General features: G+C 45.4%; 87 protein-coding genes, 4 tRNA genes and 1 pseudogene. 29 read left to right on the top strand and 63 right to left on the bottom strand.

Features of this window, described 5'->3' with window-relative positions; all coding sequences use genetic code 11:
• Positions 1–402: 402 nt before the first annotated feature.
• Complete coding sequence (locus tag TOI97_RS09485; protein WP_321553873.1) at positions 403–825, bottom strand: OsmC family protein; 423 nt, start codon at positions 823–825, stop codon at positions 403–405.
• A gap of 229 nt (positions 826–1,054) precedes the next feature.
• Between TOI97_RS09485 and crp the strand changes: the two genes are divergently transcribed.
• Complete coding sequence (crp, locus tag TOI97_RS09480) at positions 1,055–1,699, top strand: cAMP-activated global transcriptional regulator CRP (RefSeq protein WP_321553872.1); 645 nt, start codon at positions 1,055–1,057, stop codon at positions 1,697–1,699.
• Between the two features lie 23 nt (positions 1,700–1,722).
• Here the strand turns inward: crp and TOI97_RS09475 are convergent, their stop codons facing one another.
• Together TOI97_RS09475 and TOI97_RS09470 are read right to left on the bottom strand one after the other, a co-directional pair.
• Entirely contained in the window at positions 1,723–2,283 is a 561-nt protein-coding gene (locus tag TOI97_RS09475; protein ID WP_321553871.1) for a response regulator transcription factor, read from the bottom strand.
• A 14-nt stretch (positions 2,284–2,297) separates the two neighbouring features.
• On the bottom strand, positions 2,298–3,566 hold the full coding sequence (locus tag TOI97_RS09470) for an ATP-binding protein (RefSeq protein ID WP_321553870.1): 1,269 nt from the start codon (positions 3,564–3,566) through the stop codon (positions 2,298–2,300).
• Positions 3,567–3,709: 143 nt separating this feature from the next.
• On the opposite strand from TOI97_RS09470, the gene TOI97_RS09465 reads away from it, so the two are divergent.
• On the top strand, positions 3,710–4,426 hold the full coding sequence (locus TOI97_RS09465) for an SIMPL domain-containing protein (RefSeq protein WP_321553869.1): 717 nt from the start codon (positions 3,710–3,712) through the stop codon (positions 4,424–4,426).
• Positions 4,427–4,472: 46 nt separating this feature from the next.
• On the opposite strand, the gene TOI97_RS09460 is transcribed toward TOI97_RS09465, so the two are convergent.
• The 6 genes from TOI97_RS09460 to TOI97_RS09435 form a co-directional block, all read right to left on the bottom strand.
• Positions 4,473–4,718: a transposase gene (locus tag TOI97_RS09460; RefSeq protein WP_321553868.1), complete on the bottom strand. Its 246-nt coding sequence runs from the start codon at positions 4,716–4,718 to the stop codon at positions 4,473–4,475.
• 5 nt (positions 4,719–4,723) lie between these two features.
• Positions 4,724–4,963: a transposase gene (locus TOI97_RS09455; protein ID WP_321553867.1), complete on the bottom strand. Its 240-nt coding sequence runs from the start codon at positions 4,961–4,963 to the stop codon at positions 4,724–4,726.
• Between the two features lie 253 nt (positions 4,964–5,216).
• Positions 5,217–5,897, bottom strand: coding sequence for a Fe2+-dependent dioxygenase (locus TOI97_RS09450; RefSeq protein ID WP_321553866.1), 681 nt, complete (start codon positions 5,895–5,897; stop codon positions 5,217–5,219).
• 54 nt (positions 5,898–5,951) lie between these two features.
• Positions 5,952–8,153 carry a TonB-dependent receptor gene (locus TOI97_RS09445; RefSeq protein ID WP_321553865.1) on the bottom strand — a complete coding sequence of 734 codons (2,202 nt, stop codon included), beginning with the start codon at positions 8,151–8,153 and terminating at the stop codon, positions 5,952–5,954.
• A 106-nt stretch (positions 8,154–8,259) separates the two neighbouring features.
• Positions 8,260–9,423 (bottom strand): type III PLP-dependent enzyme, encoded by a 1,164-nt coding sequence (locus TOI97_RS09440; RefSeq protein ID WP_321553864.1) that lies wholly within the window; start codon positions 9,421–9,423, stop codon positions 8,260–8,262.
• A 320-nt stretch (positions 9,424–9,743) separates the two neighbouring features.
• Positions 9,744–10,379, bottom strand: a complete 636-nt coding sequence (locus TOI97_RS09435) for a LysE family translocator (RefSeq protein ID WP_321553863.1) — start codon at positions 10,377–10,379, stop codon at positions 9,744–9,746.
• A 282-nt stretch (positions 10,380–10,661) separates the two neighbouring features.
• Here TOI97_RS09435 and TOI97_RS09430 point away from each other — a divergent pair, with 282 nt between their 5' ends.
• The 4 genes from TOI97_RS09430 (at position 10,662) to TOI97_RS09415 (ending at position 16,452) form a co-directional block, all read left to right on the top strand.
• A complete protein-coding gene (locus tag TOI97_RS09430; protein ID WP_321553862.1) occupies positions 10,662–12,245 on the top strand; it encodes a peptide chain release factor 3 in 1,584 nt (527 codons plus the stop codon).
• A gap of 88 nt (positions 12,246–12,333) precedes the next feature.
• On the top strand, positions 12,334–13,110 hold the full coding sequence (locus TOI97_RS09425; RefSeq protein WP_321553861.1) for a TatD family hydrolase: 777 nt from the start codon (positions 12,334–12,336) through the stop codon (positions 13,108–13,110).
• A gap of 132 nt (positions 13,111–13,242) precedes the next feature.
• Positions 13,243–15,624: a penicillin acylase family protein gene (locus tag TOI97_RS09420; protein WP_321553882.1), complete on the top strand. Its 2,382-nt coding sequence runs from the start codon at positions 13,243–13,245 to the stop codon at positions 15,622–15,624.
• Positions 15,625–15,765: 141 nt separating this feature from the next.
• Positions 15,766–16,452: a lipopolysaccharide kinase InaA family protein gene (locus tag TOI97_RS09415; protein ID WP_321553860.1), complete on the top strand. Its 687-nt coding sequence runs from the start codon at positions 15,766–15,768 to the stop codon at positions 16,450–16,452.
• A gap of 72 nt (positions 16,453–16,524) precedes the next feature.
• Here TOI97_RS09415 and TOI97_RS09410 read toward each other — a convergent pair whose 3' ends face one another.
• The 5 genes from TOI97_RS09410 to TOI97_RS09390 all read right to left on the bottom strand — a co-directional run bounded on the left by TOI97_RS09410 (position 16,525) and on the right by TOI97_RS09390 (position 21,799).
• Positions 16,525–17,373 carry an ABC transporter permease subunit gene (locus tag TOI97_RS09410; RefSeq protein WP_407651342.1) on the bottom strand — a complete coding sequence of 283 codons (849 nt, stop codon included), beginning with the start codon at positions 17,371–17,373 and terminating at the stop codon, positions 16,525–16,527.
• Positions 17,370–18,251, bottom strand: coding sequence for an ABC transporter permease subunit (locus TOI97_RS09405; protein ID WP_321553881.1), 882 nt, complete (start codon positions 18,249–18,251; stop codon positions 17,370–17,372). Before TOI97_RS09405 ends, TOI97_RS09410 begins: the two co-directional genes overlap by 4 nt.
• A gap of 26 nt (positions 18,252–18,277) precedes the next feature.
• The gene (gene potA / locus TOI97_RS09400) at positions 18,278–19,432 is read right to left on the bottom strand and encodes a polyamine ABC transporter ATP-binding protein (protein WP_321553859.1); all 1,155 of its coding nucleotides are present in this window, start codon (positions 19,430–19,432) and stop codon (positions 18,278–18,280) included.
• A gap of 62 nt (positions 19,433–19,494) precedes the next feature.
• Positions 19,495–20,538, bottom strand: a complete 1,044-nt coding sequence (locus TOI97_RS09395) for a polyamine ABC transporter substrate-binding protein (protein WP_321553880.1) — start codon at positions 20,536–20,538, stop codon at positions 19,495–19,497.
• 163 nt (positions 20,539–20,701) lie between these two features.
• Entirely contained in the window at positions 20,702–21,799 is a 1,098-nt protein-coding gene (locus TOI97_RS09390) for a polyamine ABC transporter substrate-binding protein (protein WP_407651341.1), read from the bottom strand.
• A 558-nt stretch (positions 21,800–22,357) separates the two neighbouring features.
• Between TOI97_RS09390 and TOI97_RS09385 the strand changes: the two genes are divergently transcribed.
• Positions 22,358–22,825 (top strand): c-type cytochrome, encoded by a 468-nt coding sequence (locus tag TOI97_RS09385; RefSeq protein ID WP_321553858.1) that lies wholly within the window; start codon positions 22,358–22,360, stop codon positions 22,823–22,825.
• Between the two features lie 67 nt (positions 22,826–22,892).
• Here TOI97_RS09385 and TOI97_RS09380 read toward each other — a convergent pair whose 3' ends face one another.
• The 3 genes from TOI97_RS09380 to TOI97_RS09370 all read right to left on the bottom strand — a co-directional run bounded on the left by TOI97_RS09380 (position 22,893) and on the right by TOI97_RS09370 (position 26,033).
• Positions 22,893–23,582, bottom strand: coding sequence for a cytochrome b/b6 domain-containing protein (locus TOI97_RS09380; protein WP_321553857.1), 690 nt, complete (start codon positions 23,580–23,582; stop codon positions 22,893–22,895).
• 120 nt (positions 23,583–23,702) lie between these two features.
• The gene (locus tag TOI97_RS09375; RefSeq protein ID WP_321553856.1) at positions 23,703–24,767 is read right to left on the bottom strand and encodes an RNA-guided endonuclease InsQ/TnpB family protein; all 1,065 of its coding nucleotides are present in this window, start codon (positions 24,765–24,767) and stop codon (positions 23,703–23,705) included.
• Between the two features lie 231 nt (positions 24,768–24,998).
• Positions 24,999–26,033, bottom strand: coding sequence for a type IV pilus twitching motility protein PilT (locus TOI97_RS09370; protein ID WP_321553855.1), 1,035 nt, complete (start codon positions 26,031–26,033; stop codon positions 24,999–25,001).
• A 286-nt stretch (positions 26,034–26,319) separates the two neighbouring features.
• On the opposite strand from TOI97_RS09370, the gene proC reads away from it, so the two are divergent.
• From proC to TOI97_RS09320, 10 genes are all read left to right on the top strand, one after another.
• Positions 26,320–27,138 carry a pyrroline-5-carboxylate reductase gene (gene proC / locus TOI97_RS09365; protein WP_321553854.1) on the top strand — a complete coding sequence of 273 codons (819 nt, stop codon included), beginning with the start codon at positions 26,320–26,322 and terminating at the stop codon, positions 27,136–27,138.
• A gap of 9 nt (positions 27,139–27,147) precedes the next feature.
• Positions 27,148–27,753 carry a YggT family protein gene (locus TOI97_RS09360; protein ID WP_321553853.1) on the top strand — a complete coding sequence of 202 codons (606 nt, stop codon included), beginning with the start codon at positions 27,148–27,150 and terminating at the stop codon, positions 27,751–27,753.
• Positions 27,750–28,049: a DUF167 family protein gene (locus TOI97_RS09355; protein WP_321553852.1), complete on the top strand. Its 300-nt coding sequence runs from the start codon at positions 27,750–27,752 to the stop codon at positions 28,047–28,049. The genes TOI97_RS09360 and TOI97_RS09355 overlap by 4 nt, the downstream gene beginning before the upstream one ends.
• A 147-nt stretch (positions 28,050–28,196) precedes the next feature.
• Positions 28,197–29,261 carry an RNA-guided endonuclease InsQ/TnpB family protein gene (locus TOI97_RS09350; protein ID WP_321553851.1) on the top strand — a complete coding sequence of 355 codons (1,065 nt, stop codon included), beginning with the start codon at positions 28,197–28,199 and terminating at the stop codon, positions 29,259–29,261.
• Between the two features lie 329 nt (positions 29,262–29,590).
• Positions 29,591–30,730, top strand: a complete 1,140-nt coding sequence (gene metX / locus TOI97_RS09345) for a homoserine O-succinyltransferase MetX (protein ID WP_321553850.1) — start codon at positions 29,591–29,593, stop codon at positions 30,728–30,730.
• Positions 30,731–30,737: 7 nt separating this feature from the next.
• Positions 30,738–31,352 carry a methionine biosynthesis protein MetW gene (gene metW, locus TOI97_RS09340; RefSeq protein WP_321553849.1) on the top strand — a complete coding sequence of 205 codons (615 nt, stop codon included), beginning with the start codon at positions 30,738–30,740 and terminating at the stop codon, positions 31,350–31,352.
• 5 nt (positions 31,353–31,357) lie between these two features.
• Entirely contained in the window at positions 31,358–31,783 is a 426-nt protein-coding gene (locus tag TOI97_RS09335; RefSeq protein WP_321553848.1) for a DUF4426 domain-containing protein, read from the top strand.
• Entirely contained in the window at positions 31,780–32,364 is a 585-nt protein-coding gene (gene rdgB, locus TOI97_RS09330) for an RdgB/HAM1 family non-canonical purine NTP pyrophosphatase (RefSeq protein WP_321553847.1), read from the top strand. Before TOI97_RS09335 ends, rdgB begins: the two co-directional genes overlap by 4 nt.
• The gene (hemW, locus tag TOI97_RS09325; protein ID WP_321553846.1) at positions 32,361–33,551 is read left to right on the top strand and encodes a radical SAM family heme chaperone HemW; all 1,191 of its coding nucleotides are present in this window, start codon (positions 32,361–32,363) and stop codon (positions 33,549–33,551) included. Before rdgB ends, hemW begins: the two co-directional genes overlap by 4 nt.
• A gap of 23 nt (positions 33,552–33,574) precedes the next feature.
• On the top strand, positions 33,575–33,898 hold the full coding sequence (locus TOI97_RS09320; RefSeq protein ID WP_321553845.1) for a DUF3392 family protein: 324 nt from the start codon (positions 33,575–33,577) through the stop codon (positions 33,896–33,898).
• 138 nt (positions 33,899–34,036) lie between these two features.
• On the opposite strand, the gene trmB is transcribed toward TOI97_RS09320, so the two are convergent.
• The 4 genes from trmB to TOI97_RS09300 form a co-directional block, all read right to left on the bottom strand.
• Positions 34,037–34,750, bottom strand: coding sequence for a tRNA (guanosine(46)-N7)-methyltransferase TrmB (gene trmB / locus TOI97_RS09315; protein WP_321553844.1), 714 nt, complete (start codon positions 34,748–34,750; stop codon positions 34,037–34,039).
• 68 nt (positions 34,751–34,818) lie between these two features.
• Positions 34,819–35,613 carry a thiazole synthase gene (locus tag TOI97_RS09310; RefSeq protein ID WP_321553843.1) on the bottom strand — a complete coding sequence of 265 codons (795 nt, stop codon included), beginning with the start codon at positions 35,611–35,613 and terminating at the stop codon, positions 34,819–34,821.
• A gap of 39 nt (positions 35,614–35,652) precedes the next feature.
• Positions 35,653–35,853 (bottom strand): sulfur carrier protein ThiS, encoded by a 201-nt coding sequence (thiS, locus tag TOI97_RS09305; RefSeq protein WP_321553842.1) that lies wholly within the window; start codon positions 35,851–35,853, stop codon positions 35,653–35,655.
• 64 nt (positions 35,854–35,917) lie between these two features.
• A complete protein-coding gene (locus TOI97_RS09300; protein ID WP_321553878.1) occupies positions 35,918–36,286 on the bottom strand; it encodes a DUF423 domain-containing protein in 369 nt (122 codons plus the stop codon).
• 61 nt (positions 36,287–36,347) lie between these two features.
• On the opposite strand from TOI97_RS09300, the gene mtgA reads away from it, so the two are divergent.
• Entirely contained in the window at positions 36,348–37,055 is a 708-nt protein-coding gene (mtgA, locus tag TOI97_RS09295) for a monofunctional biosynthetic peptidoglycan transglycosylase (protein ID WP_321553841.1), read from the top strand.
• A gap of 75 nt (positions 37,056–37,130) precedes the next feature.
• Here the strand turns inward: mtgA and sodB are convergent, their stop codons facing one another.
• The 7 genes from sodB to folB all read right to left on the bottom strand — a co-directional run bounded on the left by sodB (position 37,131) and on the right by folB (position 42,479).
• Complete coding sequence (gene sodB, locus TOI97_RS09290; protein WP_321553840.1) at positions 37,131–37,712, bottom strand: superoxide dismutase [Fe]; 582 nt, start codon at positions 37,710–37,712, stop codon at positions 37,131–37,133.
• 147 nt (positions 37,713–37,859) lie between these two features.
• Positions 37,860–38,462, bottom strand: coding sequence for a LysE/ArgO family amino acid transporter (locus TOI97_RS09285; RefSeq protein WP_321553839.1), 603 nt, complete (start codon positions 38,460–38,462; stop codon positions 37,860–37,862).
• 131 nt (positions 38,463–38,593) lie between these two features.
• Positions 38,594–39,019, bottom strand: coding sequence for a c-type cytochrome (locus TOI97_RS09280; RefSeq protein WP_321553838.1), 426 nt, complete (start codon positions 39,017–39,019; stop codon positions 38,594–38,596).
• Positions 39,020–39,138: 119 nt separating this feature from the next.
• Positions 39,139–40,212 carry an alanine racemase gene (gene alr, locus TOI97_RS09275; RefSeq protein ID WP_321553837.1) on the bottom strand — a complete coding sequence of 358 codons (1,074 nt, stop codon included), beginning with the start codon at positions 40,210–40,212 and terminating at the stop codon, positions 39,139–39,141.
• A 75-nt stretch (positions 40,213–40,287) separates the two neighbouring features.
• Positions 40,288–41,541, bottom strand: coding sequence for a D-amino acid dehydrogenase (locus TOI97_RS09270; RefSeq protein ID WP_321553836.1), 1,254 nt, complete (start codon positions 41,539–41,541; stop codon positions 40,288–40,290).
• Between the two features lie 60 nt (positions 41,542–41,601).
• Positions 41,602–42,135 carry a 2-amino-4-hydroxy-6-hydroxymethyldihydropteridine diphosphokinase gene (folK, locus tag TOI97_RS09265; RefSeq protein ID WP_321553835.1) on the bottom strand — a complete coding sequence of 178 codons (534 nt, stop codon included), beginning with the start codon at positions 42,133–42,135 and terminating at the stop codon, positions 41,602–41,604.
• Positions 42,126–42,479, bottom strand: coding sequence for a dihydroneopterin aldolase (folB, locus tag TOI97_RS09260; RefSeq protein WP_321553834.1), 354 nt, complete (start codon positions 42,477–42,479; stop codon positions 42,126–42,128). Before folB ends, folK begins: the two co-directional genes overlap by 10 nt.
• A 50-nt stretch (positions 42,480–42,529) precedes the next feature.
• On the opposite strand from folB, the gene plsY reads away from it, so the two are divergent.
• The gene (gene plsY / locus TOI97_RS09255; protein ID WP_321553833.1) at positions 42,530–43,105 is read left to right on the top strand and encodes a glycerol-3-phosphate 1-O-acyltransferase PlsY; all 576 of its coding nucleotides are present in this window, start codon (positions 42,530–42,532) and stop codon (positions 43,103–43,105) included.
• 2 nt (positions 43,106–43,107) lie between these two features.
• Here the strand turns inward: plsY and tsaD are convergent, their stop codons facing one another.
• Entirely contained in the window at positions 43,108–44,136 is a 1,029-nt protein-coding gene (gene tsaD, locus TOI97_RS09250; protein ID WP_321553832.1) for a tRNA (adenosine(37)-N6)-threonylcarbamoyltransferase complex transferase subunit TsaD, read from the bottom strand.
• Between the two features lie 195 nt (positions 44,137–44,331).
• On the opposite strand from tsaD, the gene rpsU reads away from it, so the two are divergent.
• From rpsU to TOI97_RS09230, 4 genes are all read left to right on the top strand, one after another.
• Positions 44,332–44,547 (top strand): 30S ribosomal protein S21, encoded by a 216-nt coding sequence (gene rpsU / locus TOI97_RS09245; RefSeq protein ID WP_022966022.1) that lies wholly within the window; start codon positions 44,332–44,334, stop codon positions 44,545–44,547.
• Between the two features lie 253 nt (positions 44,548–44,800).
• Entirely contained in the window at positions 44,801–46,744 is a 1,944-nt protein-coding gene (gene dnaG / locus TOI97_RS09240) for a DNA primase (protein WP_321553831.1), read from the top strand.
• 67 nt (positions 46,745–46,811) lie between these two features.
• Positions 46,812–48,659: an RNA polymerase sigma factor RpoD gene (gene rpoD, locus TOI97_RS09235; RefSeq protein WP_321553830.1), complete on the top strand. Its 1,848-nt coding sequence runs from the start codon at positions 46,812–46,814 to the stop codon at positions 48,657–48,659.
• A gap of 75 nt (positions 48,660–48,734) precedes the next feature.
• Positions 48,735–48,811: transfer RNA gene (locus tag TOI97_RS09230), tRNA-Ile, on the top strand.
• A 119-nt stretch (positions 48,812–48,930) separates the two neighbouring features.
• Here the strand turns inward: TOI97_RS09230 and TOI97_RS09225 are convergent.
• From TOI97_RS09225 to TOI97_RS09180, 10 genes are all read right to left on the bottom strand, one after another.
• Positions 48,931–49,269 (bottom strand): hypothetical protein, encoded by a 339-nt coding sequence (locus tag TOI97_RS09225; protein WP_321553829.1) that lies wholly within the window; start codon positions 49,267–49,269, stop codon positions 48,931–48,933.
• A 277-nt stretch (positions 49,270–49,546) separates the two neighbouring features.
• Positions 49,547–49,678 (bottom strand): putative transporter small subunit, encoded by a 132-nt coding sequence (locus TOI97_RS09220; RefSeq protein ID WP_321553828.1) that lies wholly within the window; start codon positions 49,676–49,678, stop codon positions 49,547–49,549.
• Positions 49,679–49,688: 10 nt separating this feature from the next.
• On the bottom strand, positions 49,689–51,317 hold the full coding sequence (locus TOI97_RS09215) for a sodium:solute symporter family protein (RefSeq protein ID WP_321553827.1): 1,629 nt from the start codon (positions 51,315–51,317) through the stop codon (positions 49,689–49,691).
• Positions 51,318–51,633: 316 nt separating this feature from the next.
• Positions 51,634–52,524 (bottom strand): DMT family transporter, encoded by an 891-nt coding sequence (locus TOI97_RS09210; RefSeq protein WP_321553826.1) that lies wholly within the window; start codon positions 52,522–52,524, stop codon positions 51,634–51,636.
• A 182-nt stretch (positions 52,525–52,706) separates the two neighbouring features.
• Positions 52,707–53,987 carry a C4-dicarboxylate TRAP transporter large permease protein DctM gene (dctM, locus tag TOI97_RS09205; protein WP_321553825.1) on the bottom strand — a complete coding sequence of 427 codons (1,281 nt, stop codon included), beginning with the start codon at positions 53,985–53,987 and terminating at the stop codon, positions 52,707–52,709.
• Entirely contained in the window at positions 53,984–54,628 is a 645-nt protein-coding gene (locus TOI97_RS09200) for a TRAP transporter small permease (RefSeq protein WP_321553824.1), read from the bottom strand. The genes dctM and TOI97_RS09200 overlap by 4 nt, the downstream gene beginning before the upstream one ends.
• A 96-nt stretch (positions 54,629–54,724) precedes the next feature.
• Entirely contained in the window at positions 54,725–55,717 is a 993-nt protein-coding gene (gene dctP / locus TOI97_RS09195; RefSeq protein ID WP_321553823.1) for a C4-dicarboxylate TRAP substrate-binding protein DctP, read from the bottom strand.
• A 216-nt stretch (positions 55,718–55,933) separates the two neighbouring features.
• Positions 55,934–57,304 carry a sigma-54-dependent transcriptional regulator gene (locus TOI97_RS09190; protein ID WP_321553822.1) on the bottom strand — a complete coding sequence of 457 codons (1,371 nt, stop codon included), beginning with the start codon at positions 57,302–57,304 and terminating at the stop codon, positions 55,934–55,936.
• The gene (locus TOI97_RS09185) at positions 57,301–59,115 is read right to left on the bottom strand and encodes a sensor histidine kinase (protein WP_321553877.1); all 1,815 of its coding nucleotides are present in this window, start codon (positions 59,113–59,115) and stop codon (positions 57,301–57,303) included. Before TOI97_RS09185 ends, TOI97_RS09190 begins: the two co-directional genes overlap by 4 nt.
• Before the next feature lie 54 nt (positions 59,116–59,169).
• Complete coding sequence (locus tag TOI97_RS09180) at positions 59,170–60,051, bottom strand: LysR family transcriptional regulator (RefSeq protein ID WP_321553821.1); 882 nt, start codon at positions 60,049–60,051, stop codon at positions 59,170–59,172.
• Between the two features lie 204 nt (positions 60,052–60,255).
• Between TOI97_RS09180 and TOI97_RS09175 the strand changes: the two genes are divergently transcribed.
• Both TOI97_RS09175 and TOI97_RS09170 read left to right on the top strand, forming a co-directional pair.
• Positions 60,256–61,005: a sulfite exporter TauE/SafE family protein gene (locus TOI97_RS09175; protein ID WP_321553820.1), complete on the top strand. Its 750-nt coding sequence runs from the start codon at positions 60,256–60,258 to the stop codon at positions 61,003–61,005.
• Between the two features lie 137 nt (positions 61,006–61,142).
• Positions 61,143–61,802, top strand: coding sequence for a 7-cyano-7-deazaguanine/7-aminomethyl-7-deazaguanine transporter (locus TOI97_RS09170; RefSeq protein WP_321553819.1), 660 nt, complete (start codon positions 61,143–61,145; stop codon positions 61,800–61,802).
• A 117-nt stretch (positions 61,803–61,919) separates the two neighbouring features.
• Here the strand turns inward: TOI97_RS09170 and yacG are convergent, their stop codons facing one another.
• The 20 genes from yacG to mpl form a co-directional block, all read right to left on the bottom strand.
• Positions 61,920–62,111, bottom strand: a complete 192-nt coding sequence (gene yacG / locus TOI97_RS09165) for a DNA gyrase inhibitor YacG (protein WP_321553818.1) — start codon at positions 62,109–62,111, stop codon at positions 61,920–61,922.
• The gene (gene coaE, locus TOI97_RS09160; RefSeq protein WP_321553817.1) at positions 62,108–62,719 is read right to left on the bottom strand and encodes a dephospho-CoA kinase; all 612 of its coding nucleotides are present in this window, start codon (positions 62,717–62,719) and stop codon (positions 62,108–62,110) included. Before coaE ends, yacG begins: the two co-directional genes overlap by 4 nt.
• Positions 62,720–62,894: 175 nt before the next feature.
• Positions 62,895–63,698: an indole-3-glycerol phosphate synthase TrpC gene (trpC, locus tag TOI97_RS09155; RefSeq protein WP_321553816.1), complete on the bottom strand. Its 804-nt coding sequence runs from the start codon at positions 63,696–63,698 to the stop codon at positions 62,895–62,897.
• Entirely contained in the window at positions 63,695–64,744 is a 1,050-nt protein-coding gene (gene trpD, locus TOI97_RS09150; RefSeq protein ID WP_321553815.1) for an anthranilate phosphoribosyltransferase, read from the bottom strand. The genes trpC and trpD overlap by 4 nt, the downstream gene beginning before the upstream one ends.
• On the bottom strand, positions 64,744–65,337 hold the full coding sequence (locus TOI97_RS09145; RefSeq protein WP_321553814.1) for an anthranilate synthase component II: 594 nt from the start codon (positions 65,335–65,337) through the stop codon (positions 64,744–64,746). The genes trpD and TOI97_RS09145 overlap by 1 nt, the downstream gene beginning before the upstream one ends.
• A gap of 33 nt (positions 65,338–65,370) precedes the next feature.
• Positions 65,371–66,357: a diaminopimelate dehydrogenase gene (locus tag TOI97_RS09140; RefSeq protein ID WP_321553813.1), complete on the bottom strand. Its 987-nt coding sequence runs from the start codon at positions 66,355–66,357 to the stop codon at positions 65,371–65,373.
• A 41-nt stretch (positions 66,358–66,398) separates the two neighbouring features.
• On the bottom strand, positions 66,399–67,883 hold the full coding sequence (gene trpE, locus TOI97_RS09135; RefSeq protein WP_321553812.1) for an anthranilate synthase component I: 1,485 nt from the start codon (positions 67,881–67,883) through the stop codon (positions 66,399–66,401).
• 309 nt (positions 67,884–68,192) lie between these two features.
• Complete coding sequence (gene mnmH, locus TOI97_RS09130; protein WP_321553811.1) at positions 68,193–69,317, bottom strand: tRNA 2-selenouridine(34) synthase MnmH; 1,125 nt, start codon at positions 69,315–69,317, stop codon at positions 68,193–68,195.
• Complete coding sequence (gene selD, locus TOI97_RS09125) at positions 69,314–70,381, bottom strand: selenide, water dikinase SelD (RefSeq protein ID WP_321553810.1); 1,068 nt, start codon at positions 70,379–70,381, stop codon at positions 69,314–69,316. Before selD ends, mnmH begins: the two co-directional genes overlap by 4 nt.
• A gap of 220 nt (positions 70,382–70,601) precedes the next feature.
• Complete coding sequence (locus TOI97_RS09120) at positions 70,602–70,832, bottom strand: zinc ribbon domain-containing protein (protein WP_321553809.1); 231 nt, start codon at positions 70,830–70,832, stop codon at positions 70,602–70,604.
• Positions 70,757–71,017 (bottom strand): IS200/IS605 family accessory protein TnpB-related protein, encoded by a 261-nt coding sequence (locus TOI97_RS09115; RefSeq protein ID WP_321553808.1) that lies wholly within the window; start codon positions 71,015–71,017, stop codon positions 70,757–70,759. The genes TOI97_RS09120 and TOI97_RS09115 overlap by 76 nt, the downstream gene beginning before the upstream one ends.
• A 225-nt stretch (positions 71,018–71,242) precedes the next feature.
• Positions 71,243–71,878 carry a phosphoglycolate phosphatase gene (locus TOI97_RS09110; RefSeq protein WP_321553876.1) on the bottom strand — a complete coding sequence of 212 codons (636 nt, stop codon included), beginning with the start codon at positions 71,876–71,878 and terminating at the stop codon, positions 71,243–71,245.
• Positions 71,879–71,922: 44 nt separating this feature from the next.
• Positions 71,923–72,597 carry a ribulose-phosphate 3-epimerase gene (gene rpe / locus TOI97_RS09105; protein ID WP_321553807.1) on the bottom strand — a complete coding sequence of 225 codons (675 nt, stop codon included), beginning with the start codon at positions 72,595–72,597 and terminating at the stop codon, positions 71,923–71,925.
• Positions 72,598–72,803: 206 nt separating this feature from the next.
• Positions 72,804–73,334, bottom strand: a complete 531-nt coding sequence (locus tag TOI97_RS09100; RefSeq protein ID WP_456077550.1) for a DUF3299 domain-containing protein — start codon at positions 73,332–73,334, stop codon at positions 72,804–72,806.
• A gap of 2 nt (positions 73,335–73,336) precedes the next feature.
• Positions 73,337–73,585, bottom strand: a complete 249-nt coding sequence (locus TOI97_RS09095; RefSeq protein ID WP_321553806.1) for a GlsB/YeaQ/YmgE family stress response membrane protein — start codon at positions 73,583–73,585, stop codon at positions 73,337–73,339.
• Positions 73,586–73,656: 71 nt separating this feature from the next.
• Positions 73,657–74,739 (bottom strand): 5-(carboxyamino)imidazole ribonucleotide synthase, encoded by a 1,083-nt coding sequence (locus tag TOI97_RS09090; RefSeq protein WP_321553805.1) that lies wholly within the window; start codon positions 74,737–74,739, stop codon positions 73,657–73,659.
• A gap of 3 nt (positions 74,740–74,742) precedes the next feature.
• Complete coding sequence (purE, locus tag TOI97_RS09085; RefSeq protein WP_321553804.1) at positions 74,743–75,234, bottom strand: 5-(carboxyamino)imidazole ribonucleotide mutase; 492 nt, start codon at positions 75,232–75,234, stop codon at positions 74,743–74,745.
• 165 nt (positions 75,235–75,399) lie between these two features.
• Positions 75,400–75,693: a YceK/YidQ family lipoprotein gene (locus TOI97_RS09080; RefSeq protein ID WP_321553803.1), complete on the bottom strand. Its 294-nt coding sequence runs from the start codon at positions 75,691–75,693 to the stop codon at positions 75,400–75,402.
• Complete coding sequence (gene ubiX / locus TOI97_RS09075) at positions 75,686–76,318, bottom strand: flavin prenyltransferase UbiX (RefSeq protein ID WP_321553802.1); 633 nt, start codon at positions 76,316–76,318, stop codon at positions 75,686–75,688. The genes TOI97_RS09080 and ubiX overlap by 8 nt, the downstream gene beginning before the upstream one ends.
• On the bottom strand, positions 76,315–77,673 hold the full coding sequence (gene mpl, locus TOI97_RS09070; RefSeq protein ID WP_321553801.1) for a UDP-N-acetylmuramate:L-alanyl-gamma-D-glutamyl-meso-diaminopimelate ligase: 1,359 nt from the start codon (positions 77,671–77,673) through the stop codon (positions 76,315–76,317). The genes ubiX and mpl overlap by 4 nt, the downstream gene beginning before the upstream one ends.
• A gap of 150 nt (positions 77,674–77,823) precedes the next feature.
• On the opposite strand from mpl, the gene TOI97_RS09065 reads away from it, so the two are divergent.
• The 4 genes from TOI97_RS09065 (at position 77,824) to ispA (ending at position 80,369) form a co-directional block, all read left to right on the top strand.
• Positions 77,824–78,264, top strand: a complete 441-nt coding sequence (locus TOI97_RS09065; protein WP_321553800.1) for a GNAT family N-acetyltransferase — start codon at positions 77,824–77,826, stop codon at positions 78,262–78,264.
• 161 nt (positions 78,265–78,425) lie between these two features.
• Positions 78,426–78,953 carry an inorganic diphosphatase gene (gene ppa / locus TOI97_RS09060; protein WP_321553799.1) on the top strand — a complete coding sequence of 176 codons (528 nt, stop codon included), beginning with the start codon at positions 78,426–78,428 and terminating at the stop codon, positions 78,951–78,953.
• A 289-nt stretch (positions 78,954–79,242) separates the two neighbouring features.
• The gene (locus TOI97_RS09055; RefSeq protein WP_321553798.1) at positions 79,243–79,485 is read left to right on the top strand and encodes an exodeoxyribonuclease VII small subunit; all 243 of its coding nucleotides are present in this window, start codon (positions 79,243–79,245) and stop codon (positions 79,483–79,485) included.
• Positions 79,482–80,369 (top strand): (2E,6E)-farnesyl diphosphate synthase, encoded by an 888-nt coding sequence (gene ispA, locus TOI97_RS09050; protein WP_321553797.1) that lies wholly within the window; start codon positions 79,482–79,484, stop codon positions 80,367–80,369. Before TOI97_RS09055 ends, ispA begins: the two co-directional genes overlap by 4 nt.
• Positions 80,370–80,601: 232 nt before the next feature.
• On the opposite strand, the gene TOI97_RS09045 is transcribed toward ispA, so the two are convergent.
• The 4 genes and pseudogenes from TOI97_RS09045 to TOI97_RS13405 form a co-directional block, all read right to left on the bottom strand.
• Positions 80,602–80,676, bottom strand: a tRNA-Lys gene (locus TOI97_RS09045).
• A gap of 7 nt (positions 80,677–80,683) precedes the next feature.
• Positions 80,684–80,760 (bottom strand) — tRNA-Pro (locus TOI97_RS09040).
• Position 80,761: 1 nt separating this feature from the next.
• A tRNA-Asn gene (locus tag TOI97_RS09035) sits at positions 80,762–80,837 on the bottom strand.
• A gap of 256 nt (positions 80,838–81,093) precedes the next feature.
• Positions 81,094–81,334 (bottom strand): annotated as a pseudogene (locus TOI97_RS13405) (zinc ribbon domain-containing protein); the annotation flags it as partial.

Raw genomic sequence — 81,334 nt, 5'->3', positions numbered from 1 at the left:
ACGCTCTTTAATCGAGCGTTGACTTAATTCATTAACAAAGTCCCAAACGAAATTGACGCTGCGAGCCATGCGGTTTAGCAAGGGCACATGCCTGTCTCGTACTCGAACTTTTAATGTTTTGGTGTGCTTCATCATACTGTATACAATACCAGTACCAACCTATACTGCAAAGACTTTAGCAGTCTGTTAAGGGGTTAAGGGGCTGCTTAAGCAGCCCTCGCTATCCATTCCCGCACTAAAAGTACGAGGTCTTACGCGATTTTGATAAGTAAGCAGCCCTTCAGTACCTTCTGCTCTTCCTTCACAGGCGTTTCCGCCTAGCAAAGGAAAAGTTTCTCTATATTAAGGCACGAGGATGCATACCAATGCTGATCTCAACGATGAATGCAAGTACAACACACTTTATGCAGCTTCAACAATTTCAAAACTATGAGTAATTTCCACCCCTGCACGCCCCAACATAATCGATGCTGAACAGTACTTCTCTGCAGACAGGTCAACTGCGCGCTTGACAACATTCTCTTTCAGCCCATTGCCACTGACAATAAAATGCAAAGTGATCTTGGTGAAAACTTTAGGCTCTACATCAGCTCGCTCTGCATCAATACGCACTTCACAGTCACTCACATCTTGGCGCGACTTCTTTAAAATACTCACCACATCAAAAGTACTGCAGCCCCCTAACCCCATCAAAAGCATTTCCATAGGACGTGCACTTAAATTACGCCCACCATGTTCTTCAGGACCATCCATTACCACCGTATGACCACTGCCAGACTCAGCTAAAAACATGGCTTGCTCAACCCACTTTACTCGTGCCTGCATCACTCCACTCCTTTATTCATGCGAAAAGCGCAAGCTTACCACAGCACCTCCCTCTAGCCGTACCCAGATACAAGATCACCTTAACTCTTAATTTTGTGATGCAGATCACAAATCTAAAACATCCTCACCGAAAACGAGCTAACCTCCAGAACAAATACGGCAAACTTAATATGTAAGCCGCCCAAAGCGCGGCTAGATATAGGTTATGCCTACCATCGAGGGAGACAGCATGGTTGCCATTACATACACACCGCAAATTGAAAATGTCGACTGGTTTCTAGAGCACTGCCAAGTCCATCAGTATGCTAAGAAAAGTACCATTATTGCGCACGACAGTCCTTGTGACTCTTTATATTTTATTTTAGCAGGTACAGTTACGATCTATATTGAAGACAGTAACGAAAAAGCAATGGTAATCACCTATCTCAATCAAGGTAATTTTTTTGGTGAGATTGGACTTTTTATTGGAGATGACAAGCAACGCGAGCGTGTCGCTCTTGCTCAAGCACGTACAGCTTGTGAAATCGCTAAAATAAGCTATGTGAAATTTCGCGAGCTCACACAAATCGACCCTAAAATGCTCTATGTACTTGGCAGTCAAATGGCCAATGCCCTACGTAATACTACAATCAAAGTCGGCAACCTCGCATTCCACGATGTAACAGGACGAGTCGCACGCACACTATTACAACTGTGTAAACAACCAGATGCGATTACTCACCCTGACGGTATGCAAATTAAAGTCACACGCCAAGAAATAGGCCGCATCGTTGGCTGTTCACGTGAAATGGTGGGTCGAGTACTTAAAACACTAGAGAACCAGGAGCTGATCCAGGTTAAAGGCCAAACCATTGTGGTATTTGGTACGCGCTAATCACTTCGGTAAGCCCCAAACACTTATCGATGCACAGGACGCTTTTGCAGTTTGCGCTGCAAAGTGCGTCTATGCATACCCAAAGCTCGTGCTGTTGCTGAGATATTTCCATCATGTTCAGCTAGCACACGCTGAATATGTTCCCACTGTACACGATCTACCGACATAGGGTTGTCCGGTACTAATGCTGCCAAGTCAGCTTGATCGGATAACAGTGCCACTAACACGTCATCTGCATCTGCAGGTTTACACAAATAGTTTGCCGCACCGCGCTTAATGGCTTCGACCGCAGTAGTAATACTTGAATAGCCGGTTAAAATCAGGACCTTCATTTCAGCATCCAGTTCAAGCAACTTCGGTAATAACACCAAGCCTGAGTCGCCCTCCATTTTCAAATCTAGAACTGCAAAATCTGGTAGATCTGCTTTAGCTAAGGCGAGTCCTTCATCTGCTGAGCCTGCAACAGTCACACGTAAACCACGTCGAGTCATCGCGCGAGCCATCACCCGTGTAAAAGTTTCATCATCATCCACTAGCAATAAATGCGGCTGCTCTTCACCCTCAAATAGGTTTATCTCAGTCACTAATAACTCCTCGCTTAAAGCTCTGTATGCACGCGTGGTAAACGCAACTCTGTCAAAGTTCCACCACCGTCTTGGTTATATAACTTTACCGTGCCACCCGAACGAATCACACTGGCTTGACTTAAAAACAAACCCAAACCAAAACCTTTGCCCTTAGTAGTAAAAAAAGGCTTACCCAATTGCTCTGCAATGGCTAAAGGCACTCCTGCACCATAGTCACGAATAGTGATAACAATCCACTGATCATCCCAATCTAAATCTATCTTCAAATTTTCATGACAGGCGTCCGCAGCATTATTTAATAAATTCAATAATGCCTGGCTTAAATCAACCGGCGGCATTAAAGCTGGTGGCATCCCTGTTCCAGAAACTTGATAACGATACGTTGCTTCGGGGCGCATTAAATGCCAACGATCTAAAGATGATTCCAACCATTGCACCACAGTTTGCTCAGCAACTGTTTGACGACGGTCAGCTTCTGCTGCACGTACCAACTGCTGCAAAGTCCCTTTACACAGCTTGACCTGTTCTTGCAATACAGCTAAATCCTCTTGCAAGTCTTTTTCACTGGCATGAGCATGACGCAGCTCAGTCAATAACACGCTCATCGTTGAAAGGGGGGTACTCAATTCGTGGGCAGCTCCGGCTGCCTGAGTTGCTACGGCTAAAAGTTGCTGATCACGCATATTATCTTCACGGCGTGCTGCGCGCAGTTGATCTTGTTCACGCACAGCTTCGGACATTTTTGCAACAAAAAACGTAATAAAAGCAGCAGAAAGAGCAAAATTAAGCCACATACCAAACAAGTGCAATGTAATCAGCAATTCGCCAACCTTTTCCCCTTGCAAATGCAAAGGCTGATACCAGATGAGCAACGCGGTATAACCCGTCAAAGCTAAACCACTTAACACAATAGAATACAGCCAAGGCAAAGTCGCTGCGGCAATGGTTAAAGGCACCAAATAATAGGCAACAAAAGGGTTGGTAGAGCCGCCTACATAGTAAAGCAAACCACTATGAATAAATAAATCCATCCCTAAATGTGCAGCAAATTCCAGCTCAGTCACTGGCCAACTACCACGTAAACGCAAACCAGTTAAAGTGCACATACCCAATGACAATAGCAAAATGATCAGCAATGGCAGCCACTCTAAGACCACCATGCCGCTGACATAAGTAAAGCCCAACGTTCCAGCCTGAGCAGCAAGAACTAAAAGACGAATCCAAGTCAGCCGCCATAGGTTCTGACGGCTAGCAGACAATAACTGTGTAGGTGCCAGCATAATTTCTCCTCGAGATATCCTTAGAGTATAACTGCCTCACAGCTTATCCTGATAAATCATTGAGCACTCACAGTCACCCAAGGAACCTTACCCTGAGTATACTGTCTTTTCCTTACTGCACCCCTGCCAATGGAGTCATAACAATGCAGTTTTTACGCTTAAGCGCACCAATCGCTTTACTCACCGCCAGCTTAGCTACTAGCAGCGCTGCACTAGCCAATGAGCAACTATATAACCAGGTTTCATTACGCGCCGAAGCCTACCAAGAAGTAGCTCATGATCAAATGGAAGTGACCCTATATACCGAAGAACAAAATACAGACCCCGCCCAATTAGCGACTCAAATCACTAAAACACTGAATTCAGCAGTAAAATCTGCCCGTCAGCAACCGCAAATTAATGTACGCATGGGCAATCGCCGCAGCTATCCAGTACACGATGAGAAAGATAAAAAAATCATTGCTTGGCGCGAACGTGCAGAAATACGCTTAGAAAGCACTGACTTCTCAGCACTATCAGCGCTAACAGGCAAGTTACTGCAATCTTTAAAAATGGCCAATATGCAGTTTAGTATTGCCCCAAAAACCCGTACAAACAGTGAGGACGCGCTGCTCAAAGAAGCCATTGATGCATTCCAAGCTCGCGCGCAATTGGTAACAGAAGCTTTTGGTAGCAAAGACTATAAAGTTGTAAATCTGAACCTCAGCAGCAGTGGCTTTGCGCGCCCACCAATCTATGCACGTTCCAACAAAATGATGATGGCAATGTCTGATGAGTCAGCTGTTACCCCAGAAGTTGAGGCCGGCAGCAGCCAAGTAAGCATTATTGCTGATGGTGTCATTGAGATTGCACAACCTTAACTTTACAAACTACTCCACCACTTTGTTAATTGACGTCCTCCCCGACCTAAAGAACGGGGATTCCTACTGCTAGACGGCCATGCCCGGCCGCGAGAATGTTACGTGCCGCGTTGATATCGCGATCGTGGGTGACACCACACCCACTGCACGTCCACTCTCTTATTCCAAGCCCTGCGATACCTTTCGGCCTCGATTCGGGCAAGCTGCCACAACTCGAACAGGTTTGGGTGGTGTATGCCTCATTTACTTCCTTAAAAACAATGCCTACGTGAGCGCATTTATAGTCCAGCATTGTTTTTAATTGACCCTGGCAGCATCCAACACTGACTTAGCTATCGTGGTTTTAACGAGTTTTAAACTACTAACATTGCCCACATAGATTTCACTGCAGCGGTTGACCAGCTCGCGGCTAAATTTGTGCAATGCGTCTTTTCTACGGTTAGCAATCTTGGCGTAAATGGTTTTGACTTGGGTTTTATTTCTAACCCGTTGCGCTATGACCAGCTTTCCCTCAAGGCCACGATATAGGCACTGCATTTTTTAACTCCATGCTCACTTGGTCTTTGTTACAAGTACCGAGGTGCTGTGTTCAGCAGTCAACACCTAAAACCGCTTAAAAGTATCAATCCTCGCACTAAAAGTACGGAGTCTTACGCGATTTTGATAAAACCAGAAGCATCGCTGCTGCACACTGCACTACGGTGTTTTACCTCTCCGCTCTCAAATCAAAACATCATAGCCAGCGATCAGTAACGCACACTAGGTTAACCTGCCAACCCTAACATTTGATTCAACGGGCCCAACGACGTAGTAAGTTATGATAAATACCCGTCAGTTGCACACTGACTGAATGTCCTGCGCCCATAGTTTGATTAACCTCTTGAATGCTTGTATCTAAGTCAAATAACAAACCACGTTGGGCATCCTCACGAATCATACTTTGCAACCAAAAAAACGAGCAAATACGCTGCCCATGGGTGACCGGCAACACCTGATGCAAGCTGCTAGATGGATATAAAACCATATCACCAGCGGGCAACTTGACACTGTGTGTACCATAAGTATCTTCCACAACCAATTCACCACCATCGTATTCATCAGGTTCACTAAAGAACAAGGTTGCGGACAAGTCAGTGCGTACTTTTTGCCCTGTATTCGGATCCATACGAATTGCATTATCCACATGTACACCAAAACCTTGACCAACTTGGTAACAGTTAAATAAAGGCGGAAAAATCGTTTCAGGTAAAGCTGCTGATATAAATAACGGATTGTTTTGCAGTGCCTGCACAATCAGTGCACCAATTTTAATCGCAATGGCCGAATCTTGTGCCAACTGCAAATTATTTTTTGCCATGGCTGATTGAAAGCCTGAGGTAGCATTACCGTCCTGCCAAGCCGCTTGGCCTAATAACTGGCGACACTCTTGCACTTGCAAGGGTGTGAGCACATTGGGGATATGTACCATCATAATTTTAATCTCAAAAACACCCTCTACACAGCTAGCATAGAGGGTGAATGCATCTTAGAACTTATAGGTCGTGGATAAAACGACGTTACGGCCATCACCGAATTCAACCGCAGATGAGCGTGAGTCATCGCCTGGACGTTGACGTACGCGCTCAACATAATCTTTATCAAAAATATTGTTCATATTGAGCTGCACATTGAGCTGATCATTGACTTGGTAAGCCACCAAAGCGTTGTGCACCCAGTATTCAGCTAACTTGGCTTTCGTATCTGAAGTGACATTACGCTGACTGACATAACGGCTACCATAACCTACTTGCCAGCCTTGTGGTAAATCATAAGTGGTCCACAAGTTAAACGAGTGTGGCGGTGTATTGGCCAATGCTTGGCCTTTTTTCTTGGCGTCGCTGGATTTGGTGGTCTCACTACTCATATAGGTATAGTTGGCATAGACTTTCCAGGCATCTGTCACTTTACCCGTCGCACCCAACTCCACACCTTGCACACGCTGCTCACCAGCTAAAACATAAGAACCATCCGCCAACTGCTCACGCGCATTAGTTTTTTCCACATGGTAAATCGCACCGTCTAGCTCTAATGCGCTATTAAAGAAGATCCACTTAGCACCCAACTCTAAACTGCGGTTTTTCTCTGGGGACAAATCTGCAGTAGCGCCACTCACACCAGACGCCATAGTGGTTAAGAACTCAGCTGATGGATTAAATGACGTGCCATAAGCGACATAAATACGGCCATTGTCCGCAGGCTTGTAGACTAAGCCCACACGGCCACTGAATTTTTTATCTTCAGTGCGGTAATTTTCATACTTTTCAGCTTTAGTTGCAGTTGCAAGTGTCGTTTTTTCATAATCGCCATTGAGCCAGTCATAACGCAAACCTAAATTAATATCCCACTTGGGCGTTAGGCTGATGGTGTCAAAGGCATAAACAGCTTTATTGGTCAGATGGGTTTTGGTGTTATCCAAAGAGGTGCGCTGTGCAGCACCGGCGTAGTAACTCGGTGGATTGTATAAATCATAATCAATGCCAGTAAAATCAAAGGCATGATTGTAAGCCTCACGGTCATAGGTTTCGCGCGACACTTCTCCGCCCACAACCCAGCTGTGTTGCATCCCTAAGAAATCGTTTTCACCAATTAAGCTCAGCTGGTTAATCCACATTTGTGATTCAACATCACGGCCATAACCTTGTGGGCCAGCAGGTTTATAACGGCCTGCTGGCAAACCAGCCACATTTACATGCGCAGCAGAAATAATCGTATCGCGATCAATGCGGCTGTAACGGGTTAAATTTTGCACCTGCAAGGCTTCATTAATATCGTGCTCAAACTTAATAGTGAAGGCATCACTGGTGATCTCTTCTTTATCAAAATTGCGGAAACCAAAGTAATCATCGCGGCTCACACCGGCGAGCTTTTTACCATCACGCGCTGGCACACCGTAGTCAGGTAAATTGTCGTCGACCTGATGGAAATAGCTCAGCGTTAAACGCGCGGTGTCACTTAGGCCAAATAACACCGAAGGTGCAATACCCCAGCGCTTACGATCAATATCATCACGGCCAGGCACATCATTTTCATGTGCCATTAAATTTAAGCGAAACGCACTGCCGCTACCTAAGCGCTCTAAGGTCTGGTTGGTATCTAAAGTCATACGGTGATAACCATCCGTACCTAAAGAAGCGCCCAACTCAGTAAAATCACGCAGCATAGGCTCTTTACTGGCCTGATTCACACTGCCGCCTGTAGTACCACTGCCACCAAAAACTGAGTTGGGGCCTTTAATTACCTCAACCGCTTCAATATTAAAAGTATCAGTACGGTTAGTCTGGGTGCTATCACGTAAGCCATCAATCTGCATATTCGCATTGGCACTAAAACCACGGATATTGACACTATCACCTGAGCCACCGCCACCCTCACCAGCATTGAAAGTAATACCTGAGACATTGCTCAGTACTTGACGCAAGCTCAGTGCTTGCTGCTCTTTAATCACTTCAGCAGGAATGACTTGAATGGTTTGCGGCGTATCAAATAGCGGCGCAGTATTTTTAACTGAAACGGAATGAGTACTGCGATAAGCCGGTGTTTCACCAACGACAGTTTGAGAGCTCAACTCAACAGCCGACATAACTTCTTGTGCAGCTGATAAGTGGCTAGCTGATGTCAAGACAAGGCCAACAGCAGTAAGCAACAAAGATTGAGGTTGTTTTTTTGAAGAAACGATTGGTGCAGACAAAGGAAATCCTCCTCTCTATCGGAGGAGGAATCCTAAATGATAACGATTAGCATTACCACTAATTTATTGAAATATCTGTATTGGGCCTATTTCCCACAAACTTTTGTTATAAATAATAAGACTTCAACGGCGGGAAACCATTGAACTCTACCGAGCTATAACTGGTGGTATAAGCCCCAGTTGATAACCAATAGAGTCGGTCTTCACTGGCTAAATTTAGTGGTAAACCATACTTATAATTCTCATACATAATGTCAGCACTGTCACAGGTAGGACCAGCAATCACAACATCTTCTAGCTCACCTTGCTTTTCAGTCCAAATCGGAAATTTAATGGATTCATCTAAAGTTTCAATCAAACCTGAGAATTTACCCACATCGGTATATACCCAACGTTCAACCGCTGTGCGCGACTTACGTGATACTAACACCACCTCACTGACCAAAATACCCGCATTGGCAATTAACGACCGCCCCGGTTCTAGAATGATTTCCGGCCACTCATCACCAAAATCTTCCTGTAAGAATCGGGTAATTTCTTCAGCATAAGCTTCCAAGGAATTGGTTTGATTCAAATAATTAGCAGGAAAACCGCCACCCATATTGATCATCTGAAGACGAATACCATCTTCATGTAATAAACGATCATAAATCAGCTTTACTTTACCAATGGCTGCATCCCATGAACCAATTTCACGCTGCTGTGAACCCACATGGAAGGAGACACCGTAAGGAACTAGACCTAAATCGCGAGCCAGCACTAATAAGTCCATAGCCATATCGGTCTGACAACCAAACTTACGAGAGAGAGGCCAATCTGCAGAACCAGAACCTTCGGTCAAAATACGCACATAAATTTTCGAGCCTGGTGCTGCTTTAGCGATATTACGCAGATCTGCTTCTGAGTCAGTGGCAAACATGCGCACACCTTTCTCATAAAAATAACGTATATCACGAGCTTTTTTAATGGTGTTGCCAAAGCTGATTTGTTCGGGTTTAACTCCACAAGACATCACCTTATCCAGCTCATAGATCGAGGCGATATCAAAATTAGATCCTTTATTTTTTAGCAACTCAGTAATTTCTAAAGCCGGATTAGCTTTTACTGCGTAATAAACTTTAGCAAAAGGAAAATTTTCTACGATCTCGTCATACGCACGAGCGATAGTTGCTGTATCAATCACAACAAATGGAGTTTCATGCTGATCAGCAAAGGCCTTCATTTTTTTAAAAGTTTCAGGCGCGAAATAGTCTTCCACATTAATGGACATAGCTGGACTCCTCTCCGGGTCATGGCAAAACAATAAAATAAGGGATTAAAACTGAACGCTAAATCCGTTTCCCCACTTTGGTTCGCCTACTTCCCAAGGCATGTCGCCGATGATTGATATCCCTAAAGCTATCAACCTCTCGTCGGCAGTACTTGAGCCGGATGGATCGTTTCAGCATGAGCGTTCTAAGCGCGCACTTTAGGGGCATGCTCTTTAGATAGCAACCTTAAACGAGCAATTTTAAGATTATTTTGTTCTAAGGATTTCATATATAGGCCAACACAGAAATAAATGAAAGCCCTATAACTATAGTAGAACTATTAAGCATCCCAAGCTAATAACGTATACAACGCGCCAACACTGGCTATCAGCAATAAAAAAACCGCTGATAAGAGAGATATCTTGCGCGCATGGCGCTGAAATAAACGTCCGCGCACCAACAACGCATAGCTCATTAAAATCACAAAATCGGCCAACATCCACACAAGGGTTAACACCCCTAAACTCAATTTCAAATTCGGCGTGACAGCAATAAATTGCGGGAAAAAAGCCACAAAAAAAATAATATCCTTAGGGTTGGATACCCCAAGCAAGAAACCATTGAAAAATCCTGAATGCCGCTTCGGAGCAAGACTAGAATCAGGCGTACGCGCTGTAGCGGTTTTATTCCGCAACTCAGCACGCAAATTATTGAAAGCCATCCAGCCTATAAATCCGCAACCTATTAAACTGACCCAATTGAGCCAATATTCGTGCAACGCCACCACTCCTGAAATAATCAGAGCAGCACTGGTAAGTAATACCAGAGAGGCCAAATTAGCCCCCAATACAGTGATCAGCGCATAGCGCACGCCATAACGTGCCGCAACATTCATTATCAAGGCCACCACTGGGCCTGGTGTAGCTATTAAGACAACTACTGCCACTATATAAGCCAGTAACACACTTACACTCATACTTACTCTTCCTTTACACTGTCTCAACAGCACTGTTACTTGTCACGCCTAGCCACCTCTCTCGGCCATGCTGACTTCAAACCAGTGCTGTTCACACCAAGGAAATCGCACTCAATTCCATCTCCATACTAGGCAAAATGCGCTGTATTCTAGCCTAAACGGCATGTAACGCTGTGCTTTTCTCATTGCCGACAAGTAAATCCACCGCTATTTCCATCTCGACGACTAACTCCGCTATAATTACCGGCTATCTTGAACTTATTTATTTGAGGCGCTACCAGCATGAGCAAACAGGCTGCCGAAGTCGCGAAACGTCGTACGTTCGCTATTATTGCCCACCCGGACGCCGGTAAAACCACCATTACCGAACGCTTACTGCTGATGGGACAGGCCATTTCCGTGGCGGGTACAGTTAAATCGCGTAAATCTGACCGCCACGCCACCTCAGACTGGATGGCGATGGAGCAGCAACGGGGGATTTCCATTACCACTTCAGTGATGCAGTTTCCTTACCGAAAACACATGGTCAACCTGCTCGACACTCCAGGTCACGAAGACTTCTCAGAAGATACCTATCGCACGCTCACTGCAGTCGATAGTGCTTTAATGATGATCGACGGTGGTAAAGGGGTTGAGCCACGTACCATTGCTTTAATGAATGTCTGTCGTATGCGTGACACGCCAATCATCAGCTTTATCAATAAATTAGATCGCGATATTCGTGACCCCATTGAGCTGCTCGATGAAATTGAAGCAGTACTCGGTTTGAAAGCCGCCCCCATCACTTGGCCGATTGGCTGCTACCGTGAGTTTAAAGGTGTGTATCACCTCACTGAAGATGTGATCTATGTTTACTCAGCCGGTCACGGCCATGAACGTACCGATGCCAAAATCATTCAAGGTTTAGATACTGATGAGGCACGTGCGCACCTGGGTGATCTATATGAGCAATTCGTAGAAGACTTAGAGTTGGTTCAAGGTGCTTGCCATGAGTTTGATCACGATGAGTTTTTAAAAGGCAAAATGACCCCTGTATTTTTCGGTACTGCTCTAGGCAACTTTGGAGTTGACCATGTACTCGATGCCTTTGTCGACTGGGCGCCCGCCCCCCAGCCTCGTGATGCACTGGAACGCAAAGTAGAACCAAAAGAAGAGAAGTTCAGTGGTTTCGTATTTAAAATCCAAGCTAACATGGACCCACGTCACCGTGACCGCATTGCCTTCATGCGTATTTGCTCAGGTAAATATGAACAGGGAATGAAAATGCGTCATGCGCGAATCAATAAAGACATCCGTGTAGCCGATGCTTTAACCTTCTTTTCAAGCGACCGTGAGCGCTTAGAAGAAGCCTACGCCGGCGATATCATTGGTTTGCATAACCACGGTACCATTCAAATTGGTGACACCTTTACTGAAGGCGAGGAGCTGTCCTTTACTGGCGTCCCACACTTTGCTCCAGAACTGTTTCGTCGCGTGCGCTTATCTGACCCTTTACGTGCAAAGCAATTGCGCCAAGGTCTACAAGAGCTCGCTGAAGAAGGAGCCACTCAAGTCTTCTTCCCACAACGCAATAACGACATTATTCTTGGAGCCATTGGTGTACTACAGTTTGATGTAGTAGCAAGCCGCTTGAAAGAAGAATACAAAGTGGAGTGCATCTACGAAAACATTAACGTTTGGTCAGCACGTTGGATTGAATGTGATGACAGCAAAAAACTCGAAGAATTTAAAAACAAGGCTTATGACAACCTGTCCATTGACGGTGGTGGCCACCTCACCTATTTGGCTCCTACCCGCGTCAACCTCAGCATCATGGAAGAGCGCTGGCCTGACATTAAGTTCTTAGCTGCTAGAGAGTCCCACTAAACTAAATAGGCTAGACTAAAGCGTCAATAACACGCACTCTAAAAGCGAAGGTTCTACCTTCGCTTTTTTGTTGGAGTTCAAAAATTTAATGATTGATAGCCACTGCCATCTCGACTTTCCTGTATTTGATCATGACCGTGATGCCGTCATAGCACGCAGCCAAGCTCTTGGTGTACGCAAAATGATCATTGCAGGCATCTCGCGTCAATATTGGTCTCGCCTTTGGAATACAGTCGAAAGCAACGATAGTCTCTATGCTGCCCTTGGTTTGCACCCCTACTTTCTAATCGAACATCAATCTCAAGATTTACAAGAACTCAGAAAATATTTAACACAGTATAAAGACCACCCTAAACTCTGTGCCATTGGAGAGATAGGCCTAGATTTCTTTTTAAAAAATCTCGATCGCACCCAACAAGTTTATCTTTTCGAACAACAACTACAGTTCGCAACTGAATTTAATTTACCTGTGATTATCCATTCTAGGCGCGCTAACGCTCAAATCACAGCAAGCTTAAAGCAAGCTCAATTACCCCGCGCTGGTATTATCCATGCCTTTTCTGGCAGCTACGAAGAAGCTATGGAGTATATCAAGCTAGGTTTTTTATTAGGCTTTGGTGGAGCTGCAACTTGGCCACGAGCAACACGCTTACAAAACGTACTCAAACGTTTACCTTTAGAGCATATCGTTTTAGAAACCGATAGCCCCGATATGCCTCCATACTGGCTGCTCGGCTCACGTAACAGTCCAGAACACCTACCCAGAATCTGCCAACACTTAGCCGATATAATCGGCATCTCAAGTTCAGCTCTTGCCAACCAAACAACAAACAACCTACAACAATTATTTGGCTGGAAAAATTAAAGCACATGTTTGAAAAGGTTTGACAATCACTCGCAAGCACTTTTAGCTATGCAACTTAACTCGGCCAACAACCCATTATTTTTACTTTTGGCCAACTCAATACTCTTACGCTTAACTATGGGCTCAATCACCATGAATCGCTTGATCAGTTTTAGTCTTGCCCTGCTCGGTTTCCTAGCTTTAGCCGGCACTTGGTATATTGAGAGCAAACAGCCTCAACGCTCAGGCACACTACATTTGTCCGCACTGGATGCAGCAGTAAATGTACATTTCGATGAGCGTGGGGTTCCCCATATTCAAGCACAAAGTGAATTAGATGCGTATCGCGCCTTCGGTTATGTGCATGCCCAAGATCGCCTTTTTCAGATGGAGATTATGCGCCGTTTAGCGCGCGGCGAGCTGTCAGAAATTTTGGGCCAAAAAACTGTTAAGTTCGATCGATTATTCCGCACTCTACGCCTCTATCAACATGCTCAACAGTATACGCAAACACTCGACCTAGAGAGCGCACCTGTACAAGCACTGCAAGCTTACTTAGATGGCGTCAATCAGTTTCAGGAACAAGGCCCAGCACCGCTGGAGTTTGATTTACTCAATATCACTCCACGACCTTACACCATCGAGGATACCATCAGTATTGCTGGTTATTTGGCCTATAGCTTTGCTGCCGCATTTCGCACTGAACCCACCTTAAGTTTTATTCGTCAAGAACTCGGTGAAGACTATTTAAAAATATTTAATTTAGATACACCTAGCCAAGGTGCCTTACCACAATTAGCCCTTAACAGTCACGACTGGACACAACTAAAAACCATCGCACAAGTCAGTCAAGAAGCGCTCTTTAACGCAGGCTTACCCCAGTTTGAAGGCAGTAATGCATGGGTGATGGATGGCTCAAAAACCACCAGTGGGAAACCTCTTTTAGCCGGTGATCCACACATTGGCTTTTCAGTCCCCGCAGTGTGGTATGAAGCGCACTTGCAAGCACCTAACTTTGAGCTGTATGGCCACTTTCAAGCTCTCAACCCCTTTGCACTACTGGGGCATAACCATGAGTTTGGCTGGTCTGTAACTATGTTTCAAAATGATGATCTAGATTTAATTGCTTTAAAAATAAATCCAGATAATCCACAGCAAATCTGGCACAACAATGCTTGGCAAGACCTCGACATACAAACGCAATGGATTGTGATTAAAGATCAAGAACCCGAAAAGCTGATTCTTAAGCGCTCAGCCTATGGTCCGATCATTAACGAAATCATCAATATGCAAGCACCAACGACACCTATTGCTATGTGGTGGGCCTTTCTCGAAACAGAAAACCCCGTGTTAGAGGCTTTCTACGAACTCAACCGAGCAAACACTCTAAAAAAAGCACGTAAAGCAGCCAGTAAAATACATGCTCCAGGTTTAAATATTCTCTGGGCCAATGCCGACGGAGATATTGCTTGGTGGGCCGCAGCAAAAATACCAATCCGACATCATTCAGCACAGCCAGCTTTTATTTTAGATAGCCAGTCCGCCGCCAGTCAAAAACGTGGATTTTATCCATTCAGTGATAACCCTCACGAGGAAAACCCTGCCCGCGGATACATTGTGTCAGCTAACTTTTTACCTGCATCACCCAAAAAAATACCTTTGCCAGGCTACTATAACCCCATAGATCGTGGTGCACAGTTAGCGAAACAACTGGGTCAACCAGGCATTTACTGGAACAGTCTCAATACGCAAACTGTCCAACTGGGCGAGCGCACCGATTATGGTCAGCGAGTCATAAGCCCTTTATTAAACGACTTAATCGCTGCAGCAGCTACAGCAGAAGAACAAACTCTTGTTCAGCAGTTAGGACAGTGGCAAGGCGACTACCCTGTAGACAGCTATCTACCGAGTTTATTTACAGAATTTAGCTACCAACTGCTCAAAGCAGCAATGCTCGACGAGCTGGGCGAAAACTTTTTCCAAAACCTTCTGCGTACACGGGTGATTGACAGCGCGCTCCCCTTATTAGCTGCTAGCGCTGACACGCCATGGTGGAATAACCATATCAGCGGCACACAGCAAACACGCCAACAAGTGGTCACTCAAGCTTGGCAAGCGGCATTATCACACTTGCGCTCAACCTTAGGAGAAGATCCTTCACAATGGCACTGGGGAAACGCACACACCCTGACCCATACACACCCACTTGGTCAGCAAAAACCTCTAGACAGCTTGTTGAATGTCGGTCCTTTTGCTGCACCTGGTGGTCACGAAACACCTAACAACTTATCCAGCGGCTATAGCAGCGCACCTTGGGCCGTTGAGTACGGCCCATCCACGCGCCGTATTATTGATTTTGCTACGCCTGAACACGCACTCGGCATCAATCCATTAGGGCAAAGCGGTGTACGTTTCGATCGGCATTATGCCGATCAAGCCAAAGCCTATATGCAAGGCCAATACTTTCAGCAACATTTAGCTGAAGAAGATATTAAGCAACACACTCAAAGTACCTTAATTTTAAACCCTCAATAACTTATCGGTCAGTCATACCCTGTGCCTTACAAGCCTTGCATATATCAAAAAAAATAGAACATGCAGACCTAGTAAAATAACATTTAAAAGTATCTTAAAATTGAATAAGCTAAGACGTATTGCTGTAGGAGCATCTATTTAGTGATTAAGAATCAAACCTTTAATCAATGGTGGCAACGTACTGGCGAGTGGGTCGAAGAGCCTAATCAGCGCCGCGGTGGTGAAAGCGGAGTCCAACTCTTACTCCCTGAAACTGCTGAACAACCATTGCTTTACAGTAAGCGCCAAGTCAACCATATGTTTTCTTCACTGCGCTACCCGTGCGGTCATCCGACTGCGCTACGCGAAAAAAATGCTATACAAGCTTTGCAGCGTCTAGATGTTAATACACCCAAATTAATCTACTACGGCGCAGAAAAAAAAGGTAAAGACTGGTACGCCTTGATCATCACAGAAGAACTCAAGGATTTTATCAGTTTAGAAGCATGGTATGCACAACAGGACTCGCAGCCCGTACCAGACTCAGTGATAAGCGCAGTATTAAAAGAAGTCGCGCGAAGCTTTTATAAAATGCATTTAGGTGGCTGGCAACATGGCTGCTGCTATGCAAAACATGTATTTGTTAAAGTGCAGCCAGAACAAGTACCGGAAGTTGCCTTTATTGATCTCGAAAAGGCCCGTCATCGCCTATTTGCTTACCGTGCAGCGCTACATGATATCAAACAATTGGGACGGCACCGTCCCGGAATGCCTGATGAGCACTGGCAGCTTTTTTTAGAATATTATTGCGAACTACAACCGAAGTTACGCAAAAATTTAATGCCTTAAACAAATATAGAACTAAAAAACGGTGCAACTATCGAAGTAGACTGCACCGTTTCCACTACAGACGAAACTAACTTAAACCTGACTGGCACGCTCCATCTCTTTAATCTCAGCCATCGCTTTTTTACGCTTTTCTTCTGCTCGACGGGTAAAGAACCACAACAAGAAAGTCGCCATAGAAATAAACAACAGAATCAAACTCGCAACCGCATTGATTTCTGGCTTAACCCCCATGCGCACAGCCGAGAAGATCTCCATAGGTAAAGTGGTCGAGCCTGGTCCCGAAACAAAACTAGCCAAGACCAAGTCATCCAATGACAAAGCAAAAGACATCATTGCACCTGCCGCTAAAGATGGAGCAATCATTGGCACAGTAATTTGGAAAAAAACCTTCCAAGGCTTAGCCCCCAAGTCCATTGCTGCCTCTTCCATAGAGCGGTCAATTTCCCTTAAGCGTGAAGACACTACCACTGCCACATAAGCCGTACAGAAAGTGGTATGTGCAATCCAAATGGTGACCACCCCTCGCTCCATGGGCCAGCCAATCAGCTGCGCCATCGCTACAAAGAGCAAGAGCAAAGACAGACCTGTAATCACTTCTGGCATTACCAAAGGTGCCGTGACCATACCACCAAATAATGTGCGCCCTCGGAAACGCCCAATGCGGGTCAAAACCAATGCAGCCAAGGTACCTAAGGCTGTTGCAGCAATCGCAGTATAGGTTGCAATCTCTAAAGAGCGTAATACTGCATTCATCAGCTGGGTATTATCCAGCAAACCTGCATACCATTTAGTTGACCACCCCCCCCAAACGGTCACCAAACGTGAAGCGTTAAATGAGTAGATCACCAAAATCAGCATGGGCAAATAAATAAACACCAAGCCTGTAATCAGCATAAAGCGCGAAAATTTGAAATTCTTCATGCTTTGCCCTCCATTTCCTTGGCTTGGTTACGATTAAATAAAATGATCGGGATGATTAAAATCAAGAGCATAATCACAGCCAAAGATGCTGCTACTGGCCAATCGCGATTATTAAAAAACTCTTGCCAAAGCACCTTACCAATCATGAGTGTTTCAGGGCCACCCAACAGCTCTGGGATTACAAACTCACCCACCACAGGAATAAAGACCAGCATACAACCTGCAATAATGCCACTTTTGGATAGTGGTACTGTGATTTTCCAGAAGGCACTGTATCCCTTAGCTCCTAGATCCGATGCCGCCTCTAATAGCGAAACATCATGCTTCACCAAATTAGCGTACAAAGGCAGCACCATAAAAGGCAGGTAGGCATACACAATACCGATATACACCGCTATATTAGTGTTCAAAATCTGTAGCGGCTCATTAATCACCCCCAGCCATAACAAGGCGTTATTAAGTAATCCATTATTACTTAGAATCCCCATCCACGCGTACACTCGAATCAGTAAAGCGGTCCAGGTGGGCATCATAATCAGCAACAACCAAACCGGCTGCATCTGCTTACTAGAACGTGCAATGGCATATGCCATTGGGTAACCGACGAGCAAACACAGCACAGTACTGACTAAGGCTATTTTTAACGACCCTAAATATGCTGCAAGATAGAGCTGATCTTCACTGAGCAAGACATAGTTACCAAAGTTCAGCAATATCGTCAGCTGATCATCAGCCCATTCAGTCAAACTGGTATAAGGTGGAATAGCAATATCAGCTTCTGAGAAACTGATTTTAATAATAATGGCAAAGGGCAGTAGGAAGAATAACAACATCCAAAAAAACGGTACGCCAATCACTGCATGGCGACCTTTGGGCAGCATCCCCAACAATTTATTGCGTATGGTCATGATTGAAATACCACACCACTATCATCAACCCAATGCACATAAACTTCATCATCCCAAGTTGGACGCTTAACGTTACGCTCTGAGTTAGCAATAAAAGCTTGAACGATAATGCCTGAAGCTAATTCGACGTAATACACCGAATGTCCGCCTAAGTAAGCAATATCATGCACAATGCCTTTAGCCCAGTTATAGTCCTCATGCTCCAAGTCTTCTGGCTTAGTGCTACTGAGCAATAACTTTTCAGGGCGCAAAGCAAAAGTGACCCGTTTATTCTCTGCCAAACTAGTAATACCATGACCAATATAAATCGGGCGTTCGAGCTGAGGGCAAATCACAACAGCATGATCCGAGTCATCTGCAAAAATCTCTCCATCAAAGAGGTTAACATTACCGATGAATTCGCACACCAAACGACTGGCTGGGGTTTCATAAATATCCATAGGACTCCCTACTTGGGCAATCCAACCTTGGTGCATAATGGCAATACGCTCCGCCATCGTCATAGCTTCTTCTTGGTCGTGCGTAACCATGACACAGGTCACACCCACACGCTCAATAATCTCCACCAATTCTAATTGCATTTGTGAGCGCAGCTTTTTATCTAAAGCCCCCATCGGCTCATCTAGCAACAAAAGCTTTGGACGTTTAGCTAAAGAGCGAGCCAAGGCTACACGCTGACGCTGCCCACCTGACAACTGATGTGGCTTACGCTTCGCATACTGGGCCATATGCACCAGCTTCAGCATCTCATTAACGCGCTCGGTAATTTCTTCTTTCCCCAAACGGTCCTGCTTTAAACCAAAGGCTATATTTTGCTCTACTGTCATATGCGGAAATAGTGCATAGGACTGAAACATCATATTAATAGGACGTTCATAGGGCGGCATATCTGTGATATCCACACCATCTAAGATGATGCGCCCTTCAGTCGGCGTCTCAAACCCTGCCAACATGCGCAGCAATGTCGACTTCCCGGAACCTGACCCACCCAATAGAGCAAAAATCTCACCTTTATTAATGTTCAGCGAGACTTCATCAACAGCTAAGGTATCGTCAAAGTACTTGGTGACGCGCTCAATTTTCACTAACACGTCTTTAGGCTTTTGCAAGTTAGCCAAAGCTTTCTTGTACGCGCCTGAAGGTATTGCCATAGGATTCTCCCAATGCAAAAAGCCCAGCCAAAAAGGCTGAGCTTTGCTAATTTAACAAATGATTACTTTCCAGACTTAAAGCGCGTCCAACTACGGGTTTTTATGCGCTGCACTTTGCTCGGCAAAGGTTGAGAAACAAACAACTTATCCAACACAGCCTGTTCTGGATAGACTGCAGGATTATTACGCACATTTTCGTCCATTAACTCAAACGCGTAACGGTTAGGATTAGCATACCCTACATAGTCACTGACCTGTGCAATCACTGCTGGATCTAATAAATAATTGATAAAGGCATGTGCTTCTTCGACATTTTGTGCATCAGCCGGAATCGCCAGCATGTCGAACCAGAGATTACCACCTTCTTTCGGAATACTATAGGCTACACGCACGCCCTGACCAGCTTCTTCAGCACGATCAGCTGCCTGTAACACATCACCAGAAAAACCAGCGGCCACACAGATATTACCGTTGGCTAAGTCTCCAACATATTTTGATGAGTGGAAATAAGTGACATAAGGTCGAACTTCAGCCAATTTAGCTTCCGCTTGTTTATAGTCATCAGCATTATGGCTATTTGGATCTAAACCCAAGTAATTCAGCATTGCCGGCAACATTTCATCAGCAGAGTCTAAAAAAGCCACACCACAAGTGCTGAGCTTTTTCATGTTTTCTGCTTCAAAAAGTACTGCCCAAGAGTCAATACGCTCCACACCTAATACTTCTTTGACTTTATCCACGTTATAACCAATACCGTTAGTGCCCCATAAATATGGCACTGCGTACTGGTTACCTGGATCATTGGTTGCCACTTGAGCAAGCAGTTGAGGATCTAAATTATCCCAATTTGGTAGCAGGCTTTTATCCAACTTACCGAAAGCTCCAGCCTGTACTTGGCGAGCCAAAAAGTGATCCGATGGCACCACCACATCGTAACCACTACGTCCCGCTAACAACTTACCTTCCAAGGCCTCGTTTGAATCAAATACATCGTAAACCACTTGAGTTTGTGTTTGTGCTGTAAAATCTTCTAACACTGATTTACTGATGTAATCAGACCAGTTATAAACATGTACTTTACTTTCTGCAAATGCTGTACTGCTCATGAGCACATTGGCCGTCAACGCCAACACAACACCTCGTATCAATTTAGACAATAGTCCATCCTCCAAGATAAAAATGGGCTACTTGCGCAGCCCAGAAATATGCTTATTTTCTTGCCGCCTTGTCACGCAACACTAAAGCTGATAACGCAGCGGATCAACACATTTATTTACCAGACTTGATTTTCGTCCAGCTCCGGGTGATTAAGCGCTGAGTCTTGGATGGTAAGTCAGGAAAAGTAAATAACTTGCCCATTACTTCGCTCGATGGATAAATACCCGGATCAGTACGTATTGCCTCATCAACTAAAGGGGTAGCTTGCTCATTACCATTCGGGAATTGCAGGTAGTTGGTTAGGTCTGCCATGACCTGCGGCTGCAATAAATAATTAATGAACTCATGCGCTTCAGTGACATTTTTTGCATCAGCGGGAATAGCAACCATGTCAAAAAATGTGCCGGCACCTTCTTTTGGTATTTGATAAGCAATTTTCACATTTCCTTTCCCCTCCTCAGCACGGGCCTTACTTTGGTATAAGTCACCGGAGTACCCAACAGCCATACAAATATTTCCGCTAGCCAAATCGGAAATATACTTAGATGAGTGGAAGTAAGTAACGTAAGGACGAATCTGCAACAACAATGCTTCAGCCTGTTTAATGTCTTCTGGCTTCTCGCTATCCGTTGGCAAACCTAAGTAATGCATAGCGGTTGGGATAATCTCAGATGGTGAGTCTAAGATTGCCACGCCACACTCATGTAGTTTGCTGATATTTTCCGGCTTGAAAATAATATCCCAAGAATCAATCGGCTCATCACCTAAAACCGCCTTAACCTTGTCGACATTATAACCCAGCCCTATAGACCCCCACATATAAGGCATAGAGTACTGATTACCCGGATCACTCACCTCAAGTGTATTGAGTAAGTCTTGGTTAAGATTACTCCATTGCGGCAGCTGCGCTTTATCAAGTTTTTGATAAACACCTGCTTTAATTTGTTTAGCTAAAAACGGGTTAGACGGTACCACGATGTCGTAACCGGAACCACCAGAAAGCAGCTTAGCTTCAAGCACTTCATTGCTGTCATACACATCAAATATAACTCTAATACCACTTTGTTTTTCAAAGTTACTGATAGTATTTGGAGCAACATAGTCAGACCAATGATAAACATTCAGTAGACGCTCTTTCTCAGCTTGCACTGGTACAACAACAGCCATGCCTACAGCGGCGGCCAATAACATTTGCTTCGTTTTTTTCACGCGCACAGCTCCTTTTATTCAATAGTGTGCTTTAAGGTTAAATGCGCGTCACCGCCGCGCGCGCGAAGTGTTGCAAGGTCTGCTCTTCAACTCAAGTGCTAACCATCATTTTTTAAAGTATTGTGTGGCTATTTGTTACATAGCTCACCACCTTTGCACTAGCATAGGGCTAAGCTAGCATACTTAGCCCACCTAGCCACTTTATATTGCTGTAAGCATCAATCAGTCACGGCTTCACAACTTAACAGAATCACTTACAACATCAATTTATACACTGTAAAGGCTACGCTAGTTTTCATGCGGCGAAATTTCCAGTCCTATTACCAAGCTAAGAAATAATCTATTATTTTTTTAATAGTTTTTACGTTATTATTTAATCTAATCGCAGGCTCAGTTGTGCGTAACATTGAAAAAACATATCACCCGATATATTCATAGCTATGCTATTTAAGTAAAGACTCACACCTGCTTCTAAATAATGTAAAGTTCATTACCTCAGCTTACTGTGCATATTAAACAACAGATAGCGAAAACTGTGCTATTAAAGGAGAAAGACCTATGAAAAAACTGATGATTGGTAGCTTAGCAGCACTATTTTTAACCGCGAGCTTCACTGCTAGCGCACAAATTGACCCAGAAGATCAAATCAAATTTCGTAAAGCAGGCTACAGCTTTATGAGTTGGAATATGAGCAAAATCAAGGCTATGGCCATTGATGAAAGTGTTGCGTGGGATCCAGCCCAAGTTCAAGCAGCAGCCAACAGTATTGCAGCTACAGCCAACTCAGGTATGGGTGCTTTATTCGGTCCGGGTACTGAAAAAAGCATTGGCGACACCAAAACACGCGTAAAACCTGAAATGTTCACCGATGGTGAAGGCGTAGTTAAAGTAGGCATGGCATTTAACAAAGCGGCTAACGAATTAGCAGAAGCCGCAGCAACCGGTGATAAGGCGCTTGTTGCTAAAGCCTTCGCTGCAGCAGGCGACAGCTGTAAAGGCTGTCATGACAAATACCGCATGGACTAAATTTAAGTATTTAGCCTTATCGATGACTCAAAAAAGGTTGCCCAATTGGGCAACCTTTTTTATTAAACTACCACGCAGGGGTTACAGCTGGTGCAGGTGGTGGTTTAGGCTGCCAATCTCCCGCAGCTAAATACACTCCGCCCACAGCAATCAATAAAGCAAAAACAAAAGCTAAACCGTGTCCACCACGAGCAGGTTTCTGTTCAGGATATTCTTGTTTTGTTGTGCCAGTCAGCATCGGTTTTACAAGGTTATGCTGTTTCACTGCTGCATGAATAATAATTGCCAAAACATGTAGCATAATTAAAACAATAATGATCCACATACCCAACTTATGCAGCCGAGTTAAGTCATTACTCAAACTACTGCTAACCAAGCGATAAAGTGGCCCAGTAAAAGCAATATCATCATTAGTGAATAAACCACTCACAGCTTGCCAAGTGAGCATCGCAAGCATGACAAAAACAGACAACACACCCAATGGGTTATGCCCTGCTCCACGCCACTCTCCACGTAAGTATTGTGGCAATGCAAGCAATGAACACAACAAAGTGGATAAACGGGCATAAGTAGAACCCAGCACAAACCAAGCCATTCGAAAACTCAATAAACCAATAATCATTAAGCCTGCCCGCTCATGCCACCCCATCCAACTACCACCAAGCCAACCGGTATAGAGTGCGGTCACTACACTCAATACCAACAACCAGTGAAACAGTCTCAAGGGGCCATCCCATACACGTATTTGTTTTGCCATCTGCCCAACCTCCTCATCGATGAAAGTAGCGACTGGCTAGGCTAAGGCTCATCTACTAAAATCAGTCGAACCTTTAAGCGCCTTAATCAGCTACTCAATTTTGTTGACATCCTCCCCGACCTAAAGGACGGGGATTCCTACTGCTAGACGGCCATGCCCGGCCGCGAGAATGTTACGTGCCGCGTTGATATCACGATCGTGGGTGACACCACACCCACTGCACGTCCATTCTCTTATTCCAAGTCCTGCGATACCTTTCGGCCTCGATCCGGGCAAACTGCCACAACTCGAACAGGTTTGGGTGGTGTATGCCTCGTCAACTTCCTTAAAAACAATGCCTGCGTGAGCGCATTTATAGTCCAGCATTGTTTTTAATTGACCCCAGCCAGCGTCCAGTACTGACTTGGCCATCGTGGTTTTAACGAGTTTTAAACTACTGACATTACCCACGTAAATTTCACCGCAGCGATTGACCAGCGTGCGGCTGAACTTGTGCAGGGCATCTTTTCTACGGTTAGCGATTTTCGCATGAATGGTTTTGACTTGGGTTTTATTTCTAGCCCGTTGTGCTATGGCTAATTTTTCCTCAAGACCGCGATAGAAGCGGCCCGCTTCTAGCTTGGTGCCATCCGAGCAGGTGGCTGTATCAGTTAAGCCAAGGTCAATACCGATGCGATCTTGGCCGGCGGGTATCTCAGCCTGCACATCCACCACTACATTGAAGTTCCAGCGGCCACGGGCATCTTCGTTGAAGCTACCAGAGCGGAATTTATATTGGCTCAGGCCGTAACTGTCCCACACCTTGAAGTAGTGGCCATTATGGTAGACCTGCCCGTTTTTCCATTGAGCTGCACCTGTATTGACGGGTATCCAGCCCAGTGAGCGGCGTACACCGCCTGATTTGCGCCAGTTCAGCCGCACTTTCTTAAACTGCTTGCGGCGTGCGACATACTCACCTGCAATGCACTGTAAGGTTTGGCTGTGCAGGCCAAGCTCTTTACCTGCACCCTTAGTGTAGGGATGCATATCAAAAGCAGACAAAAACACACCACGCTCTTTGATCGAGCGTTGACTTAATTCATTAACAAAGTTCCAAACGAAATTGACGCTACGAGCCATGCGGTTTAGCAAGGGCACATGCCTGTCTCGTACTCGAACTTTTAATGTTTTGGTGTGTTTTATCATACTGTATACAATACCAGCACCAACCTATACTGCAAAGACTTTAGCAGCCCTTGCTATCCATCCTCGCACTAAAAGTACGAAGTCTTACGCGATTTTGATAATAAATAACATACCCATATAGAGTTCATTTTACAGAAAGCCCGCGTATTATTTGAAACAACATTGCAATCTCTCAATAGAGTTAGAGTTGCGGCGCAGCCATACTGTCACACGTTCCAACCAGACTATTCTTTAAAAATTGTCTTTGACCTTAGCCTGCTCCTGTGCCTGCTCTCGACTGATCAAACCTTGAGCCCACAGCCTCTGCAAACAGCTGTCTAAGGTTTGCATCCCCAAAGCTCCGCCAGTTTGCAAAACTGAATACATTTGCGCGACTTTATCTTCTCGAATTAAGTTGCGCAGAGCCGGCGTGACCAACATGATTTCATGAGCAGCAATACGTCCACCACCGATTTTTTTTAATAAAACTTGTGCAATAACGGCCTGCAATGATTCCGACAACATCGAGCGCACCATAGACTTTTCTTCAGCGGGAAAGACATCAACAATACGATCAATCGTTTTAGCAGCAGAATTCGTGTGCAAGGTCGCAAAGACCAGATGCCCTGTTTCTGCTGCAGTAAGGGCTAACCGAATCGTTTCTAAGTCGCGTAACTCACCAACCAAAATTACATCAGGATCCTCACGCAATGCAGAGCGTAAAGCCCGACTAAAACTTAATGTATCGCGATGAACTTCACGCTGACTGATCAAGCTTTGCTTTGGCTGATGTACAAACTCAATCGGGTCCTCAATCGTCAAAATATGCTGGTTTGTTGTGTCATTTAAGTAATCAATCATGGCCGCCAATGTCGTAGACTTCCCTGAGCCTGTAGGGCCTGCCACTATGACCAAGCCTCGAGGTAAATCGGCAATCCGACAAAACACTTCACCTAACTGTAAGTCAGCCAAGGTCAGAACTTGCGCAGGAATGGTACGAAAAACAGCTGCGGCACCGCGACTTTGCTGAAAAACATTCACTCGAAAACGTGCAACATCAGATAACTCAAAAGAAAAATCCGTTTCTAGATGCTCAACATAATCCTTGCGCTGTCGCTCATTCATGAACTGCTCAAGCAGACAAGTCATATTATGCGCATTAATTTGCGGCATGCTTAATCGCTGCATATCTCCATCAAGGCGTATCATCGGTGGTAAGCCCGCTGATAAATGTAAATCTGATGCTCCCTGCTCGACACTTAAAGTTAACAGCTCATATATATCCATTAAATTGCCCCCACATATCCTTTATAGTAATAGCGTTAAGCTTCCGCCCTGTACTCCCATATGTATATTATTTACGATAGCAGGCAATGGAAAAACTGCCATAATAGCGGCCATAAGCGATATTTTTACTGCTTTAAGTATGTATTAGGTCAACACGACCACCGACATCTCTTTGCGCAATGGTCTCAGTTACAGGACAATCTATAACTGTGCTGAATAACGGCCTCAAGTATTTTTCAATTTTGCGGTGTTTGTTCCTCAACCCGCCACCCAAGGAGCCTTATACGTGGGCAATACAAAAATTACTTTTATTGGAGCAGGCAACATGGCTGCTAGCTTAATTGGCGGCCTCTGCAAACAAGGTGTTCACGCACACAACATTAACGCCAGCGACCCAGGTGAAGCCCAGTTAGAAAAACTCAAAAGTACCTATGCCATTCATATCTTCACCGACAACCAATTAGCAGTAAAGGGCGCAGACATCATAGTGCTTGCTGTTAAACCACAAATCATGCGCCAAGTGTGCGAGCAACTGGCCGTAGCAGTGACTGACCAGCAATTAGTCATTTCCATTGCCGCCGGCATCACCAGCGACAGTTTAATCCGTTGGCTAGGTGTTCATACCATTATCCGTTGCATGCCCAACACTCCCGCATTAATCCAGCAGGGTGTAAGCGGCCTATACGCAACCAAAGCCGTATCCACACAACAGCGCAAACAAGCAGAACAATTGTTGTCCGCAGTGGGCTTAGCTGTATGGTTAGAAAACGAGCAGTTGATTGATGCAGTTACCGCCGTGTCGGGCAGCGGCCCTGCGTACTTTTTCTTATTGATTGAAGCGATGACCGAAGCTGGTATCAAATTAGGTCTGCCGGCAGACATTGCTGCACAACTAGCACAATACACTGCTCAAGGGGCCTCAAACATGGCTTGCCAAAGCACACTCGACGCTGCGCAATTGCGCCAGCAAGTCACCTCACCCAATGGCACTACGGATGCAGCCATTCGCGCCTTCCAACAAGGTGGATTCAACCAACTCGTTGAAACTGCCTTGCGCAGCGCTGCCTCCCGCTCTCAAGAGCTTGCTCAACAACTTAGCGAATAAGAGGACTGTATGTCGGGACTTACTGAAGCATTTATTTATATTATTCAAACCCTTGGTCAACTTTACTTACTGGTTGCAATGCTGCGCTTCGTACTACAGTTGGTGCGTGCTGACTTTTACAACCCCCTCAGTCAGTTTGCTATCAAAGCAACACAACCCATCCTAGCACCCCTGCGCCGATTTATTCCGAGCGTTATGGGACTTGATCTTGCCGGCTTAGTCTTTGTCGTGTTGGTCCAGTTTATCTTAATGTGCTTAGTACTTTCTGTAGCCGGCTTACCTGCTGGCGAGATGCTGCACTATATTTTAGCTTGGAGTTTAATCGCCGTTGCTGCGTTATTTCTTAAGATTTTCTTTTTCGCCCTAATTATCAGTGTAATTTTGTCTTGGGTCGCACCAGGTAGTCAAAATCCCGGCGCACAATTAGTACATCAAATTTGCGAACCGATGCTAGCACCAATTCGCAATTTATTACCCAATTTGGGTGGCTTAGACCTATCACCGATCTTTGCTTTTATTGCGATTAACTTACTGGAGCGCCTAGTGATTACAAACTTAGCAGTCAATACTGGCTTAGTGGGACCAATACGTGCTTTGGTCAGTCCATTTCTATGACTGTCCATGTACGTTGGGATGCCGATGACTTGATTATATTTTGTCATTTGCAACCAGGTGCAAAACGTAGTGAGTTTGCCGGCTTACACGGAGAACGCATTAAAATACGCCTTAATGCACCACCTGTAGACGGCAAAGCTAACAACCAACTGATTGATTTTTTAAGCGAAGCCTTTGGCGTCCATAAACGTCATGTACAGATCGAAAGTGGAGAGTTATCTCGGCAAAAACGTGTCCGTATAATCGAGCCAAGAAAAATCCCCAAGCAACCTGATTTTGCTCACTTAAAATTTTAATTAACGTTAAGCACTTATCAAAATCGCGTAAGACCTCGTACTTTTAGTGCGGGGATGGATAACGAGGGCTGCGTAAGCAGCCCCTTAACCCCTTAACAGGCTGCTAAAGTCTTTGCAGTATAGGTTGGTACTGGTATTGTATACAGCATGATAAGGCACACTAAAACATTAAAAGTTCGAGTCCGAGACAGGCATGTGCCCTTGCTAAACCGTATGGCTCGAAGCGTCAATTTTGTCTGGAATTTTGTTAATGAATTAAGCCGCCGCTCGATTAAGGAGCGCGGTGTGTTTTTGTCTGCGTATGATATGCATCCCTACACAAAGGGCGCAGGTAAAGAGCTTGGCCTGCACAGCCAAACCTTACAGTGCATTGCAGGTGAGTATGTCACACGCCGCAAGCAGTTTAAGAAGGTGCGGCTGAACTGGCGCAAATCAGGCGGTGTACGCCGCTCACTGGGCTGGATACCCGTCAATACAGGTGCGGCGCAATGGAGAAACGGGCAGGTCTACCACAACGGCCACTATTTTAAGGTCTGGGACAGCTACGGCTTGAACCAATACAAGTTTCGCTCGGCCAGTTTCAATGAAGATGCTCGTGGCCGCTGGTACTTCAATGTTGTGGTTGATATGGAGGTCGAACCAAGCAAAGGCCAAGACCGTATCGGTATTGACCTTGGCTTAACTGATACAGCCACCTGCTCGGACGGCACCAAGCTGGAAGCGGGTCGTTTCTACCGTGGCCTTGAGGAAAAATTAGCCATAGCACAACGGGCTAGAAATAAAACCCAAGTCAAAACCCTTCACGCCAAGATTGCTAACCGTAGAAAAGATGCCCTGCACAAGTTCAGCCGTATGCTGGTCAACCGTTGCGGTGAAATCTATGTGGGCAATGTCAGTAGCTTAAAACTCGTTAAAACCACGATGGCCAAGTCAGTGTTAGATGCTGGCTGGGGTCAATTAAAAACAATGCTGGACTATAAATGCGCTCACGCAGGCATTGTTTTTAGGGAAGTTGACGAGGCATACACCACCCAAACCTGTTCGAGTTGCGGCAGTTTGCCCGAGTCGAGGCCGAAAGGTATCGCAGGACTTGGAATAAGAGAATGGACGTGCAGTGGGTGTGGTGTCACCCACGATCGCGATATCAACGCGGCACGTAACATTCTCGCGGCCGGGCATGGTCGTCTAGCAATAGGAATCCCCGTCCTTTAGGTCGGGGAGGATGTCAAAACTCAAGCGCATAATCTGCAGTAGTTTCAATTGACAATAGCACGTCCAAAAACGGGACTTCCCACTAAACGTTTCTGATAATATCTACTGTCATACTGCACTGCTATTAAATGCGTTATATTAGCTCGATATTTAACCGATATAAAGATGCATGCTACAGAGCCTAGGACTCAATACTTGTTCTGCCACATCAGCTAACAAGTCACTGCTTCAACCCTTGAGTACCACAATAGCTACGGATGCGGCATACGACTTGCCGCATCAGGCTAGGCTCTTTAGACTGCACCTCTTACTTTATAGAGAGAGTTGCCGTGTCTTCCGTTTTCCCAACAGATTCTGTCGGCTTAGTCAGTCCAGAAGTGGTACATTTTGATCAGCCGCTTCAGTTAACCTGCGGCCGCACACTCGATGAATACCATCTTATTTACGAAACCTATGGTCAGCTCAATGCAACAGCTAGCAATGCTGTACTAATTTGTCATGCTTTATCCGGCACCCATCATGCAGCCGGTTATCACCATGTTGATGATCGCAAACCCGGTTGGTGGGATACCTGTATAGGCCCAGGCAAACCTATTGATACCAATAAATTCTTTGTAGTGTCTTTAAATAACCTTGGCGGATGCCATGGTTCTACCGGTCCTAATACCATCAACCCCAAAACGGGTAAAGTATATGGTGCACAGTTTCCAGTGGTTACGGTCGAAGACTGGGTGTGCAGCCAAGCACGTTTAGCCGATCATTTAGGTATTCAGCAATGGGCTGCAGTTGTCGGCGGCAGCCTCGGTGGCATGCAAGCCTTACAATGGTCAATCAGCTACCCGGAGCGTTTGCGTCACTGTATTTCCATTGCAGCGGCACCACGCTTATCAGCTCAAAATATTGCGTTCAATGAAGTTGCACGACAAGCTATTCTAAAAGACCCCGATTTCCATGAAGGCAATTTCACTGAGGTAGGTACCATCCCTAAACGTGGTTTAATGCTCGCCCGTATGGTCGGTCATATCACTTATTTGTCCGATGGTTCTATGGGAGAGAAGTTCGGCCGCGAACTTAAAGCTGAGCGTCTGAACTATGACATCAATAATGTTGAGTTTCAGGTTGAAAGCTACCTACGCTACCAAGGTGAGCGTTTCTCCAACAGTTTTGATGCTAATACTTATTTATTGATGACCAAAGCCTTAGATTACTTTGACCCAGCAGCACAGTATGACGGCGACTTATCAGCCACTTTCGCTCGCGCACAAGCAAATTTTTTCATTATTTCCTTTACTACGGACTGGCGCTTCTCCCCAGCTCGTTCAAAAGAAATTGTTGACGCACTCATGGATGCAAAGAAAAACGTCACATACTTAGATATTGATGCACCCCAAGGTCACGATGCATTTTTAATTCCTATCCCGCGTTACCTGCAAGCATTTGGCGGTTATATGAACCGTATTAGTGTGTGAGGCACTTATGAGAGCAGATTTAGAAATTATTCAAGAATGGATCCCCGCTAACAGTCGCGTGTTGGACTTAGGTTGCGGTAACGGTGAGCTTTTATCTTGGCTACAAAAGCATAAAAATGTCACTGGCTACGGCTTAGAAATTGATCCAGATAATATTGCTGCTTGTATCACAAAAGGCGTCAATGTTATTGAACAAGACCTAGATCTTGGCCTAGGCAATTTTTCTGATGACAGCTTTGATGTGGTCGTCATGACTCAAGCCCTACAAGTCGTGCATTATCCAGATAAAATTCTTAAAGAAATGCTACGAGTAGGTCGTACCTGTATAATTACCTTTCCAAACTTTGGTCACTGGCGCTGTCGTTGGTATTTAGCTCATAAAGGTCGCATGCCTGTTTCGGACTTTTTACCTTATACGTGGTACAACACTCCTAACATTCACTTTTGCACCTTTGCTGACTTTGAAGAGTTGTGCCGAGAAATGCAAATGACTGTCCTGGATCGTTTAGCCGTGGACCGCCAGCACCGCCGTAACTTAGGCAGTCGCATTTGGCCCAACCTGCTCGGTGAAATTGGTATTTACCGTGTCACCGGTGAAAACGCCCGTTCATTAAAGAGGTAATTGTTATGCGTTATTTACTGGCTCTAGGTTTAAGTTTTTTCTTAGCATTCACTGCTCACGCGGAGGTCAAACGTAAACACAGCTATGGCGAATTGGATGTACACTACAATATTTTCAGCTCAACCTTTCTACAACCCGAAACTGCTCGTGCGGTCGGTTTAAACCGGAGCAAGAATCAAGCGGTGCTGAATATTTCTATGGTTAAATCCGGTCAAGGAGAAAAAGGCTCAGTGACCGGTGGTTATAAGAATCTTCTTGGTCAAGATAATGAGCTCACATTTACCGAAATTGATGAGGGCGATGCTGTGTACTATTTAGCGCAGTTTACCATTAGCAGTCGTGAAGTCTTAATCTTTGACCTGCAAATCACCGACAGTAAAGGTCAGACTCACCTGCTCAAGTTTAACCAAGAAGTATTCCCTGACCTATGAAAGAACTTGTTTTAGCTAGCCATAACACAGGCAAACTACGCGAGCTGCAATCATTATTAGACGGCCGCTTTCACATTCGCTCCATTAGCGAATTTACTCAAACAGAGCCTGAAGAAACAGGTTTAAGTTTTATTGAAAATGCGATTTTAAAAGCACGCCATGCCTGTGTTGTATCTGGTCTACCTGCCTTGGCCGACGACTCAGGTCTAGCCGTAGACTACTTAGGCGGTGCACCTGGGATTTATTCGGCACGCTATAGCGACTCGGGCGGCGATGCGGGTAATAACCGTAAGCTTCTCGCCGAATTACAAGGCGTGCCCGATGCACAACGCGGCGCACAATTTATTTGTGTTCTAGCCCTACTGCAGCATGCTGATGATCCACTTCCAATCATTTGCGAGGGGCGTTGGCACGGACGTATTTTACATGCCACCCAAGGTGAAAACGGCTTTGGCTATGATCCACTGTTCTATGTACCCGAGCAGCACTGTAGTAGCGCCGAGCTTGAAAGTTCGCTTAAAAACCAGCTCAGCCACCGCGCAAAGGCAATGCATATACTCAAACAAAAGCTTGTCTTATGAGTCTCATTACCTCTGACTTAAGTACTCACCACCCCATACAAAACGGCTTTCAACTGCCTCCTTTAGCGCTGTACGTACATATTCCCTGGTGCATACGCAAATGCCCATATTGTGACTTTAATTCTCATGCTGCCGCTGCTAAGTTGCCTGAGGAGGCATATGTATCAGCTTTGCTCTCTGACTTAGAGCAAGACCTGATACATGTCCACGGCCGTACAGTGACATCAATTTTTTTCGGTGGTGGTACACCCAGCTTATTTTCAGCTCAAGCACTACAAACATTACTCGATGGCTTGGAACAACGTCTTATTTTTAGCCCTGAAATAGAAATCACTCTAGAAGCGAATCCCGGAACCTTTGAACAAGAAAAATTTGCTGCTTATCGCACCCTGGGCATCAACCGTTTGTCTATTGGTATCCAAAGCTTTGACGACAATAAGCTGCACGCCTTAGGTCGCGTTCACTCCGGTAGCGAAGCAATTGCCGCGGTCAAAATGGCACGCCAAGCGGGTTTTACCAATTTTAACTTAGATTTGATGCATGGCTTACCTGCTCAGTCACCAGAACAGGCACTCACTGATCTACAAACAGCCATTGACCTATCCCCTACACATCTTTCTTGGTACCAACTGACCATGGAACCGAACACGGTGTTTTGGAGTAAACCCCCAACCCTCCCAGAAGATGACGTGCTCTGGGATATTCAAGAGGCCGGTCAAGCTTTACTAGCCAAGCAAGGCTTCCACCAATATGAAGTATCTGCTTACACGCGTGATGCTCAATTTGCTCAGCACAATCTTAATTATTGGTCATTTGGCGACTTTATTGGTATTGGTGCAGGGGCCCATGGCAAGGTCAGTGATCCGCAAGGCCGTATCCAGCGAACTTGGAAAACACGCCAACCTAATGACTATCTCAACCCTGATAAGCCCTTTTTAGCCGGCAGTTCAACTCTCGCTACGACAGAATTACCCTTTGAGTTCTTAATGAATGCTCTGCGCTTAACCGATGGTGTGGCGCTAACGCTCTTCAGCAAACGCACTGGTCTGCCTGCAAGCGTACTAACAAAAGGATTACAGCGAGCACGCCAACGCGGTTTATTAAGTGACGACCCTTTGCGCTTAGCTGCCAGCGCACAAGGACAACTCTTTCTTAATGATTTACTGCATATTTTTCTAGACAACTGAAAAACAAAGGTACAGGAGACCCCATGGATCTATTGCTTGAACTCGTGGTTGAACTTTCTAAATGGTCGCGTTTTCATTTAAGTGATATTTCTTTAGCCATAATGGCCAGTGCTCTAGTATTAGTTGGTCCTGACATCAATGCTCGCGTACGGAGCTCAATCGGTCACTTAAACTTTCTCTTACGCACCTTAGCATTTATTTTGGTCTGCACTTTAGGCTATGGCCTTGCGATGGTTTATCTCACACCTATCTTGCAAAACACTCTTGGGCACCTAAATAACTATTCATTATCGCCCGTCGTAATATTAATTTTTCTGCTCATCGGAATTTTAGCTGATCGCCATTAAGTTTGCCGGAAGAGGGCTAAAGCACCTCTTAATCAAGCACATAAAGCGTGCAATAGGAGGAGGCGGAGGAGAAGGCAATGCAAGATAGTGTGGCAGAGTTTAGAGAAACAACTCTGCCTTACAACTCATGATCTCAGATTAATGTACCCGCTCAAACTTTAAGTCCCACACACCATGGCCTAAACGCTCACCACGGCGCTCAAACTTCGTCACAGGGCGCTCTAACGGACGCGGTACAGAAGTTTGATCAGCAGATAAGTTCATAAAACCAGGCGCCACATTCAACACTTCTAACATATGCTCAGCATAAGGCTCCCAATCGGTTGCCAAGTGGAAGATACCACCTACTTTTAGCTTGCTACGAACCAATTGAGCAAACTCTGGCTGCACAATACGACGCTTATGATGACGACTTTTATGCCATGGATCAGGGAAAAACAGAAGCAAACGATCAAGACTGCTGTCTGGCACACATGTCTTTAACACTTCCAACGCATCACAGCTGTATACACGTACATTATTCACCCCTTCCGCCAGCAAACCGCTCAACAATGAGCCCACTCCTGGCCGATGAACTTCTATACCAATAAAATCATGACCAGGTGTAGCTTGTGCCATTTCCAATAAAGAATGCCCCATGCCAAAACCAATCTCTAATGTGAGCGGTGCTTGGCGACCAAATACCTGAGCAAAGTCCTGCATTCCCGCCTCAAGCGTTAGACCAAACTTCGGCCAGCCTTCATCTACTCCTCGTTGCTGCCTTGGAGTCATGCGACCCGCACGCATTACATAGCTTTTAATTTCACGACGATACGCAGGCTGCACATCATCAGTGATCAGATCGTCTGTCATGGGATTCCTATCAAAATGAAGTCAATGACTACGCTTTTGTAGCGTAGTCATGCAAGTAAATACCGAATTTAATCAATAGTACCTTCAAGCGGCGAGGAGGCACTAGCATAAAGCTTCTTCGGCATTCGCCCAGCCAAGTAAGCAAAACGCCCTGCCTCAATGGCATAACGCATAGCTTGTGCCATTAAAACTGGCTGTTGCGCCTCAGCAATAGCACTATTCATCAACACTGCTGAGCAACCCATTTCCATAGCAATAGTGGCATCAGAAGCAGTCCCCACACCGGCATCTACCAACACCGGCACTTTTGCTTCTTCCAAAATAATACGCAAATTATAAGGGTTACAAATACCTAAACCTGTACCAATCAAGCCTGCTAAAGGCATTACAGCAATACAGCCAATAGCTTCCAACTCACGTGCAATGATAGGGTCATCACTGGTATAAACCATGACATCAAAACCCTCATTGACAAGTATTTTTGCTGCTTTTAGCGTTTCCACTACGTTAGGGAATAAGGTCTTTTGATCTGCAAGGATTTCCAGTTTCACTAATGAGCGACCGCCCAATAATTCACGTGCTAAACGACAAGTACGTATCGCCGATTCAGCATCATAACAACCTGCAGTATTAGGTAAGATGGTATAGCGATCAGGGCTAATCACATCCAACAGGTTTGGCTCATCTTTATTTTGGCCAATATTGGTACGGCGCACTGCAACAGTCACAATCTCAGCCCCTGAGGCCTCAATTGCTAAACCAGTTTCTTCAAGATCTTTATACTTACCTGTACCCACCAATAAACGTGATGAGTAAGTTTTTCCTGCAATTGTAAAAGGATGATCTTCGCGCGCAACGTTCATTTAAAGTCTCTCTTAATCAGTAAAAGACGGTTAGTTGAACTAACCACCACCAATTGCTTGTACAACCTCAACCACATCGCCCTCTTTTAAGTGCGTGGCCTCGTACAAACTGCGTGGCACAATTTCGAAGTTTAACTCGACGGCAACGCGGCGCCCTGCTAACTGCAGATGTTCAAGTAAACCTGCCACACTGAGCGCTTCGCTTAATGGGTAAGTTTCACCATTCAACTGAATATGCATAACACAACCGTGAAATTCCGAAGGGTTTATATTTTAACGGGTTCATAACCCGATAACCAAATATTTAAGTTTTAGATACCATTGAACAAGCCAAACTCATCCAACCTAAAACCAACAACATACCACCAACCGGTGTTAACAAACCTGGCATTAAAGGCGTCAACACAAGGACATATAGACTACCAGAAAATAAAATCACTCCAGCGGCAAAGCAGATTGCAGCAAGCTGTAAAGCCCGCGAGGGCTGCTGCTGAGCCAAAACAGCGACCAACAATAAAGCTAGAGCATGAATAAACTGATATTGAACCCCTGTTTGTAAGACAGCTAAAGAGCTACTACTCAGTACACCTTTCAAACCATGGGCAGCAAAAGCCCCTAACAGTACCGCCAGCCCTCCAAAAACAGATGCAACAACAACCCAGTAACGCACTATAAACCTCCTCTTTTATCCTATGTTGGTTATAATCAAGCTTCTTCAGAACTAGGTCAAAACAATGCTAAGCAGATTATTACGCACTGTCTTAACAACAGTATTGAGCTTACTCGTACTGAGCGTGTTATTAGTGCTACTCCTGCGTTGGGTTAACCCTCCTTATAGCGCTTTAATGCTAGAAAGGCATTTTAGCACAGTAAAAACTAACGAAAGCTATAGCAGTCAACGTATCTGGATCAACTGGGACACTCTGCCCGACAACTTAAAAATCGCTGTGATTGCTGGTGAAGACCAGCAATTTGCCAACCACAAGGGCTTTGACTTCGCTGCAATTCGTGCAGCTCTTTCATACAATCAAAACAGTAACAGTATACGAGGCGCTAGCACCATCTCACAGCAAGTCGCTAAGAACACTTTCCTATGGTCAGCACGTAGTTGGCCCCGCAAAGCATTGGAAGCGTGGTTTACTTTACTCATTGAGCTACTATGGAGCAAAGAGCGTATTTTAGAAGTGTATTTAAATAGCGCCGAATGGGGCCACGGTATTTTTGGTGCTGAAGCTGCAGCACAATACCATTTCAATACCAGCGCAACTCATTTATCCAATCAGCAAGCTTATCTTTTAGCTGCCATATTACCCAGCCCCCTGCTACGCAGCGCCCGTCAACCCAGCGCTACCACTTCCAAACGCGCGCGATGGATTGGCCAACAAGTGCGCCAATTAGGAGGCACCAACTACCTCAAAAAAATCAGTGCACCACAGAATTGAACTCAATATAAAAAGCCCCGCAGCTACCTTAGCAACTGCGGGGCTTAGTGCAGACTTTATGCACTTAACAGGGACTTACGCAGCAAAGTTTTTCGCTACGAAATCCCAGTTTACTAAGTTCCAGAATGCTTCAACGTACTTAGGACGCGCATTGCGGTAATCGATATAGTATGCGTGCTCCCACACGTCACAGGTCAGTAGCGGTGTATCTCCAGTTGTTAGCGGGCAGCCAGCACCAATAGTGCTAGACAGTGCTAAAGAGCCATCAGCTTTTTTAACCAACCAAGCCCAACCTGAACCGAATGTACCGATTGCAGTTTTAGTGAACTCTTCTTTGAATGCTTCAAAAGAACCAAAAGCTGCATTGATTGCATCAGCTAGAGCACCTGTAGGCTCACCACCAGCATTTGGAGCCAAGCAGTTCCAGTAAAAAGTGTGGTTCCAAACTTGTGCAGCGTTGTTGAATACGCCACCGCTTGAAGTCTTGATGATTTCCTCTAAGCTTTTACCTTCGTACTCACTACCTGGAACCAAGTTGTTCAGATTTACAACGTAAGCGTTGTGGTGTTTACCGTGGTGAAAATCTAGCGTTTCTGCAGAAATATGTGGTTCTAGTGCATTTTTTTCGTAAGGCAAAGCAGGTAATTCAAAAGCCATAATATTATTCTCCATTTACATCAGACGAGGCACAATCAGCAAGTTATTTTATGCTCTGCTGATTCTAGTGCCAGCGGTTTCAACTTGCTTTAAGCACTTCATCATAGCACCACCGGTGCTGCTAATCTACGCAGTATCTATAGGGCTTTAACCATTAAGGAGCAATTGCAACGCAACAACAATCATCATAAGTGCAACTAAAAAGTCGATAACTCGCCATGTCATAGGGCGCGCTAACCAAGGTGCCAATTGAGCAGCACCCACTGCTAATCCAAAAAACCATAAGATAGAGCCTGTTGCAGAGCCCAACACATAAGCACCTGGAGAGTCTTGCTGCGCCCCAAGAGAGCCGATGAGCAAAACCGTATCTAAATATACATGGGGATTAAGCAGTGTCACCGCTAAAGTTGTCACCGTTACAGCACCTAGTGACTGCGTTGGCCGATCAACCACAGCCTCGAGTACTTGCTTACTAAAAGCTCGACGTAATGCCAACAATGCATAAGTGGATAAAAACAATATTCCACCCCAGCGGGCAATTACAAGTAATAATGGACTACTAGTCAACACATGCGCCAAGCCATAGACACCTGCCGCAACCAGCAACACATCAAAAAACGCACAAATACTGGCAACCCAAAAATGATGCTCGCGGCGCAATGCTTGCGACACGAGAAAAGCATTTTGCGCCCCAATGGCCATAATCAAGCCCAACAGCACGAGCAAACCATTAACATAACTTTGCAGCACGACAGGGAGTCTCCCACGGCGCCCCATATGATGCGCTCGCCATTCATTAATAATGAAAAAACCCCAAAAAGTCGATCCACTTTTTGGGGTTCATTCATCTACTTTGACTATTTATTGTCAATAACAGCGACTTATAAACCAGACATCGACTGAATTGCGCTCAATAACTCGTCATCACTACAGTCATTACAAGTCCCTTTAGGAGGCATTGCATTAAGACCAGTGATAGCAGACTGTAACAAACCTTCTAAACCACCCTTCGCATCTGCTCGCTCTTTCCAGACAGCTGTTTCTCCAGAAATCGGTGCACCTGCGACACCCGCTGTATGACAAACACTACAATGCTGAGCAATCACATCATCGGCACTACGTCCTGCAGAAGCGGCAGCCGGAGCGGCAGGAGCAGCTTGTTTAGCACACTCATCACCTTGGACGCATACCACGCCCACTGGTTTAATACGTTCTGCAATAGCTTCATCAGTGGTTGCTTGCGCACTGACTGCCCATAAGGCTAGAACAGCTGCTGGAGCTACCAGAATTTTCTTCATCAGGTTCACGGTACACCCTCTATTCTCTTGGCAATTCATTCTCGCAACAGGTTTTGCGAATTCGGCACAGTATAACCACTCCTTGCCTTCAGGCAAACAGTAGACCAGCTTAATAATTTTTTTAATTTCTAAATTGGCAAATATTCATACTTAACCCGCTTCACATGACACAGCAGTTCATAAGAAATTGTCCCAGCCAACTCGGCAACTTCATCAATTGAAACGTTCTCCCCCCACAACTCAACCACGCTACCCACACTAGCAGTAACATGATCTGTCAAATCAATGGCCAACATATCCATAGAAACACGCCCTAATAACCTTGTACGCTTACCATCTACAGCAACCGGCGTTCCAGTCGGCGCGTGACGTGGATAACCATCGGCATAACCTAGCGCAACAACACCGACGCGCATAGGCTTGTCACTCACAAATTGTGCACCATAGCCAACAGGCTCGCCTGCTGGCAGCTCACGCACGGCAATGACTTTGGACTGCAAGGTCATCACTGGGCGAAACTGCTCACCATTTAATCGTTCTGCCGCAACTGGCTGACTACCATATAAAATAATGCCTGGACGTGACCAGTCACTGCAGATATCTGGCCAGGCCAACAAGGCTGGAGAATTACACACACTGACTTGTGCTTGTATTCCTCGCGTAGCTTCGAGAAACACTTGATACTGCTCTTGAGTACGGGATGAATACTGTTCATCAGCACGAGCAAAGTGCGTTGCCAACACAACCGAAGCAACATTATGGCTAGCCTGAAGTCGCTGCCATACTGTGTAAACCTCATGTGGAAAAAAGCCTACTCGGTGCATCCCAGAGTCTATTTTCAGCCATACCCTGATTGGCTGAGACAACTGTGCCTGCTCTACAGCCTGCAATTGCCATTCAGCATGAACCATACACCATAAGTCATACGCAACTATCAGAGCCAATTCGTCAGCGTGAAAAAAACCTTCCAACAACACAATGGGCTGCTTAATTCCGGCTGCGCGCAATTCTAGAGCCTCTTCAAGACTCGACACTGCAAAGCCATCAGAAATATCCTGCAATGCCTGCGAGCAAACAACAGCACCATGCCCATAAGCATCGGCTTTCACCACGGCTAAAGCCTTTCCCGCACACAATGTTTGTGCTAATTGATAATTATGACGCAAAGCCTGCAGATTGATGAGTGCACGCGCCGGACGCATGTCCTGTTCCTTCTAAAAGTTGACATTAAATCACCCAAGTGCCACGCACCGAGTAAAGCCTAATAAGGAGCGACCTCAGCAGTAGCGAAACATATCTAAACCTTCGCGACTGATTTGCGGAATACGTTGACGCATAACATCCGCTAGATAACTTGCCGAGCCACAAGACATGGTCCAACCTAAAGTTCCATGCCCAGTATTTAAAAATAAATTACGATAAGCAGTGTGCCCTACAATGGGGGTGCCATCCGGTGTAGCTGGACGCAATCCAGTCCAGATTTCCCCCTGCGCTACATCACCGCCTTGCGGGTATAAAAGCCGAGTAACATACTCTAAAGTCTCGCGACGCTTAGGGTCCAACTCCAAATCAAAACCTGCAACTTGTGCCATGCCACCCACACGAATTCGTTGGTCAAAACGCGTAATAGCCACCTTGTAAGTTTCATCAATCACCGTAGATTGCGGCGCCATCGCCACATTACGAATAGGCAGAGTTAATGAATAACCTTTTAACGGATACACAGGAATTTTAATTCCTAGCGGCAGCAGCATCGCTCTAGAGTAACTGGCTAAAGCCAGTACATACTGATCAGCCGTTTCTAGCACACCATCAATCATCACCCCGGTTACCTGGTCACCACTGCTACTAATACTCTGAACGGTACAGCCTAAACGGAATTCAACGCCCAGCTCACGTGCTAATGCAGCCAGATTACGAGTAAATAGATTGCAATCACCCGTCTGATCATTAGGCACATGTAGCGCACCAGTTAAGGTGTCAGACACTGCAGATAAAGCAGGTTCCACACGACCGATCTCTGAGGGTTTCAGTAATTCATAGGGCACACCACTTTGCTCTAAGATAGCAATATCTTGCGCTGCATGATCCAACTGTTTTTGCGTGCGAAACAATTGCGTTGTACCTTTTTGCCGCCCCTCATATTCAATACCAGTCTCAGCACGCAAAGCATCTAAACAGTCACGACTGTATTCCGCCATACGCACCATACGCTCTTTATTCACCGCATAACGAGCTGATGTGCAATTACGCAGCATACGTAGCAACCACTGGTATTGAAAAGGATCCTTGGTCAGTTTTAAGGAGAACGGGGCATGACGCTGCATGAGCCATTTAATTGCTTTAAATGGCACCCCTGGCGCAGCCCAAGGAGCAGCAATTCCTGGTGAAATTTGCCCAGCGTTGGCAAAACTAGTTTCCTCAGCTACATCTTCTTGACGATCAACCACTACTACTTGGTAACCTTGTCTGGCTAAATAATAAGCTGTGGTGACACCAATAACTCCCGCCCCTAATACTAAAACCCGCATATATTCCTCATTGATTGCTAATTTAAATCGCTATCTTGGTCGTTAATTATGACTCCAGTCTTACACTGCACTGGCTTTTAACAAATGCACAGGCGTTAAATCCTGGCCACGCCAGACGAAAGCATGCGGCCATAAGTTTTGTTCGATTGGTGTTTGCTGCCAAAGTTGCAAAAAACTGCACTGCTCCACAGGGTGTAGCACTTGCGGTGCTAATATTGATAAAGGCCACAACACAAAAGCATTTTTCAAAATTTCAGCACGGGGCAGAATCACATCACCAAAAACACCCACGTGCTGCTCATAAAGCAACACATCAATATCTAAGGTCAAACCACGCCGTGGCTGTGCGTAACGCCCATTGATCGATTCAATCTGCTTTAGATGCTGATTCAGTCTCTGCAATGGCATCGCTGTTTTAAAATGCACCACTAAGTTTAGAAAGCAATCACTACGAATACCTACTGGCTCACTCTCAAAAACAGGCGAACAACGCAACTCGCCAAAAAGTTCAAACAAAGCATCAAGCCCTGCGCACAAATGCGCTTCACGCTCAATATTGCTGCCTAAACCTAAATACACATCAACTAGCGACATCCGCGTTCAATCTCCACCCCAACACCGCGCGCACCAGCAACGGCACCAGGTTTAGTGATTTTCAAACGCAACCACGGAATATTAAACTCATCCATTAACAATCCTGCCAAGCGTTCAGCAAAAGTTTCCACGAGCTCAAAGTTACTACTTTGAGCAAACACACTAATGCGCTCGGATACTGCGGCATAATCTAAGGCTAAATGCAAAGCGTCCTCCGCAGCGCATGGGCGATTATCCCACCCCATATGCACATCCACCACTAAGTTTTGACGAATTGTGCGCTCCCAGTCATAGGCACCAATTACAGTGTCTACTTCTAGACTTTCGATAAATACCGTGTCCACTTTGCTCTTGCCTCGTTAGAATCAAGGCTCGCTAGCCTTGGATCAATCAAATGTTTGAATTATTACTAGTGTGCGCTTATCTTGTTGGCTCGTTTTCTTTTGCCATTGTGCTGAGCCGTTATTACGGCAATAGCGACCCCCGCGTGCAAGGTTCTGGCAACCCCGGTGCCACCAATATGCTACGCGTTGCAGGTAAACGCTTGGCTATTTTGACCCTGCTCGGCGATCTGAGCAAAGGGTTAGTACCCGTTTTATTTGCCAATGCAGTAGGGCTTAACCTGCAACAGCAGGCTTGGATCGGTCTAACCGCGGTAATTGGCCATTTATATCCACTGTACTTCAGTTTTCGCGGTGGTAAAGGTGTTGCTACAACAGCTGGTATGCTACTAGGACTCTATCCTCCAGCAGCACTTCTCGCACTTCTAGTCTGGTCACTGACTTTTTTCCTCACCCGCATCAGCTCACTTGCATCCTTAGCTAGCGTCACCTTATGCTTACCTTTGCTGGCTTGGCAGCAACCTCTTGCCCTATTGCCTGTAAGCATGTTAAGTGCTTTATTGGTCTGGCGTCATCGCAGCAATTTAAAAGACTTACTAGACGGCACCGAACGCAACTTTAGAGATTAGTTTTAAAGCAACGCAGGCAATTCTTCTAAGGGCCAGCGTGCTCGCACATGAATCGCGCGTCCCTCATGCTGACCAGCCAACAAGCGTTGGCACCCCGCATAGGCAATCATTGCACCATTATCAGTACAAAACTCTGGTCGCGCATAAAACACTTGCCCTCCATGCTTGACTAGCATACTTTCTAAAGACTTACGCAGCGCCTGATTAGCACTTACCCCACCTGCAATCACTAAATTTTTCAAACCTTCTTGCTGCAAAGCACGCTGACACTTAATAGTTAATGTCGTAACTACCGCTGCCTGGAAGGCATGAGCCAAATCAGCGCGAGTTTGCTCACAGTCATCACCGGCTGCAAGACACTTTTGCCACGCCGTTAAAGTCGCAGTTTTTAAACCACTAAAACTAAATTCCAAACCTGGGCGATCAGTCATGGGCTTAGGTAAGACAAAACGTCCAGACACACCCTTTTCTGCTAAACGCGCAATTTCTGGCCCTCCGGGATAACGCAAGCCCATCATTTTAGCAGTTTTATCAAAGGCCTCACCTGCAGCATCATCAATAGACTCACCTAGCAAACGATACTGACCAATCTCATCAACACGCACCAGCTGCGTGTGCCCACCCGATACTAATAACGCCACAAAGGGAAACTGCGGCGGAGTTTCCTCAAGCATCGGAGCTAATAAATGCCCTTCCATATGGTGTACTCCAACAGCAGGAACATCCCAAGCAAAGGCTAAGGCTTGCGCACAAGAGGCTCCAACCAACAATGCTCCGACCAAGCCAGGGCCTGCAGTATATACAATACCTTGGATATCTTGCTTAGAACAATGCGCCTCGTTCAACACCTGCTCAATGAGCGGCAGGATACGCTTGATATGATCACGCGATGCAAGCTCTGGAACCACTCCGCCATAGACACGGTGCAAGTCAATTTGACTAAATAGCGCATCCGCCAAAAGGCCGCGCTCACTGTCATATAATGCTACCCCTGTCTCATCACAAGATGTTTCTATGCCCAACACCAACATTTAATCAGCCCGCCTAACTTTACAACTATGAAATAAGCAAGCATGATAAGCGGCTTAGCGGTTATGTTCTATATTTTTCTTTATTAGTATTTGCTTTTAGTGAAAAAAGTGGCTACAATCCGCAACCCTTAATAACGGATATGTGTTTTTTAACGCATATCTTACAACCCGGTCATTGATGAAGGTACGAATCGGATGCCAACTGTCAAACTTAAAGACAACGAACCATTTGACGTTGCTCTGCGTCGCTTCAAGCGCTCCTGCGAAAAAGCCGGTGTTCTTGCTGATGTACGCAGTCGCGAGTTTTATGAAAAACCAACTGCGGAACGCAAGCGTAAAGCAGCAGCAGCAGTAAAGCGCCACGCTAAGAAAGTACAACGCGAACAACGTCGTCACGAACGCCTGTACTAAGTTATACAGGTTAAGTGCACACAAAGCCCGGACTCGTCCGGGTTTTGTCGTTTTAAAATTCCCATCAAAAACACTCAGTGCAAACAGCTGGCGATCTCAATCCTCATACGATAGCTAGACTTACTAGGCAAGAGTGTCGTATAGCATATTCAAACAACTTACGCAGATACTCAGCTGTACAGCAAGCAGGCAAACGCTAGCGCGTGCACCCAGCCGAATCACTGCAAAAAAAATCAAACACTGTAGAGGCTCCATGGCCGGACTCATTGCACAAGGTTTTATTGACGACTTACTCAACCGAACCGACATTGTCGAGGTGGTAGGCTCTCGCGTGCAATTAAAAAAATCTGGCAAGAACTACACTGCTTGTTGCCCTTTTCATCAAGAAAAAACCCCCTCTTTCTCAGTCAGTCAAGACAAGCAATTCTATTACTGCTTCGGCTGTGGCGCCGGTGGTAATGCACTGGGCTTTCTAATGGACCACGATAATCTCGAATTCCCAGAAGCTGTAGAAGAGTTAGCGCAACGGGCAGGCGTTGAAGTTGAACGTGAATCAAGCGGCGAACCTCAAAAGCCGCGCCAACCAGTTGACTCCCCCCTGTATGCATTACTGTCTGCAGCCAGCGACTATTATCGCAATGCACTGAAAAACCACCCACAACGTCATACAGCAGTGAGCTACTTAAAAGATCGCGGAGTCTCTGGCGTCATTGCGCGTGATTTTGCGTTAGGCTTTGCTCCCCCTGGTTGGGATCATCTCAGCAAACACTTGAGCGGCGACAGCATGCAACAAAAAGCATTAATTGATGCGGGCTTAGTCGTGGAAAATGCTGACAGCAAGCGCCGTTATGATCGCTTTCGCGACCGTATTATGTTTCCAATTCATGATACTCGCGGTCGCATTATTGGCTTTGGTGGGCGTGTTTTAGGTGATGACAAACCCAAATACCTCAACTCCCCCGAAACAGCCGTCTTTCATAAAGGCCAAGAGCTTTACGGCCTCTATGAGGCACGCAAATACAATCGCCAACTCAACGAAATCATCGTCGTTGAAGGCTATATGGATGTGATTGCTTTAGCTCAGCAAGGCTTGCGTAATGCTGTTGCCACCTTGGGTACCGCCACTAGCGAAGAACACATTAAACGTTTATTTCGCGTGGTACCTAATATTTTATTCTGCTTTGATGGCGATAACGCAGGGCGAAAAGCCGCGTGGCGTGCACTTGAGTCAACCTTGAGCAATCTAAAAGACGGCTATCAAGCACGCTTTTTATTTGTTCCAGATGGTGAAGACCCTGATAGCCTGATTCGTAGCGAAGGCCTTGAAGCTTTCCAAGCTCGTATCAACCAACACTCAGTAGCCCTCACCGAGTATTTCTTTACGCACCTTGCAGAAGAAATCAACCTTGACTCACTCGAAGGCAAAGCACACCTTGCCACCTTGGCCACACCACTGATTGAACGCATTCCTGGTGCCAACTTACGCGCACTAATGCGCCAAAAACTCACACAGCTGACAGGGTTAACTAGCGCTCCCAATGACAACTTCACCCCAGAGCACTCCAACACAACCAGCCACGATTGGGCGCCAGAATATAATTTTGACGAAATAGATCCTGACTCATTTACACAATACCATAGCGATGACTCTGCTCCATTGGCACCACAAACGCCCGTGCGATCTACAAGCCAGCTAAGCTACAAAAGAAACTTACAGCCGGGTAAATCTAGTTTTACGCGCCAAGAAAAAAGCACCCAAACTGCGGTAGAACCCCCACATTTAGCTGCTTTGCGCACCTTATTACACCATCCGCAACTCGCACAAAAAGTCGATACAGCAAGTAATCTTGCTGCAGAAGATGACTTATACGCGCAACTGCTCGTCTCACTACTTGAGGCGTTACAAAAAAACCCCGACCTCAGCCCGCTCCAATTGATAGCACGATGGCATGGCACCGAACAGGGCCACCTATTGCGTGCGCTGGCTGAAAAAGAGTGGCTAATTGATGCCGATAACCTTGAAAAACAATTTTTTGACACCATAACTCGTTTAGCATCTCGTCAACGTGAGCGCCTTATTGAACAACTCTTGAACAAAGCTCGCACCGACGAACTTTCTAACGAAGAAAAACAACACTTACGTACATTGTTTGAACAACACAACAATGCGCCAAGTTCCGCCCAAACTGGCAATTAAACCACTATATGCAGTATAATATAGCCTTAATTGCCTTTCGGCCCAGACCTTTCATGGATAGGGTGATATGTCCGCAAAATCACAACAATCTCGTCTAAAAGAATTAATCGCCCGCGGCCGTGAGCAGGGATACCTGACTTACGCCGAGGTCAACGACCATCTTCCTGAAGATATTTCGGACCCAGAACAGGTCGAAGATATTATTCGCATGATCAATGACATGGGAATCAATGTCTTTGAAACTGCGCCCGATGCTGACGCACTGCTACTCGCAGGCGCAGATACCGATGAAGCTGCCGCTGAAGAAGCTGCTGCAGCTCTTGCTGCTGTTGAAACAGACATTGGCCGCACTACAGATCCCGTACGAATGTACATGCGTGAAATGGGTACGGTCGAACTCCTCACCCGTGAAGGCGAAATCGAAATCGCCAAGCGCATCGAGGAAGGTATTCGTGAAGTGATGGGGGCTATCGCACACTTCCCTGGTACCGTTGCCGACGTCCTCGCTAGCTTTGATCGTGCGATCGAGGAAGGCACCCGTCTTACTGATATCTTTAACGGCTACATCGACCCTGACGATGAAGTTGCTGAGCAAGCTGCGCCGCCTGTGCCAAAAGCCAAGCCAGCCAAAGCTAAAGATGATGATGACGAAGAAGAAGAGGAAGAAGAAGAGCCAGAGGAAGAGGAGGAAACCGGTGACGGTGGTCCTGATCCTGAGGTGGCTAAACAACGTTTCGGTGCTATCGCAGAACAACTGGCAACAGTTGAAAAAATACTGAAAAAACACGACCGCAATAGCAAACAAGCCGTAGAAGCACTCCACGAGTTGGCTGAACTGTTTATGCCTATTAAATTAGTGCCTAAACAGTACGATGCTTTAGTTATCATCGTGCGTGATGCTTTACATCGTGTCCGTCGCCAAGAACGTGCCATTATGCAGCTATGCGTACGTGACGCACGTATGCCACGTGCCGACTTTCTAAAACACTTCCCTGGCAATGAAGTAGATTTAGAGTGGGCCGTCAAGCTCAGCGAAAGCAAAGCACGTTATGCCGCTAACTTGGTACCTTTAATTGAAGAAATTCAGCGTAATCAACAACTCTTGATTGAGTTGGAAGAAGAAACTTCATTGACCATTGCGGATATCAAAGATATCAACCGTCGCATGTCCATTGGGGAAGCCAAAGCTGGCCGTGCGAAGAAAGAAATGGTTGAAGCCAACCTACGTCTGGTCATTTCTATTGCTAAGAAATACACCAACCGTGGCTTACAGTTCTTGGATCTCATCCAGGAAGGTAATATTGGCTTAATGAAAGCGGTCGACAAGTTCGAATACCGTCGTGGCTATAAGTTCTCGACCTATGCTACTTGGTGGATTCGTCAAGCCATTACACGCTCGATTGCCGACCAAGCACGCACCATTCGTATTCCTGTGCATATGATTGAGACCATCAACAAACTTAATCGTATCTCACGCCAAATGCTTCAAGAAATGGGCCGTGAACCGACCCCTGAAGAACTAGGCGAACGTATGGAGATGTCTGAAGATCGCGTACGTAAAGTCTTGAAGATTGCCAAAGAACCCATTTCTATGGAAACACCAATTGGTGATGATGAAGACTCGCATTTAGGAGACTTCATTGAGGATGCTACTATGCAATCACCCATTGATATTGCAACTGTAGAGAACCTAAGAGAAGCCACTCGCGATGTATTAGGCGGTCTAACGGAGCGTGAAGCAAAAGTTTTACGTATGCGTTTTGGTATTGATATGAATACTGACCATACGTTAGAAGAAGTCGGCAAACAGTTTGATGTGACTCGTGAACGGATTCGTCAAATCGAAGCTAAAGCTTTACGAAAACTGCGTCACCCATCACGCAGTGAGCACTTGCGTTCCTTCTTAGATGAGTAAAATCAAAAACCCCCGATTAAATCGGGGGTTTTTGATTGCGTCTTTATAATTCACAGGTATAATTAGCTGCTGCTGGGGCCCATAGCTCAGTTGGTTAGAGCAGGGGACTCATAATCCCTTGGTCCGCGGTTCAAGTCCGCGTGGGCCCACCATTTCCCAGCCCTTCAAAAAGATACAGCTCGATTACGAAGCAATCGATTTTTATTCAGGCAGTCCACAATCAGCCTACTCATTAAATCATGCAATAGTTCATCATTAGTCATCTACATCACTACACCGATGAGAACCTTGGCATCCGTCCTATATTGCAGTCTTCTACGTAACAGTTGCCACTCTTCCATTGCGCTGCACCTGTATTAACAGGAATCCAGCTAGCGAACGGCGTACACCTCCTGATTTGCGCCAGTTCAGCCGCACCTTCTTGAACGCAACGCGTAATGTACTCAACTGCAATACGTTGCACCGTTTGGCCGTGTAGTCCTAAGTCCTTACCCGAACCATTGGTATACTTCTGAACATCATAGGCTGATAAAAACACGCCGCGCTCCTTAATCGAGCGTTGGCTTAATTCATTAGTATAGTTCCAGACGAAATTAATGCTTCTTGCCATTCTATTAAGCAAAGGTTTCTGCTCGTTAGAACAGTGCTTTGCCTACAACTTCCTTCAGCCTAACGAGAACACTCTTGCCGTCTAGCCATAGTTACCCTGATTAGGCTTATAGTGGGAACTGCACCACCGCTCCATCCAACTGCCACCACACGTAGCCTATCAAGACACTACGCGCCTGCTTGACGCACTACAAAAAAAGCCCGCATCATAAACATGATACGGGCTTAGGCTTTATTTTAATGTCACTGCAACAGCTTATTCAGTTCATTAGGTTTGATCAAACCAAAGACTTACCTTCTTTTTTGGCGTTACGTATATCAACCACCAAAGCAGTGCAAAGGGTTATCAACACTAAGGCCGAAAGTACAGGCCAAATCATAATATAAACAGTCAATCCAAATGTGGACATCTTTTTCTCCTTAAGCCTCTTCTTTATGGAATTCAATTACACGCTGATCGATACTGTTGAAGTCAAAGTCTGGTGCTTTACTCAGTAACGTCATAATCGTACAGACCACAGCACTCGCACCATACGCAGTCAATGAACTCAAGAGCACAGTATATTCACGTAAGAAACCAACCGTGAAAAAGACCAAAACAACTGCAGTTATTAAGCCTATGATCAAACCCGCCATACGCCCAAAGAAACCAAATGCCATTAATCCTAGTACAACACCACCACCTACGGCTGCAAATAGCTCAAAGAACATGGCAATTGCCCCCTCAATAGGTAGCAAATCAAAGCGCACTACTAAGAACAAAACAAATGAAACCGCCACTGAAGTAGTAAAGGCCGCATTAGTCACACGATTCCAGTACAGGCTCACAATCACAGGGAAAACAATCGAGCCCCAAAGTGCACCTACAAAAATCAGCATGGCTAAAATATCCAGTTTCAAGCTCGCAAAGACCACACCCAATAGTGCAGCTACAACCATGGTCAAGCGACCGACCCATAGCATTTTCAACGGGTCAGGGTTGTTTTTAGTAATATGCTTACCGTAAACATCCGTCATGATAATGGCAGATAAAGCTGATAAATCAGAGTCCGCTGTCGAAGAAAGCGAACCGATGACCATAATAAAGAGCACACCCACCATAACTGGTGGCAAATAAGTTGCAGCCATTTGTGGGATCAAGTTATTTAAATCCCCGTCAATTGGTGTCACACCGGCAAACAATGCCAACAAGCCCAACATACCTAAGCCAATCACTATCGAACCATACCCAATGGTTGCGGTAATAAAACTCGGCTTAATTAAATCTTCTCGTACTGCAAATAAGCGCTGAGCAATGGTTTGGTTACCAATAGCATAAGCTAAAACTGCGACAAAATAGGGAGCACCTTGCTCTAAAATTGCAGTTGTAGAAAAGAAATCTTGCTGTTCTAACGTCAGATTAGGCATACCCTCTTCAAATAATGTTGGCCCACCTAACTGGAAAAAGATCATTGGAATAATAATAACAGCAGCTAAAATCATCGCTACTAACTGAGCAAAGTCAGTAAAGACCGATGCTCGGAAACCTGACCATAAGGTATAAGTTAGCACACCAAACCCAGCTATCATGACACCTTGGACAAAGCTTAGCGGAGATAAAATATCAACTAGCGCACCCGCAGCAGTAAAGTTGACCATTAAACTAATCACACTACCCACAATATTCGAGCCAGCTAAGACCATTTGACTGGAGCTACCATGCCGTGCATGCATAATCTCCGCCAAAGTATGAGCATTAGGGGCTAACTTACGGAAACGCCGACCAAAAGGATAGATAAACAGAATCATCAAAGCACCCCAAAATCCATAGTGGATTGCTCCTGATAAACCATATTTATAGCCTGAACTGGCTGCAGCATAAAAAGATGCTGCCCAAATCCATGTCGCCGTCATACTCGCAGCAGACATACCAAAACCAACAGAACCGTTAGCGGTCATATAACCGTCGGCGTTTTCTTGTTTTTTTCCGATAGTGAGTGTTAAGAGAAACGTAACGCCATAAAATCCCAGAAGAATCAATAACGCACTGCTCGTTGTAAATTGAAACATTCTTACTCCTTTACGTCGCTGACGTCACAGGCAAGACATATTTCACGCGACTATATTGCGCAACTCTACAAGGTCAGCAAGATGAGCTTGCGAGCGCATAAACTGTTAAAAGCAAACTAGACATAGCACTCTTGATATAAAACAAAAATGCTATCGTTACCAGGAATAAATCCTGCAGTGACAAGCCCGGTATATACCAGGAGAAGCGTAAATACTGCCTGTATCTGTATTTACGACAGTGGGAAACAATAACACTTATGGCAGGGATAGCCAAACTTGCCCCTTCCCCCCGCCTTAAGTTACTCGAAAAACCTCTTCAGTATTCTTTAGTTCGTTTTTTACGTAACGGACGCGTCCAACGCTCAGAAAGCACCACGCCACATAAAGTGAGACCACCACCAAGTGCATGATAAAGCTCCAAACGCTCAGATAAGACCAAAGCAGCAATAATGATAGTAAGCACTGGGACAAAATTAAAAAATACCGACGTACGACTTGGACCTAACGAGCGTACAGCTCGCATCCACGCCAAAGGTGCGGCAATGGATGCAAAAACACAGGCAAATAGCACTAAGGGTAAATTTGCACCGTTCAACCCAGCTTTTTCAGAAAAGAAAAACAAAGGAAACAGCACAACAATCGCAACCAGAATCTGCAAATACAGCAATTGCAAGGCTGGAATATCCATCTGCCAGTACTTTAATAAAGTGCTATAAAGCGCATAAGCAAAAGTGGCAAACAGCATCATCAGATCCCCCAAGTTAACCCCTTGCTGTAACAGCACCCCGAGATTACCCTCACTCATCACTAACAACACGCCAATGAATGAGCACACAATACCTGCTATAGCGCCCATGGTGACATGCTGGCCTAATGCAACAATCGCCATACCTAACGACATGACAGGCATCAACGATAAAATAATCCCCATATTCATTGCAGTGGTTTTCGGTGCAGCAAAATACGCTAAGCTTTGATAAATCGCCATTCCTAAAACGCCTAGGATAAAAATTTTGATCAAGTGTGGTCGAATATTGCTCCAGTTACGTAGTATTGGATGCAATAAAAATGGCGTAAACAACAAGCCTGCAAATAACCAACGATAAAATCCGATTTCAGCAGGAAAAATAACACCGACGGTCATTTTGTTCACTACAGTGTTTGCGGCCCAAAATAATACGGCCATCATTGGAAAAGCATATTGCACGTTAACCATCCTTCTAAATTGGAGCACTATTATCTCCCTCTCTATAAAAAAAGACAGGCGCATCTTACCGATCAACTGTTTCGCTAGCGCTGTCTCGTACAATAAAATGGTCCAATATAAAAAACGGCCGGAGCATCCTGCGTCCAGCCGTTTTTTCAAGCTCGTAATAAAGCGCTCTAAAACTACATCCCCAACATTCTCGGCAGCCCCATCGAAACACTTGGTATATAAGTCACAATCACCAAGAAGCTCAATAGCAACATCAACCATGGTAATGCCGCTCGTATCACTGCGGACAATGGCATTCCTGTCACTGCTGAAGTAACAAAGAGGTTGAGTCCTACCGGTGGTGTAATCAAACCGATCTCCATATTGACCACCATGATGATCCCTAAATGGATAGGATCAATACCTAACTGCACTGCAATCGGGAATAAAATAGGTGCCAAAATCAAGATAATAGCTGACGGTTCCATAAAGGCACCCGCAACCAGTAAAACAATATTCACAACAAGCAAAAACATCCAAGGCTGTAAACCCGCTTCTAACACCATAGCGGTAATTTGTTGCGGAATTTGCTCGGTTGTGAGTACATGAGCAAAAAGCATTGCGTTAGCAATAATAAACATCAGCATAATACTAAGCTTCGCTGACTCTAATACCACTTTTGGTGCTTCTTTAAGGCTCATGTCTTTGTAAACAAAGAGTGCAATGAAGGCAGAGTATACTGCAGCCACCGCTGCTGCTTCTGTTGGAGTAAACATACCTGAGTAGATTCCACCCAGAATGATGACCATCAACAATAAGCCCCATACTGCTTTACGTGCAGCACGCAACCACTCTCGAAACGTTGCCCGTGGTAATGCAGGTAAGTTCTTTTTTACTGCAATGATATAAATGGCCACCATCAATACTAACCCCAATAAAAAACCTGGGACAACACCGGCCATAAATAATGTACCCACTGAAGTTTCAGTTGCAGCAGCATAAACAACCATCACCACAGAAGGCGGGATTAAAATACCCAAAGTACCAGCATTGGTAACAATACCTGCGGCAAAAGGCTGTGGGTAACCTGAGCGTACCATTCCTGCAATAGCAATCGAGCCCACAGCTGCTACAGTAGCGGGACTTGAACCTGAAAGCGCAGCAAAAAGCATGCAAGCCAATACAGAACCAATTGCTAAGCCACCACGAATATGGCCTACAGTAGCATTGGCAAAGTCAATTAAACGTCGCGCCACTCCACCGGTTGTCATAAACGAACCAGCCAATAAAAAGAATGGAATGGCCAGCAAAGTATAGTGCTCGCTGGTTTCGAACAACTTAATTGCCAGTGAGCGTACTGAGTCTGGGCTGAATAAAATAATGGTAACAGAGCCCGCTAAGCCAAGCGATACAGCAACTGGAACACCAATGAACATCAGCGCAAAGAGCGCTAAGAATAGGAACAAAATAGTCATTCTTTAGCCGCCTCTGTCTCTGAAAGTTTCATCGCATCAGCAGCCTCATCCGCCAAACCTAAGTCCACTTGCTGATGACGAATAATGCGCACCAAAATTTCTAAATAGCGAATAAATACTAAAGTAAAACCAATAGGTACGATCATTGCGATATGCCACTGCTTAATACCATATTGACCTAAATCATCGGCACCAATATTTGCCGTAAGCAATGTATTAATCCACTCAAAGCTCGCAAAACTCAACAAACCGGCATAGCCTAAGCTAAACAAACAAGCAAAAATGGCAATCACACGCTGAGTTGAACGTGACGCTAATTTAACTAAAGCATCCACACCGATATGACCACCAATACGAACCCCATACGCTAAACCAACAAAAATAAGCCAAGCAAACAATGCCTTCGTTAAAGCATTACTCCAAGTCATGGTTTGAACAATGTCTAAAAAGAAATCACCTATGGTGAAAAAAAACTCAGACACGCCCTCTGAGTGCTCAGCAAAGTAATCAGCCAAACTATAAAAAAAACTATAGACGTTATTTAAAATGACATAAACAAAGGTTACTAACGTCATAGCAGACAGTAAGAAGACAATAAAAGCCTCTTCAAAACGGTCCCAAATCAGGCGCAAAGTATTCATACATTTCCCCCAAAACGGTTAGTACAATAAAAGACTAACCTGCCTGCAGCTTAAGAAACTCCACGTAACCCGAATGATTACGTGGAGATTCACAGATTACTGCTGGTTAGCAGCCTCCGCAGCTTTAATACGTTCGGCACCAATTTCTTGCTCAAACTTCTTCCAAACGGGCTTCACCTGATCACGCCACTGATCACGCTGCTCTTTAGTTAAAGTAATGATTTCGCTACGACCACTATCAATGATCGCCTGCTTATCACGCTGGTTAATTGCTTCAGCATGCAAGTTCACTTCAACAGTGACCTCATCCATAATGTTACGCAATTCTGTACGTACATCCTCTGGCAAACCATTCCAGAATTTGGTGTTAGTAATCACCATATAGTCGAGCAGGCCATGATTCGACTCAGTGATGTATTTTTGCACTTCGTGCATTTTCTGCGAGTAAATATTGGAATACGGGTTTTCCGCACCGTTCACTACACCAGTTTGTAAACCTTGATAGACTTCACCGAAACTCATTTTCCGCGGGTTAGCCCGTAATGCTTTAAATTGTTCGTCCAATACAGCAGAGGCTTGCACTCGGAACTTTAAGCCCCGTGCATCCCGCGGAGTACGCAGAGGTTTATTTGCTGACAACTGCTTTAGACCGTTGTGCCAATAACCCAAACCGGTAATGCCTTTATCTTCCATAGAAGCCAAGAGTTCTTGACCAACTGGACCCTTCTGAAAGCGATCAACGGCTTCAATGTCATCAAACAAAAAGGGCAGATCAAAGATCTGGATAGGCTTTGAGTAATGTTCAAACTTAGCCAATGATGGCGCAATCAACTGCACATCACCTAGCAATAAAGCTTCCATTTCCTTACCGTCACCAAACAATGAGGAGTTCGGATACACCTCAACCTCAACTTTACCCGGTAGACGCTCTTCAGCAAGCTTTTTAAATAGCAAAGCACCCTGCCCCTTTGGTGTGTGCTCAGCAACTACGTGAGAGAATTTAATTACAATAGGGTCAGCTGCATGAGCCAAACCCGCAAGTCCCAATGAAACAGCACAAACCAGTGCTTTAGCGGTCATTTTAAGCATTAAAATTTCCTCTTACTTCAATTAGTCAGTGCCGCACAGTGCGACAAATTATGTAACACACCAGAAAAATAACTGATGGCCTTTAGGTATAAAGCAACTTTCATACCCAAAAATAAAATATAAGACTAAGGTCGTACTAGGCATACCTAAAAAAGACTGAAAACTACAGTTTCGCTTGAACTATAAAGCAGTATGGGCGGATTTCCGCCAGACAGACTAAGCTGATGGCGATTTTTCGCCAACCCCTTCAAACCTCAACCCATGCTTACGCAGTTTGTCATGTAAAGTCTTCCGTGGCAGTCGCAAAGCTTCCGCCACCTCACGTAGCGACTGATGTGGATTCTTCAGTTCACTGATAATAAGGCTACGCTCATAGGCTTCTACTTGCTGGCTTAAAGGCAAATGCTGTTGGGCTACAGGATAAGCAGTTGGACTGATAGCTAAATCCAATCCTAAAGCAAAACGCTCTGCCGCATTTTGAAGCTCACGGATATTACCTGGCCATTCATGGGCTAACAGTAACGCACGAGTAGCAGCACTCAGCATAGGCTCTGCACTCTTATATTTTGTACAAGCAGTACTTACAAAGTGTTGGAATAACGGCAGAATATCCTCACTGCGTTGGCGCAGTGCAGGAATATGAATTTGTGCAACATTAAGACGATAATACAAGTCAGCACGAAAACGTCCTTCATCTGAAGCAATCAGCAGATCCTCTTTCGTTGCAGCAATGACACGAATATCTAAAGGAATGAGTTGGTTGGAACCCACCCTTTCCACCACTCGCTCTTGTAATAACCGCAGTAACTTAACCTGCACATCCAAGCTCATGCTTTCTATTTCATCGAGAAAGACTGTACCACCGTTGGCATATTCAAATTTACCAATACGACGCTTCTGGGCTCCAGTAAAAGCACCGCTCTCATGACCAAACAATTCACTTTCAATCACTGTTTCAGCCAAAGCACCTGCATTAATGGCAACAAAGGGCTTATCGCTACGGGACGACAAATCATGCAAAGCACGTGCGACCACTTCTTTACCTGCGCCGGTTTCACCAGAAATCAACACATCAGCTTGAATAGCTGCCAGTGCCCTGACCTGCTCACGCAGACGTTGCACACATGCTGAACCACCTAAAATACGCTCACCCAATAAGCGCTGTTCAGTTAAAGCTAAACGTAACGAACGGTTCTCCAGTACTAAACGACGCACTCCTAAAGCACGATGCACACTATCTAATAACAAATCGCTAGCAAAAGGTTTTTGCAAAAAGTCATAAGCTCCGTTACGCATCGCTTCTACAGCTAAAGGTACATCACCATGCCCTGTGATCAGTAACACCGGTAACTGCTCGTCAAATGCTTGAATCTGCTTTAACAGCTCTAAACCATCCATACCCGGCATGCGAATATCGGTGACAATGACACCTTGCCAATCTACCGGCAAAGTCTCTAAGACACCTTGCGCACTACCATAGGCCTGCACCTGCAACCCAGCCAAATCAAAGGTTTGCGATAAAGCCGTACGTAAATGTGCATCATCGTCCAATAACAGTACATCCGTGTCATGACTCACTTGCATCATATAAAACGATCCTCATTGGAGCTTAAATTGACTGTAGACGAAATCTGACGTAAATGTAATGTAATTTCAGCCCCACCTTCTGGATGATTAGCGAAAACTAAGCGTCCCTTTAAAGCTTGAATCAAGGTTGCACAAATAGCCAACCCTAACCCTAACCCTCGTGCCGTTGTTTTGGTTGTATAAAAAGGCTCGCAAGCCTGCTCAAGTGCTTCTACAGTAAAACCAGGGCCATTATCCCGTATTGTTAAAATCACCCAGCCATCTTGCACTTGGGTACTGAGCCAAATCTTACGCGGAAATCCTTTTTCACTGAGCGCATCTAAAGCATTGCTAATTAGATTATTCAATACCTGACGTAAACGGGTTTCTCCCGCCTCAACCCATAAAGTGGCATCTGGAATATCCCGCACGATCTCCACTTGTAAATTGCGCTGACGCTTTACATTCAGCGCCAAGGTGTCATCGATTGCCGGTTGCAATGCTACATGCTCAGAAGCTAAACGATCACGCCGCGCAAACGCACGTAAATGACTGATAATAGAGGCCATACGCTCTGTCAGTTCAGCGATCAACTCTAAATTTTTATGAACGTCAGCTATACGCTCTTTTTCCAGTAAAATTTTAGCGTTATCGGTATAACTACGAATCGCCGCCAGCGGCTGATTCAGCTCATGACTGATACTGGCGGACATAATGCCTAATGCTGACAGCTTGCCCGCTTGCACCAACTCATCTTGCGCCCTTACCAGTTCCTGCTGTGCAGACTCACGCTCTAAAACCTCTTGTTTCAGACGGCTATTTAGGGTTTGCAAGTCTTGTGTTCGAGTACGCACATTTTCCTCTAGCACACGCTTAGCATGCGCATCCATAGTGATGCGCTCAAGATAATGGCGCCGCCGCTGCATTAATAATCCCAAAGTCAACAATATTGCTAGTAAAGATGCTGCAGCCACCGCCATGGCCGTATTAACTGGCTGATTAATCAAGCGACGTGGCGCTAAAATACTCACCTGCCAACCGATTGTTTCTAGGTTTTTGTCAAAGGTGAGCCAATCTTGCTGCTTTAAGCCTATGGGTACAGGTTTTACTGAAGTATAAGGCTGATGTTCCGTGACACTACGCTGTTCTTGTGTAGTCAACTCCCGTGTGGCGGTAAAACGCCAATCTGCATTTGAGGTCAAAATCACAACACCATTTTTATCAGTAACCAATAATTGCTCAGGTGTTTTTCCCCATAAGGTCTCAGTGAAATCTAAATCAACTTTCACCACAATCACGCCAATGATTTCCCCATCAACATAGACTCCACTACCAAAATAATAGCCACGCTTAGAAGAAATATTACCTAAACCAAAAAACTCACCCACCCCGCCTGTTAATGCTCCTTGAAAATACGGACGAAACGCAAAATTATTACCTACAAAACTCCGCTCTTGCGCCCAGTTCGAAGCCGCTAAGGTCAAACCTTGGGTATCCATCAAGTAAATAACATCAGCACCCGTCTGTTGCTGAATGCGCTGTAATATTTCATTGCTAGTTTGTAATACATCCTCATCTGTGGGGGTCAACAAGGCTTGCTGCACATCAGGTAACCGGCCTAAAATTTGCGGCAACACCTCATAACGCTGCAAAACCCCTAATAAGTTCGCGACAAACAAATCCAGGGTTTGTCCATTACGGCGGTTGAGGTCTTCTAAATAATAGCCTTCAACCAAGCGCTGAATCGGCCAAAGTAAAACCAAAAATAAAAATGCCAACCACAATAAATTACGCCAACGCGGCCTCGCAAAGGCACTACGCCCTTTCCACATACCGGCCTCATAATCAGCAAAATGAATATCGTCTTTTAGCGGCTGCATATACTGCTACTTAACCAGTAATTTAATGAGAGTTTTCACGTATTCAGGCAGTGCTTGCGAGTCACGCACAACAATGCTGCGTTCACGCAGTGCCCAAGGCTCATCCAATTGTATAACCTTCAAATTCATAGTGTATTGATGCCGCAACGCTGAAGAAGCTGGCATAATACCAATCCCCACTCCTGCTTCGATCATGCGACACATCGACTCAAAGCCAAAGACTTGGATTCGCACATTCAGTTTACGCTGTAAACCATCCACTTGGCTTTTTAAAAAACGTAATAAACTTGAGCCTTCTTGCAAACATACATGTGGATAATTTAAGGTTTCCTCTAAGGTGATTGAACTTAAATGCGCTAATGGGTGCTCACTGTGCGTTGTCAATACTAATCGATCCGTGCTGAAAGGAATCACCTCTAAATCTTGAGCCTTAATCGGACCTGCAGTGATGCCAATATCTGCAGCACCTTCTGCTACACCACGCAAAACCTCTAAATTAATCCGCTCCTGTAAGTCAATACTCAGCTGTGGATGCTGCACCATCAGCACTGCCAAAATTTCTGGCAAAAAGTCTGTCACAGCTGTGGTATTGGCAAAAATACGAATATGTCCAACCTGTTGGTCACTAAACTCTGATAGTTCATTTTGTAAGTACTGCACTTGGCGCAAAATAATTCGCGCGTGTTTCAATAAAGTGGTGCCTGCCGCAGTTAATTCGACGCCCTGAGAATTACGGTACAGCAGACGAATACCGATCTGTTCTTCAAGTTTTTTGATCCGATTACTGGCGGCAGCAGTTGATATACATGACTTGCGCGCCCCCTGAGTCATGCTCGACTGTTCTGCAATATTGATAAATAAACGTAGGTCTGCAAGATCAAAATGCATATAAATACACCTTAGTGTTAATCAAAATCTAACACAGCATTAGAATAAAGGAGATATACAAAACACCAAAGCTTTTGGCATCATCCACCCCGTGCACAACACAGTAGGTTAAAGCTCCTCTAGCCCACACCCACCACTGACTAGTTGGCACAGCACCCCGTCCAATAAACGCATTTCCTACGCAGACTGATAAGGCACTTAGCTATGCTTGATTTTATTCTCAATATTATAATTGGCGGACTGCTGGGTTTTTTTGGTGGCTTATTAGGCATAGGCGGTGGCCTTTTTGCAATCCCAACCTTAAGTCTACTCTATGGGATGGACCAGCAACTTGCTCAAGGCACAGCCTTAGCTATGGTGGTACCTAATATTGTTTTAGGGCTCTATAAATACAATCAGCGCAATAAAATCGAGTGGAAGGCAGGTACTATTCTCAGCTTAAGCGCTTTTATTTTGTCTTGGTTCGGCGCTGTCATTGCAATTGATTTAGATCATCGCACCATGCGTCAAATCTTTATCGGCTTTCTGATATTTATTGCCATTTGGAATATTATCCAAACCCTCGGCAAACGGATGAGCACAGGTTTAAGGCATCTTCCTTGGCCTTACTTTGCTACTTTAGGCAGTATGTCAGGCTTTCTCGGCGGCCTCTTTGGTGTCGGCAGTGCAGTAATTGCAACCCCCATCATCACTATGTTTTTCGGAGCCACGCAAGTTGTAGCCCAAGGGTTGTCTTTAGCCATTGCCGTGCCGACGACCGCTGCCACTTTAGCCACTTACAGCTTTCATGGTCAGGTCAATTGGATGACTGGATTCGCTATGGCTATCGGTGGCGTACTCACTGTTTCCTACGGCGTCCGTGCCGCACACAGTTTACCGCAGCATATACTGAAAACTGTCTTCAGCGTCTTCGTACTGATCAGTGCCGCCCTACTGTACGGTCAGCTCGAGTAGCCTGGCAGCACCTCCACACAGTTACCAACCTGCTCATTGCCCTCTGCTTCATTAAGACAATTGTGCGTATAATGCGCACTCACTGCGCTTCCTCAGAGGCGCTTATGGTTCCCTCACCCCATTCAAAAAGGTGTCTTATGCTTAATCTATTAAGCCCACGTCAGCGTGTGGCGGTGGCAACGCTAATTGCGTTCCATATTTTTATTGTTATCGCTAGCAACTACCTTGTGCAACTCCCTATGACGCTATTTGGTTGGCAAACGACTTGGGGAGCCTTTAGCTTTCCTTTTATTTTCTTAGCGACCGACCTCACCGTGCGCTTACTAGGTAAGCAGGCGGCACGGCGAGTGATTGCCTATGTCATGTTACCTGCACTCTTAATCTCTTATGTTGTATCTGTGCTATTCCAAGAAGGCAGTTTTCGCGGGGCAGCAGCGTTACTAGAGTTTAACAGCTTTATTTTACGTATTTCTCTAGCCAGCTTCGCGGCCTATGCAGTGGGACAACTGGCCGATATACAGGTCTTTGACCACTTGCGCGAACTCAAACAATGGTGGATAGCCCCCACTATCTCTACAGTACTAGGCAACCTACTAGACACTTTTGTCTTCTTTTCTATTGCGTTCTGGGGCAGCAGTAATGCCTTTATGGCAGCTAACTGGATAGAAATTGCCGTAGTCGACTACTTCATTAAAATTTTAATCAGTTTGCTACTTTTTATTCCGCTATATGGCGTACTGTTGAATATACTACTGCGCATTATGGGGGCACCGATAACCGCAAAATCCACTGGATAACAGCGCATGGCTATGGAGGGCTCAATATCTATGCTAAGTTCAGGATGCACGCCTTACTAAAGCCAAAAGAATACTAGTAGACTGCAGCAGATATTTTTTACACATAGAAATCAATTCTTAACTATTCAACTCACCACTAAATACATCATTTAAGTCCGGCTCCCCTGGAATTGCATGCTCTTCTGCAGCCCACGCCCCTAAGTCAATCAGCTTGCAACGTTCACTGCAAAATGGACGAAAGGGGCTTTGCTCTCCCCATTCCACTGAAGCACCACATGTCGGGCAATCCACTTCAGTTACAGTGGTCATACTTGACCTCCTTTCAGGCTTAAATAATATTCATGTAAGCGACCTACTTTTTCATATAAAGCAGCTTTATCACCGGTATTACACAGCACATCATCAGCATATTTTAAACGCTCATCGCGCTCCAATTGTAACTGCATAATGGCACGTAGCTGTGCCTCAGGCACTTGATCTCGTTGCAATGCTCGAGCCAACTGCAATTCAGTGGGAACATCCACCACTAGCACTCGCTCAACTGTTTTATACTGCCCAGACTCAATCAGTAAAGGTGATACCAATATCGTATAAGGAGACTGTGCCGCGGCTAAAAATTGCTGAATTTCATCACGTATTAAAGGATGTAATAACTCTTCTAACCATTGCCGCTGCTCTGGCTCTGCAAAAACACGCTCCCTTAAAGCCGCTCGATTCAGCTGCCCGTCCTCAAGCAATATACCTTTGCCAAAACGATCAACAATTTTGCTTAACGCCGGACGACCCGGTTCAACCACCCAACGGGCAGCATGGTCAGCATCAACAGTAGCAACACCAAGCTCAGCAAAAGCATCAGCAGCCGCACTTTTACCGCTGCCAATCCCACCAGTAAGCCCTAATACCCAAGGTTTACCCACACGACGACCCTCTGTAGAAATTATAGGTACGATACGTCAGTTTAAATTGATACCTGCCCTAAAGCACGGAAAGTAGATCAGTCGACAGCTATACCCGCCTACAAATATTCCGAACCGTTTTATATCACGCCCGTGAGCAACACTGACCTATTTGGTAGATATGTTGCTTTACAATTTATTTAGGGAAAAATAAACGCTTCAGCTCGGCACCAGGATCATTGGCACGCATGAATGCTTCGCCCACTAAGAAAGCATGTACATTATTAATTTCCATCAGTTCTACATCTGTACGCTGTAAAATACCACTTTCTGTAATCACTAAGCGCTCTTCTGGAATACGTGGCAACAACTCCAATGTAGTTTCCAGTGACACCTCAAAAGTATGTAAGTTACGGTTATTAATACCTACCAGAGGCGTGTCCAAATGTGTCAAAACACGATCAAGCTCTACGCCATCATGTACTTCTGCCAAAACATCCAGCCCCATATCTTGAGCTGCAGCAGCCAGCTCTAACATTTGGCCATCATCTAAACAAGCAGCAATAAGCAGAACACAGTCTGCACCTAATGCACGCGCTTCAATAATTTGGTAAGGATCAACCATAAAGTCTTTACGAATTACAGGTAATGCACACGCATTACGTGCTTCTTGCAAATAACGGTCAGCACCTTGGAAGAAGTCAATATCCGTTAGCACAGATAAACAGGTTGCACCGCCTTGTGCATAGCTTTGCGCCAACCATTCTGGAACAAAGTCTTCTCGCAATACTCCTTTGCTCGGTGAAGCTTTTTTAATTTCAGCAATCACCGCTGGCTGTTTCTTGCGTACTTGTTGTTGCAAAGCGTGAGCAAATCCACGTGGAGCTGACGCCTGTTCAGCCTGAGCATACAGCTCACTCAAGCTCACAATTTGCTTACGCTGCGCAACCTCTTCATGCTTTCGCGCGACAATTTTCTCTAAAACCGTTGGAATACTCATGCGTTTGCGGCCTCCTGCTTAAACACGGAAGTAAAAGACACCAACTCAGATAACTTCTCTAAAGCCAACCCAGTGTAGATAGTATCGTGGGCACGCTCCACACCTTCTTTCAAAGTACTGGCCACACCCGCTGCATATAATGCAGCACCTGCATTCAGGGCAATCATTTCTGCGGCTTTATGAGCATAAGGCTGTTCACGCTTCCCTAAAGCATCATAAATCAGTTTATAAGAGGCTGACGCATCCGCTACTTCTAAACCAATAAGCGACTGACTGCTGATACCAAAATCTTCAGGCTGAATACGGTATTCTGTGATTTCACCATCCTTTAATTCAGCCACAAAAGTTGGTGCACCTAAACTGATTTCATCCATACCGTCTTGAGCATGCACAACTAATACGTGCTGACTTCCTAAACGCAGCAATACTTCAGCTAAGGGGCGGCACAATTGCTTACTAAATACGCCAATGACTTGTTTTTTAACTTGAGCCGGATTACTCATAGGCCCCAAAATATTAAATAAAGTACGCAGCCCTAACTCATGACGCGGGCCACTAGCATGACGCATTGCACCATGGTGTGCAGGAGCAAACATGAAGCCAACCCCAACTGTTTCAATACAACGCTTAACTTGATCAGCAGTTAGATCCAAATAAACACCCGCTGCCTCAAGTAGATCAGCACTACCACTATTGCCAGAAACAGCGCGGTTCCCGTGCTTAGCCACTTGCCCACCAGCCGCTGCAACCACAAAAGCTGCAGCAGTAGAGACGTTAAAAATATTCATACCGTCCCCGCCGGTACCACAAGTATCGACTAAATGCTCACCTTCAATCGTCACAGGTTCTGCTAATTCACGTAAAACCTGCACTGCCCCCACAATTTCATCGATACTTTCACTTTTCATGCGCATGGCCACTAAAAAGCCGCCTACTTGTGCGTCAGTGCACTGTCCAGTCATGATTTGACGCATGACCGTTTGCATCTCTGCTGTGCTTAGATCCAATTGACTAACCGCTCGACTCAGCGCCTGCTTAATGTCCATTAACGCTGTCCTCCCATTTGTTTTAAGAAATTCTCCAGCAAGGCATGCCCTTGCTCGGTCAAAATTGACTCAGGGTGAAATTGTACCCCCTCAATATTTAACGTCCGGTGTTGCAGCCCCATAATGGCTTCCAGCTCACCTTGCTCGGTCTGCGTCCATGCTGTAACTTTTAAGTCATCTGGTAAGCTTTCTGGCGCCACCACCAATGAGTGGTAGCGTGTAGCAATCAGGGGGTTATTTAAACCAGCAAACACACCCCGATTATGGTGATACACGGGGCTAGTTTTACCATGCATAGGTTGCTGGGCTCTCACCACAGCCCCACCAAAAGCCTGCCCAATACTTTGATGACCTAAACATACTCCCAACACTGGCACTAAGCCTGCAAATGCCTTAATTGCTGCTAATGACACACCGGCCTCATTAGGCGTACAAGGCCCTGGCGAAATAACAACCCGCTCTGGAGCCATCGCCAACAACTCTGGCACAGTGTATTCATCATTACGCACCACTTTGACCTCAGCACCTAACTCAGCAAAGTATTGCACTAGATTCCAAGTAAAAGAGTCGTAATTGTCGATCATTAACAACATATAAGGTGTCCTTAAGCGATTATGCCAAAACGATTACAGTAACTCTTTACGCAGCTGTGCTGGGCTTTTAGGTGATAACAAACCTGGCGCAATATCAAATACAGTTTTTGCACCGATATCATTCAAGTGAGCTAAACGATGAACAGCGCGGGCATAAGCTACAAGTACACTTGCCGTAAATTCTGGATTACTACCCAACGCCAGAGAATACTCAATGGTTTGAATACTATCAGTACCGGTATTACCACTACGGATCACAAAACCACCATGGGGCATACTGCTGTGTTCTTTGACAAAGGTATCCGCATCAATAAAATGCACTGTAGTATCATAGTCTGCAAAGTAGTCCGGCATGGTAACAATACTTTCTCTTACAGTATCGGCATCCGCCCCCTCTTCCAACACGATGTAACATTCACGCTTATGCTTTTCACGAGTCGTTAATTCAGGGCGCTCACCACTGCGCACACGAGCAATCGCCTCTTCAGATGGCAAGGTGTATTGCACACCTGACTTGACCCCTGCAACACGACGCACCGCATCAGAGTGCCCCTGGCTTAACCCTTTACCCCAAAAAGTGTAGGTCTCACCTTCAGGTAAAATGGCTTCGCCAAATAAACGATTCAAGGAAAACAAACCTGGATCCCAACCTACAGACAACATAGCCACACGGCCCGACTCACGGGCAGATTGATCCAAAGCCTCATAGTACTCTGGCACCTTAGCGTGGGTATCAAAACTGTCGACAGTATGAAAAAACTTGGCCAAATAAGGGCCTTGTTCCGGCAGGTCCGATCTAGAGCCACCGCAAAGAATCATGACATCCACTTCATCTTGATACTGTTCAATATCAGCCATTGAATAGACTGGAATTGAGCTATCTAACAAGGTAACACTGGCTGGGTCACGACGACTGAATACACCCACCAATTGCATGTCTGGGTTTTGTGCCAGCGCTGACTCAACACCGCGTCCTAAGTTGCCATAACCGGCAATTGCTACTCTTATCCGATGACTCATGATGTTTACCTTTACAGTTGAAACAAAAATTAAATACTTATTCAGTTACCCGGCTTACTCTTTTCAGCCAGCGCAACTGCTTTAAACATGGCTCGACGTTTATTTAAGGTTTCTTCCCACTCTAAATCCGGCTGTGAATCAGCGACAATACCGGCACCTGCTTGAACATGCAGCTCACCGTTTTTAATGACTGCCGTACGAATAGCAATGGCGGTATCCATATTGCCGTTCCACGCCCAATAGCCCACAGCGCCGCCATAAACACCACGCTTAACCGGTTCTAGATCATCAATGATTTCCATGGCACGCACTTTAGGTGCGCCCGATAAAGTACCGGCTGGCAAAATTGCGCACAATGCATCCATAGAATTCAAGCCACTTTGTAACTGTCCTGTCACATTAGAAACGATGTGCATAACATTAGAATAACGCTCAATAATCATTTTCTCGGTGACTTTAACACTACCTGTATCAGCAACTTTACCCACATCATTACGACCGAGATCAATCAGCATCAGGTGCTCAGCGAGCTCTTTTTTATCTGCTAACAACTCTTGTTCAAGAGCTAAGTCCTGTTCTTCAGTTGCTCCACGTGGACGTGTTCCCGCAATAGGACGGACAGTGACTAAACCATCCTCTACACGCACCAAAACCTCCGGTGAGCTACCCACCACGTGGAACTCAGCGAAGTTAAAAAAGTACATATAAGGCGTTGGATTAAAGCAACGCAAAGCACGATAAAGATCAATAGGAGCTGCAGTAAAAGGCACCGACATACGTTGAGAGATCACCACCTGCATGCAATCACCAGCAGCGATATATTCTTTAATCTGCAGGACCGCTTTTTCATAATCTGCCCGACTAAAGCTTGAGGCAAACTGCGGCTCAGGTCCATCAATGGCATTAAGGTCCACGCCCACACGAGGTATCAAAGGCTTAGCCAGCTGTGCCGCTAATAAATCAAGCTCAATAAGTCCCTGCTCATAAGCATCCGCTCTGCTCGGATCAACCAAAACAATTAAATGCAATTTGCCGGATAAATTATCAAACACCACTACAGCATCAGATACCAACAATAAAATATCAGGTGTACCCAAGGGATCTGGGTTAGGACATTCGGCCAAGCGCTTCTCTACATAGCGCACACTATCGTAGCCAAAATAACCAACTAAACCACCATTAAAGCGCGGTAAGCCAGGTAGAGTCGGAACACGGTAACGCTCTTTAAATTGCTCCACAAAGGTGAGAGGGTCATCTACCTCGAGATCTTCCACCACACGCTCATTAGTAATCACCCTCACACGTTTACCATCAACGCGTAAGCGTGTACTGCTCGGCAGTCCAATAATGGAAAAGCGTCCCCACTTTTCCCCTCCTTGGACAGACTCTAATAAGTATGAATAAGGTGCATCAGCAAGCTTTAAATAAATAGAAAGCGGAGTGTCAAAGTCGGCCAAAGTTTCGCGGGCCAAAGGAATACGATTGTAGCCTTGATCAGCTAAGCGTAAAAATTCTTCGTGAGTCATATCAGCCTCGTGGCAAGAGGAAAAAAGGGAACACAAACCATGCCGCTCAATGGCGAACAGTATTAATTAGACGCGCCAACGCCAACGGCCTGATGCCGCTAGTAATGTGCCTATCAATAGTTTGCGATCAACAACCACGAGCGGGTCCCTTGGGGTGGACTGAAAATATAAAACTACACTAGCGCAGGCCATCAGAACGCGCAAGCTGTAGATACTAGTTTTTGTTATTTCCATGCACAGCAGTCACTCATTGCAGAGCTTCACGCAAAGGACTCAAGCTGCGCTCAGACTTTTGTAGTATCTAACAACTCAATCAATACTTTCAGAACCGCGCTGCTGTTGCGCCGCTGCAATGAAATACTCACGCACTTCAGTTGCAGAACCCATAAACTCAACCAAATGTCTTCTATCCTGTAACTGATATTCGTACATAGGGTCATAATACTTACTCAGAATGATCTTAATCCAGTCACGATGAAGGCTATTATCACCACGTCGATGCTGCTCCAATGCCTGCAGTAAGAGAGCATGTGCCTCTTGATACAAAACCCCACCTAAACGCTTCTGGATTTTTTGCAGTGAGCGTGTCAGGTCATCACTAAAAGCGATAAAACCTGCCTCTTCACCAACTGCACGCTGCCACTCACCTAATTTATGCAGAATATAATTACAAAAACTGTGCTCGATCCGCTGCTCTAAAGAGGCTGTGACAATAATAATTGGAGCCTGAGCCATACGCTCACGTAAATTTAATGGAATCGCGCAACGACCAATGAGTTTGCTTTCATCTTCAAGCAAAATACGTTGGTGTGGGTTAACGTGGTATTGGCGCAATAACGCAATTGCCAGTTTATTTTCAAAATCAATTTGTGACGGTTGCCCCGTAGGTCGCTTACCAAAAGCACTACCTCTATGATTGGCTAAACCCTCTAAATCAATGCTGTGCTCTAAATCATTGAGTAAATCAGTTTTCGCACATCCAGTATGTCCAGCCAGTATGCAAAACTGACTATCCGCAACAATTTGTTCTTGGCTATCAATTAAAAAGCGGCGCATGGCCTTATAACCACCAATAACACGTGGGTACTCACAGCCGGCTTCCTTCATCCATTGCTGAACAATCTGGCTGCGCAAGCCACCACGAAAGCAGTATAAATACCCATGCGGATAATGACGGGCAAATGCCAGCCATTGCTCAATACGCTGCTCTTTCAGTTTACCTCTTACCAGTTGATGCCCTAGCGCTAAAGCAGCAGCCTGTCCTTGTTGCTTATAACAAGTCCCCACCTTCGCGCGCTCAGAATCAGTCATTAAAGGTAAGTTCACTGTGTGCGGAAATGCACCCTTGTTAAACTCAAGGGGCGCACGTGCATCCAACAGAGGTGTATCAGTCAAAAATAACCGAGCAAAATCTTCAGTGTCTGCTCGACTCATGACCGTACCTCAATCCGATAATCGGTGCGAGCCTCAACCAACTCCCCGATGGAATGAGCATAGACTCCCGCCGCCGTCAATATCTCTTCAAGTTGTGCTGCCTGTTCTGGTTGCACAGCAATCAATAAGCCACCGCTGGTTTGTGGATCACAAAAGAGCGCGCGCTGCTCATCAGTGAGCGGTGCCAACTTATCACTATAGGATTCAAAGTTACGGGTCGTACCGCCGGGTAAACAGCCTTGCGCAATATAATCACGCACCGGCTCTAATAAAGGTATCTTTTGCTCATCCAAGACAGCATTCACAGCACTACCTTCACATACTTCCAGTAAGTGCCCCATCAAACCAAAGCCTGTAACATCTGTAATGGCTTCTACACCAGGTAAACGAGCAACTTCGGCGCCCACTTTATTCATCAAGCACATAGTATCTCGCGCCAAAAACTCATGCTCTGGACGCAGTTTCTTTTGCTTTTGTGCTGTAGTTAAAATCCCGACACCCAGTGGTTTGGTTAAATACAGCTTGCAACCGGCCTTAGCGCTGCTGTTTTGCTTAAGTTGGTCTTTGTCCACAATACCCGTCACTGCTAAGCCGAAGATAGGCTCTGGGGAATCAATACTGTGCCCACCCGCTAGCATAATGCCTGCATCGGCACAGGCCTGACGCCCACCTTCGATCACTTGCTGTGCAACTTCTGGTGGCAAAATATTCACCGGCCAACCAAGAATAGCAATAGCCATAATAGGTTTCCCACCCATGGCGTAAATATCACTAATGGCGTTAGTTGCTGCAATACGCCCAAAATCAAAAGGGTCATCAGCAATTGGCATAAAAAAGTCGGTAGTACTTAAAATAACCTGACCATTACCAATATCATAGGCAGCAGCATCATCCTTGCTACTATTCCCTACTAGCAAGTTGGCATCAGCAGGCAAATTAAGACTAGAGATGAGAATCTGATCAAGTACTTTAGGGGAGATTTTACAACCACAGCCTGCACCATGACTATACTCGGTTAAGCGTACTACAGGTTGAGATACTTGCTGACTTGCTGGGCTATTCACGTGCGACTTACCCCTCAATAGATTTTAAATCTGACAAAGGTAGACATTATACAACTTCGCACAACTACAGTGATAGCTACGCTGTAGGTTTGCCTACGCTCAACCAATATCGATCAGCCATCTCAACACGCACTTACAAACTCATTCTCAATTTTTCACTGAAAGTAAACTTAAGCTTTGAACCGAATGAACTACTCGCCACTTTAGAAGTGGGGGCTTCCTAGGTCATACACTGACTTGGTGGGGTGCGTTGCAACACAGCAAAGGTTATGCAAATTGACTCGGCTAACTCCCTCACACCGTGGGCTTCTGTCATTGATATCCAGCAGCGTAAGCCTTCCTTTAGGATGTTGATGTTGGCGTTATAATCACGATCTAGAGTTTTATTGCAGCTTGGGCACCGCCATACCAGCCTGCTTTGTAGGCCAGCATCGTGGCAAACTGTGACCATGAGCTGTCGCTGATCACTTTAGCTAAGCACCTGTTTTTAACCATGCCTTTAACGTTCAAATCCTCAATAACAATAACATCGTGGTTTTTGATGAGATTGAATGAGGTTTTATGCAGGAAGTCTTTGCGCAAGGATGATGGACAAACAATGTAATCCTTCTGGAAGTGCCCTATATCAAGTGTCACAAACAAACACACAACCAAAAATACCGGTGAGTGCTCAGTTCGAAGGGGCTCAATAATGAGGCTTGAGCGGAAAACTTTCACGCACTGCTCTGCCTTACTCCCTCATGAACATACAGTGGGTACGGTGTCGCCCATGACTACGATATCAGCACAACCAAGAACATTCTCTCAGCTGGCATGGCTCTCTAGCTATAAGAATCCCCACCCTTTAGGTCGGGGAGGATATCAAAGAAAGAGCTCACGTAAGTCATTGAGTATTAAAGCTGGATTTTGCGCACAAATAGACTCGCCATAGTTATAACCGTAAGTGACCGCAACACAAGCGACTTGCGCCGCATGTGCAGCCTGTACATCATTACGTGAATCCCCGATAAATAGACATTCAGCAGCCGTTACACCAGCCTGCTCCATAACCCAAAGCAAACCGGTTGGGTCTGGTTTTTTTTGTGGAAAAGTATCACCACCGACAACCCAGTCAAAGAATTCTGCCATTTGCGTTTCTTCTAATAAGCCTGGTAAAAAACGCTCCGGTTTATTGGTGACTAAGGCTTGTTTAATACCCAGTTTCTGTAACGTTTTCAGAGTATCTATTACGCCTGGATATAAAGTTGTTAAGCTATTATCTTGAGCATAAGCCTGCATAAAGATGGCCAAGGCTTCAGCTTCTTGCTCGGCACTCACCTCTTGATGCTCAAAATGATCGGCTAGTGCACGTCGTACTAAAACTGCCGCCCCATTGCCTACCCAGTTACGCACTTTATCCATTCCTGCAGGAGCGCGCCCTAACTGTACTAGCATCTTATCTGTAGCAGCGGCTAGATCTGGAACAGAGTCAATTAAAGTGCCATCCAAATCAAACATCACCAGCTTAGGTAGCTGTCCATCTAGCACACTCAACAAGGCTTTCACTGTTGCACACCTGCCAACTCTGCTCGCATTGCAGAAATCGCTTGAGCGTAATCTGGTGCATTAAAAATTGCAGAACCCGCAACAAAAGTATCTGCACCCGCTTGCGCAATTTCTTTAATATTCTTCACGTTAACACCGCCATCCACTTGCAGACGGATCGGCAAGCCACTGGCATCAATGATTGCGCGTGCTTCGCGCAACTTATCCAAAGTACCTGGAATAAATGACTGCCCACCAAAGCCTGGATTTACGCTCATTAAGAGCACCATATCAACTTTATCGAGCACATACTTAAGTACATCGAGTGGCGTTGCTGGGTTAAAAACTAAGCCCGCCTTGCAACCACCTTGCTGAATCAGCTGTAAAGAGCGATCCACGTGCTCTGAAGCTTCTGGGTGAAAAGTGATATAGCTCGCGCCCGCCTCAATAAAATCACCAACAATACGGTCCACAGGTTTAACCATTAAATGTACATCGATAGGGGCTGTAATGCCGTACTTACGCAATGCATTGCATACCATGGGACCAACTGTAAGATTAGGAACATAATGGTTATCCATAACATCAAAATGCACGGTATCAGCACCGGCTTGGAGTACGCGCTCCACTTCCTCACCAAGGCGAGCAAAGTCAGCAGATAAAATAGACGGAGCGATTACAAAAGGCTGCATAAGGTCCTCACGGGTAGGTTAATCAAGCAATGCCTGAGCAAAGCCGTATAAAAATATCTAATCAGGCCACTATCTTAGCTGAATTAAGCCTCCTTGAGACAGCCAATACAGTTCAACCTTGTAAGTAACTCATGGTCATAAGCGTTCTACTGCGACAATCACTCTTGTTAAACTCATGATCGCCCAACAAACTAGCCACTGACTATCTAATACTCAACTAACTCGACTTTATCAGCAGCAATAGTATAAGCCGCATCCGCAAGTTCATTGCTGCTCAACTCAATATTCAAAGTGCCTTCTACCCACAAAGGCGCATAAATATCCTCTAATGGCATCCCTTGCGGATAACGAACTAAGACAATTTGATTCGGTGGCGGTGGTGGAACATGAATGCACGCCCCTGGGTAGGGTACTAAGAAAAACTCAACAAAGTTGCCTTTTCCATTGCTTTCTAACGGTACCGGATAACCACCTAAGAGAATTGCACGACCATCCAGTTCAGGGACAGTCTGCGCTGAATACATCACGGCCGGCAAATCTTCCCCAGAAGCACGCAAACCACCACGTTCTGGTGCATAAAAGCTGCTGTCAGCTTCTGGCGTATTATGACTGATTTCTGGCATATCCAGCAGCGCTTGAAGGTCTGACTCTGGCAGCAATTCTAACCAATCAGTTTCTTCTAGGGCTGCTGGTACTGTACTTGCCAATAGCAACATAGCCAGCAGGAAGTAACGCACTTCTATGAACGCTTATGCAAAGCTTCAAAAATAAACAACAAGACAATCGCACCAACTACAGCACCGATAAAACCTGCTGGCTGACCTGCTTCATAAATATTTAACGCTTGGCCACCATAGGTCGCAACCACAGACCCAGCTACACCTAAAATAATGGTCATAATAATACCTAAACCACTTTTACCTGGTTTAAGTAGACGCGCCAAAACACCTGCTAACAAGCCAATGAATAATGTACCTAAGATTCCCATAAGCTTTCCTTTTATATTTTTATTGAATTCGTCATATGGACAGCCATTATGCCTTAGGGTTCGCCATACGCTTAATCTTTTATCAGTTTTTCTAACTCAGCAATTTGTTGCTGCAACCGCTCTGCCGTAGCACTACGCAAGGTGGCATGCCCTACTTTACGACCGGGTTTAAACGCTTTGCTGTAATCATGTAAATGACAATCTGCTACCGCCAACACATCCACGGTTGCTGGAATACTTCCAACAAAGTTCAGCATGGCACTATGTCCCACCTTTGCAACCGAACCTAACGGCAGACCTGCAATAGCACGTAAATGGTTTTCAAACTGGCTCGACTCCGCACCTTCAATGGTCCAGTGCCCTGAATTATGTACTCGCGGTGCAATTTCATTCGCTTTTAAGCCATCATCGACTTCGAAAAACTCAAACGCTAAAACGCCAACATAATTCAACTCATTGAGTACACGGCCAGCATAATCTTGCGCCAACGCCTGCAGGGGATGCTCATCACTGGCCACCGATAAATGTAAAATACCTTCATGATGCACGTTATGCACCAATGGGTAACAGCTGACCTGACCATCACGGGCACGAACCGCAATCAAAGACACTTCGCCGCTAAAATCAACAAAGCCCTCTAAGATGCATGGCACATTACCTAGGTAGGCAAAAGCACCTGCAACATCAGCTGCCTCACGCAAAACCTTCTGACCCTTACCGTCATAGCCTAAAGTGCGGGTTTTAAGAACTGCAGGCAACCCAATCTGAGCAACGGCTGCTTCTAAATCGGCCTGGGATAAAACATTAGCAAACTCAGTGGTCGGAATACCCTGTTCTTTAAACATAGATTTTTCAAACCAACGGTCACGCGCAATACGTAACGCATTAGCACTAGGATAAACAGGTACAAACTGTTCTAAAAAAGCAACTGTTTCAGCCGGCACACTTTCAAACTCAAAAGTAACCAGATCCACGGACTGCGCCAGTTTTTTTAGGTGCTCTTGTGAGTCATAACCGCCTAATAAATGCTCACCTACAGCTGCCGCACAAGCATCTTCAGCAGGATCAAGAAAAGTAAACTGCATTCCTAAAGGGGTTCCAGCTAGCGATAACATGCGTCCTAACTGCCCACCACCAATCACACCAACTTTCATGACTTAAGCCTCTCGTGGATCAGGATGATCCAATACAGTTTGTGTTTGCTTTTCACGGTATGCGTTGAGCGCCACATGAAACTCAGGATGTTTATGCCCAACAATACTAGCTGCCAATAAAGCAGCGTTAATCGCTCCGGCTTTACCAATGGATAGAGTGGCCACAGGCACACCTGCGGGCATTTGTACAATAGATAATAATGAATCCACCCCAGACAACATGGATGATTGTACGGGCACACCCAATACTGGCAAATGAGTTTTTGCTGCGCACATACCTGGTAAATGCGCTGCACCACCGGCGCCGGCAATGATCACCTCGATACCACGTCCATGTGCTTGCTCAGCATAACTGAATAATAAGTCTGGAGTACGGTGCGCAGAAACCACTTGCACTTCATAAGGGATGCCTAAAGTTTCGAGCATGTCTACGCTGTGGCTCATTGTGCTCCAATCAGACTTGGAACCCATAATTACGCCTACCAATGGACTCATCAGTGTTGCCTCTTAAAAGTTTGGGCGCTCATTCGCGCTACAAAAATAACAAACCACGCAATACGGCGTGGCTTGGAAAGAAAATATTTAAGTTAAATTATAGCGCACTTGCAGCATATTACTAAAACGCTGACCGATAATTTAAGCGCTTCATATTTCTACGTCCTAATAACCACCTTGCACCCCTAAACTAACCCCCAATTCAACAGCCACCGCCCAAGGCAGCAATAAAGTATCTAGCAATACACTAAAAGGCAGATCTAAAGCTGCATATTTAGGCGGTTGCGCTCCAAAACGCTCTATCGGATAACAGCCCCCCTGCAAAGCATACCAATCCAGTCGAGTGCCCGAATAAATCACAGGAGCTCCCACTTGCGCCGCATCTAAGGTGCGCACACTGGCACAACCACCACTGCACATTAATGCCATCAAAACTAGCGCAAAAAGCTTATTACTCATCCCAACCCGCTTGATGGTGCTCCCCCCATCGCGGCAACATATCTTGTGGGATTTGTAACACATTAAGGATTCGTGCAACCACAAAGTCCACCAAATCATCAATGCTTTGTGGACCATGATAAAAACCAGGCGATGCCGGTAATATCACCGCTCCCATATTGGATAGCTTAAGCATGTTTTCTAAATGAATACTGGAGTACGGTGCTTCTCGAGGCACAATAATCAACTGTCGGCGCTCTTTCAATACCACATCAGCTGCGCGCTCAATCAAATTATTACAGGCCCCAGTAGCAATAGCCGATAACGTCCCTGTGGAGCAAGGCACAACTACCATGGCATTCGGTGCACCAGAACCAGAGGCCACCGACGACATCCAATCTTCTTTGCCATACACTCGCACCTGACCTGCCGCTGCCCCAGTATATTCCGTTAAGAACTGCTGCATTGCTTGCGGCTTAGGCGGCAATAACACATCTGTTTCTGTTGCTAATACTAACTGTGCCGCTTTAGAAATCAAAAAGTGTACTTCACGATCTTCCTGGACTAAACAATCTAGCAAACGCAAGCCATATTGAGCACCCGAGGCACCAGTCATGGCTAAAGTAATACGTTGAGGTCCCATCATTGTGACGCCTCCAAAGCTTCCAATAATTGACCATGGATACCACCAAAACCGCCATTGCTCATAATCACAACCTGAGTACCTGGCTCTGCCAAAGCTAATACGCCATCAATGATAGCTGGCAAACTCTTACAAACTTGAGTTGGGACCAATGCATCAGCTACTGTGCTCGCTAAATCCCACCCCAAATGATCAGGCGCATACCAAAAAACATGGTCAGCTAACTCTGTAGATGGAGCTAAGCCTTCACGGTGCGCGCCCAATTTCATTGAATTAGAGCGCGGCTCAATCACTGCAATAATCTTTTGTTCACCCACTTGCTTACGTAAACCATCTAAGGTGCTAGCAATCGCAGTCGGGTGGTGAGCAAAGTCATCATAAACCGTCACTCCTCGCACACAGCCTAAGTTCTGCATGCGGCGCTTAACATTTTCAAACTCAGCTAAAGCTTGCGTACCGTGCTCAGCAGTAACCCCTACATGGCGAGCAGCAGCTAAAGCTGCTAGGGCATTAGCAACATTATGCAAACCAGTGAGCGACCAACGCACCACTCCCTGCTCAATACCATCTAGCAACACACTAAAGACCGACCCATCTTGTTTAACTAGACGAGCCTGCCACTGCCCTCCAGGGCCCGTTGTTTGTATTGGCGTCCAGCACCCCTTCTCTAAAACACGTTTAATGGCTTGCTCTTGCTCTGGGTAAATAATCAATCCGTTGCTTGGTACTGTACGCACAAGATGATGGAACTGCTGTTCAATGGCTGCCAAATCAGGAAAAATATCCGCATGATCAAATTCGAGGTTATTTAATATGGTAGTTCGCGGCCGATAATGAACAAATTTTGAACGCTTATCAAAAAAAGCACTATCATATTCATCTGCTTCAACAATAAAGAAGTCAGTACCACCTAAACGAGCGGAAATTCCAAAATTTTGCGGTACACCACCAATTAAAAAACCAGGCTGCATCCCTGCATACTCTAAAATCCAAGCCAACATACTGCTGGTGGTAGTTTTACCGTGAGTACCTGCCGCAGCCATCACCCATCGGCCTTGCAAAACATGTTCTGCTAACCATTGCGGACCGGAGACATAAGGCAGCCCCACATCTAATAAGTACTCCACCGCAGGGTTACCACGAGATAAAGCATTGCCCACTACCACTAGATCTGGCGCTGGCTGTAAATGCTCAGGTAAATAGCCTTGCATCAGCTCAATACCTTGCTCTTGCAATTGAGTGCTCATCGGTGGGTAAACATTCACATCCGACCCCGTTACTCGATGCCCCAACTCTTTCGCCAACAATGCTAAAGAGCCCATAAATGTGCCACAAATGCCTAAAATATGAATATGCATACAAACCTCAACTGAATGCTAGCTAGATTAACACACGCTATCGCGAGCTACCGTGTTTCAAGCAAGCACCGTACATTTGCATATCAGCGCTGCTTTCAGGCAGGATTATCAGTCTAATAATGACTACACGCTACAATAAAGAGAATTGCTATGCGCATCGTTCCTGCCGAATTAGATCATCTAGACCGCTTAGCTCCAATGTTTGTTCACTATCGAGAACTCTATGGCGCAATGCCGCAGCAAGCCGAATCAAAACAATACTTAGCCGAGCGTATTAAAAAGCATGAAGCCATTATTTTACTGGCTTTTGAAGCAGATAAATTACTGGGGTTCTGTTTAGTGTACCCAAGCTTCTCGTCAGTCTCATTACGTCCAATTTGGATCTTAAACGATCTGTATGTGATCGAAGGGGAGCGTCGAAAGAAAGTAGCCAAACAACTGCTGCAAGCCATTGCCGAACAAGCACGCGCCAATAATGTACTGCGCCTAAGAGTGTCTATTAGCGCTAATAATGTCATTGCTCAACGCCTCTACGAGTCGGCTAAATTTATCGAAGACCAGCGTTTTAGAAACTATATTTTATTACTTTAACCTTCCTATTACGCTGTAGAAACATTTACAGCTCAAAATACTTACGTTTCTCACAGGTCATACTGCAAACTTAACAAATTATCAAACATGGCAATATTTGGTATAGATCAATAAATACCCCTATAATTGCCGCACTTTTCACTCACCATTGGATACGTCTTATGAGTTTTAGCAAAATCCCAGCCGGCAAAGACCTACCTCACGATATTTATGTCGCGATTGAAATTCCTGCCAATCACGCTCCTATCAAATATGAAATTGATATGGATACTGACAGCCTAATGGTTGATCGCTTTATGGCAACCCCTATGTTCTACCCAGCAAACTATGGGTTTATTCCTAACACTCTAGCTGACGACGGCGATGCTTTAGACGTTTTAGTGGTAACCCCATACCCAGTCGCCCCAGGCGCTGTCATCCGTGCACGTCCAATTGGCGTATTGCATATGACTGACGAAGCTGGCGGTGATGCAAAGCTGATTGCTGTACCACACGAAAAAGTGACCCAACTATATAATGACGTACAAGAATATACCGACTTACCACCACTGCTGATTGAGCAAATCAAGCACTTCTTTGAAAACTACAAAGACCTTGAAAAAGGCAAGTGGGTCAAAGTTGAAGGTTGGGGTAATGCCGCTGAAGCTCGTGAAGAGATCAGTAAAGCTGCCGCTGCTTTTAACAAGTAACATAAGCCTGCAGCGATTAATGCCTTTATTGATCGCTGCAGTTATTAACCTGCCAATTTAAACAAGCTGATTCCCCTGCCAAAACCACCCCACGATCCAAATTCTCGTATTGATTAAACCGCTAAATCTACTGCCCTCTCTGAAGAAAAGACGTTAATAATTTAGCTCAACCTACAGTGCTGTTATACTTTGCCATACACCATTGAGAGCACAACATCGCTTATCTACAGATAAGCCCATAGAGTCAGTTGCGCTCTATACCCCTAATCCTTTATTTTGTGAGGGCTGTATGGCTCGCCAAAAAAAATTACCGGCATTTGAACAATCCTTAAGTGACCTGCAAGCACTGGTAGAACGCCTTGAAAGCGGTGATCTCTCCCTTGAAGAGTCACTAGCAACTTTTGAAAAAGGCATCGCCCTTACTCGGGAATGTCAAAGCGCATTACAAGACGCGGAACAACGGGTGCAAGTTCTACTCGAGCAAAACGGCACGCTTACTGAACAAACACACGATGGAAGCCTTCTGCCTTGATTTCAGATTACCAGCATTTTTGTCAGCAACATGTTGATGGGGCACTCGAACAACTCCTACGCGCACCAACTTTCGAACTACAGCGTTTATACGACGCAATGCACTACAGCGTCATGAATGGTGGTAAGAGAGTACGTCCACTGCTAGTTTTTGCCAGTTGCCAAGCTCTGGGGGGTGAAATACAACAAGCATATGGTGCAGCCTGTGCTGTAGAGTTAATCCATGCCTACTCACTGGTTCATGATGACCTGCCCGCTATGGATGATGATGACTTACGCCGCGGCCAGCCAACAACACACAAGGCATTTGACGAGGCGTACGCAATCCTTGCAGGCGACGCCCTACAAGCGCTAGCCTTTCACGCATTGTGTGACGAGAATCTCTCACCGGTCAGCAGCCAACAACGCTTAGACATGCTCAAAGAGCTTTCCAATGCAGCGGGGGCAAAAGGCATGGTTGGTGGACAAGCAATTGACCTCAGTGCTGTCGGCCAAATCATTAGTCAGGATACTTTGGAACTCATGCACCGCCACAAAACAGGAGCATTAATTCAAGCTAGCGTGCGTTTAGGTGCACTAGCTAGCAACCACGCTACAAAACAAAAACTTGAAGCTTTGGATCATTACGCACAATCCATAGGCCTAGCCTTTCAGGTACAAGACGATATTTTAGATGTGATCAGCGACACTAAAACATTAGGCAAACAACAAGGTAGCGATATTGAGCATGGCAAACCAACCTACCCAGCACTACTAGGTTTAGAAGAAGCACAACGCTACGCCCAAACACTCAAACAGCAAGCCTTAGAGGCTCTGTCTGACTTTGATCACAAAGCTGTACACTTGCGTCAACTGGCTGACTATATCGTCTCTCGCAACAACTAATTCTATACCTGCAATCGAGCATGGATGGGGCTTGAATCTCAGCAAAGCCCCTTGTCACTTGTCACTTGTCACTTGTCACTTGTCACTTGTCACTTGTCACTTGTCACTTGTCACTTGTCACCCAACCTAGTTTGACCCACAAACCTAGCTGCTAGCTAAACTTTAAATTAACAAAAACAAAAAAGCCCCTAGCATTTCTGCTAGAGGCTTATAATGTGTATCTCTCAATACATGGTGGGTCGTGTGGGATTCGAACCTACGACCAATTGGTTAAAAGCCAACTGCTCTACCACTGAGCTAACGACCCAAAAAAATGGTCGGGGTAGGGGGATTCGAACTCCCGACATCCTGCTCCCAAAGCAGGCGCGCTACCGGACTGCGCTATACCCCGATGGCTCCACGACCTGGACTCGAACCAGGGACCCAATGATTAACAGTCATTTGCTCTACCGACTGAGCTATCGCGGAACTTACTACAGGCTTCTGCAAACTTCGCTTGATGTTTGCCTCATCTGTGGTGCGACATTCTACTGGATTTTCTAACCTTGTCAACACCTTAATCAAAATATTTTTAAAATCTTTTTCTTAAGGCACTTCATAGGTATTTCCTGTTGAAGTCGGCAGCTATTATAGCCTATAAAAACAATATTGGAAGCCCTAAAAATATTTTTTAAACTGAAAATTGATCTTTAACCATTCAGCTCAGGTTGACACCCTCTCCGGCCTAAAGGACAGAGATTCCTACTGCTAGACGACCATGCCCGACCGCGAGAATGTTACGTGCCGCGTTGATATCGCGATAGTGGGTAACACCGCACCCACTGCACGTCCATTCTCATATTCCAAGTCCTGCGATACCTTTCGGCCTCGACTCGGGCAAACTGCCGCAACTCGAACAGGTTTGGGTGGTGTATGCCTCGTCAACTTCCTTAAAAACAATGCCTGCGTGAGCGCATTTATAGTCC

It is taken from the genome of Denitrificimonas halotolerans (genome assembly GCF_034259425.1).
In the GTDB taxonomy this organism is placed as follows: Bacteria; Pseudomonadota; Gammaproteobacteria; order Pseudomonadales; family Pseudomonadaceae; genus Denitrificimonas; species Denitrificimonas halotolerans.
Note: the sequence above shows the minus strand (reverse complement) of the source record. Positions and strands in the feature narration are given on the sequence as shown.

Coding starts and splice junctions, on each gene's coding strand:
- TOI97_RS09485 (WP_321553873.1), bottom strand. CDS start 825: ATGCAGGCACGAGTAAAGTGGGTTGAGCAAGCCATGTTTTTAGCTGAG.
- crp (WP_321553872.1), top strand. CDS start 1,055: ATGGTTGCCATTACATACACACCGCAAATTGAAAATGTCGACTGGTTT.
- TOI97_RS09470 (WP_321553870.1), bottom strand. CDS start 3,566: ATGCTGGCACCTACACAGTTATTGTCTGCTAGCCGTCAGAACCTATGG.
- TOI97_RS09465 (WP_321553869.1), top strand. CDS start 3,710: ATGCAGTTTTTACGCTTAAGCGCACCAATCGCTTTACTCACCGCCAGC.
- TOI97_RS09460 (WP_321553868.1), bottom strand. CDS start 4,718: ATGCTGGACTATAAATGCGCTCACGTAGGCATTGTTTTTAAGGAAGTA.
- TOI97_RS09455 (WP_321553867.1), bottom strand. CDS start 4,963: ATGCAGTGCCTATATCGTGGCCTTGAGGGAAAGCTGGTCATAGCGCAA.
- TOI97_RS09450 (WP_321553866.1), bottom strand. CDS start 5,897: ATGATGGTACATATCCCCAATGTGCTCACACCCTTGCAAGTGCAAGAG.
- TOI97_RS09440 (WP_321553864.1), bottom strand. CDS start 9,423: ATGTCCATTAATGTGGAAGACTATTTCGCGCCTGAAACTTTTAAAAAA.
- TOI97_RS09435 (WP_321553863.1), bottom strand. CDS start 10,379: ATGAGTGTAAGTGTGTTACTGGCTTATATAGTGGCAGTAGTTGTCTTA.
- TOI97_RS09430 (WP_321553862.1), top strand. CDS start 10,662: ATGAGCAAACAGGCTGCCGAAGTCGCGAAACGTCGTACGTTCGCTATT.
- TOI97_RS09425 (WP_321553861.1), top strand. CDS start 12,334: ATGATTGATAGCCACTGCCATCTCGACTTTCCTGTATTTGATCATGAC.
- TOI97_RS09420 (WP_321553882.1), top strand. CDS start 13,243: ATGAATCGCTTGATCAGTTTTAGTCTTGCCCTGCTCGGTTTCCTAGCT.
- TOI97_RS09410 (WP_407651342.1), bottom strand. CDS start 17,373: ATGAAGAATTTCAAATTTTCGCGCTTTATGCTGATTACAGGCTTGGTG.
- potA (WP_321553859.1), bottom strand. CDS start 19,432: ATGGCAATACCTTCAGGCGCGTACAAGAAAGCTTTGGCTAACTTGCAA.
- TOI97_RS09395 (WP_321553880.1), bottom strand. CDS start 20,538: ATGAGCAGTACAGCATTTGCAGAAAGTAAAGTACATGTTTATAACTGG.
- TOI97_RS09385 (WP_321553858.1), top strand. CDS start 22,358: ATGAAAAAACTGATGATTGGTAGCTTAGCAGCACTATTTTTAACCGCG.
- TOI97_RS09380 (WP_321553857.1), bottom strand. CDS start 23,582: ATGGCAAAACAAATACGTGTATGGGATGGCCCCTTGAGACTGTTTCAC.
- TOI97_RS09375 (WP_321553856.1), bottom strand. CDS start 24,767: ATGATAAAACACACCAAAACATTAAAAGTTCGAGTACGAGACAGGCAT.
- TOI97_RS09370 (WP_321553855.1), bottom strand. CDS start 26,033: ATGGATATATATGAGCTGTTAACTTTAAGTGTCGAGCAGGGAGCATCA.
- TOI97_RS09360 (WP_321553853.1), top strand. CDS start 27,148: ATGTCGGGACTTACTGAAGCATTTATTTATATTATTCAAACCCTTGGT.
- TOI97_RS09355 (WP_321553852.1), top strand. CDS start 27,750: ATGACTGTCCATGTACGTTGGGATGCCGATGACTTGATTATATTTTGT.
- TOI97_RS09350 (WP_321553851.1), top strand. CDS start 28,197: ATGATAAGGCACACTAAAACATTAAAAGTTCGAGTCCGAGACAGGCAT.
- metW (WP_321553849.1), top strand. CDS start 30,738: ATGAGAGCAGATTTAGAAATTATTCAAGAATGGATCCCCGCTAACAGT.
- TOI97_RS09335 (WP_321553848.1), top strand. CDS start 31,358: ATGCGTTATTTACTGGCTCTAGGTTTAAGTTTTTTCTTAGCATTCACT.
- rdgB (WP_321553847.1), top strand. CDS start 31,780: ATGAAAGAACTTGTTTTAGCTAGCCATAACACAGGCAAACTACGCGAG.
- hemW (WP_321553846.1), top strand. CDS start 32,361: ATGAGTCTCATTACCTCTGACTTAAGTACTCACCACCCCATACAAAAC.
- TOI97_RS09320 (WP_321553845.1), top strand. CDS start 33,575: ATGGATCTATTGCTTGAACTCGTGGTTGAACTTTCTAAATGGTCGCGT.
- trmB (WP_321553844.1), bottom strand. CDS start 34,750: ATGACAGACGATCTGATCACTGATGATGTGCAGCCTGCGTATCGTCGT.
- TOI97_RS09310 (WP_321553843.1), bottom strand. CDS start 35,613: ATGAACGTTGCGCGCGAAGATCATCCTTTTACAATTGCAGGAAAAACT.
- thiS (WP_321553842.1), bottom strand. CDS start 35,853: ATGCATATTCAGTTGAATGGTGAAACTTACCCATTAAGCGAAGCGCTC.
- mtgA (WP_321553841.1), top strand. CDS start 36,348: ATGCTAAGCAGATTATTACGCACTGTCTTAACAACAGTATTGAGCTTA.
- sodB (WP_321553840.1), bottom strand. CDS start 37,712: ATGGCTTTTGAATTACCTGCTTTGCCTTACGAAAAAAATGCACTAGAA.
- alr (WP_321553837.1), bottom strand. CDS start 40,212: ATGCGTCCGGCGCGTGCACTCATCAATCTGCAGGCTTTGCGTCATAAT.
- TOI97_RS09270 (WP_321553836.1), bottom strand. CDS start 41,541: ATGCGGGTTTTAGTATTAGGGGCGGGAGTTATTGGTGTCACCACAGCT.
- folK (WP_321553835.1), bottom strand. CDS start 42,135: ATGTCGCTAGTTGATGTGTATTTAGGTTTAGGCAGCAATATTGAGCGT.
- plsY (WP_321553833.1), top strand. CDS start 42,530: ATGTTTGAATTATTACTAGTGTGCGCTTATCTTGTTGGCTCGTTTTCT.
- tsaD (WP_321553832.1), bottom strand. CDS start 44,136: ATGTTGGTGTTGGGCATAGAAACATCTTGTGATGAGACAGGGGTAGCA.
- rpsU (WP_022966022.1), top strand. CDS start 44,332: ATGCCAACTGTCAAACTTAAAGACAACGAACCATTTGACGTTGCTCTG.
- dnaG (WP_321553831.1), top strand. CDS start 44,801: ATGGCCGGACTCATTGCACAAGGTTTTATTGACGACTTACTCAACCGA.
- rpoD (WP_321553830.1), top strand. CDS start 46,812: ATGTCCGCAAAATCACAACAATCTCGTCTAAAAGAATTAATCGCCCGC.
- TOI97_RS09225 (WP_321553829.1), bottom strand. CDS start 49,269: ATGGCAAGAAGCATTAATTTCGTCTGGAACTATACTAATGAATTAAGC.
- TOI97_RS09220 (WP_321553828.1), bottom strand. CDS start 49,678: ATGTCCACATTTGGATTGACTGTTTATATTATGATTTGGCCTGTACTT.
- TOI97_RS09215 (WP_321553827.1), bottom strand. CDS start 51,317: ATGTTTCAATTTACAACGAGCAGTGCGTTATTGATTCTTCTGGGATTT.
- dctM (WP_321553825.1), bottom strand. CDS start 53,987: ATGACTATTTTGTTCCTATTCTTAGCGCTCTTTGCGCTGATGTTCATT.
- TOI97_RS09200 (WP_321553824.1), bottom strand. CDS start 54,628: ATGAATACTTTGCGCCTGATTTGGGACCGTTTTGAAGAGGCTTTTATT.
- dctP (WP_321553823.1), bottom strand. CDS start 55,717: ATGCTTAAAATGACCGCTAAAGCACTGGTTTGTGCTGTTTCATTGGGA.
- TOI97_RS09190 (WP_321553822.1), bottom strand. CDS start 57,304: ATGATGCAAGTGAGTCATGACACGGATGTACTGTTATTGGACGATGAT.
- TOI97_RS09185 (WP_321553877.1), bottom strand. CDS start 59,115: ATGTGGAAAGGGCGTAGTGCCTTTGCGAGGCCGCGTTGGCGTAATTTA.
- TOI97_RS09180 (WP_321553821.1), bottom strand. CDS start 60,051: ATGCATTTTGATCTTGCAGACCTACGTTTATTTATCAATATTGCAGAA.
- TOI97_RS09175 (WP_321553820.1), top strand. CDS start 60,256: ATGCTTGATTTTATTCTCAATATTATAATTGGCGGACTGCTGGGTTTT.
- TOI97_RS09170 (WP_321553819.1), top strand. CDS start 61,143: ATGCTTAATCTATTAAGCCCACGTCAGCGTGTGGCGGTGGCAACGCTA.
- yacG (WP_321553818.1), bottom strand. CDS start 62,111: ATGACCACTGTAACTGAAGTGGATTGCCCGACATGTGGTGCTTCAGTG.
- trpC (WP_321553816.1), bottom strand. CDS start 63,698: ATGAGTATTCCAACGGTTTTAGAGAAAATTGTCGCGCGAAAGCATGAA.
- trpD (WP_321553815.1), bottom strand. CDS start 64,744: ATGGACATTAAGCAGGCGCTGAGTCGAGCGGTTAGTCAATTGGATCTA.
- TOI97_RS09145 (WP_321553814.1), bottom strand. CDS start 65,337: ATGTTGTTAATGATCGACAATTACGACTCTTTTACTTGGAATCTAGTG.
- TOI97_RS09140 (WP_321553813.1), bottom strand. CDS start 66,357: ATGAGTCATCGGATAAGAGTAGCAATTGCCGGTTATGGCAACTTAGGA.
- trpE (WP_321553812.1), bottom strand. CDS start 67,883: ATGACTCACGAAGAATTTTTACGCTTAGCTGATCAAGGCTACAATCGT.
- mnmH (WP_321553811.1), bottom strand. CDS start 69,317: ATGAGTCGAGCAGACACTGAAGATTTTGCTCGGTTATTTTTGACTGAT.
- TOI97_RS09120 (WP_321553809.1), bottom strand. CDS start 70,832: ATGGTCACAGTTTGCCACGATGCTGGCCTACAAAGCAGGCTGGTATGG.
- TOI97_RS09110 (WP_321553876.1), bottom strand. CDS start 71,878: ATGTTTGATTTGGATGGCACTTTAATTGACTCTGTTCCAGATCTAGCC.
- rpe (WP_321553807.1), bottom strand. CDS start 72,597: ATGCAGCCTTTTGTAATCGCTCCGTCTATTTTATCTGCTGACTTTGCT.
- TOI97_RS09095 (WP_321553806.1), bottom strand. CDS start 73,585: ATGGGAATCTTAGGTACATTATTCATTGGCTTGTTAGCAGGTGTTTTG.
- TOI97_RS09090 (WP_321553805.1), bottom strand. CDS start 74,739: ATGAAAGTTGGTGTGATTGGTGGTGGGCAGTTAGGACGCATGTTATCG.
- purE (WP_321553804.1), bottom strand. CDS start 75,234: ATGAGTCCATTGGTAGGCGTAATTATGGGTTCCAAGTCTGATTGGAGC.
- TOI97_RS09080 (WP_321553803.1), bottom strand. CDS start 75,693: ATGAGTAATAAGCTTTTTGCGCTAGTTTTGATGGCATTAATGTGCAGT.
- ubiX (WP_321553802.1), bottom strand. CDS start 76,318: ATGATGGGACCTCAACGTATTACTTTAGCCATGACTGGTGCCTCGGGT.
- mpl (WP_321553801.1), bottom strand. CDS start 77,673: ATGCATATTCATATTTTAGGCATTTGTGGCACATTTATGGGCTCTTTA.
- TOI97_RS09065 (WP_321553800.1), top strand. CDS start 77,824: ATGCGCATCGTTCCTGCCGAATTAGATCATCTAGACCGCTTAGCTCCA.
- ppa (WP_321553799.1), top strand. CDS start 78,426: ATGAGTTTTAGCAAAATCCCAGCCGGCAAAGACCTACCTCACGATATT.
- TOI97_RS09055 (WP_321553798.1), top strand. CDS start 79,243: ATGGCTCGCCAAAAAAAATTACCGGCATTTGAACAATCCTTAAGTGAC.